General features: G+C 42.0%; 95 protein-coding genes, 1 pseudogene and 1 riboswitch (2 of these 97 running past the window's edge). Of the genes and pseudogenes, 22 read left to right on the top strand and 74 right to left on the bottom strand.

The genetic code is table 11. The features are described from left to right. Positions 1-245 carry the beginning of an MFS transporter gene (locus tag E4K68_RS13915; protein ID WP_243450377.1) on the bottom strand. 877 nt of this gene lie to the left of the window's left edge, so only the first 245 of its 1,122 coding nucleotides appear in the window; the start codon lies at positions 243-245; its stop codon lies beyond the left edge, outside the window. A 180-nt stretch (positions 246-425) separates the two neighbouring features. Then, on the bottom strand, positions 426-1,109 hold the full coding sequence (locus E4K68_RS13910) for a class I SAM-dependent methyltransferase (RefSeq protein ID WP_135379536.1): 684 nt from the start codon (positions 1,107-1,109) through the stop codon (positions 426-428). A 183-nt stretch (positions 1,110-1,292) separates the two neighbouring features. Between E4K68_RS13910 and E4K68_RS13905 the strand changes: the two genes are divergently transcribed. After that, the gene (locus E4K68_RS13905; RefSeq protein ID WP_135379535.1) at positions 1,293-1,466 is read left to right on the top strand and encodes a DUF3787 domain-containing protein; all 174 of its coding nucleotides are present in this window, start codon (positions 1,293-1,295) and stop codon (positions 1,464-1,466) included. Between the two features lie 287 nt (positions 1,467-1,753). Here the strand turns inward: E4K68_RS13905 and nifJ are convergent, their stop codons facing one another. After that, positions 1,754-5,281, bottom strand: a complete 3,528-nt coding sequence (gene nifJ / locus E4K68_RS13900) for a pyruvate:ferredoxin (flavodoxin) oxidoreductase (RefSeq protein ID WP_135379534.1) — start codon at positions 5,279-5,281, stop codon at positions 1,754-1,756. Positions 5,282-5,583: 302 nt separating this feature from the next. On the opposite strand from nifJ, the gene E4K68_RS13895 reads away from it, so the two are divergent. Then, positions 5,584-6,480: a metallophosphoesterase gene (locus E4K68_RS13895; protein WP_135379533.1), complete on the top strand. Its 897-nt coding sequence runs from the start codon at positions 5,584-5,586 to the stop codon at positions 6,478-6,480. Between the two features lie 159 nt (positions 6,481-6,639). Here E4K68_RS13895 and E4K68_RS13890 read toward each other — a convergent pair whose 3' ends face one another. Beyond that, positions 6,640-7,368: a CoA-transferase gene (locus E4K68_RS13890; RefSeq protein ID WP_135379532.1), complete on the bottom strand. Its 729-nt coding sequence runs from the start codon at positions 7,366-7,368 to the stop codon at positions 6,640-6,642. Between the two features lies 1 nt (position 7,369). Then, positions 7,370-8,164: pseudogene (locus E4K68_RS13885) on the bottom strand (CoA-transferase). 309 nt (positions 8,165-8,473) lie between these two features. Here E4K68_RS13885 and E4K68_RS13875 point away from each other — a divergent pair. Both E4K68_RS13875 and E4K68_RS13870 read left to right on the top strand, forming a co-directional pair. Beyond that, positions 8,474-8,755 (top strand): hypothetical protein, encoded by a 282-nt coding sequence (locus E4K68_RS13875; RefSeq protein ID WP_135379529.1) that lies wholly within the window; start codon positions 8,474-8,476, stop codon positions 8,753-8,755. 129 nt (positions 8,756-8,884) lie between these two features. Further along, positions 8,885-9,340 carry a hypothetical protein gene (locus E4K68_RS13870; RefSeq protein WP_135379528.1) on the top strand — a complete coding sequence of 152 codons (456 nt, stop codon included), beginning with the start codon at positions 8,885-8,887 and terminating at the stop codon, positions 9,338-9,340. 89 nt (positions 9,341-9,429) lie between these two features. On the opposite strand, the gene E4K68_RS13865 is transcribed toward E4K68_RS13870, so the two are convergent. Then, positions 9,430-11,421, bottom strand: coding sequence for a diguanylate cyclase (locus E4K68_RS13865; RefSeq protein WP_135379527.1), 1,992 nt, complete (start codon positions 11,419-11,421; stop codon positions 9,430-9,432). Positions 11,422-11,824: 403 nt separating this feature from the next. Between E4K68_RS13865 and E4K68_RS13860 the strand changes: the two genes are divergently transcribed. Beyond that, positions 11,825-12,019 carry a DUF2892 domain-containing protein gene (locus E4K68_RS13860; protein WP_135379526.1) on the top strand — a complete coding sequence of 65 codons (195 nt, stop codon included), beginning with the start codon at positions 11,825-11,827 and terminating at the stop codon, positions 12,017-12,019. A gap of 37 nt (positions 12,020-12,056) precedes the next feature. On the opposite strand, the gene E4K68_RS13855 is transcribed toward E4K68_RS13860, so the two are convergent. The 10 genes from E4K68_RS13855 to E4K68_RS13815 form a co-directional block, all read right to left on the bottom strand. After that, on the bottom strand, positions 12,057-13,949 hold the full coding sequence (locus E4K68_RS13855) for an APC family permease (RefSeq protein ID WP_135379525.1): 1,893 nt from the start codon (positions 13,947-13,949) through the stop codon (positions 12,057-12,059). 289 nt (positions 13,950-14,238) lie between these two features. Continuing rightward, complete coding sequence (locus tag E4K68_RS13850) at positions 14,239-15,990, bottom strand: cell wall-binding repeat-containing protein (RefSeq protein ID WP_135379524.1); 1,752 nt, start codon at positions 15,988-15,990, stop codon at positions 14,239-14,241. Between the two features lie 176 nt (positions 15,991-16,166). Next, the gene (locus E4K68_RS13845) at positions 16,167-17,000 is read right to left on the bottom strand and encodes a deoxyribonuclease IV (protein ID WP_135379523.1); all 834 of its coding nucleotides are present in this window, start codon (positions 16,998-17,000) and stop codon (positions 16,167-16,169) included. A gap of 71 nt (positions 17,001-17,071) precedes the next feature. Continuing rightward, positions 17,072-17,206, bottom strand: a complete 135-nt coding sequence (locus tag E4K68_RS21465) for a hypothetical protein (RefSeq protein WP_282432992.1) — start codon at positions 17,204-17,206, stop codon at positions 17,072-17,074. Between the two features lie 14 nt (positions 17,207-17,220). After that, entirely contained in the window at positions 17,221-18,885 is a 1,665-nt protein-coding gene (locus tag E4K68_RS13840) for a substrate-binding domain-containing protein (protein WP_243450370.1), read from the bottom strand. A 361-nt stretch (positions 18,886-19,246) separates the two neighbouring features. Then, entirely contained in the window at positions 19,247-20,677 is a 1,431-nt protein-coding gene (locus E4K68_RS13835; RefSeq protein WP_135379522.1) for an HD domain-containing protein, read from the bottom strand. Next, positions 20,674-23,544, bottom strand: coding sequence for an ATP-binding protein (locus E4K68_RS13830; protein ID WP_243450369.1), 2,871 nt, complete (start codon positions 23,542-23,544; stop codon positions 20,674-20,676). The genes E4K68_RS13835 and E4K68_RS13830 overlap by 4 nt, the downstream gene beginning before the upstream one ends. 23 nt (positions 23,545-23,567) lie before the next feature. After that, on the bottom strand, positions 23,568-23,984 hold the full coding sequence (locus E4K68_RS13825; protein ID WP_135379521.1) for a response regulator: 417 nt from the start codon (positions 23,982-23,984) through the stop codon (positions 23,568-23,570). A gap of 137 nt (positions 23,985-24,121) precedes the next feature. Next, a complete protein-coding gene (locus E4K68_RS13820; RefSeq protein ID WP_135379520.1) occupies positions 24,122-24,802 on the bottom strand; it encodes a response regulator transcription factor in 681 nt (226 codons plus the stop codon). Positions 24,803-24,813: 11 nt separating this feature from the next. Further along, entirely contained in the window at positions 24,814-26,847 is a 2,034-nt protein-coding gene (locus E4K68_RS13815; protein ID WP_135379519.1) for an ATP-binding protein, read from the bottom strand. A gap of 535 nt (positions 26,848-27,382) precedes the next feature. Between E4K68_RS13815 and E4K68_RS13810 the strand changes: the two genes are divergently transcribed. Beyond that, complete coding sequence (locus E4K68_RS13810; protein ID WP_135379518.1) at positions 27,383-29,959, top strand: HD domain-containing phosphohydrolase; 2,577 nt, start codon at positions 27,383-27,385, stop codon at positions 29,957-29,959. 260 nt (positions 29,960-30,219) lie between these two features. Here E4K68_RS13810 and E4K68_RS13805 read toward each other — a convergent pair whose 3' ends face one another. Both E4K68_RS13805 and E4K68_RS13800 read right to left on the bottom strand, forming a co-directional pair. Next, the gene (locus E4K68_RS13805) at positions 30,220-31,590 is read right to left on the bottom strand and encodes a citrate/2-methylcitrate synthase (RefSeq protein WP_135379572.1); all 1,371 of its coding nucleotides are present in this window, start codon (positions 31,588-31,590) and stop codon (positions 30,220-30,222) included. A 100-nt stretch (positions 31,591-31,690) separates the two neighbouring features. Next, a riboswitch (cyclic di-AMP (ydaO/yuaA leader) is annotated at positions 31,691-31,833 on the bottom strand. A gap of 277 nt (positions 31,834-32,110) precedes the next feature. Continuing rightward, complete coding sequence (locus E4K68_RS13800) at positions 32,111-32,446, bottom strand: helix-turn-helix domain-containing protein (RefSeq protein ID WP_135379517.1); 336 nt, start codon at positions 32,444-32,446, stop codon at positions 32,111-32,113. Between the two features lie 185 nt (positions 32,447-32,631). Between E4K68_RS13800 and E4K68_RS13795 the strand changes: the two genes are divergently transcribed. Beyond that, on the top strand, positions 32,632-33,210 hold the full coding sequence (locus tag E4K68_RS13795; protein ID WP_135379516.1) for a flavodoxin family protein: 579 nt from the start codon (positions 32,632-32,634) through the stop codon (positions 33,208-33,210). A 30-nt stretch (positions 33,211-33,240) separates the two neighbouring features. Here the strand turns inward: E4K68_RS13795 and E4K68_RS13790 are convergent, their stop codons facing one another. Then, positions 33,241-33,477, bottom strand: a complete 237-nt coding sequence (locus E4K68_RS13790; RefSeq protein ID WP_158291424.1) for a hypothetical protein — start codon at positions 33,475-33,477, stop codon at positions 33,241-33,243. A gap of 47 nt (positions 33,478-33,524) precedes the next feature. On the opposite strand from E4K68_RS13790, the gene E4K68_RS13785 reads away from it, so the two are divergent. Next, positions 33,525-35,261, top strand: a complete 1,737-nt coding sequence (locus E4K68_RS13785) for an ABC transporter ATP-binding protein (RefSeq protein ID WP_135379514.1) — start codon at positions 33,525-33,527, stop codon at positions 35,259-35,261. 115 nt (positions 35,262-35,376) lie between these two features. Here E4K68_RS13785 and E4K68_RS13780 read toward each other — a convergent pair whose 3' ends face one another. The 4 genes from E4K68_RS13780 to E4K68_RS13765 form a co-directional block, all read right to left on the bottom strand. After that, positions 35,377-37,434 carry a PAS domain S-box protein gene (locus E4K68_RS13780; RefSeq protein WP_348982860.1) on the bottom strand — a complete coding sequence of 686 codons (2,058 nt, stop codon included), beginning with the start codon at positions 37,432-37,434 and terminating at the stop codon, positions 35,377-35,379. A 30-nt stretch (positions 37,435-37,464) separates the two neighbouring features. Beyond that, positions 37,465-38,220, bottom strand: coding sequence for a glycerophosphodiester phosphodiesterase (locus E4K68_RS13775; protein WP_135379512.1), 756 nt, complete (start codon positions 38,218-38,220; stop codon positions 37,465-37,467). A gap of 116 nt (positions 38,221-38,336) precedes the next feature. After that, positions 38,337-39,416 carry an HD domain-containing phosphohydrolase gene (locus E4K68_RS13770; RefSeq protein ID WP_135379511.1) on the bottom strand — a complete coding sequence of 360 codons (1,080 nt, stop codon included), beginning with the start codon at positions 39,414-39,416 and terminating at the stop codon, positions 38,337-38,339. Further along, positions 39,409-43,212 (bottom strand): response regulator, encoded by a 3,804-nt coding sequence (locus E4K68_RS13765; protein ID WP_243450368.1) that lies wholly within the window; start codon positions 43,210-43,212, stop codon positions 39,409-39,411. The genes E4K68_RS13770 and E4K68_RS13765 overlap by 8 nt, the downstream gene beginning before the upstream one ends. 70 nt (positions 43,213-43,282) lie before the next feature. Between E4K68_RS13765 and E4K68_RS20405 the strand changes: the two genes are divergently transcribed. Continuing rightward, a complete protein-coding gene (locus tag E4K68_RS20405; protein WP_158291423.1) occupies positions 43,283-43,438 on the top strand; it encodes a hypothetical protein in 156 nt (51 codons plus the stop codon). Between the two features lie 179 nt (positions 43,439-43,617). Here E4K68_RS20405 and E4K68_RS13760 read toward each other — a convergent pair whose 3' ends face one another. From E4K68_RS13760 to spoVB, 11 genes are all read right to left on the bottom strand, one after another. Beyond that, on the bottom strand, positions 43,618-44,742 hold the full coding sequence (locus E4K68_RS13760) for a multidrug effflux MFS transporter (RefSeq protein ID WP_243450367.1): 1,125 nt from the start codon (positions 44,740-44,742) through the stop codon (positions 43,618-43,620). Between the two features lie 218 nt (positions 44,743-44,960). Further along, complete coding sequence (locus E4K68_RS13755; RefSeq protein ID WP_135379509.1) at positions 44,961-45,317, bottom strand: TfoX/Sxy family protein; 357 nt, start codon at positions 45,315-45,317, stop codon at positions 44,961-44,963. A 132-nt stretch (positions 45,318-45,449) separates the two neighbouring features. After that, entirely contained in the window at positions 45,450-45,854 is a 405-nt protein-coding gene (locus E4K68_RS13750) for a pyridoxamine 5'-phosphate oxidase family protein (RefSeq protein WP_135379508.1), read from the bottom strand. 221 nt (positions 45,855-46,075) lie between these two features. Further along, positions 46,076-46,804, bottom strand: a complete 729-nt coding sequence (locus tag E4K68_RS13745; protein WP_135379507.1) for an ABC transporter ATP-binding protein — start codon at positions 46,802-46,804, stop codon at positions 46,076-46,078. Next, complete coding sequence (locus E4K68_RS13740; RefSeq protein ID WP_135379506.1) at positions 46,797-47,570, bottom strand: ABC transporter ATP-binding protein; 774 nt, start codon at positions 47,568-47,570, stop codon at positions 46,797-46,799. The genes E4K68_RS13745 and E4K68_RS13740 overlap by 8 nt, the downstream gene beginning before the upstream one ends. Beyond that, positions 47,567-48,622: a branched-chain amino acid ABC transporter permease gene (locus tag E4K68_RS13735; protein WP_135379505.1), complete on the bottom strand. Its 1,056-nt coding sequence runs from the start codon at positions 48,620-48,622 to the stop codon at positions 47,567-47,569. The genes E4K68_RS13740 and E4K68_RS13735 overlap by 4 nt, the downstream gene beginning before the upstream one ends. A gap of 2 nt (positions 48,623-48,624) precedes the next feature. Next, entirely contained in the window at positions 48,625-49,518 is an 894-nt protein-coding gene (locus E4K68_RS13730; protein ID WP_135379570.1) for a branched-chain amino acid ABC transporter permease, read from the bottom strand. Positions 49,519-49,706: 188 nt separating this feature from the next. Further along, a complete protein-coding gene (locus E4K68_RS13725) occupies positions 49,707-50,888 on the bottom strand; it encodes an ABC transporter substrate-binding protein (RefSeq protein WP_135379504.1) in 1,182 nt (393 codons plus the stop codon). A gap of 189 nt (positions 50,889-51,077) precedes the next feature. Next, positions 51,078-51,476 (bottom strand): rhodanese-like domain-containing protein, encoded by a 399-nt coding sequence (locus E4K68_RS13720; protein ID WP_135379503.1) that lies wholly within the window; start codon positions 51,474-51,476, stop codon positions 51,078-51,080. A gap of 1,079 nt (positions 51,477-52,555) precedes the next feature. Next, positions 52,556-54,106: a CapA family protein gene (locus E4K68_RS13715; protein ID WP_135379502.1), complete on the bottom strand. Its 1,551-nt coding sequence runs from the start codon at positions 54,104-54,106 to the stop codon at positions 52,556-52,558. 280 nt (positions 54,107-54,386) lie between these two features. Further along, positions 54,387-55,970 (bottom strand): stage V sporulation protein B, encoded by a 1,584-nt coding sequence (gene spoVB, locus E4K68_RS13710; RefSeq protein ID WP_135379501.1) that lies wholly within the window; start codon positions 55,968-55,970, stop codon positions 54,387-54,389. Between the two features lie 279 nt (positions 55,971-56,249). On the opposite strand from spoVB, the gene E4K68_RS13705 reads away from it, so the two are divergent. Next, complete coding sequence (locus E4K68_RS13705; protein ID WP_135379500.1) at positions 56,250-56,702, top strand: MarR family winged helix-turn-helix transcriptional regulator; 453 nt, start codon at positions 56,250-56,252, stop codon at positions 56,700-56,702. 162 nt (positions 56,703-56,864) lie between these two features. Here the strand turns inward: E4K68_RS13705 and E4K68_RS13700 are convergent, their stop codons facing one another. The 13 genes from E4K68_RS13700 to E4K68_RS13635 all read right to left on the bottom strand — a co-directional run bounded on the left by E4K68_RS13700 (position 56,865) and on the right by E4K68_RS13635 (position 72,788). Then, positions 56,865-58,253 carry a diguanylate cyclase gene (locus tag E4K68_RS13700; RefSeq protein WP_135379499.1) on the bottom strand — a complete coding sequence of 463 codons (1,389 nt, stop codon included), beginning with the start codon at positions 58,251-58,253 and terminating at the stop codon, positions 56,865-56,867. A gap of 22 nt (positions 58,254-58,275) precedes the next feature. Beyond that, positions 58,276-59,322 carry a chemotaxis-specific protein-glutamate methyltransferase CheB gene (gene cheB / locus E4K68_RS13695; protein ID WP_135379498.1) on the bottom strand — a complete coding sequence of 349 codons (1,047 nt, stop codon included), beginning with the start codon at positions 59,320-59,322 and terminating at the stop codon, positions 58,276-58,278. A gap of 39 nt (positions 59,323-59,361) precedes the next feature. Further along, on the bottom strand, positions 59,362-61,704 hold the full coding sequence (locus E4K68_RS13690; protein WP_135379497.1) for a response regulator: 2,343 nt from the start codon (positions 61,702-61,704) through the stop codon (positions 59,362-59,364). A 27-nt stretch (positions 61,705-61,731) separates the two neighbouring features. Next, positions 61,732-63,414 carry a methyl-accepting chemotaxis protein gene (locus E4K68_RS13685; protein ID WP_158291422.1) on the bottom strand — a complete coding sequence of 561 codons (1,683 nt, stop codon included), beginning with the start codon at positions 63,412-63,414 and terminating at the stop codon, positions 61,732-61,734. 60 nt (positions 63,415-63,474) lie between these two features. Then, positions 63,475-63,972 carry a chemotaxis protein CheW gene (locus tag E4K68_RS13680; protein ID WP_158291421.1) on the bottom strand — a complete coding sequence of 166 codons (498 nt, stop codon included), beginning with the start codon at positions 63,970-63,972 and terminating at the stop codon, positions 63,475-63,477. Positions 63,973-64,019: 47 nt separating this feature from the next. Then, positions 64,020-65,522, bottom strand: a complete 1,503-nt coding sequence (locus tag E4K68_RS13675) for a protein-glutamate O-methyltransferase CheR (RefSeq protein WP_135379494.1) — start codon at positions 65,520-65,522, stop codon at positions 64,020-64,022. Then, positions 65,515-65,976: a chemotaxis protein CheW gene (locus E4K68_RS13670; protein WP_135379493.1), complete on the bottom strand. Its 462-nt coding sequence runs from the start codon at positions 65,974-65,976 to the stop codon at positions 65,515-65,517. The genes E4K68_RS13675 and E4K68_RS13670 overlap by 8 nt, the downstream gene beginning before the upstream one ends. Positions 65,977-66,273: 297 nt before the next feature. After that, positions 66,274-67,173, bottom strand: a complete 900-nt coding sequence (locus E4K68_RS13665; RefSeq protein WP_135379492.1) for a phosphatidylserine decarboxylase — start codon at positions 67,171-67,173, stop codon at positions 66,274-66,276. A gap of 419 nt (positions 67,174-67,592) precedes the next feature. Next, a complete protein-coding gene (locus E4K68_RS13655) occupies positions 67,593-67,898 on the bottom strand; it encodes a 4Fe-4S binding protein (RefSeq protein ID WP_135379491.1) in 306 nt (101 codons plus the stop codon). Positions 67,899-67,915: 17 nt separating this feature from the next. Continuing rightward, on the bottom strand, positions 67,916-69,676 hold the full coding sequence (locus tag E4K68_RS13650) for an adenylyl-sulfate reductase subunit alpha (protein WP_135379490.1): 1,761 nt from the start codon (positions 69,674-69,676) through the stop codon (positions 67,916-67,918). A gap of 22 nt (positions 69,677-69,698) precedes the next feature. Continuing rightward, positions 69,699-71,192, bottom strand: coding sequence for a DASS family sodium-coupled anion symporter (locus tag E4K68_RS13645; protein ID WP_135379489.1), 1,494 nt, complete (start codon positions 71,190-71,192; stop codon positions 69,699-69,701). 293 nt (positions 71,193-71,485) lie between these two features. Further along, on the bottom strand, positions 71,486-72,139 hold the full coding sequence (locus E4K68_RS13640; protein ID WP_135379488.1) for a Crp/Fnr family transcriptional regulator: 654 nt from the start codon (positions 72,137-72,139) through the stop codon (positions 71,486-71,488). A gap of 16 nt (positions 72,140-72,155) precedes the next feature. Beyond that, the gene (locus E4K68_RS13635) at positions 72,156-72,788 is read right to left on the bottom strand and encodes a GNAT family N-acetyltransferase (RefSeq protein WP_135379487.1); all 633 of its coding nucleotides are present in this window, start codon (positions 72,786-72,788) and stop codon (positions 72,156-72,158) included. Between the two features lie 334 nt (positions 72,789-73,122). Here E4K68_RS13635 and E4K68_RS13630 point away from each other — a divergent pair, with 334 nt between their 5' ends. The 7 genes from E4K68_RS13630 to E4K68_RS13605 all read left to right on the top strand — a co-directional run bounded on the left by E4K68_RS13630 (position 73,123) and on the right by E4K68_RS13605 (position 81,738). Beyond that, on the top strand, positions 73,123-75,054 hold the full coding sequence (locus E4K68_RS13630; RefSeq protein ID WP_135379486.1) for a histidine kinase: 1,932 nt from the start codon (positions 73,123-73,125) through the stop codon (positions 75,052-75,054). Beyond that, positions 75,044-75,688: a response regulator transcription factor gene (locus E4K68_RS13625; RefSeq protein WP_135379485.1), complete on the top strand. Its 645-nt coding sequence runs from the start codon at positions 75,044-75,046 to the stop codon at positions 75,686-75,688. The genes E4K68_RS13630 and E4K68_RS13625 overlap by 11 nt, the downstream gene beginning before the upstream one ends. A 112-nt stretch (positions 75,689-75,800) precedes the next feature. Beyond that, positions 75,801-77,015 (top strand): ammonium transporter, encoded by a 1,215-nt coding sequence (locus E4K68_RS13620; RefSeq protein WP_135379484.1) that lies wholly within the window; start codon positions 75,801-75,803, stop codon positions 77,013-77,015. A 221-nt stretch (positions 77,016-77,236) separates the two neighbouring features. Further along, positions 77,237-77,512 carry a hypothetical protein gene (locus E4K68_RS13615; RefSeq protein WP_135379483.1) on the top strand — a complete coding sequence of 92 codons (276 nt, stop codon included), beginning with the start codon at positions 77,237-77,239 and terminating at the stop codon, positions 77,510-77,512. A gap of 560 nt (positions 77,513-78,072) precedes the next feature. Beyond that, the gene (locus E4K68_RS13610) at positions 78,073-80,469 is read left to right on the top strand and encodes an HD domain-containing phosphohydrolase (RefSeq protein WP_135379482.1); all 2,397 of its coding nucleotides are present in this window, start codon (positions 78,073-78,075) and stop codon (positions 80,467-80,469) included. Between the two features lie 254 nt (positions 80,470-80,723). Beyond that, positions 80,724-81,158, top strand: coding sequence for a hypothetical protein (locus E4K68_RS20400; RefSeq protein WP_158291420.1), 435 nt, complete (start codon positions 80,724-80,726; stop codon positions 81,156-81,158). A gap of 13 nt (positions 81,159-81,171) precedes the next feature. Continuing rightward, on the top strand, positions 81,172-81,738 hold the full coding sequence (locus tag E4K68_RS13605; RefSeq protein ID WP_135379481.1) for a GerMN domain-containing protein: 567 nt from the start codon (positions 81,172-81,174) through the stop codon (positions 81,736-81,738). Between the two features lie 66 nt (positions 81,739-81,804). On the opposite strand, the gene E4K68_RS13600 is transcribed toward E4K68_RS13605, so the two are convergent. From E4K68_RS13600 to ilvE, 10 genes are all read right to left on the bottom strand, one after another. After that, positions 81,805-83,058 (bottom strand): glutamate-5-semialdehyde dehydrogenase, encoded by a 1,254-nt coding sequence (locus tag E4K68_RS13600; protein WP_135379480.1) that lies wholly within the window; start codon positions 83,056-83,058, stop codon positions 81,805-81,807. A 100-nt stretch (positions 83,059-83,158) separates the two neighbouring features. Continuing rightward, positions 83,159-84,280: a glutamate 5-kinase gene (proB, locus tag E4K68_RS13595; protein ID WP_135379479.1), complete on the bottom strand. Its 1,122-nt coding sequence runs from the start codon at positions 84,278-84,280 to the stop codon at positions 83,159-83,161. Next, positions 84,277-85,086: a pyrroline-5-carboxylate reductase gene (gene proC / locus E4K68_RS13590; RefSeq protein ID WP_135379478.1), complete on the bottom strand. Its 810-nt coding sequence runs from the start codon at positions 85,084-85,086 to the stop codon at positions 84,277-84,279. The genes proB and proC overlap by 4 nt, the downstream gene beginning before the upstream one ends. 697 nt (positions 85,087-85,783) lie before the next feature. Next, complete coding sequence (leuB, locus tag E4K68_RS13585; protein ID WP_135379477.1) at positions 85,784-86,845, bottom strand: 3-isopropylmalate dehydrogenase; 1,062 nt, start codon at positions 86,843-86,845, stop codon at positions 85,784-85,786. Then, positions 86,838-87,326: a 3-isopropylmalate dehydratase small subunit gene (locus E4K68_RS13580; RefSeq protein ID WP_135379476.1), complete on the bottom strand. Its 489-nt coding sequence runs from the start codon at positions 87,324-87,326 to the stop codon at positions 86,838-86,840. Before E4K68_RS13580 ends, leuB begins: the two co-directional genes overlap by 8 nt. After that, a complete protein-coding gene (gene leuC, locus E4K68_RS13575) occupies positions 87,327-88,592 on the bottom strand; it encodes a 3-isopropylmalate dehydratase large subunit (RefSeq protein ID WP_135379475.1) in 1,266 nt (421 codons plus the stop codon). 51 nt (positions 88,593-88,643) lie between these two features. Further along, positions 88,644-89,642 (bottom strand): ketol-acid reductoisomerase, encoded by a 999-nt coding sequence (gene ilvC / locus E4K68_RS13570; RefSeq protein WP_135379474.1) that lies wholly within the window; start codon positions 89,640-89,642, stop codon positions 88,644-88,646. Between the two features lie 68 nt (positions 89,643-89,710). Then, complete coding sequence (gene ilvN / locus E4K68_RS13565) at positions 89,711-90,190, bottom strand: acetolactate synthase small subunit (RefSeq protein WP_135379473.1); 480 nt, start codon at positions 90,188-90,190, stop codon at positions 89,711-89,713. 6 nt (positions 90,191-90,196) lie between these two features. Further along, positions 90,197-91,885, bottom strand: coding sequence for a biosynthetic-type acetolactate synthase large subunit (ilvB, locus tag E4K68_RS13560; protein WP_135379472.1), 1,689 nt, complete (start codon positions 91,883-91,885; stop codon positions 90,197-90,199). Between the two features lie 35 nt (positions 91,886-91,920). Further along, a complete protein-coding gene (ilvE, locus tag E4K68_RS13555) occupies positions 91,921-92,802 on the bottom strand; it encodes a branched-chain-amino-acid transaminase (RefSeq protein ID WP_135379471.1) in 882 nt (293 codons plus the stop codon). A gap of 401 nt (positions 92,803-93,203) precedes the next feature. On the opposite strand from ilvE, the gene E4K68_RS13550 reads away from it, so the two are divergent. Both E4K68_RS13550 and thrB read left to right on the top strand, forming a co-directional pair. Beyond that, positions 93,204-94,499, top strand: coding sequence for a homoserine dehydrogenase (locus E4K68_RS13550; protein WP_135379470.1), 1,296 nt, complete (start codon positions 93,204-93,206; stop codon positions 94,497-94,499). Beyond that, positions 94,496-95,398, top strand: coding sequence for a homoserine kinase (gene thrB / locus E4K68_RS13545; RefSeq protein WP_135379469.1), 903 nt, complete (start codon positions 94,496-94,498; stop codon positions 95,396-95,398). Before E4K68_RS13550 ends, thrB begins: the two co-directional genes overlap by 4 nt. Before the next feature lie 111 nt (positions 95,399-95,509). Here the strand turns inward: thrB and E4K68_RS13540 are convergent, their stop codons facing one another. Together E4K68_RS13540 and E4K68_RS13535 are read right to left on the bottom strand one after the other, a co-directional pair. Further along, positions 95,510-96,307 (bottom strand): 2-amino-3,7-dideoxy-D-threo-hept-6-ulosonate synthase, encoded by a 798-nt coding sequence (locus E4K68_RS13540; protein ID WP_135379468.1) that lies wholly within the window; start codon positions 96,305-96,307, stop codon positions 95,510-95,512. A gap of 16 nt (positions 96,308-96,323) precedes the next feature. Next, positions 96,324-97,475 (bottom strand): 3-dehydroquinate synthase II, encoded by a 1,152-nt coding sequence (locus tag E4K68_RS13535; protein WP_243450366.1) that lies wholly within the window; start codon positions 97,473-97,475, stop codon positions 96,324-96,326. A gap of 202 nt (positions 97,476-97,677) precedes the next feature. Between E4K68_RS13535 and E4K68_RS21460 the strand changes: the two genes are divergently transcribed. After that, positions 97,678-97,803 (top strand): hypothetical protein, encoded by a 126-nt coding sequence (locus E4K68_RS21460; protein ID WP_282432991.1) that lies wholly within the window; start codon positions 97,678-97,680, stop codon positions 97,801-97,803. 37 nt (positions 97,804-97,840) lie between these two features. Here the strand turns inward: E4K68_RS21460 and E4K68_RS13530 are convergent, their stop codons facing one another. From E4K68_RS13530 to E4K68_RS13505, 6 genes are read right to left on the bottom strand one after another with little or no spacing between them, the layout of a single operon-like run. After that, on the bottom strand, positions 97,841-98,368 hold the full coding sequence (locus tag E4K68_RS13530; protein WP_135379467.1) for a hypothetical protein: 528 nt from the start codon (positions 98,366-98,368) through the stop codon (positions 97,841-97,843). An 18-nt stretch (positions 98,369-98,386) separates the two neighbouring features. Continuing rightward, positions 98,387-99,085 (bottom strand): ABC transporter ATP-binding protein, encoded by a 699-nt coding sequence (locus tag E4K68_RS13525; RefSeq protein ID WP_135379466.1) that lies wholly within the window; start codon positions 99,083-99,085, stop codon positions 98,387-98,389. A 15-nt stretch (positions 99,086-99,100) separates the two neighbouring features. Beyond that, on the bottom strand, positions 99,101-99,799 hold the full coding sequence (locus E4K68_RS13520; protein ID WP_135379465.1) for an ATP-binding cassette domain-containing protein: 699 nt from the start codon (positions 99,797-99,799) through the stop codon (positions 99,101-99,103). Continuing rightward, positions 99,768-100,748 carry a branched-chain amino acid ABC transporter permease gene (locus E4K68_RS13515; protein ID WP_243450365.1) on the bottom strand — a complete coding sequence of 327 codons (981 nt, stop codon included), beginning with the start codon at positions 100,746-100,748 and terminating at the stop codon, positions 99,768-99,770. The genes E4K68_RS13520 and E4K68_RS13515 overlap by 32 nt, the downstream gene beginning before the upstream one ends. Then, on the bottom strand, positions 100,748-101,614 hold the full coding sequence (locus tag E4K68_RS13510; RefSeq protein ID WP_135379464.1) for a branched-chain amino acid ABC transporter permease: 867 nt from the start codon (positions 101,612-101,614) through the stop codon (positions 100,748-100,750). The genes E4K68_RS13515 and E4K68_RS13510 overlap by 1 nt, the downstream gene beginning before the upstream one ends. Before the next feature lie 41 nt (positions 101,615-101,655). Beyond that, entirely contained in the window at positions 101,656-102,858 is a 1,203-nt protein-coding gene (locus E4K68_RS13505; protein WP_135379463.1) for an ABC transporter substrate-binding protein, read from the bottom strand. A gap of 231 nt (positions 102,859-103,089) precedes the next feature. Here E4K68_RS13505 and E4K68_RS13500 point away from each other — a divergent pair, with 231 nt between their 5' ends. Then, positions 103,090-103,269, top strand: coding sequence for a hypothetical protein (locus E4K68_RS13500; RefSeq protein ID WP_135379462.1), 180 nt, complete (start codon positions 103,090-103,092; stop codon positions 103,267-103,269). Positions 103,270-103,497: 228 nt separating this feature from the next. On the opposite strand, the gene E4K68_RS13495 is transcribed toward E4K68_RS13500, so the two are convergent. The 8 genes from E4K68_RS13495 to E4K68_RS13465 all read right to left on the bottom strand — a co-directional run bounded on the left by E4K68_RS13495 (position 103,498) and on the right by E4K68_RS13465 (position 114,340). Further along, positions 103,498-106,566 carry a hypothetical protein gene (locus E4K68_RS13495; protein WP_135379461.1) on the bottom strand — a complete coding sequence of 1,023 codons (3,069 nt, stop codon included), beginning with the start codon at positions 106,564-106,566 and terminating at the stop codon, positions 103,498-103,500. An 86-nt stretch (positions 106,567-106,652) separates the two neighbouring features. Then, a complete protein-coding gene (locus E4K68_RS20675; protein ID WP_199241769.1) occupies positions 106,653-107,417 on the bottom strand; it encodes an ABC transporter permease in 765 nt (254 codons plus the stop codon). A gap of 14 nt (positions 107,418-107,431) precedes the next feature. Then, complete coding sequence (locus E4K68_RS20670) at positions 107,432-108,208, bottom strand: ABC transporter ATP-binding protein (RefSeq protein ID WP_243450364.1); 777 nt, start codon at positions 108,206-108,208, stop codon at positions 107,432-107,434. A gap of 37 nt (positions 108,209-108,245) precedes the next feature. Then, the gene (locus E4K68_RS13485) at positions 108,246-109,292 is read right to left on the bottom strand and encodes an ABC transporter substrate-binding protein (protein ID WP_135379460.1); all 1,047 of its coding nucleotides are present in this window, start codon (positions 109,290-109,292) and stop codon (positions 108,246-108,248) included. Between the two features lie 21 nt (positions 109,293-109,313). Next, positions 109,314-110,081 carry an amidohydrolase family protein gene (locus E4K68_RS13480; RefSeq protein ID WP_135379459.1) on the bottom strand — a complete coding sequence of 256 codons (768 nt, stop codon included), beginning with the start codon at positions 110,079-110,081 and terminating at the stop codon, positions 109,314-109,316. A gap of 12 nt (positions 110,082-110,093) precedes the next feature. Further along, positions 110,094-111,416 carry an AMP-binding protein gene (locus E4K68_RS13475; RefSeq protein ID WP_135379458.1) on the bottom strand — a complete coding sequence of 441 codons (1,323 nt, stop codon included), beginning with the start codon at positions 111,414-111,416 and terminating at the stop codon, positions 110,094-110,096. 19 nt (positions 111,417-111,435) lie between these two features. Then, complete coding sequence (locus E4K68_RS13470) at positions 111,436-112,764, bottom strand: AMP-binding protein (RefSeq protein WP_135379457.1); 1,329 nt, start codon at positions 112,762-112,764, stop codon at positions 111,436-111,438. A gap of 184 nt (positions 112,765-112,948) precedes the next feature. Continuing rightward, on the bottom strand, positions 112,949-114,340 hold the full coding sequence (locus E4K68_RS13465) for an MFS transporter (protein WP_135379456.1): 1,392 nt from the start codon (positions 114,338-114,340) through the stop codon (positions 112,949-112,951). Positions 114,341-114,665: 325 nt separating this feature from the next. On the opposite strand from E4K68_RS13465, the gene E4K68_RS13460 reads away from it, so the two are divergent. Continuing rightward, on the top strand, positions 114,666-114,911 hold the full coding sequence (locus tag E4K68_RS13460) for a hypothetical protein (RefSeq protein WP_135379455.1): 246 nt from the start codon (positions 114,666-114,668) through the stop codon (positions 114,909-114,911). A 382-nt stretch (positions 114,912-115,293) separates the two neighbouring features. Here the strand turns inward: E4K68_RS13460 and E4K68_RS13455 are convergent, their stop codons facing one another. Beyond that, on the bottom strand, positions 115,294-115,343 hold the final stretch of the coding sequence (locus E4K68_RS13455) for a hypothetical protein (protein ID WP_135379454.1). The gene runs 196 nt beyond the window's last position; 50 of the gene's 246 nt are visible here — the last part of the coding sequence; its start codon lies beyond the right edge, outside the window; the stop codon is at positions 115,294-115,296.

Below are 115,343 nucleotides of genomic sequence, written 5' to 3'. Positions count from 1 at the left end.
TAACTTAAGTAAGACAGAATGGCTAGTAATGAAGTAATAATGAGCGAAATGCTCATGATCCTTTTTCTGCCCCAAGCATTAGAAAGCATGGTTACAATGAGCACGCCAAATGCCAGTGATATAGCTGAAAAGGAAATACTTAAACTCGCGGTAGAGGCTGAGATATGGTATTGTTCGGAAAAGACATTGATTAATGGTTGTGGCGAGTAAATAATGGCATATGTGACTATACTCCCAAGCAACATACAAATTAAAACCCGCTTATAGGCCGGGCTTCCGGGTTCGATGTACATCAATTTAAACGCGTCCCTTCCACAAAACTAATAATAATGTCTCTTTGATAAAGCAGTATCTGTATAAATACCTGCTAACAGACTTGATAATATGAGATTTAGTTAAATGAAGGGATCCTTTACCAATTGCAATTATTTCCTTCCGAATAGAACTATAAAATTGTAATATTTATAAACACAATCTACGTCCAAGAAACCAACGTCTTTTAACCAGTTTATCTGATCTTCCAATGGAGACATTTTGTCTAATTTTGTCCTTTCATAAGCAGAAAGTATCTCTTCTTTTGATAAACCACTGTTCTCTATTTTATAGTTCCATTCCCTTTTGTATAAGGATTCAATAAAGGGAGTTCCTCCAATTACTTGGTCCGCATTGATAAAGACACCATTTCTATTTAAACATGAATACACATTATCATATAACTGTTTTTTCTCGTCTCCTGTTAAATGGTGTATTGAAAGTGAGGATATTACAATATCATACTTCTTATTAAATTTATAGTTGCTATAGTCGTCAATTATATATGTAACGTTAGGCTTATCTTTAAACCTTTCTTTTGCCACGTCTATCATTTTCTCAGATATATCAATTAATGTTACATTAGCATTTGGAAATTTTTCTAAGATAAAAAAAGACAATAACCCTGTTCCCGCACCAATATCTAATATATCAGGATTATTATTATCAGTTTCGGCAATGGAAATTGCTATTGAATAAAAATCATCGAAGCATGGAATGAGTTTTTTTCTTTGGCTATCATATTGACTTGCGTTTTCATTAAATTTCACTTTGACATCATTGCATTTAATATCCATAGAGCACCTCTTTTTACTTTTTCCTCATAATACCAAGAATAAAATTGATATTCAATCTTGAATAGACGATTGATTAGGGTTAAGGTTATGTTACGAAAACTTGTCGTTACGAATCGGTAAAGAAACAAATTATAGAACAAAAAAATGGGAATGATAATACTGAATCTTAAAGGAGGTATTGTTATGACTGAAAATACGTCAAAAGAAAAGTTCTTAGCAAACCCTATTGAAAGGCATGATACGGCAGCTTGGCGAGGGCATATCGAAAGTACTAAACCCCAATCCAATGTTCCTATCCCCAGCGAAGAATCCGTGCAAAATGCAAAAGAATGGGTGGATACAAATTCTTTGTCCTAAAAAACAGCTCAAATTAGACACACGACTCCCACACTAACTATAGTGCGGGAGTCGTGTGTCTAATTTGAGCTTTCCTTCGTTAGTAGACGTTATCTTTAGATTAAATAACCATTCTTGTTCATTTTACAGGAATCAAAGGCGCACAAATCAACTTGTCTCCGAAAGAGTATCTACAATATGTCGAGATAACTCTAATTCTTTTGAGAGTTAAAGGCATGTCAATTTTTGCAACGACATGCCTTTAACCTTTAGTCCAGGTAGCTAACCATAGCCTTTTTAGACTACGATCAATATTGCATTTCCGCAAAACGCTTTAAGGTCTGATATTTTTCTCGAGCGTGCCCCTCTGCTACGTCGAACATTTCTTGCGCGACATCTGGGAATACGGTCATAAGTGACGAATAACGAATTTCGCCTTTTATAAAATCTTGGAAGGAAGCAGTAGGCTCTTTAGAGTCGAGTACAAAAGGGTTCTTCCCTTGATCTTTAAGACGGGGGTCATGTCTCCAGAGATGCCAATACCCTGATTCGACTGCCTTTTTCTGTTCTAAGATACTCGTGCCCATGCCGGATTTTATCCCGTGGTTTACACAAGATGCATAAGCAATGATGATCGACGGTCCAGGATAACTTTCTGCTTCAGCAATCGCTTTAATGGTTTGATTCATATTAGCACCCATGGCAATTTGAGCAACATAGACATAGCCGTAGGTTGTGGCAATAAGGCCTAGATCCTTTTTGCGAACTTTCTTCCCTGCAGCTGCAAATTTAGCGATAGCTGCGGTCTGGGTTGCCTTTGAGGATTGTCCACCCGTATTAGAGTAAACCTCAGTATCCATCACAAGGATATTCACGTCATCCCCACTCGCGATGACATGATCTATTCCATTATAACCAATATCATAAGCAAAGCCATCGCCACCAAAAATCCAAACGGAGGGTTTAATGAGATAATCTTTCTTCACCTTGATTTCGCAAAGAATCGGATTGCCGGCGACATCTTCGTTGTTCATAGCTTCAAGGACGCGGGCAGAGGCTCTCTTTGATCCTTCTCCATCTTCCATGTTTTCTAGCCATTCCCGGAAGGCTTCTTTGAGATTTTCACTCATAGAACTCTCTAAGCCTTGTTGCATTAGATCGGCTAGTTTAGCTCGAATTTGCTTTGAACCAAGATATATGCCATAGCCGAACTCAGCATTATCTTCAAATAGTGGACTCATCCAGGCGGGCCCTTTACCTTTTGCATTCACGGTATACGGAATAGAGGGTGCACTGCCACCCCAGATGGAGGAACAACCTGTAGCGTTAGCAATTAACATACGGTCACCATACAACTGTGTAATTAGCCGAGCATAGGGTGTTTCACCACAGCCTGGACAAGCTCCAGTGAACTCAAGCAATGGTTGGGCGAATTGACTTCCTTTTAAGCTCTTAACATCCATTAGATCGCGTTTTTCAGTCACATTTTTAATAGCATATTCCCAGTTTTCTGATTCCATTTCAATCTCATGGTCGGCTGGTTTCATAATAATTGCTTTACCAGGTGCGGGGCAAACGTCGGCACAGTTTCCACAACCAGTACAATCAAGAGGCGTAACTTGAATACGATAGTGGTAACCCTCTAGCCCTTTGCCGATAGGTTTCTTAGTCTTGAAGGTGTCCGGAGCTTTCTCAAGCTCGCTATCATCCAAGAGGAAAGGCCGAATCGTTGCATGGGGACAGATATAAGAACACTGATTACATTGAATACATTTATCGATTTGCCATTCGGGCACATAAACTGCAATTCCCCGTTTTTCATACCGTGTTGTGCTTAACGGGAAAGTACCATCCTCGACTCCAACAAAAGTACTGGTCGGTAGGTCTTCTCCTTCATGACGAGCCATAGGCCGTTGAATGTTTTTAACAAAGTCCGGCTCATCCTTAATTGGCATATCCTCATCAGGAACCTCAGCCCAAGAAGCAGGAACCTCGACTTTATGTAAGGCTTCAATGCCACGATCGACAGCCTTATAATTCATCTCTACAATATTTGAACCTTTCTTGCCATAGACTTTCTGGATAGAGTCTTTTAAATATTGAAGGGCTTCCTCGACGGGAATGACGTTGGATAATTTAAAGAAAGCGGATTGCATGACCATGTTGATGCGTCCGCCAAGCCCAATTTCCCCGGCAATGGAAATGGCATCAATGATATAGAAATCGATCTTATTTTTAGCAATATTCCGCTTAAGAGACGCTGGCAGGTGATCTTCTAGTTCCTTCGCCTGCCAAGGACAGTTGAGAACAAAGGTTCCGCCCTTTTTCAGGCCTTTAAGAAGATCGTAGTGATAAATAAAGGACTTATTATGACAGGCAATATAATCCGCATCAAACACCAGATAAGAGGATTTGATTGGTTGCTTGCCAAAACGCAGGTGTGAAATGGTCGTTCCACCTGATTTCTTACTGTCATATTCAAAGTAACCTTGGACATTAAGGTCTGTGTTATCTCCAATAATCTTGATCGCGCTTTTATTTGCACCGACCGTACCATCGGAGCCAAGTCCCCAGAACTTACAACGGATTGTCCCTTCTGGCGAAGCGTCAATGGTCTCCTCGATTGGTAAGGAAGTGTGGCTCACATCGTCGATAATGCCAATGGTAAATCGATCCTTGGGCTGTGCTTTCTTCAAGTTTTGGTAGGTAGCGAGAATCTGCGAGGGAGTAGTATCTCTGGAACCTAGTCCATAACGCCCCCCTACGATCATCGGTTTTGACGTTTCATGATTATAGATTTGCAATATATCAAGGTACAGAGGTTCTCCCGTAGAGCCAGGTTCCTTCGTTCGATCGAGAACCGCGATTTTCTTCACGGATTTAGGCAGAACATCAAAGAAGTATTTTTTGGAGAAAGGACGATACAGATGTACTTTAATGAGCCCGACCTTTTCTCCCCTTTGAGCCATGAAGTCGATCGTTTCTTCGATGGTATTACAAACGGAACCCATGGCTACGATAATGTTCTCGGCCTCGGGGTCACCGTAATACTGAAAGGGATGGTACTCGCGTCCGGTTATTTTCTTGATCTCTTTGAAGTAATCCTCCACGATATCCGGGACGGCCTCGAAGAAGGGGTTTGAAACCTCGCGTCCTTGGAAATAGATGTCTGGATTTTGGGCAGTCCCTTTGAGGACAGGATGGTTTGGATTCAATGCCCGGTCTCTAAATTCCTGAATCTTTTCAAAGTCGACGAGTTTAGCAATTTCGTCATAACTGGTTGTCTCGATTTTTTGAACTTCATGTGAGGTTCTAAAACCATCAAAAAAATGCATAACTGGAACCCGTGATTTAATCGCTACAAGATGCGATACATAGCCTAAGTCCATCGCTTCTTGAACATTATTCGCGCAAATCATCGTAAACCCAGTTTGCCGAGCCGCATTAATATCTTGATGATCCCCAAAAATTGATAAAGCGTGTGTTGCTAAAGCCCTGGCAGTGACATGGAATACTGCTGGCACAAGATTTCCAACCAATTTATACATCTCTGGAATCATAAGAAGTAAACCTTGGGAAGCCGTGTAGGTTGTGGTCAAAGCCCCTGCTTGGAGGGATCCGTGTAATGCCGCTGAAGCGCCAGACTCGGATTGCATCTCGACAACTCTTACCGTTTGATCAAATAAATTCTTTTTGCCATGTGCTGCCCATTCGTCAACTCCCTCGGCCATCGGAGAAGAGGGCGTGATCGGAAAGATGGTTGCAACCTCAGTCAGAGCATAAGATGCTTCTGCTGCGGCTTGGTTCCCATCCATTGTTTTCATTTTCTTAGCCACAGTAAGAACCTCCTCTAATTTAAACTTTAAATCTTAAGCCTAAATTAGTATTTGTCATTGGAAAACTCTCATACATTTTTTTTCAATAAATCCAGTAAAAAAACCTATAAAAATTAAGATTCCTAAATCTTTTTAAGATCTAGGAATTTCAATGTGACTATCTTGGGTCATTAGTACGATCGAAGATTTGGATTTAACAGTGTAAAGAACCCCACCCAAATAGAAGTAACCATTAAGCTCTCCTTCCAATATACTATCTCAAATGAAGCCAGAGCGAAATTTCTATTTGTGGAGGAATATCAATGAATAAGTTAAAACGTATTTCTAAAGTCTTTGAATCAGCAGAAGAAATTCCTTTTGACGACTCCTCCAGGATTATTTTAATGAGTGACGTCCATAGGGGTGATGGAAGCTGGGCAGATGATTTTTTAAAGAACCAAAATCTATATTTTGCCGCCTTAACCCATTACTATCATGAAAATTATACTTATATAGAGATCGGTGATGGTGACGAACTTTGGAAAAACAAAAAGCTTACCGACATCATATTTGTACATAACAATGCATTTTGGCTTCTTTCAAAATTTTTTAAGGAAAATAGACTTTATTTTATTTTTGGAAACCATGATATGGTGAAGAGAGACGATAAATTCGTTAAAAAAAGATTGTACCAATACTTTGATGAACAAGAGAAAAAGTATATTCCGTTATTCGAGAATATTAAGCTTCATGAGGGATTGGTTTTAAGGCATAGGATAACAGATCAAAGAATTCTCTTGATCCACGGGCATCAAGCAAGCTTCTTAGATTATGATATGTGGAAGTTAAGTAGATTTCTAGTTAGGTATCTATGGAGACCACTTGAGTCATTCGGCGTAAATGATCCAACAAGTACAGCCAAAAATTATGATAAAAAAGATGCGGTGGAGGAAAAACTGACTGAATGGGTAACAAGAAAGAAACATATGCTTATTGCCGGCCATACCCATAGGCCTATGTTCCCTGAAGTAGGTGAACCCCCATATTTTAATGATGGAAGTAGCGTTCATCCTCGCTGTATAACGGGAATTGAAATTGCAGATGGTAATATTACATTGGTTAAATGGAATGTCAAAACAAAGGATGACGGTACAATGTTCATAGGCAGAGATGTATTGACCGGACCCAGAGAATTAAAGGATTACTTTTATCAACAGTAATCTCCTACGAGGAACTGTATCTGAGTACTGCATTCTCCTCCATTCTCTGACCAAAATATAAAGTAAGAGTTACTCACCTTCAAAAGGTTAACCCCTAATTTCATCTAAAAGGCGGAGAACAGGGGGTTCATCTTACAATGGATACCCAATAAGATCATGCTAGAACTCAATATATCGAATACGGTTGGGGTCAACTTTTTCGATCAGAGCCAGTTCCACCTCAGTTGGGGCGGAAGTATAGGGTATTTCCGTCTGAGTAATTTCCCACCCAGTATTCGCTTGGACTTCAGCCAAGTTAGAGTAGGGGTGAATACTTTGAACGACTAACTGCCCATTTTTCAATAGGAAGGTACATAAATTCGTTATAACTTTAAACTGTTTGGAAGAATTAGCTTTTGCCGTGCAAAACGTTACTTCCGGAACGAATGACTTTATATCATGCTTAGTCTTCCAAATCAAAGTTTGCTTGGACACTGGTGTTAAAGTGGCACTCCCAGCCCCTCCAGGCAATCTCACCTTTGGCTTATCGTATTCCCCACCTACAAAGGACATATTAATCTCGCCTCTCGGGCTAATCTGTACCAAGCTTAACATGGAAATATCAACGCGGTCAGTGCATGCGAGATCGAAGATTTCATCCAAACCAAAGTTTGCCACTCCTCCCTCAAATAAATTTATCGAAAGGGTAGAACCTATAACTGCGGGTTTTTCCCAATCAGGGTCAACCCCGCCTGTGATATTAATCAATGTAAAGTCTCTTCCAAAGGCTTTCGCTAGCTTCACCGCTGTCATTGGTACTGGGGAAGCCAGTCCGTGGAAGACAACATCTCCGTTCTTAATTTCACGTGCAAGAGCAACCACCATCATTTCGGCCGGTCCGTAATGCATTTTACAACCTCCCTTCCGTAACGCGTGCTAGGTAATCGTTTATCTTGCCTTCTTTAATAGCTTCACTATACTCCGTCATTCCGGATGCATCAACGCTATTGTACGTGGGGTAGCAGATGCCAGGCTTGGCTCCATTCGGTACTAAGACGACAGCTTCGACCAAGAAATATGGAATAGAAGTTGATTTTGGTTCTTGTCGAAAAATTTCAGTTTCAATCAATTTTTCCGTGGTAATAATAGTTTTCTTAGCCGCACGGCTAAGTAATATATCCTGGAAATCCGAGCCGAGGATCCGGGCATTGCCGTACTGATCTGCTTCTTGAACATGGATAATTGCCCAATCGGGGCGCAAAGCCTTAACGGTTACAATCTCTTCATCGGAAAATGGACTCTTCATCACTTGAAAGAATTCAGGGCGCTGAGTGATTAAATCACTTCCCCACATACCACCTACACCTATGAACGGAATTCCATAAGCTCCCGCACGGAGAGCATTGATGATCGCTGTTCATGAACCTTCTACAGCTTTGATCTTTCCTTCCTGAATTCCTTTTCTCATCCCCGGAGCTAGGCCATATTCATTTTCGAATCCGAAGAAACCAAAGTACAATTCATGAATGCTCTCCGACGCGCAGAGGACATCCATTGCGAAACCTGGTGCGGCGCCCACACCTTTGAGTTCTGTCCGTTTCAACCTTGCTAGTTCCTGGCAGAATGCAACAGGGGTCCGATGTAGAGCATTGCCACCGACCGCAAGCATTTGACCTTTCTGCACTAATCGTACAGCTTCAGACATAGTCCTTACTTTGCTTAACATTATGTTTCCCCCCTCGAAAACTTCAATAAGCTATCTTAATAATATACTGAATACTTATCATATTCAAACTACTTTTTATAGAAAGAGCCCGTCCGTTAGACGAGCTCAATAACCTCTGGGTGTTAATTTGGTCGCTTACACTTTTTCGAGGTTTCGGGGAGGTACTCCCTTTTTGTCCTTACAACTATTAGTGATACCCACGGATTCGAATTATGAAAATAACTCAAGTAACAGAGATATAATACGATCTATACTGTAACTAGAAAAGATTTACTGGGGGGTAACGTGATGGATAGAATGCTCTTCATTCTACTTGGAATCGTAGCACTCTTTACGAGTATTACAAGCTTACTATGGCGGGTATTACCGCGAATAAAGATAGTCAAATATTTACCAGCCTTACTTTGCCTACTTGCTGGGGTATATTACCTTTATTTAGCAAAGACAGTGCATGTTGGATTTGAGGATCTCGCTAATGCTGTTTTGTCAATGATGCTTCTCATAGGCTTTACATCAGGGGTAGTGACAGGTTTAATCTTAGATTTTGTATTACCTCGATCTAAATCCTAGTATTATAATTCGTGGGCTAAATGATGTGCCTATTTTTCCAACTCCTCGCCGGTGCTTACCTATAAAAATTGAGATTCTTACACATACTATATTTAATCAAAGCATGCTTAAAGGAGATGAATATTCTAAATGAAAAAAGACAGATTTGTTGCTGGAGGTATCGCAGGACTTATAGCAAGCATCACATGCGACATTGTCGGAATTATATATAAATCATTAGGATGGACTGATAGAACTTTCAACGATTATGCAACAATTATACTTACTAACCAAATTTATTCTGAAAAAGGAATTTTCGGTCTAATTCTTTCAATGATTAGCCATGCAGCAGTGTGTATGATTTTCGGAGTAATTTTTGCTTATATAATAATGTTTACATCTAGCAATTATTTATATATCAAAGGATTAGGATATAGTTTAGTAATCTGGTTATTACTCAATACATTTGGAACATTACTTAATCTGCCTCTATTTAGAAAAATGCCACTTAACGTCGCATACGCAACACTTTCTACTGCCCTAATATATGGTTTCATGACTTCTTTGACTTTAAAGATTATCGATAAGAAAATGCATTTACTTTAATAATTTGTTAAATAATTAAGGTATCGAAAAATCGTAATGATAACGCATCTTATGACCGAAATCGCTGAAACAATCATTTTGTAGGGTTGTTACCACGTTTTGCGATACCCAGTTGCAACCGCAATCCGGTTACGTCCTCCTTTCTTAGCACAATATAGAGCTTCATCAGCCAGTGCCACAACTTGTTCTGGTGTTGATATCTTGGTCGTGTAAACGGTTACAACTCCGAGGCTGACCGTAACATATTCTGCAGTGTCGGATGTAGAGTGTGGAATAGCGAGCTCTTCAACTGTTTTCCGGATTCGTTCCGCCAAAGCTTCCGCCCCATTGTCGTCTGTTTCAGGCAGTACAACAACAAATTCTTCTCCGCCATATCGTGCAACAATGTCAGGTACTCGCCCAACAATAGTTTTAAGCGTGGTTCCAATGTGCCGCAAACAATCGTCGCCAGCTAAATGGCCATACCAGTCATTGAATTTTTTAAAATGATCTACGTCTAGCATGATAAGCGACAAAGTAGACCCAGAACGCTTCAACCTGTAAAACTCTGTCCTGAGAGCCTCATCAAAATATCTTCGATTCGCCAACCCGGTCAGACTGTCAGTAATCGAATTGAACTGAGCGGTGTTCTTCTCGATTTCAAGCTGTTGAACCAGCTCTTGTATTTGCTGCTCAGCTAGCTTGCGTTCTGTAATGTCACGCACAATAAATACCATTTTGGTCGGTTGTCCGTTTGCACTATGAACAAACCCACTATTCACCTCAATATCAAAGATACTTTGATCCTTACGCACTCCACGGTATTCATTCGGCCTTGGATAACCGCCTTGGTACATTAACATGATGTTGGATTGGGCTCTCTCAACATCCTCAGGCACGATGAAGTCAATGAGCCGCATGCCAATAAATCTATCATAATCTGCTTCGTAGCCAAACATCTTTTTTGACGCTGGAGAAACCATGAGGATGCGCCCCTCTAGATCCGTGATCGTGATATCATCAGGGGAGGCGTTAAGGATAGAGCGATATTTTTCTTCGCTTTCCATAAGTGCCTCTTCAGCCTGCTTGCGCTCGGTTATGTCGCGAATTACGCTGACAATATGGGGTGCAGCATGAATTGTAATGATTCTGGCTGAGATCATGCCGACAAACTGACTTCCATCTTTGCGTTGGAAAACAAATTCCATGTTTTCACAAATTCCTTTATCCTTCAACTCAGCTATGAAAATTTGTTGATCCTCAATATTATACCAAACACTGATCTTTAATGTAGCATCTCCAATTACCTCGTCATGAGTATAACCGGTCAGAGCTAAAAACCCAACATTAACGTCGACAAATAAACCATCATTTAGTCGCGTTATCAATGCAGCATCAGGACTTGTATTAAAAATCTGTTGCAATTTTTCTTTTTCTACGCGATTTTCTGAATTCAGACGCTGATTAACCATGAGGATGAACCCAAATGTCCATAGAGTACTGGTGATGATCGGAACTATATATGTAACGATATGAATCGGTATTTGGACAAGCTCAACATAAGAGTGAATAGGCGGTAAAATAAGTGTCAAAAAAGTACGCACTGTTAAAAAACATCCATAAGCAAGAAAAACAGTGGTGGTGAAGTTGGCTGAACCAGAGATAAGTCTGTCCCTCTTGAAAAAAAGCTTGTATGCGGTCATTAATGACATTGCAGCTAAAGTAGCAGATACAACCACTGTACGTCCAGAAATGTCATTATGAATATACATGTAATAATAATAAGAAAGAGTAAAAACGGCAAAAATCGAACTAAGTACCCTTCTATTCTCTTTCATATCAAGGAACTGTATAATGCCGATATATAGAAAGATTTGTCCTAAAACCATCAGTGGGTTTGCGATCCTTGCGAGCATCTCTAGTGATTTTACTGTTAGCATAGGCATAAAAATAAACCCCAGTGCCATTAAGCTTGAACCCAGTAGCCACCATCCAATCCCTCGATAAGTTCTATTCACTCTATATTGGACAAAAAGAGCGATAACCTGGGTGACAAATGTTAGGCACGAGATAAAAGCAAGTGTTTGAATGTCAAGTTTCAATAAATACCCCTCCTTCCTGCAATCATTGCTTTCCTTACAATCACAATTCTAGCAACTCAGAATGACCGTATCCGTATCCCTGTATCTATAGACATAATCATTTAAAACAACTCATAATATATAGCGGCAACATCAACAATACCTCAAATTTGTATAGATAGAACCAAATTCATTATCCAATTGCTATTATTCTACTCAAACTTCCAAAACCCCTTTTTTACCCGGTATCATTCCTACACCCTCAACCCACTCTTTAGCTCAAAACAAAATGCGTTGGTGAGAAAAATCCAATCTTCTCAACCAACGCATTAATATTTGTTGAAGCATCCTTACCGTTCATGCAAATAAATAATTTTTATTAGATTTAAAAATATTGGACAAATTATCTCTTGGGGTGGTCAAAATGAAATGTAATGTTGGTAAAACCGAGCAAATTATAAGAATTGTAATTGGCATAACGATCGTTCTTTTAGGCTTAAACCTTAGGAGTTGGTGGGGGCTTATTGGATTCGCACCAATAATAACAGGTTTAATTCGTTATTGCCCCGTTAGCGATGTCTTAGGAGTCTCGACTTGCGATGCTAAAAATATACAATAGTCCTTTGCCTACGGCCTTATAAATAAGGCCGTTTCTTTTAGCCTTCTTCAATCTCTAAGTCGATATCCTTGTATAGTTCGGACTTCTCCTCGATTTGAAAAGGCACCAATGAAACAACTATATTTCTATAATTCAAGAGCGCTCTAGCAATAAATAAGCTGGTGTTGTTGTGAAGTGCCATCTCCCAAGGCTTTGCAACTACAAACTGTGGGAGAAGAACAGTTATAAAATCTCCATGTCTTGAGGCATGTTCATTTGACTCAATATACTCCGTAAGGGAACCTACGATATCACGATACGCTGATTGCTTGATAACAAGAGGAACATCTGTCTTAAGTTTTGCCCATTTTTTTCGTAGTTTATCTGCTTCCCCTTCATAGGTTTCTACATTGAAAACCTCAACCTCGTTGGACAAGCTCTTTGCATAGCGAAGTGTTTTTACTACCATGACATTAAGGCTTTGAATGGGAATGATAACATAGGGTGTTGGTTTAGAACTAAGCTTTAATCGTTCAATTCGATCGTTTGGAATATCTAGTCTTTTGGCTATCCTTGAGTAGTGATCTCTAATCTTTAACATTGACAAAACTATAATTGGAATTATGACTAGAACAACCCAAGCACCACTTAAGAATTTTGTAATAGCAATTACTATTACGGTTATGAACGTTATTAAAGTCCCTAAACCATTAATGAAGGCTTTATAAACCCACCCTTTTGGTTTTGTCCTAAACCACTTTAAACATATTCCGGCTTGCGCTAATGTGAAAGAAGTAAATACTCCGATTGCATATAAAGGAATAAGAAGGTGGGTATCGCCCTGAAAGACTATTATTAATGTTCCTGCAGCGATTGCTAAAAGTAAAATGCCGTTCGAAAAACCTAATCTGTGTCCACGCAGTGCAAACTGCCTAGGGACGTAACCGTCTCTAGCAATAATCGATAATAGGATTGGAAAGCCTGCAAAAGCAGTATTAGCTGCCATAGCTAGAATAACGGTTGTTGTTCCTTGAATAATATAGAACATTATTCCCTTACCGAAAATACTAGCGGCAAGTTGGGCTATAACCGTTTGTTGAGAATTTGGTACAGGGTGAAAAACCGTTGCCAGGTATGTAATTCCTCCAAAGGTAATAATCACGGCTATCGTTAATAATACATAAGCAAGTTTGGCATTTTTAACAGCTGGTTCTTTAAAGTTGGGTACTGCATCGCAAATGGCTTCTACGCCTGTAACGGCCGCACAGCCCGATGAAAAAGCACGTAAAAGTAGAAAAAGAGAAACAGCTCGGGTACCAAAAGTGACAGGAGAATCCGAAAGTATTGGAGTAGCCATTACTCCATTCCCAATACTTTTGATACTACCGACTATTACGAGACTAAGTATGGTTATCAAAAAAGCATACGTTGGAATACTGAAGAATTTTGAAGATTCACTAACACCGCGCAGATTTCCAATGGTCATTAAAGCTATGAAAAACAACGCTATTGAAATTCGGTGTGGAAAAAGGGCAGGAATAGCTGAAGTGACAGCAGCCGTACCAGCACTAATGCTAACTGCTACGGTCAAAATGTAATCGACCGATAAAGATGCTCCGACTATAAGCCCATATTTTATCTTAAGGTTTTCTTTGGCAACGATGTATGCACCACCGCCATTAGGGTATGCACTCACGATCTGACGATAAGAAATTGTAAGCACAAGAAGTAGAATTATAATAGCTAAAGCAATCTTTGGAGACCAAAAGTATGAAGTAAGTCCAATTGCAGGAACAAGAACCCATAGAATTTCATCAACAGCATAAGCAACCGAAGAAATTGCATCACTAGCTAATAGAGGAAGTCCCCAAAAAACATTAAATTTTTCTTCACTCAGTTTATCCGTGGGTAATTTTTCACCCAGTAGCCTTCTTTTTAGGTTTTGTATCAAAAAGCACCTCACAAATCCAACTAGGTTCTACATTGCCCATCTTCAATAGTGCCTAAAAATCCCATCTCTATAGTTTGACTATTAATAAAACAAATATTATTCTACTCTTTTCTAAGGTAGGAGTCTAGCCCATGCATCTAATATGTTCGACCCACGTTCATACTAAGACCGGACAGGCTAGTCCTATAACAAACATTGGCTAGATGCCCTATATTCATACAAAAAAACCTACGTCCAGCAGATAGCCTGGGTGTAGGTTTTGATAGCTCCTTCCAATGGTGGAAGATGATCAATTCTTTATCTTTCCAAAAAGCTGAAAGGTTAAGGTATTTTCTTCTAAGAAACTACGGATCAGGAGATAAGCGTTTGTACTGTTTCTGAACTCGAAATCAAGAATGGGATAGGCTACAGTTGCATCCTGCCCAGGAGGTACATAATTAACGGGCAGGGAATGACGATGTCTTTCAAGGATTTCTAAATGAGCAAGAATTACTGCATTATAAAGGGTGGAAGAAACTTGGCATATTCCTCCTCCGAGCCCCAGAGTAAAGGTATTCCCTTCGATGATCAGCGCCTCTTTATAACCCGCTTCGGAAGTTCGTTCACCGACACTCTCATTGAAGGAGAACCGTTCTCCAGGTGCTAATAGTTTTCCATTGAGAGCTTTTGCAGCAAGGCGAATGTTCTCGGTACGATTGACCTGGTTGGAGTCAAAGTTAGAAGAGTATTGAGAGATTGGTATTGGTATTGGTTCTTTGACAGTAAGATTAAGTTTGATTGTTTTGCCATACCCATCTACAACTCCATCATAAACACTTGACCCTATGCTGCTGGTATCGACAAGCGTGGGACTCCACTGAACAGGAACATCCATTGTATCACTGTTGTAAAGCATAGCTTGAACAGTTGTAGGTAAAGAATAGGCTTCATCTTGCGTAACCGTCGCAGTGATATCGGCTATAGAATAAATACTAGTTTCTTTCACTATTCCTGAAATCAAGTCTTTCGAACTTTTCATGATCTCATCCGTTACAACTCCACCGCCTCCAAAGGAAACCAAATTTGGACTCAAATGGTTTGCGTAAAGTTTTCCAAAGTAACCAGCAACTGATTTGGGCAATGTTGATACGGCAGGGTCAATAAATATAATGGGATCTCCATTTTTAGCTGCCACAGCACTACCTGCCAAAGCATCAGCAAAACCGTAACCTGTGGCTACATAAATTTTTGATGGCTTCGGTGCAAAGGTTTCTGCAATGATTGCATTCGTATCAAACCGTGATTGTCCCGTCAACCGTTCGACATTAGCCTGTGGTAACAAACTACTTATCTCGGATTTTACATTATCTAGGATCACTCCTGATCCCCCAGTTATGTATATTTTTGAAGGCATCTTTTCCAGTAAAAAGTTTTTCATTTCTTCATGGAGTACGTCGTGAGGAGTTAACAAAATCGGCCAGCCTTTATTAGCAGCAAAGCTTGAGATACTTAAGGCATCAGGAAATTGTTCTCCAGAGGATATCACTACTGTAGATACAGTTCTATCGCTAAGTGATCTGGCTGTCGCATAAGATGTACCGTACCTGTCCATGCCAGCAATTCTAACAACATTCTTGAATCCAAGGTCATTAAGCTTAGCCTCGAATTCTGTGCCTATTATTCCTACACCGCCAATGATATATACCGTTCCAGTTAAATCAAGATGTTGATTGACATAATCAAATGCATCCTTAGAGCTATCAACCGAAGAATCAACTAATAGTATAGGGGCTTCCTTTTTATGCGCTAGGACACTTGCCGATAAAGCATCTGCAAATTCATTTCCTGTTGAAAGGATTACATTCTTAACTTTTCCGTCGCTATAATACTCAGAGATAGCCTTGGCAGTCTCGAATTTTGTCTGTCCGGAAAGTCTATTAATGCTAATAATTTGTGGCGAATCAATAGCTGGAATTACATTATTAGTAGCAGCAAAAGCTGGTGTTGTTACTAAAATACAGCTACATAAGATTAAGATTAATGCAATTGCCCTCATGTTCATCTTATACTACACCCCTTCAATTGAGAATATCCGGATAAATTATCTCATATTGAAGCAGTGAAATATGTCGAAAAGAGCATTGTATAAACGTACTATTTAATAACAAACGTGTCCCATTTAAAAGAATATATAAACTATTGTCTCTTTTATCCTCTGTCTACTAGATAGTTTACTTTCTATGCTTCATACGCATCTCTCAACAACGTTATTTCTTGAGCATAGCCCGAAACATCGTTAGGCGTTTCAAGGAAGAACGGCAGGTGACGGAGTTTGGGGTGATTAATGATTTGGGTGATGGCTTTCAAACCAATTGAGCCCTCACCGATTTTAGCATGTCGGTCTTTATGACTGCCCTTCGGGTTCAAACTGTCATTTAGGTGGATCGCATAGAGCCTCTCTAAACCTATGATCTTATCAAACTTAACAAGCACACCGTCAAGGTCATTAACAAGGTCATAACCGGCATCATAAATATGGCAAGTATCCAAACAAACACCCATTTTTTCAGAAAGGTTCACACCGTCTAAAATCAGCCTGAGTTCTTCGAAGGTGCGACCCACTTCTGTGCCTTTGCCTGCCATCGTTTCAAGCAATACGGTGGTTGTCTGCTCGGGCTTTAAAAGGGTGTTAAGCTGAATTATTATTTGTTGAATACCAACCTCTGCGCCTTGTCCACCATGGCTGCCCGGGTGGAAATTATAGAGATTGTTAGGTAAGTATTCCATACGAACCAAATCGTCTGCCATAACTTGGGTAGCAAACTCTCTTGTTTTTATCTCTGGAGAGCAAGCATTGAGGGTATAAGGGGCATGAGCTAAAATCGGCGCAAATTGATTTTCTTTCATAAGCATCAGTAATGCCTCAGCATCGTTTGGATCGATTTCCTTCGCTTTACTTCCTCTTGGATTACGGGTGAAGAACTGAAACGTATTTGCGTGTATTTTCAGGGCTTCTTTGCCGATAGCCTTAAATCCCTTAGAAATGGATAGATGAGAACCAATTTTTAACACAATTATCCTTCTTTCTTATCTATTGTTTCATTGCATTATATTCCCATTACCGAGCTTATTCAAACGAGTGGCTAGTAAGGGGTATCGTTTCTAACACCGATTACAACATCTGGAGAAGCATGAACGGTATAAAACCCTTCGTGGAAAATATTAACTTCTTTCTGAGCTAATAGCTTCTCTTTTTCGTTCAGAATCGCAACTTTCACAGAAATCTTATCCGTTACGTTGGATTTAGTATTGTCACAAGAAGGGATCCAATAGATCTTACTAGTCCTTTTTTCGAATCACCTGTTATAGCAGGAACGTATCCAGTTTTTTCGACGAGACTTTGACCTTCCTCGGATAAGAACCAATTAAGCAAACGACTGACATTTTCTTTCTTATTCGATTTCAAAGTAACTGCATAAACTGGAACTGTGAAGGGATAGGTTTTATTTCGGACTGTTTCATGAGTCGGTTTAATTCCATCAATCGCAAGATACTTTATCTGATTGGTTTTGATCATCTCGGTCGAGTAATACATAAATGTATATCCTAGGGCATTCTTGGCATTTTTATAACTTGCAACCTGACTAATGATATCACCCATACCACCTGCATAGGTTTCCTTTGTTTGCTCAAGCATCGTGATACCTTTCATCACTTTATTTTGCATAACCGTTTGACTCCCTGAGTTTTCAGGACGTTGATACGGCCGGATTTTATTCCATTGTTCACCAATTTCGTTCCAACGGGTGATTTTACCGGAGTAGATATCCTGGATCTGTTTAATGTTCAGATTCTCAACTGGATTCTTTGAGTTGGTGAAAAAGACAAAGGCTTCACTTCCGATTGGCGTTAACACAAACTCATCTCCTCGTGCCTTGATGGCCTCAACCTGAGCCTTTGATGGCTCTGCAACAAAGATTATATCGGTCAGACCTGCTATTAACCGATCGTAGGCTGCGTCGGTTTTTGAACACCTCACTAAATCAAGGGGAAATTGCTCACTTGCCACAAAGGCGGTCGATAGATCTTTCTCGTAGTTATTGTTGGTCCGATTGACTTGATAGTATTCACCAAGCCCCTTATAGACAGCTTCAACAAATGCCGCATAAACCGGATAGGCGGCTGTCGCACCGTCAAGACGCGGCATGGTATTGAGGTCTGCAAATTGTAAACTGGCAGGTTTATCAAGCCTGGCGAGGCCGTTGTTAGCCTTGAACGGGGCTTTATCCATCAGATCAAATTCCGTTAAATCACTCCCAACCGTTGACTTCCCATAAAGCAGTTCCGTCAAACCATTATCAATAATCGTTCTTGTTGCGATACCAGAAAAAACAATGACTGAAATACAAAGCAGCCCCGAGGTCACCTTGAAGCTTCTCGATAGAGGGCAATCTAGCACGGTCTTCGTGGTTCCTTCATATAAAATAATCCCCCCGAGAAACCCCATATACCCCATAAGCTCTGCCACTGGGATAATATAGTGTAGTCCGGATAATGAAAGACCGATGCCAAAAAGGAAAAACATCGGGTTCTTGAGAATATATACTCCCCACCAGCCAGAATTAAAATCCCCGTCGGAGAGTAATAGGGCAGAAATTGCAAAGATCAGCGCATAGATAATAGGCACAAGGGCCGGGAGATACCTTTCCTTGGCTGAGTCAGGCTTATTCTTGGATAGCCTCGCAAAATTATATCCAACACTACCGCCCACAGTAACCGAACCTAAAATGCCAACCAGTAATAGGATCAAGTTTTCAGCATTCTTGCCAAGCTCATATAACCTTAACCCACCTGTGATCGCTGAAACGATGAAAAGCCCTATGGTAAGCAAGAAAGGAATTAGGATCATCTGGGTTGCCAAAGATGTTTCCAGATACCTTCTATTAGATTTCATCATTCAACACTCCTACCTATCACTAAAATTTAGATCCCTTATTTATCCCATACAATATAACTTACAAATTCGGCGAATCCCAGTCTAATCCTCCTATATCTTTTTCCGGTATTAAGGATATTTCTTTTAAATAAAAGCAGTATGTCAATAGATATAATTTGACATACTGCTTTTATGCATTTACAGGTACTCTGAATTATTTCATAAAAGATGAAGGATTTTCTAAATTGCAAAGAATGCTTAATAAAAAGAGTTTTTGTAACTCCACGTTGAAAGATCATTGAACACGCTCTTATATTGTTCCTAATCGTTAATTTGAAATATTAAGCTGCGGTCATTATCTAGATAAGCACAATTTAAGTGCTTAATTCCATCGGCCAGCTAGTACCTGTTCAACAAAGACTCTGGCAAGGTATGGATCAAACTGTGTTCCAGCGTTGCGGCGAATTTCCAAACAGGCTTCTTCTTCACTCAAAGCATTTCGGTAAGAGCGTTCACTAGTCATAGCATCATAACTGTCGGCAAGGGCAATTATTCTTGCTACCCTTGGAATGGCCTCGCCTTTTAGGCCTTTAGGATAACCTGCACCATCCCATCTTTCATGGTGAGCCAATATACAATCGGCTAATTCTAACATTTCATAGGATAAACCTAATATTCTATACCCAATCTCAGGATGCCGTTTAATTTCGTCCCACTCCCGTTCAATCAGCTTTCCAGGCTTATTGAGTATACCTTCATCGATGGCAATTTTCCCTATATCGTGTAGCAAGCCAACGGTTTTAAGTCTGTTAACTTCCATTTCAGATAAGCCCATTGCTTGTCCTATGTTCTCGCACATTTCACCGACTCGTTTGGAATGTTGTTCTTCCCTTGGGTTTTTTTCATGCAGGGCTTTGATTATTGTATTAACGATAGAACCCCTCGTGCCTTGATTTTGGGTGATTTTATTTCTGTACATGGAGTCTTCGGCACCTTTTAGAACTTTTTGTAGTTCTTGATCCGTATCATGCTTTGTATCCCAGCCAAATGTAATACTGACCTGAATAGAATAAACAGTTTCATTGACATTTAAATCTTTTATTCTATTGACTATTTCTTCGACTTCTTTGTTATTGGTTTTAATCAAAAGAATCACAAGTTCATCTCCACCCCAGCGAGCGATCAAATCATCTCGTCGGCAAGCGCCCTGAACAGATGCTGCTGCCTTTATTAACAGCTCATCACCTTTATCATGGCCAAAAGCGTCATTTACGACCTTTAAACCGTCAATATCTCCCATTAAGATGGCGATAGGAAGATTTGCTGGGGTATCCAATAGTTTAAGTCGTTCTTCAAAGAATCTCCGGTTATAAAGACCTGTCAATTTATCATGATAGCTTAAGTAAATGATCTGCTGTTTTCTGATCATCAGTTCGATGGCATTCTTCACTTTTAACGGTAGAGAAATCTTCATGACCTCTTCACTGAGAGGCTTAGCAAAATAGTCATATGCCCCCAAAGTTAATGCTTTTTCTATGGTGTATTTATCCTCCATCCCCGTACAAACAATAACAGGAATATCCATTAAAATGGGATCGTCTTTTATTTCCTGTAATATCTCAAACCCATTCTTAATTGGCATGATAATATCTAAAATACACATATGTATTCCGTTTGAGATCAGCTTTTCCTTGATATTTGACCCATCTTCAGCTTCAAAGAGTTTAATACCCTTCAGTCTTGTTTCAAGAATCTGAGAGATGATTTTTCTATCTACCGGGGAATCATCGATAATCATTACATTTCCCATCATAACTGTGAAGATCCTCCTTCTCTGGAAGTTTTCAGAGCATCTAGCAATTGGTCTATCCCTTTCAACAAACTACGAAGCATTTCTATATTTTGGGTTCTTATTGCGTCTTCAGCAGCTGAAGCATACTTTGCTATTTCTTTGGCCCTGACATTACCGGCTGAACCTTTGATCTGATGTAGAAGCGTGGCTGCTGCCTTGAGTTTGTTGTCCACGATATTAATATTAACGTCCTTGATTAGGCTTTTTGTTTGTTCATAAAAACAATCCAGTAATTCTTCACAGCTTTTCCGATCAAACCCTGACTCTTCCATCAAGGACACTACATTTTCCGAAAAATTACCTTGGTGCACTATTTCATTGTTCTCTTCGATGACAACCGATCCATACTTCTGTAGTATCTTGATGACCTCATTAATATCAATCGGCTTACTTAAATATACATCCATTCCTGCTTCCAGGCACTTTTCTGCATCCCCCTTCATGGCGTAGGCAGTCATAGCTACAATCACTGTATGTTTTCCAGCTTCTTCACGGGCCCGGATTTCCCTGGTTGCTTGGTAACCGTCCATTACGGGCATCTGGCAGTCCATAAAAATGATATCATAATCCATATCATTACTGGCCCGCACTGCTTCTAGGCCATTTACAGCTACATCACAGCTGAACCCTTTCATTTTCAGAAGTTTAGTAAAGAATAGTCTGTTTATCTCATTGTCTTCAACCACCAATAGTTTAAGCTTGCTATTATTAGAATCTTGTGCCAGAGGTCTTGAAAACACATTACTTTTATCGTCGTATTTGTGCCCTTCGATAACCTCTAAAGATTCTTCTTGTGCTTGTGTTTGTACTTGTGTTTGTACTTTATGCAAAGTTACCGTGAAACTGAACGTTGTCCCTTTACCGACTTCACTTACAACCTTGATTTCCCCCCCCATCCTTTCCACAATATTTTTACATATTGCCAACCCTAGTCCGGTACCACCATATTTTCTTGTTGATGATGAATCTGACTGGGTAAATGGTCGAAAAAGCTTACTTGTTTCTTGCTCTGTCATACCAATTCCAGTATCCTTTGCCATAAACACTAGATCAATACTCGAATCAGTTTGACCCTTTAAACAGACTTTTAGCAACACTTCCCCTTCATCCGTGAACTTCACCGCATTACTTAATAGATTAATAATCACCTGTCTCAATTTGGTCGGATCACCTATAACAGACTGAGGAATGTCAGACCCAATGAGCATATTGAGTTCAAGGCCTTTTTCGATTGCTTTGCTAGCACAAGAAATTACAGATGTTTCAATCGTTGACCGTATATCAAAGGAGATCTTCTCAAGTTCCAATTTACCAGCTTCAATTTTTGATATGTCAAGAATGTCATTGATAACAGTTAACAGATTCTCTGTTGATTCCTTAATAATACCTACAAATTCTTGCTGATTGGTCTTCAGTTCTGTGTTCTCGAGAAGCTGTAAAAATCCTGTAATTCCATTCATCGGCGTTCGGATTTCATGACTCATATTGGCTAAAAAAGCGCTTTTGGCCTGATTAGCATTTTCCGCTTCCAATTTTGAAGCTTTTAATTCAAGATTTGTCGTTTCTAACTCCCGTGTTCTCTCTCTAACTTTTTCTTCAAGCTTATTGATTAATTGATATAACTCTTCAGCCATAATATTGAAGGCAATGGACAATTTTCCTATCTCATCATTTCTGAAAATCTTAGCTCTTTGCGTAAAGTCCCCTTGTGCAAACTTTTCTGTCGCATCGATTAAATTGTAAATGGGTTTGAAGACTTTCTCAGTACTTTTTATATAGATTAAGATGGCTATGATAAGAGCTATCATTGAAAGTGCACTCGACATAATAATGTTCTGATGAATTCCTGCTGTAAACGGACTTTCCGGAATAGCTACTATAACTAGCCATTCTAAGCCCTCTTTTTGATAATCCATTAGTTTAATGTGCAATTTGTCACTTTCGGTATTAACAATGAAATTAGTTTGGGAATTTTGGCGGTAATTTTGGTACGCCTCTACGATCGAGTAGTCCTTAATATCTTGAATCGTTTTTCTTTTGACTTGGTTATTGGCAAGATTTTCGAAATTGGCCATTCCAAGTGAATTTGCCACGAGCTCTCCCGAATTTTTTTCAACGATATAAGCTGTAGCCTGCTTATCCTTGACAATGTCTATTAAATACTTATTGATATTGGAAAGTGTGATATGGGTTCCTAAAACGCCTTGAAAAATGCCGTTTTTACTATAAATAGGATAGGCCGCTGAAACGGCTAAATCATCCATTACAAAATGTTTATAGATAGGAGAAAAAACTGGTTTTTGTTTTTCCTTGGCAACTTTATACCAATCCCTTGTACGACTATCAAACCTGCCGGTTTCTTCGACCAGTTCTCCTACGGTTAAATCGTTTGTAATCGAATAATAGCGAGTGTTGCCATGGGTCTCTGAGTTATTTTCCATAATTTCTATTTGATTTTTCTCGTTTCTTCGAGCCCCATAGTAGTCACCATTTTCTGCGCCAAAGCTAAAACTATAAACTTCCTCGTTGTTATTAGCTTTTATTACTCCTGCAAAATATGTTTCTCGTTTTTCCTGATTGTTTAAATCAACAATCTCATTCTCAATTAAATTATGGTTAGCATCATTCATATTTAAGGGCACACTGAGGAACTTCTCCATCTGCTTTACTATATCTTGATTTGCGTCATTTTCCATTTTAACAATAAAGTTGTCGACAGATCCTTTCCAACTGGAAAACACCACATAACCTATTATGCCAAACGTGCTTATCATAATGACAATAAACAAAATTCCAACAATGACCTTTATGGAAATTCTTTTTAACACCGTATGTCCTCCCTACTCTAGATTTAAGAACAATGAGGTGGTTCTTCGCCTAACATTGTAAGTAACGCTTGCTCGGATAATAATGTATGAATACATTTTAAGAAAACTACAATGTCAAAGGGTTTGGCAATGGTAGCTTGGACCCCATGCTTAAGAGCAGCCTCAAGATAATCTAATTCTTTAATTGTTTCACTACCACTTATAATAATCATAGCAACGGCCGACCTATTTATAGTTTTTATCTCTTTAATCGTTTTAAGACCATCACGGCTGGGGTTAAGTAAATTGCAAATGACCATCTTCGAAGGTGTTCTGGCAAAGAGCTTAACAGCCTCGTATCCGTCGGATGTGGCCATAACCTCATATCCTTCTTGTTCAAGCAGGATTCGCAGAAACAACAGCGTATTTCGTTGACTTTCCACGACCAAAATATTTGGCATATCAAGCCCTCACCTTCTAGTTGTGTCAAAAAATGCTCTAATTCTTCCTAGTTTTCATTATATCAACCAAATATAACATTATCGTAACACTTTTATATCAAAGAAAGGCAGAAAAATAGTCCTGGTATTTACCAAGACTATAGTCCAAATTTATATCCGACACTCCTTACCGTCTTTATGTATATTGGACTACCTTCATCCGGTTCAATCTTTTCTCTTAAACGCTTAATCAACATCGTCACTATGGCAGTGCCTTGATAAAAGTCGCTATTCCATACTTGATAAATTATCTGCTCGCGAGTAAAAACCTGTTTAGGATTACTAGCTAATAGCCATAAGAGGTCGAATTCCTTGGGCGTCAATTCAATAACGATTCCGTTTATCGTTACGGTTCGGGCCTTATGGTCAACAATTAGGTCCGCAACTCTTAAAATCTCCCAGTTTTCTCTAATAATGCTATGCGTACTGCGTCTTAAAATTGCTCGTATTCTAAGGAGCAATTCTTCACTGTCAAAGGGTTTTGCCAGAAAATCATCTGCACCCAACGTGAGTCCTAGAACCCGATCCATTATATCATTCTTAGCGGACAGGAAAACTATGGGTATATTGTTCGTCTTCCTAATCTGTTTACAAACTTCAAAACCATCAGTTCCCGGCATCATGATATCCAATAGAACAAGATCCGGATTAAATTCATTAATTACCTCATGAATTTTCTCTCCTGCCCAAACTTTGACTAAATAACCCTCGCGGGATAGAAACCCTTCCATAAATTTTTGGATCATGGGCTCATCATCAACAACCAGAATCTTGTACATAGAACCGCCCCTTACACCAATTCTTCATCAAGTTTTGGAAATGTCGGCAGAAACACGACAAATTTTGTTCCCTTTTCATTCTCGGAAATGACGGTAATCGTTCCGCAATGAGCTTCAACTATTTTCTTGACCACTGCCAAACCCAAACCAGTACCGGACTGTTCATTTTGAAGCATATTCTCCAGTTGAAAAAAACGGTTGAAAATTAATTCCTGCATATCTTTGGGTATCCCTATCCCATGGTCGATAACCTCAATTACGACTCCATCGACGGGGTCATGTGTACTTGATATAGTGAAATGTACTTCGTCACCATTTTTGCTGAATTTTATGGCATTGTGCAATAAGTTTTGCATAACACGTTTAATCATTCTCGTTTCAGCAACGATCAGGTCGGTATCTGCTACGGTTGTAATCAATCTGACCTGCTTACACCGGGAAATCAAACTCATGCTGTTCGCAACCTCTACTGCCAGGGAAGATACATCGACTTCATTGAGAATTAATGAGGATCTTGCCTCAGCGCTAAGTTTTGACAGGTCCAGTAAGTTTTCGACGATTGTTGTTAACTGGTTTGTACCAAAGAGGATATTCTCAATCGTCGCTTTTTGCACGTCGTTGAGGTTACCAATTTTCCCCTCTTTTAACTCCTGACTAAATGCCGAGACTATTGTTAATGGTGTTTTCATGTCATGGCTCATGTTGGCCAGAAAATCACTTTTTGCTCGATTAGCATTTTCTGCTTTCAATTTTGATACTTTTAATTCATTGTTTATTTTTTCTAACTCCCGGGTTCTCTCTCTAACTTTTTCTTCGAGATTATTTATTAGTAGGTATAATTCTTCGGCCATATTATTGAAGGCGCTGGACAATTTTCCGATTTCATCATTTCGGAAAATCATTGCTCTTTGTGAAAAATCCCCTTTAGCAAACTTTTCGGTCGCGTCGATTAAATTGTAAATGGGTTTAAGAACTTTCTCAGTACTTTTTATATAGATTAAGATGGCTATAATAAGAGCGATCATTGAAAGTACGATCGAAATTATGATCTTCTGATTAATTCCGACTGTTAACGGGCTTTCCGGAATCGCTGTTATAATTAGCCAATCTAAGCCTTCTTTTTGATAATCAGTTAGTTTAATATGTAATTTATCACTGTTGGTATTAACAATGAAATTAGTTTCGGATTTTTGGCGGTAATTTTGGTACGCCTCAATAATAGGTCTATTATTAATATCCTGGATTGTTTTTCGTTTTATTTGATTATCTGCAAGATTTTCAAAATTGGCCATTCCAAGTGAATTTGCCACGAGCTCTCCAGAATTTTTTTCAACTATAAAAGCAGTAGCCTGCTTGTCTTTAACAACATCCTTTAAATAATTATTGATGTTGGAAAGAATGATATGTGTTCCCAAAACGCCTTGAAGGATACCGTTTTTATAAATAGGATATGCCGCTGAAACGGCTAAATCATCCATTACAAAATGTTTATATATAGGAGAGAAAACCGGTTTTTGTTTTTCCTTGGCAACTTTATACCAATCCCTTGTACGACAGTCAAACCTTCCTGTTTCTTCGACCAGTTCCCCTACTGTTAAATCTTTTGAGATCGAATAATAGCGAGTGTTTCCATTTGTCCCTACGTTATTTTCCATTATTTCTATCTGATTCTTCTCGTTTCTGCGAGCTCCGTAATAGTCACCATCTTCGGTACCAAAACTGAAACTATATACTTCTCCTTCGTTATTAGCTTTTAATACTTCCGCGAAATAAATTTCCCGATCTTTTTTAGTATATAAACGGACTATTTGATTTTCGATTAAATTATGGTTAGCCTCATTGATATATAACGGAACACTAAGGAACTTTTCCATCTTATTTAGAATATCTTGATTAGCGTCATTCTCCATTTCGGCAATAATATTGTTAACAGATACTTTCCAACTGGAAAATACAACATAACCTATGATACTAAAAGTGCATATTATGATAACTATAAATAAAATTCCAATGATGTCTCGAATTGAACCTCTTTTTTTCTCCATTTCCCAACCCCTAAATCAATCTAATCTTCGTTAAACCGGAACGTCGAATTCAAACAGATTCAAGTTATTAATAACTTGAATCTGTTTGAATTCGACATAATTTTGAATTATCCTTCAGTTATCTAAAAGTCTCCAATCATTATTGGTCAGGCCTTTTTTCATTTCGGACAGCAATGGCTTAGGCAAGTTTCTGTGAAACTACTAAAATTCAGATTCCTTATTTATCCTATGCATATCACAAATTCGGCAAATTCCAGTCTAATTCTCCAATAAGTGCTTCCAGCATTCAAACAATATTATTTAAAACAAAAAGGTATATCAATGTTCATTATAATCGATATACCTTTCACTGCATTTACTGGCAATTCCGAAAGCATTTTATAATAGATTGCAGGATTTTCTAAGGTTGCAAAGAATACTTAAAATAGGAAAAAAGAGCGTCTTATGTCGTTTTTCAGGATGGGGAATTGTAGTTTAACGCCTCGATTGAATCACAGGGCGGAGATAGCTATGCTAGCGAGGGAGGTCAGCTTTGATGAAACATGCTAGTCGGAAATATTTCTTTTTTTGGATCTTGAGTTTGGCATTTCTGCTTATGCACACGACCCATGTCAATGCTACCCCTCCTGAAATAAAAACGATCAGCGTGGTTACAGATGACACCTATCCCCCTTACTCTTTTCGCGATAGTCAAGGTGATTTGCAAGGAATCACGATAGACCAGTGGAAACTTTTCGAGCAAAAGACTGGGATAAAAGTGACGATCACTGGAATGACCTGGAATAAAGCCTATGAAAGTATGATAAAAGGTGATTTCGATGTCATTGATACGATCTCCTATAATGATGAAAGGGCCAAGATCTTTGATTATTCGAAGCCTTATGCGACAATTGATATCCCTATTTTTTTTCAGAAGAATATCTCCGCGATTACCGATGTCAATTCTTTAAAGGAGTTTACGGTGGCCGCGAAAAAAGGGGATAACAGTATCAATGTTCTTAAAGATCATGGCATAACCGATATTGAAGAATATGATACGGCAGAAGCTGTTGTCCAAGCAGCTAAAGATCACAAGGCCGTAATCTTTGTGCTAGGAAAACCCCCTGCCCAATACTATCTATATAAAATGGGACTTCAAGATAACTTTAATTATTCAAGTACGCCCTTATACACCAGCCAATTTTTCAGAGCCATCAAAAAGGGGCATTCGGGGTACCTGCCTACAATTAATGATGGATTTGCTAAGATTTCCGAAAGTGAATATAAAGCCATAGATAAAAAATGGTTTGGCATTGAAAGTATTCCATTTTATGAACTTCCATTATTCAGGGTAATTGTAATCATTGTAGCCGCAGTTTTTCTGATGGTCTTATTGATGTTCATCTGGAATAGAACGCTTCAGCGAATGGTTAAACAAAAAACCAGGGAGCTTTGGAATGCTCTCAGAGCAAGGCAACAAGTTGAAGCAGAGATCAGAAGGTTAAATGCGGAACTAGAAAGCAGAGTCGTTGAAAGAACAGCACAACTGGAGGATCTAAATAGTGAGCTTGAAGAAAGCAATGCGATGCTTGAGGATGAGATAGTCAAACGTGAGAACGTTGAAGAAGACATCCGGAAACTGAATGAAGAACTTGAAGATAAGATAAAACTACGCACGAGTCAGTTGGATGAGCTTAATGCTGTCTTGGAGCAACAGAATGCTTTGTGGCGTGATTCACAAAGAGTGGCACACATGGGGAGCTATGTTACGAATCTCGAAACGAGAGAATGGGAGTGTACACCAGAGCTTCATGAGATTTTTGGGATTGATGCAACCTATCCGCACACGTTGGAAGGGTGGGCGGGGATTGTTCATCCAGATTGGCAGGACGAACTTTCCAATTATCTTTTGCAGGTGGAAAATACAAAGCAACGCTTCGATTATGAATATAAAATCATCCGTGTTCATGATGGAGAGGAACGCTGGGTGCATGAGCTTGGAAAAATCGAGTTGGATCACCAAGTCAATGCGGTTCGTTTGCTGGGCATGATTCAGGATGTCACGGATCGAAAGCGTGCAGAAAAGAAAATCGTTCATTTGAGCTTCCATGACCAACTGACCGGTCTCTATAACCGGCGCTTTTTTGAAGAAGAATTAAAACGACTCGATGTCGCAAGAAATTATCCCTTGACTCTTGTGATGGCCGATGTCAATGGCCTTAAGCTGATTAATGATTCCTTTGGTCATGCCATCGGTGATGAACTTCTAAAAAACGTTGCCGAAGTGCTCTGCAAAGGCTGCCGAGACGATGATATTATCGCCCGACTTGGCGGAGATGAATTCGTCATCCTGTTGCCCAACACGGATGCTGCTGAAACAGAGCAAATTCTTAAACGAATCAATTCGTTAGCTCTACAGGAAAGAGTGGGTTCAATCGAAATATCAATTTCTTTTGGCTATGAAATAAAACGTTACGAGAAAGAGGATATTCTTGAACTATTTAAAAAAGCCGAAGATTATATGTACAAGAGAAAACTCTTTGAAGGCCCAAGTATGCGTGGAAAAACTATAAATACGATTATTAGAACCCTTCACGAAAAGAACAAACGGGAAGAACAGCACTCACACAGAGTTTCCACACTCTGTCGAAGTATGGGAGAGGCTCTTGGTCTACCAGAAGGAGAAGTTCAGGAACTAAAAAGCGTTGGCTTGCTTCATGATATAGGTAAAATTGCGATTGACGAAAAAATACTTAATAAGCCGGGAAAACTGACAAATGATGAATGGGAAGAAATTAAACGCCATCCAGAAATCGGTTATCGTATTCTGAGCACGGTCAACGGTATGGCAGAAATGGCGGAATACGTGTTGGCTCATCATGAACGATGGGATGGGTTAGGCTACCCGAAGGGTTTAAAGGGTGAGGAACTACCCCTTCAACCCAGGATTATAGCCATTGCGGACGCCTATGATGCCATGACGAGCGTAAGAAGTTATCGGGGTGCTTTACCTGATGAAGTGGCTATAAGAGAACTTCAGAAAAATGCCGGGATTCAGTTCGACCCAGAGTTGGTGAAAGTATTCATTGACAAAGTTGTCAATTCATCTTCCATACTGAAGAGGGAAAATTAACACTTCTCATGATTCTCCCATACCAATAATCTAATACAAATTATTGGTTAATCTAAATATAATCTTTTCGAATATATGATATGACAATTTCAGGTGTTTCTTAGAATTATCTAAAAAACAATAATCCCGTCCATGACGGGCGGGATTATTGTTTTTTAGTTCATAACGCTATGATAATTTCGAGGGACACTAGTAGCGAGTTTTAAGGATCTCAGAATAGCGTCTTTAACCATTGCCACGATGACTTCATCTCTATTCGATTACGTCCTTTCGATCATCCTAATATAATTTCGTCTGGGTGCTACACTTTTGTAGGCCGGCCTTATGATTTTCCCTGCATTGACTATTTCTTCAATGCGATGCGCACTCCAGCCTGCGATTCTGGCAATGGCAAAAATCGGCGTGAACATTTCATCTGGGATATTCAGCATTCTGTAAACAAAACCAGAATAGAAATCGACATTGGCACTAACACCCTTATACATTTTATTAGACTTCGCTATAACTTGAGGTGCTAGTCTCTCAACCGCTGCGTAAAGCTCAAATTCAGCTTCCAGCCCCTTTTCTCGGGCAAGTTGGGCAACATAATCTTTAAGAATAACCGCCCTCGGATCCGAGATGGAGTAAACGGCGTGGCCAATCCCATAAATTAAACCTGACCGATCAAAGGCATCTCTGGTAAGGATCTGCGTAAGGTAGGTCTCAATTTCTTCATCATCATCCCAATTCTTCAATTTGTCTTTGATATCCTCAAACATCTGGACAACCTTAATGTTAGCCCCTCCATGCCGCGGCCCCTTGAGCGCACCAATAGCCGCCGCCATAGCAGAGTAGGTATCTGTTCCAGTAGAAGTGACGACGTGGGTCACAAAGGCTGAATTGTTGCCTCCACCATGTTCGGCATGAAGCACTAAGGCCAGATCAAGCAGCGTTGCCTCTAGCTTTGTATATTTACTATCTGGTCGCAGCATAGAGAGAATGTTCTCAGCAATACTCAAATCCGCTCGTGGACTGTGAATATACAGGCTTTGATTTCCATGGTAATGGGAGAATGCTTGGTAACCATAGACTGCTAAAGATGGAAAACAGGCAATAAGCCGAATACATTGTTTTAAAACGTTCTCCATAGACGTATCATCAGGATTGTCATCAAAGGAGTATAATGCCAGAACACTTCTCGCCAGCGTATTCATGATATCTTTGCTGGGAGCTTTTAAAATCATATCACGAGCGAAATCTTCTGGCAGCATTTGATTAAGGGTAAGTAGTTGTTGAAAATCCTTTTGTGCGTTATGATCCGGTAGACGTCCAAAGAGCAGCAAATAAGCAGCCTCTTCAAACCCATAGCGATCTTCATCTGTAAAGCCTTCCACAAGGTCCGCGATATCGTAGCCGCGATAAATTAAGCGGCCCGGAACAGGAATGATCTCTCCTTCATCGAGAATATAGGAATGGACCTCTCCTATCTCTGTCAAACCAACGAGTACCCCTCTCCCGTCTAGATCTCGGAGTCCGCGTTTAACTGCGTATTTACTATACAACTCAGGTTTAATTAGGCTGCTTTTGTGAGCCAGCTTACTTAATTCGTTAAGCATTTTTCCTTCAGACAGTTCCATTTCGTAATTTCCCATCATAAGAATCACCCCTTTTAAAAATAAAAACCCTAGACAAACTATCTAGGGTTACAGCTAACGAAAAAAGCAAGGAATAGCAAAGCAAAGCACAGTGCTCAATTCCTCTCTTTCAACGCTTACGAAGTTAGCTGACGGATTCGGGTCGAAAAGTAACCCTACCTTCACAAAACATTTACCTGTGAAGGATTCACCCCAGAAATGGTTCCCCCGCTTCTAAATAGAATTAAGCGATAGTGAGCGATATTAAGTTGAATCGTGAATAGTACAACCTAAGGTCGAGATAAATTTCATTAAGTCTATCACTCTATATATGAAATAGTCAAGTTTTTTGCCCTTCCCACATACTTCTTTTGAACAAGTATTATACTCAATAAAATATAGTCCCTAGTTTTTGGAATGGGTCGAAGTAAACCCTACCAGCAGTAAGTCAGCAGTAAATGGGTTTAATCTGTTTTTTGAGGAGAGGTCAATTCTTTGTTGACGTTCTTGCATGGCGTTCTTGATTTTTCCGGTTTTATTAATGTTGTTCGTATTCATCAGCGTAATTCTGTCCCCATTTACACATGGTATCTAAAATGGGTAGTAGGCTCTTACCTGCTTGAGTCAGAGAATACTCAACTTTGGGTGGTATTTGTGTATAAATGAATCTTTTGACCAAGCCACTGTCTTCCAACTCTCTAAGCTGTTGAGTCAACATTTTCGGCGTGACATTTGGTAACAGTTTCCTCAGTTCACTATATCTTAACGTTTTATCACCTAAATGCCAGAGTATAAGTGCTTTCCACTTTCCACCGATAAGGGCCAAAGTCAATTCCATGGAACATTGATATTCGTTATTTTTGAACTTGATCATTTCGCTTCACTCCTTTAGACATTACCGGATAAATAATTCTCACATAATGCTTATAAGCCTTTTAAATTTATGGTATACAATTAGATACTATAGTACGACAATGTACGTACTTGTTAAGTAATATTATATCGATTATTATTATATCAAGCAATCAACTATGCAAAACGTTTTAAGGAGTGACTGGTATGAAGGTTGTAGCATTTAATGGAAGTCCGCGGGTTAATGGCAATACTACACAAAGTCTCAAAATTGTCTTGGCGGAATTAGAAAACGAAGGCATCGAAACTGAAATCGTTCAATTGGGCGGGCGTAAAGTCTTTGGCTGCCTGGCCTGCGGCAAATGCGGAAAAACTAAAGATAATCGGTGTGCGCGCAAGGACGATGAGATGAATACCTTTATTCAGAAAATGGAAGAGGCTGATGGAATCATAATTGGTTCACCCACCTACTTCAGTAATGTAAGCACCGAAGTAAAGGCCCTTATCGATCGTAGTGGTTATGTAGCGAAATCCAACGGTGGTGCTTTATTGAGGGGAAAAGTGGGGGCTTCGGTCGTTTCTGCCCGAAGAGCGGGATCAACCTTTGCCTACTCCGCCATCAACTTTTTCTTTGGAATCGCCGAGATGGTCATTTGCAGTTCGAGCTATTGGAATATGACGTTATCCCGTGATCCAGGTGATATCCAAAATGATGCTGAAGGGATCGAAACCTTCAAGGTCCTTGGGAAAAACATGGCAAAGCTATTAAAACAGGTTAACGGTTAATCCAATTTCCAAGATTCCTATGAATAATGATTAATCCATACAATTACTTAAGCAATTAGTATCTAAAAAAGAGCGCATATCAAGTGCGCCCTTTTTCATTTTCATCAGCTTAAAAAGTTTCACCTCAAAGTATTTTCTGACAAGTTCCAGATAATTTCTATCATGAGGAGAATCCTTTTTGACAATTAAAATCACCATCCCAAATACATTTGCCGTTGAAATATGTAGGACACCAATGATCACCTGGACATAAAAAGCTCCACCCACTATGTTACAATGAAGATAAAACTCTGAGAGGGGACCCTATCGCATTCATGAATAGTCTCAAGCAATTTATTAAGTATTACAAACCCCACAAATTCCTTTTTTACACGGACATGTTTTGTGCCGTGATCGTTTCCATCATTGATCTGGCCTTTCCTCAAATCCTTAATTATCTAACCAAGAATCTGTTTACCAAAGATAAGGCGACGATTCTCTATGCTTTAGTGTTTGTCGGTATCGCCTTGTTGGGGATGTACGTCATAAAGTATTTCTGCCGGTATTTCATCATTTCCTGGGGACACATTATGGGCGCTAGAATGGAAACGGAAATGAGGAAGGATTTGTTCAATCATTTTCAAAGATTATCTTTCTCATATTATGATAAAAACAACACTGGCGAAATGATGTCCAAACTGGTCGCTGACTTGTTTGATATATCCGAGCTTGCTCATCACGGACCAGAAAACCTCTTTATCTCCGCTCTGAAAATCGTTGGCTCCTTTATTATCCTAATGATTATCAATGTCAAAATGACCTTGATTTTGTTGTTAGTCACAGTCATCATGGTGCTGTTCACCGTTTATAAGAATATTAAAATGACCCCCATATTTATCGACAACAGAGTTAAAATTGCCGCCGTTAATTCCAGCGTACAAGATAGCCTCTCTGGAATCCGAGTGGTCAAGTCCTTCGCTAATGAGGACTTGGAAAGTGAAAAATTCAGTAAAAGCAATCAAGCGTTCTTATTATCCAAAATCGAAACTTATAAAACTATGGGGAGTTTTCATGCCTGGAATTCATTTTTTGAAGGACTACTCTATGTTGTGGTCATTGTTTCCGGAGGGGTATTTATCGCCGAGGGCTCGCTGAAAATTACCGATCTGGCGATCTATGTCCTTTACATTAACATCTTTATCAATCCGATTGATGTGCTGATCGACTTTACAGAACAATTTCAAAAAGGGTACGCTGGATTTAAGCGATTCATTGAAGTTGTCGAAACTCAGCCCAATATAGTGGACAAAGCAGGGGCTGAACCCCTTTCTAAAGTTTTAGGGGATATTGACTATAAAAGTGTCTCGTTTCGCTATAACGATGATTACAATGTTTTAGATAATGTAAACCTCACGATAAGAGCGGGGAAAACGATTGCCTTGGTCGGGCCGTCCGGCGGGGGAAAAACAACCTTATGTTCTCTCCTGCCGAGATTTTATGACGTTACCGCCGGATCGATCACCATCGATGGAAAGGATATCAGGGATATTTCGCTGGAGTCTTTGCGTAATACGATCGGCATTGTGCAACAGGACGTCTATCTGTTTGATGGCTCAATTAAAAAAAATATTGCGTACGGTAAGGCCGACGCTACAGATGCAGAAATCATTGAAGCTGCGCAAGATGCCAATATTCATGAGTTCATTATGACTCTTGACGAGGGTTACGATACCTATGTGGGGGAACGTGGAGTCAGGCTCTCCGGCGGTCAAAAGCAACGACTATCCATCGCCAGGGTGTTTTTAAAGAATCCTCCGATCTTAATCTTGGACGAGGCGACCTCAGCTCTAGATAATGAGAGTGAATTATACATCCAAAAATCACTGGAAAAGCTCTCGAAAAACAGAACCACCATCGTGATTGCCCACAGGTTGAGCACAATAAAAAATTCGGACGAAATCGTCGTAGTTACAGATGTAGGCATCCAGGAAAGGGGGAGTCACAAACAGCTGATCGAAAACGACGGAATCTATGCACATTATTATAATATGCAATTCGAAGGTTTAGAATAGATTACAAATGCATGGAAACTGAGACGAGGAACAGGTGCCCTGTTCCTCGTCTCAGTTTCCAAATAATTATTAGCACATAAAACGTTTAATAACTTGTTATCCTCCTCGGAAAAAACTATAACTTAAACTTCATAAAAAATGTTGAACCCTGGGGGCTGGTTTCGGCAATAACTTTAGCGTTATGCCTTGCAGCGATTCCAAAACAGACCGCCAATCCCAAACCTGTGCCCTTCTCTTTGGTGGTCAAAAAAGGCGTCCCTAACCGGTCCATTATTTCAGGATTAATACCCTCCCCTTCATCTATTACAGCTAAAATCACTTCATTGTCCGCAAAAGACGTCTTTATTACAATACAACCACCTTTTCCCATCGATTCAAGCCCATTTCGTGCTAAATTAAGGATAACCTGACGGATTTCTTTATGATCCAAAAGCAAATCTGGAATCCTATTTAGTTCTAAGTTTATCGATTTCTCATCATTGGTAGCCTCTACCTGAACAAGAGGTAAAATGCACTTTATGATATCATTTAGATTTTGTCGAGCTAACTCTGTTGTTTTAGTGCGGCTTATCGACAGAAATTCGGTAATAATGTCATTCGCACGATCAAGTTCGCTGATCATGAGAGGAATATAATCACTGTATTTAGCGGAATTCTTACGTTCCCCGAGGAGCTGCAAAAAACCTCTGACCGTTGTCATCGGATTTCTAACTTCGTGACCGATACTTGCTGCCATTTCAGCAACCAGTGTCATCTGATCCATACGTATCATTTCCTTTTCCAACTTCCTCTGCGCGGTAACATCTCTGACGATAGTTGATGCCCCAATTATTTCTCCAGAGTGATCTTTAATAGGTGACACTGTCAAATAAACATGAATATACTGCCCATCTTTCCTCTGACGTATTGTTTCATAATGTGTCATAGGCATTCCTTGAGGAATTTTCGATAGAATCTCATCATGCTCAAGACGTTTTTCGTCAGGTATTAATTTTATAATTGACTCGCCTATAACCTCCACTTCGGAATAGCCGTATATATATTCTGCCCCTCTATTCCAATCAATAATAATTCCATTAAGGGTCATTCCTATAATTCCATCATCCGTTGTTTCTACGATTGATGCCAACCGAAGGGCCTTTTCTTCTATTCGCCTACGCTCATTCATTTCTAACAATAGATGTTGGTTTGTTATAGTATTCGCCACAAGGTAGATCGTCAACCCAATAATTATTAAACCAATAACCCCGATGATTATCGCGAAATCCCTAATACTATCGGCCTTTTCTAAAATTATGCCTAAGGGAACACCAACTTCCATCGACCATGGAGTTGTTGTTCTACCAATATTTATCGGTACGTAGATCTCATACACGCCCTTGTTCGTTGTTGTATAACTTTCCCCTGAATTTATCGCTTCCTTCGCTCGATTGTCTTCAACTACCTTACCAATTTGAAAAATGTCCTTATGCGCAACATACTTACCCTTGTTAGAAATAAGGCTCACGTACCCAGTCTCTAATGGCCTCATCTCTGAAATCACCTTTTGAATAGTATCTAGTGCTATATCGATTCCTACTACACCTACAAAGTTTCCGTCCACAATTATTGGAACGACGGCACTAGCCATCAACACATCTTTGCCAGCGATGGGATAAACGTAGGGTTCAATAATTGTCTCTCGCTTACTTTCTTTAGGTATTAGGTAATAATCCCCAGTACCCCGCGTATCATAGTTAACGAGCGGTTCTAATTGGAACTCTCCATTTTGTTTGCTCCAATAAGGTATAAAGCGGCCTGTTTTGTCATATCCTGGTTTATTAATAAATTCGGCATCTTTACCATCGAGTGCATTCGGCTCCCACAATGTCCATGTCGCGACAAACTGCGGATTGTCCTTTAGAACATCAATCAGGATTTTATTAATAGTCTCACGATTGATATCATGAGAAAGTTTCATCTCCTGAAATGTATACGATAACGTCCTAACGGTATCCATGGAAACTTCTAATTCCGCTCTTACGTAATTACCATTTTTGTTAGCTGTTTCTTCTGCAATTTGGTAGGCCGAAGTCTTGGCCAAATCAAATGATTTTATGGATAAGATAAAAATAACCAAGCTAAAGGACAGTAGAACAACTAAACCCATGGAGGCTAAAAACTTTGTTCTCAATTTTAGGTTTCTAAACATTCTTGATTTCCCTTACCCTTTCCATAAACCATTGAGGCACTTTTTATCTCCAGCGATAACCGACCGGAGTCTACCAGGATGGTTCGTAATTATGCCATCCACACCCATCCGGATAAGCCTTCGCATTGTTGCCAGATCATTTACGGTGAACGTGTTTACCAATAATCCCTCTAAGTGAGCTTCGCGTATGATGTCCTCATTAACAGCGTAAAAATACGGATGTAAAGCGTCCGCGTGGGCTGTTCTCGCATAGATATTTGGCCGATATAGGCCCTCCATATACAGAAGTCCAGTTTTCAGGTCCGGTGTAATTTCCTTGCAGTGCACCATTGAATAGTGGTTAAAGCTAGAGAGAACCACGCGTTCTTGCCACCCGTAACAGTAAATAAGCTCAATCAGTTTTTCTTCAATACCCTCGTACTGGATGATGCCATTTTTAATCTCAAAATCAAGGCCGATTCCAGTGTCCCGGGCCAAAAGGAGGAGCTCCACAGCCGTTGGAATTTTAGCCCCCGCAAACTGGACACCGTTCCATAACCCGGCATCCAAGCGGCATAGTTCAGCGTAAGTATAATCCTTAACCAGGCCGGACCCGTTAGTGGTACGGTCAACCCGCTCGTCATGGATGAGTACTAACACCCCGTCCCTCGTCATCTGGACATCTGTCTCAATGCCGTCACAGCCCATCTCCACTGCTTTCACAAAGGCCAGCATGGTATTTTCCGGAAAATAACCACTCGCTCCACGGTGAGCATAATTCATAACCATACTGCTCCTCCAATCTGCCAACCCATTTAGTCGAACTAAGTTCTCCCTCAATCTATGCGTCTTCTAGCATATTCTATACTCCATCCATTTCTATCATTGCGACTGGGATTCAACTTTTAGTTATCTCCAAATTTTCCCATAATTCCAACAAATTCAGCTTCTCTCATTATAAAAGCGTCAACAATAGTAGGGTCAAAATGGGTCCCTCTGCCCTCTAAAATAATATTTCTAGCCTCATCATGGGTAAAAGCGTCCTTATACACCCTCTTACTAATTAGAGCGTCATACACATCGCTAAGTGCCATTAACCGGCCAGATATGGGAATTTCCGCTTTGGATAAGCCCCTTGGATATCCTGTGCCATCCCATTTTTCATGGTGTGTTATTGCAATTTCTTTCGCTAGTGTCAGGAATGAATCTTCTCCTAATTCCTTTATACCCACCATTAATGACTCTCCACCATAAATTGTATGTTTTTTCATTTCTTCAAATTCTTCCTCTGTCAACCGTCCCGGTTTAAGAAGTATACTATCCTTTACCCCAACTTTACCTATATCATGTAACGGAGCTGACTTATATAACAGCTCAATATATTCATTTGTAAGAACACTACTATATTCATCCTTACCCTGTAATTCAAGTGCCAATGCTCTGATATATTTCTGTGTTCTTTTTATGTGTTCCCCTGTTTCCGGGTCCCTTGTCTCTGCTAGAGCAGCCAGACAGTATATTGCGGCAGAGTTAGTTCTTTCGAGAAGCTCGGTTCTTGCCTTTACTTTTTCTTCTAATAAAAGATTCTGAGTTTCAAGAATAAGACGAGCTTCTTCAAATTTAAGTTGTGTCTTAACTCTGGCCTTAACCTCAACAATTTCAACGGGCTTAGTAACATAATCCACTGCGCCTAAGGAAAAACCCTTGGTTTTCGAATCACTATCAGTAATTGCCGAAAGTAGAATAACTGGTATATGCGTTAGCTCCGGGTTTTTCTTGATCGTTATTAAAACATCGTATCCATCCATCTCCGGCATCATGATATCCAAAAGTATCAAATCAGGTTTTTGTTCTTCAAGTAATTCAATCGCCTCTAAGCCATTAATTGCAACAATCAATTCATAATCGTCCTGAAGCGCCTCCACTAGAATTACAATATTCATTTCTGTATCATCTACTATCATTATCGTTTTTTGTCTATTCATCTTCTGACTCCTTTATAATAGCCAGTATTTCTTTAACCATAGCCTTCGCCTCTTTGAAGCGATAGCGATCAATAAGTTTCTTGGTTTCGTTTATTTGTGCACTAAAGCGCATAGTCTGAGAATTTGCTAGCAAGTAGCTCAAACTATCTTTTACTTCTTTAGGGCGGGCCTTTTCTAAATCATCCAGTAATTTACTTAATGCGTGATGAACCTCTAAATTGAAGTCTTGTCGCTTTTCCTCTAGATCCTTAATCGAAATAACGCTTTTAATAGTATTTAATAGTTCCTCATTCAAATTAGAAAGTTCTTCTAGCCTTTCTCCTAGGCTCTTTTCGTTGTATGACTCATATTGTTCTTCGAACTGAACAATAAATCTGCTCAGTTTCAGAGCTCCTATATTTCCGGTAACACTTTTAAGGCTATGAACAAATCGTTTAACTTCATCATATTGCTTATTCAATCTCATATCGGAAATTTCTTTTACTATGTTACTATAATCATCAGAATATCTCTTTAATAAGTCATAATAAAAGGCTTGTTTATTACCTAATCGAATTAACGTTTTTTCAATATCTAAAATCTCAACCTTTTCATTTACATCATTTCCATTGTTTCCCTGACCATTATCTAAGAGCCATTTTTCAAGGGTTTCGAACAAAAGCTCAGGGTTAATTGGTTTTGAAATGTAATCATTCATACCCGACTCGATGCTTTTTTCCCGATCACCCCTGAGTGCATTTGCAGTCATGGCTATAATAGGTAATTCTAAACTTGAATAGGTCTCTCTAAGAATTTCTGTGGCTTTGTATCCATCCATAATAGGCATTTGCACATCCATAAGAACTGCATCAAAATTATTGGCACGGACGTGTTTGATTGCTTCTTCACCATTATGAGCAATACTTACATGAACACCGACCCCTTCTAAAATATCCTTAGCAATCAATTGATTAATATCATTATCTTCAACAAGTAGTATACGTTTACCCGCAATGGCCCTTTGATGCTTTATTTGGCCTTCTTCATTTCGGCCCTTATCAGCTTGACTCCATGCTGTTCCTTTTAAAGCATTCAAAACCGTATCAAACATTAACGACTGATTAATGGGCTTTACCAGAAAATTATTAACCCCCAATTGATTTACTTGATTATAATAGTTTGCACGTCCTGTAGCACTAACAAATATTGTTTTAGGCACTGTGATCTCAGTATTAGCTATTAATCTTTTATATAAATCGATTCCTGATAATTCTGGTAAATTAAAGTCAATAACTAGTAGATCAAAGTCTTCCTTTTGGAGCAGTTCAATTGCTTCAAAAGGATTTTTAAGTGCTGTCACCTCAAACGAAAATGAACGAAGCATTCTTTCGAGTATCATTAAGGATGTTTTATTATGATCTACCACTAACACTTTTTTACCTTGTAAATCTGGATATTCTCCATGACTTGGTTTTATCAAATCGACAGCTTTATCAAAAAGGACTGCAAATTGGAAGGTTGCACCTTCACCATAAGCACTTTCTACCCAAATCTCACCCTTCATTAGTTCAACCAGTTGCTTCGAAATTATTAAACCAAGCCCTGTCCCACCATACTTCCTGGTCGTTGAACCATCCGCCTGGGTGAAAGCGGTGAAAAGTCTTTCGATTTGCTCATTTGTTAACCCAATTCCTGTATCTGTAACACTAAAATGCAACTTAACTTTGTTTTCTGTTGCATCTAGAACCCTTACGGCAACACTTACTTCTCCTCGGTTTGTGAATTTTATTGCATTCGTTGTTAAATTAGATATGATTTGTTCTAATCGAAGCGGATCACCGATTAGTACGTCCGGCACTGTTTCCCCCGTATCGAAATTAATATCAATACCCTTATTCGTCGCAGAAATTGTATATAGATTAGAGACATTCTCTAGTACCTTATCTATATTAAATTCGATGTTTTCTATTTCAAGTTTACCAGCTTCAATTTTTGAAAAATCCAAAATATCATTGATGATTCTGAGCAGTGTCGCTGATGCTCCCTCTATTTTCGATACATAATTTTTTTGGGAATCATTTAAATTAGATTGACCTAATAAATGGGTAAGTCCCATAATTGCATTCATAGGTGTTCTAATTTCATGACTCATATTTGCAAGAAATTGACTTTTAGCGTGGCTTGCTTCTTCTGCTTCTTCCTTGGCTGCCTTCAGCTCAACTTCTGTCCTTTTTCTTTCAGATATATTTTGCAATACCCCTATAAACCTTATCACTTTTCCAGATTCATCTTTCTTTATTATTTGTCCAATAAATGAAAACCAGATATTCGGGTCTTCTTTTAGTCTAACCTCGGTGTAAAAGTCCTCTCCCGTCATCAGTAAATTATCTTCGCCCAATTGTGTAATATTTAATAAATCTTCTTCATATATAAAATCCTCCAATAGCCCATAAAACTGAACCCACTCACTCTTTTTAATACCACACTGCCTAAACTCCAGTGCATTAATTAATTTAAGAAAAACACCATTAACCATCAATACATTATTGTTACAATCTGAATCATATAAACCAATATGCGATGCTTCCATAGCAATTCTGAATCGATCTTCTGAAATAGCCAAACTATTTGTGACCTTTGTCAAGGCTAGGGTACGTTCTTCCACACGACGCTCAAGTTCATCATTTAAAAGAATTAGCTCCTCTTTAGCTTTTTGGCGTTCTTTAATTTCACTGTTTAGCGCTTGTACATTATTACGAATATTGCTAGCCATATCGTCGATCGTATTGGCAAGTATCCCAATCTCATCTTTGCTGGACTTAAGGTCTTTTGGAATTTCAATAAAATTTGCACCATCAGAATGCTGGATAATTCCAACCATGCGAGTCAAGGGTTTTGTTATTAAATTAGTCATTTTATTAGCAGCAACAAAAATGAAAAGACAAGCAAAAATTGCACCACCTAAAATTAAAACCAATAAAAATCTCATGGCTTTTGAAGAATCACTATTATCTATTCCTATTGCTAAATATAAGCCCTCAGTATTAGGTATTTGAGAATAGATCAAATACCTTGATTCATCCTCTGGAGTAGTAACTTTCAGTTCTCCTGCTGGCTTTATCGAAATTTGCTTTTCAAAATTTTCGATATCAGGAATCGGCATCTTTTCTATATTTGGGTCTAGAATAGCCTTACCTTTTAAATCAAGAAACCACATTTCACTGAATTGACCCATTCTTGCTTTTTCAAATGACCCAATTAATTGTTTTACTCGTGCATTGATAATTAGCAATCCCTTTACATTCCCATCATTATCCATGACCTTAGTCCCTATATAAGTAATATATTGACCATCCCTATCATCAATAACAGGCTTCGATATCGACGTAAGTTTATCTCCAGCTAATAATTCCTGCTCATAACTAACAGACGATGGAATGCTAGCTGGGTTATTCACATATTCTTCGCCAGTCACTCGCTGGTACTTCATGGATAACCATAAATCACCCTGCCTACTCATTTGATTGTCTATCTCTTTTTTGATGCTAGAAAAATCCCCATTTTTGAATGTTTCTGTACTTGCAAGTTGTTCTAACATATTTCCTTGATTTTCAAACCGTTCTCCGATGGATTGTGCTACACCATCAACAACCTGTAAACCGATATGACTAATAAGGGGTTTTACAATGTTATTCACTTGATAATACAAAAAAGCACATATTAAAATCAGAACTACAAACATAAGTAGGGTATAAGTAGCTCTCAGTTTATGTTTAAATGATTTATTAATAAAATTAGTTTTCAAAAGAAAAATCATTCCTTTTCGAGCTGTTTTGTTAACATTGGTGGCAACCTTAGCGTCAATTCTATATCTATGATATCATCTTTTGAGGATTATTCTAGGTTTAGAGGTAAAGGTTGTCAAATATTCAACCGCAGGGGTAACTCTACTCCTCGAAGAAGCTGGTATCCCTCTCGAAGCCATGGAGGAAGGGGTTATTGCCGGGGCATTCGGGTATTATATTAATCCATTAGAGTACTAGGAAGATCGATCTCCTGCCCAAAGGATTTTATAGGAAGATAACCTTTGTTGGTAATTCGTCGGCGGAACAACGATGAAATATTGCTGTGACAGGGAACAAGAAGGTCCTTTCTTTTTCGATATAGAAAGGACCTTCATATAAGAGCTGTTTTCAGTTTATTACATATTACGAATGATTTTCTACTCCACCCGCACAATGCCATTCTTTCCCCGTCTTAATATCGCATAACTTAGAATCGCACCAACTTCTGTGACAGCGATGACTATGCCCATGGGTACAGCTGTATTACTGCCACCAAGCCCTACGAGGGGTGCAACAATTGCACCAATTAATAATGAAAATAAACCTAACAAGGCCGAGGCACTACCAGCTGAATGGCCATAGTTTTCCATCGCCAATGAAGAGCCAGCAGTCGATACGACTCCTACACTCGATACAACTATGAACAAAGGTGGTAAGATTGCGGTAAGTCCTGCTCCGATAAGAATCATCGTCAGCAAGCTGATGCCGCCCATTGTAGCCAGGATGAGGCCTCCGAGGAAGAGTTTGGTTCCGTTAATTCGACTTGCCAGCCTACCGGTGATTTGACCAGCTAGGATAATGCCAAACCCATTGATGGCGAAGAATACACTAAACATTTGAGGAGAGGCTCCAAAAATGTTTTGGATAACAAAGGGTGAACCCGATATGTACGCGAACATAGCTGCCGTTACCATCCCTTGAGGCAAAGCATATCCCATGAAAACGCGATCGCTGACGAGAACTCGAAATGTCGCTAAAGTATTGATCAAACCGGCTGGCGAGCGACGTTGTGGTGGTAATGTCTCAGGTAAAGTGAAAAAGACTGCAAGGAGCATGAAAATACCGACCAGACACAAAACAAAAAACACCCCCCGCCATGAGGTAAACTGCAGTAGCTGCCCACCTAGAATTGGCGCCAGGATTGGCCCAACACCATTGACCAGCATTAAAAGAGAAAAAAACTTTATCATCTCTGAGCCTGAGTATAGGTCCCTAACTATAGCGCGTGAAATAGCCATGCCTGCGGAGCCCGCAACGCCCTGAATGAATCGAAGCAAGATCAATGCCCAGATGGATGGGCTAATAGCACAAAGCAAGGATGAGACAGTGAAGCTAATCAGTCCGATCAGAAGCGGGATACGACGCCCGCGCACATCGCTTTGCGAACCAGCTACTAATTGCCCCAACGCGAGCCCGAGTAGGCAAGCTGTCAGACTGAACTGGGCAAGCGATGTGCTAGTGTGCAAATCCTTGGTCAAAATAGGCAAAGAAGGTAAGTACATGTCAATTGACAAGGGCCCGAAAGCAGACAAAGCGCCTAAAATTATGGCCATCCATAATCGACGCGATCGCGAGAATGTTGGGGAAAAACTCGTATAATCGTTCGAATCATCATTCACTTTAATTTCTTATTCTCCTTTGAAGTAATTATTAATGTTGATTTGTAAAAGCTGACACTTTGGCAAAGGCTTAAGCTGGGCAGACCCCCTTTGGTATTAATTTATTTTGTAATTCCTTTCTTCTTGGACTTTACGTGCTTATTTCTAGATGCTAATAAGGCTTTTCTAGCCCAATCCGCTAACAGTTCTCTGTGTTCCAAAATATCAACGGGAACCTCATAATACGGCATTACCATGGGTTTGTGATCAAATGGTTGGAATGGTTCCATTCCCGCTCTTTCATAGTCTGACTTATTGGAGTCGTCCACCTTAAAATATAGGACATCATCCGCAAGTAATCCAAAAATCAAACCGTCATAGTAAATACCAGCACCGCCAAACATCTTTTTAACCGTAACAAAACCTAACTTTGCAAGTTGGTCTACTACATATTCTTTATAACTTTCGCCGACTGCCATAATTTCCTCCAGTTTAACGTTTATCAAACTCTCCTATGTTGTAAAAAATGGGGTCTTTATGTCCGAAGTCAATTAAAGAATAAAAGGGTGTGATATCCACACCCTCATCTTATGGTAATTTTGTCTTTACATTTAAAACTCTAAACATCTTGGGGGATTAGGTGAGAAGTCATTAATAGTTGCCTTACCGTGCTCCAAATAAAAGATCTTAAAAATAGGATTGTCTGGTGACTCGTAGATCTTTTTAAGCATAGGTGCACGCTCTAAGATTAGTTCCTTCTTTCTAATATCGTCATCAAATATGATTTCACCACTGACCCTTACCCAAACCATGTCTTTCGTTGTTTTTGAGTACTCAATATATGGTACAGCTGTAAGTTGCCGATATACATCCTTCGTACTTGCAGTGCAGAAATAAAGCCTTCCGTTTTCCTCAAACATGAATCCCCATGGTCTAACTCTTGGCTTTCCATCATCAACTGTCGCTAAGTATCCAATAGCTGACTGATCAGTTAAAATTGACAGTACTTCTTTCAAACTAAATCCGCTCCCTTATATATATTAACGAAAATTTTGATCTTTACTACTATAGCATCTCTGTAACAGACCCCGCAAGTCAGAAACTATGCTCATTTCTATTCTGTGCAATTTGAAGGTTTGAAATAGATTAGACGAAAAACGGTGGGTCGATTAGCTTCTAATCACCCACCGTTTTTGACTCTTTACACAAATCGTTTAAAGTTTAAATAGCTTAACGCTTAGTGTGAATTCTTCGCTATGACACTCTCACCCAAATAAGCTTTCTTTACATCTTCATTGGCTAACAATTCTTTGCCGGTTCCTTTAATAGTAATCCGACCCGTTTCAATAACATACCCAATATCCGCAAGATGGAGTGCAGCATTGGCATTTTGTTCGATCAAAAGAATGGTCATCCCTTGTTTGTGAATCTCGCGAATGATGTTGAAAATATCTTTAACGATAAGGGGAGCAAGTCCTAGTGATGGCTCATCCATCATAAGAAGTTTGGGGCGAGACATGAGGGCTCGTCCCACCGCAAGCATCTGCTGCTCTCCCCCAGATAATGTCCCCGCTAGTTGCCATTCCCGTTCTTTAAGCCTGGAAAAGAGAGTGAAAACCCATTCTATATCGTCTTTAATCCCTTGATGATCCTTGCGAGTAAAAGCCCCGATCTTTAAATTTTCTAAAACCGTCATATCTGGGAAAACGCGCCGTCCTTCTGGAACCAAAGTGATTCCAGTTTTTACGATGTTATGACGTTTTTCTGTCAGCAAATTCTTCCCATGATAAGTGATCGAGCCACTTCTTGGTTTAGCAAGACCGACGATCGAGCGCAACATAGTGCTCTTCCCCGCTCCGTTAGCACCAACTAGGGTGACAATTTTCCCTTCCTCTACCTCAAGACTGATCCCTTTTAAGGCTTCAATCCCACCGTAAGCGACACTCAAGTTTTCAATTTTAAGCATAGTCCTCTGCCACCCCCAAGTACGCTTCAATCACCTTCTGGTTATTCTGAATATCATAGGGGTTACCTTCCGCAATTGTAACTCCATGATCAAAAACACAAATTCGATCCGAAATCCCCATGACGACTTGCATATGATGTTCAATCATGAAAATAGATAACTTAAATTCGTCCCGAATCTGCCGAATAAACGCGGTCAAATCGTCGGTTTCCTTGGGATTCATTCCGGCAGCTGGTTCATCTAGCAGGAGTACCTCTGGATTCGTCGCTAGGGCCCGAGCGATCTCCAAACGCCGCTGCTTACCATAAGGAAGTGAACTAGACTTCTCTTTTTGCGCATCCAAGAGACCGACTTTATCCAAGAGCTTAAGTGACTTCTCCAAGATTTCCTTTTCTTCCCGTCGGTACCGAGGCAGTTTCAGGGTGGCTTCCAGGAAATTTGACTTTAGGTGCAAATGGTTCGCAATCAAGACATTATCAAGAACCGTCAAGTCTTTAAATAACCGGATATTCTGAAACGTCCGAGCGATTCCCCGCTTCGTGATCAGATCTGGTCTTAGACCGGTAATATCCTTGTCAAGGTAGCTAATCCGTCCCATCGTAGGGGCGTAAACTCCCGTGATCATGTTGAATGCGGTGGTTTTCCCTGCGCCGTTGGGCCCGATCAAAGCAACAATTTCTCCTTTGTTTAAGTCGAGATTAAAGTCCTTGACCGCAGTCAGTCCGCCAAAGATCATGGAAACATTTTCAACCTTTAATAGACTCACTGTTTGTCCCCTCCTTTGGCAAGCGACTTTTTACTGAACTTAGCGGCAATACTGTCCCAGGTGATTTCCTTCGTTCCCATGATGCCTCGGTTAAAAAACAGAACAACCATCATAAGGAGGGCGGAAAAAACAACCATCCGCATGCCAGAAATACCTGGAATGACCAGGCTACCAATCGTCATTGATTCATCGAGAAACCGCAAGGCCTCTCCCCCAATCGTGATGATAAAGGCAGCTATGATGGTTCCCGTCATACTCCCCATTCCACCAAGAATAACAATCAGCAGGATATTGAAAGTAAGGAGGAATCGGAACATTAAGGGGTCAATGGTTCCTAGTAAACTTCCCAGAAGACCGCCACCGATACCGGCAAAAAAAGCCCCGATGGTAAAGGCAATGACCTTGTGTTTAAAGAGGCTGATCCCCATACTTTCAGCCGCAATCTCATCTTCCCGAATCGCCTTGAACGCCCGGCCATAACTACTGTTAATCAGTGACCCAATGAAAAGCAAGGTTACCAAAGCGGCTCCAAAGGTCCACCAAATGTTTGCCGAGACCGGAATTCCCTTGAGACCGAGAGCTCCATTTGTAACACTTTGAATATTTGTAAACACAACCCGTATAATCTCCGCAAATCCCAGGGTCGCAATCGCTAAATAATCTCCGCGTAGCCTTAGTGCAGGGGCACCAATAAGGTAACCTATCACACCAGATACAATCCCCCCGATCAGAAGCGCAAAGAAGAAAGGCACATGCATAGTGTCTAAGGGCTTGATCATTGGGACCATGAAGAAGTTTTGCGTCTTCACAACGTCTGGCATCGTGAGAATAGCCGTTGTATATGCACCCACTGCCATAAACCCAGCATGTCCCAGAGAAAACAGTCCAGTAAAACCATTAATTAAATTCATACTCAGGCCAAGTATGACGTATATAGCGCATAAATTTAAGATCCTCATTTTGTATGGATCAAGAAACTGATTAGCACCGTAAACAAAAGCGAATAAGATGAGGATCACTATCAAGGTTAGGAGTGTCTTTTTTTGTTTCATAGTTACACCTTCTCCGCTATTTTCTCGCCGGTGAGCCCAGTCGGCTTAAATAACAGAATAACAATTAAAAAGATAAAGGCAAACGCATCCCTGTAGCCACTTAAGCTTGGGGCAAAAGCAACGATCATGATTTCCCCAATTCCTAAGATAAATCCACCTATCATAGCCCCTTTGATATTTCCGATCCCGCCGATAACTGCTGCGATAAAGGCTTTAAGACCCGGCATAATCCCCATCAAGGGTACAATCTGAGGGAATTTAAGACCCCACATGAGCGCACCAACAGCGGCAAGCATCGACCCAATGGCAAAGGTTTTAGAAATAGTTTGGTTGACGTTCACACCCATGATCCCCGCCGTTTCGTAATCTTTAGCTACCGCCCGCATAGCCATTCCGGTTTTCGTACGATGGATTAAGAATAAAAGTCCAAAAAGGAAAACAAGGGTTACTATAGGGATGGCGAAGGTAAGTTTCTGAATGGAAACCGAGCCAATCTGGATACTGTCTGTTAAAGCCTTTACAGTTGGAAATGCTTTTGGACGTCCGCCAAATAACACCGTGGCCAAGTTCTCGAGTAAGAACGATGCCCCAATTGCTGAAATCATAATGGAGATCTTAGGCGCATCGCGCAGCGGTCGATAAGCCCCTGCCTCAAGTACCACCCCAAGGGCCATCGTTAGAATTATGGCCAAGACAAAGGACAGATACCAAGGCAGCATAAACGTAGTGACGCCATAAAATGCAAAATACGTCGTCATCATAAAAATATCGCCATGCGCAAAGTTGATGAGACGTAACGTTCCGTAAACCATGGTATAACCAATCGCAACCAAGGCATATAAACTGCCTAAAGAAATTCCGTTCGCCAAATGCTGCAAAAACGTACTAAATTCCATCCCACTCAATTGCTGAAAAAGCATGTTTAAATTTATCATCATTGATCTGTCACCTACCTTGCTGTCCAATATATCGATTGACTAAGAAACTACGCAAAACTGCGATAAGAGATACGCTCCCCTTACGATGAAGGAAAGCGTATCGGTAACACTTCGCTATATAATTCTAAAATTCACGTATACAAGTGTTATTTGGCTTTGATGATATCCATGAACGCGAACTTCCCGTTCTTGACCTGTTTGATGACCGCGTCTTTGACAGCATCTCCGTTTTCGTCGAGCGTAATCATGCCAGCTGCTCCAGGAAAGTCTTTCGTTTTAGCCAGTTGTTCTTTTATTTTGACTGGGTCTGCCGAATTGGCTCTCTTGATAGCATCTAGGATAGTAATGTAGGCATCATAGCCCAGCGCTGTGACCGCAGCCGGCTCTACGCCAGGATTTGCCTTGCGGAATTCCGCCAAGAACTTTTCTGATTCTGGGGTAATTGGCTTCTCAGAAGTAAAGAAAGTTGAGAAAGTAGCTCCTTCAACAGCTTCTTTGCCTACTTCGATGAATTCAGGAACTTCCCATGTATCTCCACCAATGAATGGGGCTTTAATGCCAAGTTGCCGTGCTTGTTTAATGATGAGTGAGGATTCCGTGAAGTTGCCCGGTGCAAAAATAACATCCGGATTCTTCGCCTTTAAGTTCGTAAGCTGGGCCGAGAAATCTTGGTCTCCTGTGTTGTAGTTTGCCACTCCAACAATCGCGTCGTTATCTCCGGTTAGTTGTTTGAAAGAATCCGTGAAAAATTTAGCAAGACCGATAGAGTAGTCATTGGAGACTTCTTGGACGATGGCAACTTTTTTTGCCTTTAGATTATTAAACGCATAGTTAGCCATGACTTTGCCTTGAAAAGGATCAATAAAGCAGACCCGGAAATAGAAGTCATTATTCTTGGTGACAAGTGGGTTGGTTGCGGAGGCAGCCACTGCAGGAACCTGCGCCTTCTTCACAATATCCCCAGCCGCCATAGAAAGTGAGCTCCCCCAACTTCCAATGATCGCCGAAACCTTTTCCTTTTCCACGAGACGAGAAGCAGCACTAGCAGCCTCTACCTTATCCGATTTATTGTCGACCAAGACTAATTCAACTTTTTTACCATTGACTTCGGGATAGAGTTTGTTAGCCAGTTTGATTCCATCAACTTCTAAAGCGCCCCCGGCAGCATTCGCTCCAGTCATCGGTTCAAAAACACCAATTTTAATTACATCTCCGCTTGCATTACTCCCCGTTGTTGCAGTAGGAGTTGCGGTTTTGGTCCCACATCCGGTCACAATAAGCGCACCTACTAATAACGCTGAGACGAGAACTGAAGCCTTCTTTTTCATTTCTCTTTTCCTCCTTCTTAGTTAACGACGAAACTTCTTGAAATTAAATCCTTCCTCCTATTCACGATTATTGCTTAACGTACTATATCCGAAGTATAATTGAGGTCTGTCTTCATTGTCAATACATATGTACTTGCTTCGTGGAATCATCATTGAACGACCGGTTTCGCCATTTTTTTATAAATCTCATCATTTCTTGCCAGAAACCGTCTTGTACGGCCAATGTATTATGCCACCTAAATTAGAAACATTTATATAACCCTGCTTCAATAATATTGTTACAGCGACTCTGCTCCGATTCCCACTCCTACAATAAACGAAAATAGTAGCTTGCTTATCCGGTAATTTCTTGCTTGCTTCCCTCGCTAGCACCTTTAAAGGAATCAAAGTGCTTCTAGGAATATGATTCTCGATATATTCGTCCTGAGTTCTAACATCCACAAGGATGATCTCCTTTTCCAACTCTAATCTCTTTTTGGCTTCTGAAGGATCTATTCTTGATTGATTGGCCTTTCCTGAGTTCTTGATAATTGCCCAGATTATCAGAACTCCTACTAAGAAACTGGCGATAATTATCGTATGGTTCATATGTTAATCCTTTCCAATAAGAAATTATGAGAAAAATGCCAATATACTTCCTTATGGTATATTTGCATTGTAAGATGCGATTCTTATTTTTGTCAATTGTAATAAATGGACATTTCAAACCTATCAGAATGATAAGGGGAGCGAGCCCTAAAATTCCCTTAGGGTTCGCTCCTTAATGTTGTTATCCGACAATGAGTTAACAGTGAATGAGTATTCTGCTTTTGAGGAGTGGGGGAATCCTTAGAGTGTCTATGGCTGTAGCTTTTTTTATGCCGCATCCGGTACCTCAGTCTCGCTGAAATCCCCTCAAAGCAAACACCCATTCTATCCAAAGAACGTTCACTCCATATTTAGTATACTTGACTCCAATTAATTCTATCAACATTCCCTGTGAAAGTTTGGTCATAAAATCACACCTAGCTGATCTTGACACGTTTAAGAAACCGGTCTAATCCCTCCTTCTCCTACGCAGTCAATAGATGTCCAACTTCTTCCACCCAATAGATAGCGAACTTCAGCAGATTTATCCTCGGTCTCCGTCATCACTCTGTTGTCGCGATTTTCCTTGCTAATACTTTGTTTAGAGTCCTATATTCTTTACTAGGATAAATAGATACTCACTATATCGTTACTACCGTTATTACATTGACGTTTTAACGGACAGCGTAGTAACTCATTATCACTTACAGAGATAACGGTTTTGGGGACCTGTCCTATTCGCAATTCTCTCCCAATTCCAGTTTTTGACGAGCATCTCTTAGTTTTCGGCCGCCATAAACCACCTGACTCTTCTTACTCATTTCCTTACCCCCTTGAACTTCATGTTCAGATCTGTCTGTGAACTAAAATGACTCCTCTCATTGGACATCTATTAACTATAATAGCGCATTCGTTTTATAGGAACATACGTTTTAACATTTCAACGAAATGTTTGGAGATAAACATTATCGTGCGCAGCAAGGATCTACAATTCCCTCATTTTTTGAATCCCACTATTATTCGACAATCCATTTTTGGGAACTAACTATAAACAGAGCCCTTACTGAAATCTTCTACCAGTAGGACTCTCATAGGGAATTTTATTCACAAGGCTCTGGTTTAAAGCCAGACGTCAAGCGACAGGGTATGATTAAAGGGGAGTTCACCTCAACAAGTTTACCATTTTTAAAACTATATATCTGGCGGAAAATTTCCGTATTTTTCTGCGTTGGGTTCGAATTGCCTCCGAACACAAAATTACCAAGACTATAAACAATATATTTTCCCTGATAAACTTCACTCGGTTGAATGATATGAGGGTGATGACCAAGAACCAAATCTGCCCCTTGGTCAACTGCGAACCGCCCAAGTTCACGCTGCTCCGACGTTGGCGTGCTAATGTTTTCCGTTCCCCAGTGAAAACTCACGACGATTAGGGAGGTCTTTTCATCGAGAGTGCGAATTTTATTCGCAAGATCTAATTCCAGGTTTACTAAATTAACACCCTCTTCTATTTTTCCTAACGTGTTGACACCTATTAATCCGATATTGATACCGTCTTTTTCATATACAGCGGTCTTACTATATCCGAAATTGGTGATGCTCGTTTTATCCAAGGCTGCTTTTGTGTCATCAAATCCTTTGTCTAGGTAATCCATACTATGGTTATTGGCTAAGTTTACAGCCTCAATACTGCCATCTTTAAGTATGGAGGTGTAGGATGGGCTTCCTTTAAAGAAGAATGCCTGGTTACCTTGAAAACGTTTATCTGGTTTTCCCTTCTCCTCCGTCAAAGTTCCTTCTAAATTGGCTATGGTCAAATCATCCTCACTCAGTATCTTTTTTACTCTCTCAAAAAAATAACTTGCTCCATATTTATTGTAGTACTGGTTAAAACTACCGGCATAGAGAAAGCGTTCATCCTGACCTAAGGTGACATCTCCAATCGCACTTATTACGATGTCTTGTTTTCCACTTCCATCAAATACTGCAACTTGAGCTGAATCAGCAGGTTCGTAAGTTTCTGTGTCATCAAAATGCCACCATTCCGTTGACAAAGGCTTAAATCCGTTCTTGACCATGATTTTTTCCAAATACTTGGCGTTAGCATTCTCATTGGCCCTTTCTGCAGCAACCGTAAAATTGTCAAAGCCCGTTGGCATCGTAATTTCGTTTCCATTTAGATCAACCAGAGTCAAGTCAATTGCTGATCCCCTCGAGTGATTAGAATAACCCTTATAAGGATTCGCCACATAGTTCGAATTAGGTACAAAATTCCACATTTTGAACTGTGCTTTAGGACTACGATAGGCATCCCAAATCTTGAGTAGAAATCCATCTTTCGCGGCTTCGTCGGCTACTTTTTTAAGTTTATCAGCGCTTCCTCTACGCAACAGTGCGTTAGCGCTATCATAAAGCTTCTTACGAGTGAAATTATCGGTTGTCGCATATTTCATGTCCAATTTCGCGGAAGGAACGACTTGCTGGATATTGACAAAATCCGTTTTCTTGGTGGGTTCATTGGCATCGATACTTTGCGTTGCACTGATGTTGTACGTAATACACTGAATTGGTGTATCTGCTCGAACTGGTGTCGTAAGTCCTAAGAGAAAGAGAAAGATGAAGATTATAGCCAGGAATCGATTGCTCACAAAGTCCACCTCCTTTGAAATACATAGTTTTTGAGTCGACTGCTACTTTGAATGAACAAAGTATATGATTTAAAATCTCCTAAAAGACGATCTTGTATCTCATTTTTGACCGGTAAATTCAAGGGCTAATTCTTAATTCAGACATTTTTGTAGTTTGTTTTACAGGTGATAAAATAGTACCTAAAAAAGGTACCGGTTGCTAAACCGATACCTTAAAACACACATTTATGGGCAAATAAAGCGATTAAGCATTCTTCACACATCTTAGATTTAACTGCGATTACCGTCTCAAGGGAAATAAGAGAACTAGTATTCTACCAATTAAGGGAACTCTCATGATTTCGTTACGGCGAATCACCTTTAAGAAAACGAGAATTATCAGATAAATTAAAATAGAAAGAATAACTGCTATCATTGTTATAAATCCTAGGTTAAACTCGCTACTTTTTAGATAGGAAAACGCTATCCGGCCACTATACCCCATGGCTATCCCCGCTAGTACTATCTTTATCGTCTCCTGGGGATTAACATAGAATCCTACTAATTTATGAACGGAGAAAAAATGCAACAACGTTTCTACTATGACCCCTATACTTATCGCTAATATTACTCCATAGATTTCAAGTTTAAAATGAGTCGCAAGAGGATAAATGAGAAGAAGCGTGGTACATTTGGAAATCATATTATTGAGCATAGCTACTTTCGCATGCCCCAGTCCCACTAAGGCAGATTGTAGAGGAGTTTGGAGATAATGCATTATAAAGAATGGTGCAATGAATTTTAATAAAGGGGCTGCTTGCGGTGATTTGTACATCACAATCATTAATTCATGAGCAAATAAGTATAAAAGCATCGTACTAGGAATACCAACACCGAGGGCAACACAAATGGCTTGATATAGTCTACGATGAATTAACCGGATATTATTATCAGCATTCGCCTCACTAATAGCGGGAACCAAACTAACTCCCAAAGACTGGTTAATAAAACCGGGAAAAAATAGAAGTGGCATTACAAAACCAGTCAACATTCCATAATCTTTCGTAATCATGATGGAACTAACTCCTGCCACAGCCAGACTTTTGGTTATGATAATGGGCTGAATGGCCCTTGAAACCGAAAATATTAAACCATTACCCGTGGTAGGAAGGGCTGTCTGTAATAATTCAACAACTATATCCTTCCCTCTCGACACTTTCTTCCAAAGAGAGTTTGGAAGGTGAAATTTCTTGCGGTGTGAGAGTTTGAACATCAGCATTAAAAAGAATAACGAGAAGGCTTCCCCAATCACACTACTTAGAACAGCTCCGGCCGCTGCATATTCAATACCGTAAGGAATTAACCACTGAACCAGGAAGTAGGTAAAACCGATTCGTACAATTTGCTCAATGACTTGCGCTATAGCAATTGGATTCATCGTTTGCATACCCCGGAAATAGCCTTTGAGTACACCTGAAACAGCAACAATTGGAATGATCAGGATTAAAGCCATCAATGAATAATAAGAACGCTGATCCGTTAAAAAGTATGAGGAAAATGCGTTACCACATAAAATAGATAGAGAGGCTACAACAATGCTCAAGCTTCCGGTTATGGTTGAAGATACTACAAGTATCTTTTTAACTTTTGCTCCGTTTCTTTGAGCATCTGCTTCCGCCACCAATCTAGAAATAGCAACGGGAAGCCCTATGGTTGTCAATGTTATCATCAATCCCATGAATGGCATAACCATCATTTTTAACCCAATTCCTTCAGAACCAAGAACTCTTGACTGAACGATTGAATTTGCTAAAACTAATATTTTAGTTATGAAGGCTGCTATCGTGAGGACAAATACGCCTTTAACTAAGCTTTGTTTCTGCATTTGTTGACCTTCCTAATTATGGTTTAGGTTACATGTATATGCATAATCAGGATCATTAACACAATAGATAAGTAGAACATTTAATTCAAAAGCTAACAGCCTCAATTCCATTTGCCGCTGGAATTGAGGCTCAGTACTTGAACAAAGCATTCCTAAGAACGAAAAGGCTTCCATTTCTCCGTTGGTTCAAAGGTGCTTGCAGTTGTCATCTTATCCCAATATACTATAATAGTTCATATCTAAATCGTTTTATCACGAACCATTATAGGAGGCATATGTATGGATTACAACAATGACAAAGTTAAGCGAGCAGCAGAGGTGGTACAATCTTTTGTGACAATTAGTAAAACACTTACCAAATTTGCTCTACAAAACGCCGTAAGTCTGGGACTAACGTTACAACAAATGGGAATTTTAAATACCATATATTCTTCTCCTGAAATAACCCTCAAAGATATTACTGAAAAGTTGCAGCTCTCTAAAAGTACTGTAAGCGTTAATGTCGATGGCCTTGTCAATTCAGGTCTAGTTGAGAGAAAAACATCCGAAGTAGACCGTAGGGAAATTCAATTGACATTAACAACTACAGGTAAAGAATTATCGAGACGATCTGTCCAGAATCCGCTGTCTTATCAAGCCATGATTAGTGCCTTGGAAAAACTATCAGAAGAAGATATTCAAATTTTACTTCGGACACATAAAGAACTATTAAGTCATTTACAAGACTGTTAGAATGGTAAAGAAGCTGGAATTTTTGGATTAATCGGACCTGACAGTGCCGAGAATCGACGTTAATGAAAATCGTGGCTGAAATCGCCCTGAGATATGCAGGAGAAATCTCAATGAAAAGCCTATAATTAAGCCTCTGTGAAAAACAAAGGCCTAATTATAGGATTATTCTGCGGCCGAATTTGCTTCTTCACATGCGCATTTCTTGACTGATTTCTGCTCATACATCCGTTTGTCCGCCCCAGACATCAATTTGGTGATTGAACTTGGCGCTTCCAAGTCACCGAACTTGGTTCCGATACTCATAGACAGGGGATACGGTCGGCAACCATTCACGTTATACTGGGCGATAGTCTCCTGTAGACGAGCGATCAGCTCATCTGCAGATTCCGTCCCCGACATGAGCGCCAACACAGCGAATTCATCCCCTCCTACCCGTGCGATGAGGTCTGTTTCTCGAAAAACCTTTTTCAGGATTTGAGCTACGTCTCGAAGTACCTTGTCGCCCTCTTCATGACCTAGCATATCATTGATTATCTTGAATCCATCCAAGTCGACAAATAGGCAAACAATCCGTTTCTTCATCCGACTAGCTAGTTTAAGCTGATTTTCGCCAAGCGTCATTAATCCACGACGATTGTAAAGACCTGTAAGTGAGTCTGTAATAGATTCTGTCTGCAAGCGTTCCCGCAACATCGCGGTTTCAGTAATATCTCTAATTGTGGCCAGGCGCACATCTTCGCCATCCCACTTGGAGTTCACGACGCGCATATCGGCAATCAGCCGCTGCCCACCAGCGCACTTGATCGTAATCTCTTGCTGCCCTACTTCTATCGGAAAGTCAAAGGGCTTATGCAGAATTTCATCCACCCTTCGGCCGAAGATCCCCTCAGCCGCAGGGTTCACATACCGGACAAGTTGCCGGCCGTCGACCACCACAATAGCGTCCCCGTTCATATCCATCAGCGTTCTTAAATTGGCTTCAGCACGCTTAACGTCTTCCAGGGCGTTGCGGTAGTCCGCGCTAACCTTCTCCAAATGGGTGCTCTGAAGCACGGCTAACTCGAATGTGGACAAGAGCAAGTCGATGATCTGTACTCGATCCGAGGTTAGCGTGTGACGCTGACCCCCAAAGAATACTTCAACTGACATCTGAGCGTTGCCCTCTTTGCGCATTTCCATATTCACAAGGATGTGGTGCACCCGACGAAGCAGCTGTTCATTGTCGTATGGTTTCGTGAGAAAATTGTCCGCTCCGCACTGTAGCCCTCTGATGACATCCCGGGGATCGGAAAGCGATGTCAACAGCACCACGTGGATATCCTTAAGGGTTACATCCTGCTTGATCCTAGTGCATAACTCGTACCCATCCATTTCAGGCATCATAACATCTGTAATAATAATCGTCGGTTTCTCCGCCTTCGCTGCCGCCAAGCCCTTGACACCATCACTTGCCACACGTACGACATAACCGTTCTGTTGCAAAAGAAATTGAAGGCGCATTGCTTGAGTCAAACTATCCTCTACGATTAAGATTTTGCCTTTCATTTCCATAGTTCACCCTCCTCTAACACCATCAATTAAACGTTTTTGTAACCAGATCCACTAATACAGAGGCAATATCCCTGGGTGGCATCACGTAGTCAGCGCCACCTAACCTTATAGCTTCCCCGGGCATGCCATGGATGATCGAACTATCATGGTCCTGAGCGAACGTAATCCCTCCCGCATCCTTGATCAGTTTAAGTTCAACCGCCCCGTCAATGCCCATCCCTGTTAGCAGTATGCCGGCGGTGCCATTCGCGAAGGCTTTCAACGCCGACAGGAAAAGATAGGATGCTGCAGGACGCACAAAATGCTGTGGAGGATCCTCTCTTAGTTTAATGATCCCGCTATCGTTGACACCCATCTGAAACTCTTCCGGCGCTACATAGACACGACCTCCCTGAATACGTTCACCCTGAGTGGCAACATATACATGAAGAGGGGATGATTCATTCAGCCAGTCCACGAATCCCCGGGTGAAGCCGCTGCTAATATGCTGAACAATTAGGATTGGCAAGGGGAAATCCTTGGGTAAACCTGTGAGAAATTGCTGAATCGCCGCTGGCCCGCCTGTCGAAGCGCCTAGCACGACAACCTCAATCTCCCTCCTCTTTTTCTTAGTTGGCGGAATCACAACAGGTGTAGACTCTGGGACACGCCGCGGCCGGATTCGGGCTACCTTGGCCACCGCTGCCTGCTTGACCATGGCAATTAATTCTGCAGCATTCTTCTCGTAATTCGGACTCCCTATACCTGCTGGTTTCTCCAAAAGTGATACTGCCCCGACTTCCATGGCTTTGAACGTTTTTTCTACCTCCCTAGGATCCCAAACGGCACTAATGATCACGATAGGTACCGGCTTGTTCTCCATAATTCGGCGTGTAACCTCAAACCCATCCATTTCCGGCATATATATATCCATCGTTATGACATCGAGTTGATGAGACTTCAGGAAATCCAAGGCCTCCTTGCCGTTAGCAGCCTGGCCTATCACTTGGATTTCAGAATCAGAGCTTAAGATATAGGTCAAATAATTCCGATGTACTTCGGAATCATCGACAATAAGAACCTTAATCATTCCTTATATCCTCCATCATAAACGTACTGCAAACTACCCTCAACCAACCAGTCGTCGAACGACCTCAAGAAGATTACTCTGATCAAAGCTGCTTTTTGCGATGTAGGCATCTGCTCCGACATCAACACCCCGCTCCCTGTCCTCCCTCGATACGAGTGAGGTAACCAATACAACTGGAAGTTCGGCCAATTTTGCTTCACTCCGAATTTTGGCAGTTAGGTCAAAGCCGTTCATTCTCGGCATTTCCACATCCGAAATTACAATGTCAAATGGCTTCTCCTTAAGCGCTATCCACGCTTCCATCCCATCTACAACAGTATGAACATCAAACCCCGCCGAGACAAGTATGTTTTTAAACAGCGTCCTCGATGTGATAGAATCCTCCACGACGAGGACTACTTTTCGCTTTGTCACGGCTTTTGCTGCCAGCGGAACATTCGGAGCTGTCTTAGCAGTACGGGTAGCAGACCGCATCAGATCGACAACATTCAAGACAAGAACGACCTGTCCCGATCCCAAGACTGTGGCTCCTGCAATGTTCCGTACGCGCACAAGCTGTTTGCCAAGATTTTTGATCAGAATTTCCTGCTCATTTAGGAGCTTATCGACTACAAAAGCCATGCGGTTCTGGCCAGACTTCAAAATAACAATGGTCATTAAATCCGACACTTCCAATCCATCGGCAACTGGATCGAGTCCTAGTACAGCACCGAGCCTCACCAGGGAAAGGGGAACACCTTCTACTGCAACGATTTCGCGGTTTTCTACACTCCTAACCTCATCCTTCCTGATTCGGATCACACGTTCAACACTCGATGTTGGCAAAGTGAAACTATGCCCGTATTCTCTGATCAAGATTCCTCGGAATGTGGCCAGCGTCAAGGGAAGGCAAATCCTGAAGGTGGTGCCTTTCTCCTTACGAGTTTCAATGGCGATGCTGCCGCCCAGTTTATCGACAGCCTCCTTCACAATCGCCATTCCAAGCCCACGGCCAGAAATGTCCGTGATGATGTTACTGCTGGAAACTCCGGATTCGAAGATCAGTTGTAAAGCTGACTGCTTATCCAGGACGTTCGCGCCCTCTTCGGAAAGCAAACCGCGGTTGACTGTACTTCCTAGTACGCGATCCAGATCAATCCCGCTTCCGTCATCGGTAACCTGTACCTCAATCTTAGTACCTTCGACCTGAGATATGCTGATTAAGATCGTGCCGAAGGCTGGCTTGTTATTTGCCAGACGCGTAGCCGTTTTCTCAATACCGTGATCAATGCAGTTGCGCACAAGATGAACCAAGGGGTCCTTAATCCGTTCGAGAATGCGTTTATCAACTTTGATTTCACCACCACTAATCACCAAGTCTACTTCTTTATTCTGCTGGCGTGAGATATCACGCACCATTTTTGGTAACGCCCTCAGCAGAGTCGAAAAGGGCAGCATCAACACGGTTTTTGTACCTTCCAATAAACGATCAACCAACATCCCGTTTGTTCGAAGATCGGAGTGAAGAGCTTTTTTCAAGCCCTTTAGCTTAGTTTCTGCATCAAGCAGGCGGGAGTAATTCCAGTCAAACGATGCCTGAGAATCCGTATGGCTTCGTTCAGGCGAAACTTGGGCCCTCGTACCTACCTTCTCCCACTCCTTTTTCCAGGGCCCGAATAGGGTCAGAATATCTTCAAGTTCTGAAATGCGCTGTTCCCCCGCGAGTTTTATGGAAATCAGTTCTTCTGCCTGCAGGAGGATGGAGTCGAGTTTGGTCGCTTCAACCCGGATGGTCTCCACCATTGCCATTATATCCGTAGCGGGAGTTGCGGATATCTCTCCGTTGGAAACCTCCTGTTCCTGTTCTAATTGCTCCGTGCTATGAAATTCCGACCATCTTAATGGTTCCTCCGCAACGAATGAGAGGGTAGAACCCACAATAGGCTCAACCAAGATCGGGTCCGCAAGAGGCAGAGATGACTCCTGCTGCTTAGACTTTTTAATGCCACTCACGATACAGTCTAGTGGCCCAGTAAGTGCGTCCACTGCTTCGCCCCCTTCACCCGAAGGCGAGCTTAACATGCGTGCGATGCCGTCAACTGCACGATGAAGTGTATCAAAGTCGCCGAAACCGAGTGTCAAAAAGCCGTTTTTCATCGCTGAAAAAACACTCTCTACGGACTGGCAGACAATCCCTATGCCCATCATGTTCACTGAACGTGAGGCTCCCTTGAGACTGTGAGCCGCCCGGTATATGGCTTCAATGATATTTTTATACCCAGCTGGGTCTTTATTTTTCTCGATATCGATCAGACCAGCAACAATCGTTTGCAGATGCTCCTCAGCCTCAATCGTAAAGACCTTACGCAACTCTTTTAGAAATTCGTCTTCAGATATACTCATTGTGGCTCACCTCCAACTCGATGGAACTTAAACCTTGTAGCGAGTTACAGTTCTAGAGAGATTTTGGCCCATGTCTTTCAGACTTTGTACCGCGATCTCTAAGTGCCTCATACTTGCTACGTTCTGGGTGGTCACTTCTTCGATATTTTGCATCGCCGATGTTACCTGATCGATCGCCATGAGCTGCTCCTTATTAGCGGCTGCGATTTGAGCGGCAGATTGAGTCGATTCCGAAAAGTTTTTGCTCAATGCTTGAATTGATTCACTCGCCCTCGTAGCTTCTTTCATTCCTTCATCAACAGCCTTACTTCCCTGTTCCGTTGCCATCACCGCTGCTCCTGTAGCCTTCTGAATATCGTTCAAAATACTCCGCACTTGCTTTGTAGCTTGTTTCGATTGTTCCGCAAGGCTTTTGATCTCTTGTGCCACTACTGCAAAACCCTTGCCGTGTTCCCCAGCCTTAGCTGCTTCTATAGCCGCATTCACTGCCAGAAGATTGGACTGGTCAGCTAAATCCTCGACCGTGGTAGTAATCTCAATGATCACCTGGCTCTGTTCACTGAGCTTCATAATTGTATCTGCAACCAGCGTCATTTGTTCACGAATGTGCTGCATTCCAATAGCCAAATTCTCAGACGTCTGCCGACCGTCATAGGCCACTTGGAGGCCCTGTTGAGCTTTATCTGCCACCTCTCTGGCCTTCTGGCTCGTCACGTTTACCGTCTGCTTGACCTCTTCTACAGTCGTTGTCGTCTCCATCACTGCCGCAGAGTTCTCTTGTGCCCCGCTAGTCACCTGTGATACTGATGACGCTATTTCGCTGGCAGAAAGGACAAGACCATTGGAGACCTGAGAAATATCACGAATCTGAGTGCGGAGGTTTTCAATCATAGTCTGCATGGACCGCGCAAGATCCCCGTTTTCATCTTTTCGGTCGCATAGTGTCTTGGGAACCTCTTGGATCAAATCACCTTGACTAATACAGGTGAGAAACTCCACAGCCGCCATAATCGGAACGCTCACACTGCGTGTAATAACCACAGACAGAATAATTACTAGCACGATGCTCGAGACAATCGTGATTAGGCTCAATAATTTGAGAAAATCTGCTTTTGCAATATGCTCCTTGATTATTTGATTAGTGTTAACCACGTTATTTTCTGTGATTCTATCGAAAGTAGCACCCATTTTATCTGATATCGGAATCATACGTACCACAAGCTCCGAATATTTGGCATAGAGCGCCCGCTTCTGCTTGGCATCTGTGTTTAGCGCAATCTGCTCGATAGTCCTATCAAGATCGACATACAGAGTTCGCCAGGCCGTGTATTCGCCTTCAAGCTGCTTCATTAATTCCCTGCCTTGATCAGAAGTCTGCGGAGTTCTTACCAATATACCCCAGGAACGATCCACTATTTCCCAACTTGCTTTGCGTCTAGTCATCACACTTTTTAGAGTATCATCCGCGTTTACTTGAGACTCTGTTGCAGCCACAGTCATTGAATCGGCACGTATAACCATGCGTTGATAGTTGAGGGTAGCGAGATTTTGAAGATCAGGAATACTATTTCCACTTATATAACGCATCTCCTGTGACATGAGCGTTATTCCATAATACCCGATCGAACCAACGACCATGACAATAAGAACAATAATCCCAAACCCGAGCCCGAGTTTCCGTCCTATCTTTATATTCTTAAGATTAAACATGATCATGCTCCTCTACAAATTTGATACACCTAAATATAAATCCTTCCTAACATGCGTTTGCTACTCTTCGACTTCTTCATTGACTAGAATCTGCTTATCCGCCAGTAGCTTTGCCGCATCAAGGAATACAAGATCATCCCCAACAACCCCACGCAAATAAATCTCGCGGATGCCTGTTAAGGTTGGCAGTCCTGCTTGCATCTGTTCGAGTTGAATAGATCGCGCCCCAGTTACCGCATCCGCTACAATTCCTAACTCCATCTCGTTCGAGCTGAGCACGAGGATCTTGGTGGCAAAGGTTACCGCTTCCCGCGGCAATTCAAAGAAAACTCTTAAGTCAATGATGGAAAGGATTTGTCCGCGCACATTGATGATACCAAGTATGTAGGGCGGGGTACAAGGAACGGCTGTCAGCTCCTTGAGTGGGAGCACTTCCCGTACATACCTGGACTCAATGGCATATTTTTCATTGGACAATCTGAACTCTACCACCCCGATGCTCTCGCCCTCGGCTGTTTCATCATTGTTTTCGCGTGCCAGATCCTTTGCTCTATCCATAAATATTTTTTTCTTTTGTTGATCAGAAAGGCTTTCCTTCATCACTCTCAAATCCCTTCTTCAATCATCAACGTTTGAATCGTTTCCCTCAGTCGACCAGCAGTCATCCCGTCCAACTCCATCAAGGTCTTTTCCTTTGGTACGTTGGACAGCAACGATATTGCCTGTCGAAAATACCGATTCGAATCTTTAGGCCTGTTCTCTCGGAGTGCAAGAGTTCCCAACAAGTAATAGGCTGCAATGAACTCTGGCTTAAGATACAAAGAACGCTTGAGTGCTTGAACGGCAGCCTTTTCCTGTCCCTGTTCCATTAGTATCATAGCAAGAAGGAACCAGTGATCGGGATTGATCTTATCCTTAGTGATAGCTTTTTCACACCACTCAACGGCCTGTTCAAGGTTCCCCTGATTCGCTAAGATGCGAGCCCTCAGGGCAAATACATTACCCTCAGTCTCCGACTGATGTTGTCCGTATCCGTTCCCCGGACAAATCATTTGTAGCGTAGCAACCGCTTCATCATAACGACCATCTTGGTAAGCGGCCAACGCATCTTTATATCGTCGTTCATTATCCTCACGTGGTGGCACCGTGGATGCCGACAGGAATACCTCCGGGAATATCTGTACGGTTTCGGGCCACATTGATGGTGCAGTCAGAAACGGTTCTGGTACTGCCGAGGCCGCCGGAGCCCACACCTTGTGAACAGATGGCTCTTGATTGACTTTTCGATAGAGAGTCGCCCCTTCGAACGAAACCGTTGAGAACTCTGAAGAAAGTAGTGTTGATGTCTCGCTAGGGGCTACGATCAGCCATCCCCCATCTACTAGGTAGCGATGCATCCGCCGAATTACCCGCTGAATCATTCGGGGCGTAAAATACATGATAACGTTCCGACAGAAGATTACATCCATCTTCTGAGTGTTTAGTACCGCTGGGTAATCATCCGTGGCTAGATTAAGGTAGGAAAAAGAAACCATGTCCTTGAAGCGATCTTTCACCGCATACGTTCCCTGCCCTGCTGGTTCGAAGTATCGATCCCTCAGGGTATCCGGCGTTCCACGGAACGACCATTTTGTGTAAACCCCTCGCCGAGCCTTTTCGAGAGCTTGCAGATTAATATCGGTGCCATAAATACGAATATCCCAGTTTCTAGTCTCGGGAATCATTTGGTCGATCAGCATCGCCACAGTGTAGGGCTCCTCTCCTGAACTGCAACCCGCACTCCAGACCCTAAGCCTTCGTTCCCGCCCCGACTGGTGCCTAGTGAATCCGGAAATAATATGATCCCTGAATGCCTCCAGGCTCTTCATCTCCCGGAAAAAGTATGTTTCACCCACCGTCAGGCAACTAGACAAGGTCTTAATCTGCTGTTCAGTTAGCGTGGAGGCTATAAGTGATTGAATGAATAATCCGGTATCTCCCTGACCATGCTCTTGAGTGAAAATTTGCACAGCCTGTCGAAGATCTTGCATCCTGTTCTCCGAGAAATGCAGACCAATTTTCTCAGAGATTAAGACGCCGAGTTGCTTTAACCAATAATCTTCATTCATTTATATCCTCCAGCCCAATGTCCACTAGCTGCAAGAGAGCAACCTCAGAAACAAGGGCCTCCAAAGGTTGAATAAGAACTATATTTCCCTCGACGGTAACTGCTTTAGTTACGGTATCTTGGACCGCAGTCTTCACACTTGTTACCGACTGTATAGGCAGCTCGACTACCCCTTCCACCCTGTCCACTAACAAAGCTATCGACATACCAGCCATGTTCGAGAGAATAAATCGGTCACTTAGCTCCATCTCCCGGCCAGCTAAACCGAGCCGCTGACGCATGTCAATCACTGGAATGATTTCCCCCGCAACATTGATAAGTCCGCGGACGGAGTCAGGCGCTTCTGGCAAAAATGTCACTTCGGTAGCACGTACAATCCGTTTCACCGCTGCCACTTCCAACGCGTACCGTACTTCTTCAACGCAGAAGATCAAAAAAGAATCTATTATATCCATAAATTTGCCCCTCCCATTTTAGGTGCGAGAGTTATTATTTAAAAACAGCGACTATACTCGAATCAACTAAGGTGCCTACTTAGTTTTGTGTTATTAACCCCGTTTTTGGAGTAATATCTTACGTTTCGACATCACTTAATAAATAACCTTTGTCAGGCCATAGGCATAAGTAATAAAACTATAAACAAATCCCCTAAAACGGCAGCAGGCTTGAGGTAGCCCACATCGATTTAAGGGATAGCTAACGTTCTAATAATTTATTGCTATTTTCTTTGATTAAATGTTTTTACGTAATTACTACTTCTTCTTAAAAGTCGCAAGACCTATTCTTTCTCCCATTTCAACGGAACATTCAATTCCCTTTGCAGTCTGCTCCATAATATCCTTGTCGACTTTAACTACCCCATCTTTGAAAAAAAGGATAACTGTCGACCCACCAAATTTGAAATAGCCCTTTTCGTCTCCCTTTCTTATGTTTCTATTCTCCATATAAGTTTGAATAATTGAACCAACAAACGTAGCACCGACCTCAACATACAGCACTTCGCCAAAATTATCCGAACGAAGTATGCTCCATTCGCGTTTATTCGAGCAAAAGATCTTATTAATCTTATTGATCGATGTAGGATTTACAGAATAATAAAATCCTTTAATTTTCGTTGTTTGACTACATACCCCATCATCGACAAAATGAAACCTGTGATAATCTGAGGGGCTCAACCTCACAATAAGGCAACTGCCTTTTGCATACTTTGAACTTACAGAGTCCGCCCCTATAAGTTCTCCCAAAGAATAAGTGATTCCTTTAATCTGGACAAGCTTCTTGATATCGATATCCTCATAAGCCAAAATCTTACCATCGCAGGGGGAAATTAGGATGCTTTTATCCTTCACATCTGGTCTATAGTCCGCTTTTAGCTTTCGATGAAAGAATTCATTAAAGGTCCGAAAATCACCTTTGGGTATTTCAAAGCGAGACATATCAATCTTAAATTCGTCGACGAACTTTTTAATTCTGGTTCTACTTATCACTCTATTACAATAATACCCGCATAGATTTGAAGCGAGTTTTTTCTTTACAAATAGCTCTAAGAACTTCATTCCCATAGAAGATGAATATATCCAATTAATGTACGACTCTCCAGCAACTTTTTCAATTTCACAGTTTCCGGTCTTTCTATTATAAACCTTGATCATCGTTACCTCATCACCCTGACTTTTTGTCTTTTCTTCATATTATACCATTTCGAAGCTAAAATTGGCCAACCGATGCTATGTGCTAGAAAAAGGACAAGTACGTTTTGAAGCAACTGTTGAAGCTTTGGCCGAAAACGACGAAGTTAGAGCAATGTATTTATCAGTTTAACGATAAAACCAATGCCCTACCTCCATTTAAAACTTCAACAAGGCACTAAGATGAATTCTTAGTGCCTTGTTGTTTTCAGCAATGATTTAAGATGATCGAAGATGATCTAATTCCCAAACACTTGAGCTGCCTCTTTCAATACATCGTCGTTCTGTCGATTCAAACCATCTACGATGTGCATGCGACAGGCGGAACACCCTGTGACCAACACCTCTGTACTTGTTTGATGCTTTCAACGATCAAGTTCTACTTATTTGTTGTGGGTCTTTACTAGGAACTTATCAACCTTACCATTGATATCAATGCAGGTCCACTCAATTTCTTTTTCTTTCATCTTAGGGATAAGTCTAGCTGGATAGTACCCCAATTGATACGGAATTCTAGTTTCAATGGCCTCGAATTGGCAGGCTTTTACACAGGCCATGCAGTCCCAGCAATCTCTTTTAGCTCTACAAAAAGCTTTCTTATTCTCATCTAATTCCATTAAATCTCCGGGACATATCTCTTCGCATTTCCCGCACCCTTTGCATTTATCTTGATATACTACTGGTGGCATCTCGTCACCCTCCTTTCTTAAGCTTTTAAACGGTCCCCCGAGATGATTTGTTCATAGGGGCGAGTAAACATTTCTACGTCTCCAGTTTCGGGGTTATAACGGGAGTTTACAAAGCAATCGAATTTTTGATCGTTCTTTTCTGGGAAATCAGCACGGGTTTGCCAGCCTGCCCATCTGGTTTCTTCACGGTACATCAGGTGGTGCACCAGTACCTGAGCTACGTCTAATCGATCAATGACTTCGTGAGCATCCATCAACTCATGAAGATCGGTTGCAATTAGGTATTTGACTTGATCCTTCAAAATCTTGAGGTTGCGCAGAGCATATTCCAAACCTTCTTTGTTCATTCTGAAAAACTGGTGCACTCCCCCAGCATATTCATCCATCAGCCGCTGCAGCCGTTCTTCCATTTCTCGGGGTTTAACACCGTCACCCACGACACTATGGCGGAAACCAGGTGCAAAAATCCTGTCCTTCTCCTGGGAAATTTGCTCCTCGTTAATGATACCCTGCTCTACACTAGCCACATAGTCAACGGCAGCCCTAGCAGACAAGAGCCCCTCAGCAGCACAACCGCCCACAAATTTATTGGGTGTGCCACCCGCCACATCACCACAGGCATATAATCCGGGTAAGGTGGTAGCTCTTTTTACATCAACCCAATATCCGCTAGCTGTATGTCCCCCCACAATGTATGGGTCAGAGCCATAAATTTCGATGGGTTCCTTACTTAAATCCTGTGCTCGGCTGGCTAGAAATAAGACATAGCTGGGGCGCTCATTTAGATAATCGTATTTCATATCATGGATTTGGTCGGGAGTCATGTGCGTGGTATCCACATAGCAAGGACCACGACCCTCACGCCACTCATCCATGGGCGCGTTAGCTCGGATATAGCGGGGAGCGGCATCCCCACCTAGGTGAGCGTAACGGGTTTTCAGAATCTGCTCGCCCTTGCAGTTAATCATCGGTGTTTTATAACCCACTGAAATGGTATCGATGGGACCATTAAAATCTTTGGTTCGTGTGGCACACCAGCGCATTTCAAAGGTCGTCATTTCAGCACCCTGACGAATACCGATCGCAAAACCAGTCCCTACATTAAAAGGGGCATACCATAGCTGGTGGTGGCTGTCATTACCATCGTTTTGATACGGCTTATACAAACCAGCTGCACCACCGGTGGCTATAATGGTTGCCTTAGCTCGAATGATATACACCTTGCCGTCTCTCACACCAAAACCAATAGCACCAATGACTTTATTCCCCTCCATAAGGTAGTTGGTAGCTACTACACGATTTATGATTTCACATCCAGTTTGACGGGTCTTTTCAGCCAAAATGACTTTCATCTCCGAACCGCTAATGGTGATATCCCATTTACCCCTAGTTTTGTACTCTTCCCCATCTTCTTCATATTTAATGGGCATACCCCACTCTTCCCATTCTTCGATAGGCTTGTTTAAAACTTCTGCCATCGAAATGGTCAAATCTTCACGGATCAGCCCACCAGCCTGAGAACGACTCCAACGAACGAAGTCTTCGATGGTGCGATCCTTTTTTATATAAGTATTAATCGCGTCCATACCACCAGCTAGGCATCCACTCCGGTCGATGTGTGCTTTCTCCATTAAAGTAACCTTCAAATGAGGGTTAAGACGCTTGGCTTCAATGGCGGCGAAACAGCCAGCATTTCCTGCGCCGATAATCAGAATATCTGTATCGATGCGAACCTCATCTATTTTATCAAAGGATTGGGGCAAATTTGCTCTTGACATCGAATCTTCCTCCCTAAATAGGTTAATGAACGGGTACCCAGATGGGATACCCGGTTACTGCATACCAAGGTACCATGATTAAAACCATATAGAAAATTACCATTAAGGTGATAGGAGCACCTACTTTAACAAATTCGCCAAAGGTAAATTCCTCGGTTCCATAGGCGATTAGGCAGGCTGTTACCGAGATGGGTAAAACAAAGGCGTAACTATCCACATTTAACACCATCATAGTAAAGGCAACGGTGTTCAGCCCAAGCATAGGGGCCATTGCAGCCACAATAGGGGCCAAGAGGGTTACAGCCGCAACGTTACTCACAATACCTAATCGGCTAATTTGCACAACCACACAGATGAAGATACTAACACCAATCCAACCCCAAGCCGGTGCTAAACCAACTAAGTGAGAGGCAATCCACTTGTCTACACCGGTCTTTGAAAAAGCGGATACCAGCGACAAGGAACCACAGAGCAACAACCAAGTACCAAAGAGGGTATTGGATTGTACCTTTTGCCAAGAAAAGTTGGTAAGGCCCGGAATAAATAGCACCATCACAGCGACTAGGGCAACTAAGGCCATATTATAACCATGAATTTGTTCGGTTGCCCACAATAAAATAGCAATGCCAAAGGTTACTAATACAATCCATTCAGTAGTCGTCATATTACCCATCGCTTCTTTTTGGCGTTTGATTTCCGAGATACCACCAGGGACTTCAATATTTTTAGATTTCATGACCCAATTAACCCAGTAATATATGATGACCAGAATTCCCAGCAAAGGCCAATTCATCCAGGCCCATGAACCCCAAGTGATAACGTCTTTTTTCATGGCCTGATTAATGGTTTGAGCCACGATGACATTCGACATATGGCTGTGCATCAAAATAGTTCCGGAAGCCAGTGAGGCGAAACCGATACCTACCATTGTAAATACCTTTCTTGCCCTAGCACCCTCACCTGCTTTCTCAAATAAACTGTTTAACCCTTGAATGATCGGCAAGAAAAGTGCTCCTCTGGCATTGGTAGCAGGAACAAGTACAGCGGTTACTAGGTGAGCCCCAATTATGCCTTTCAAAACACTCCCTACTGTGGGTTTAACTCTTGAAACAATACTGAGTGCAATCCGTTTGTCTAAGCCAGTGACTTGCATAACAGCAGCCAGAATAAAACACCCAAGAATAAGGAAGGTAACGTCATTAGTAAAGCCGCTAAAGGCTTCGGGGAGCTTTTTACTAGCACCGGTAAGGGATAATAACACCGGTATCATCAAACCTGAAACTGCTAAAGGCAATCCATTGGTCAACCAAATTGTTGTAGCCCAACCCATCACAGCCAAGGCTGCTCGACCACCTCCAGTGAGACTTTCAGACGTGGGAACCATTGTTAAGATTGCCGCAAATACTATCCAAGAAAAAATAAATCCAGGTAATGCATACTTGTTATGTTTAATTCCAGTGGATTTCGCCATAACTTTCGTACTCTTTGTTTTTGTTTGTGAGGTAAACTCAGACATGTAACACCCTCCATTCTTTCATATTGTAATCCAAAGGTAACCTTTAATTCTTTTTAGCTCACCCCTCTGTAAGCGTTTTACCACATGTGAATATATTAACAATAAACCAAAGTACTGAAAACCGAATTGGAGACACATTTCTGTCGTATTGGTGACAAAAAATAAAAGCCAGCCGATAAAATAAAGGTAATATACAAGACCTTTATTTTATCGGCTAAGCTTTTATTTCATTTTGTAAAATAACTTTTATCCAATTTCAACACTCTCACTTCTATTAATGAGAGTTCCGTTTCTTATTCCTGAATCCATGTTTTTAGTTTGTTTGGGTTGACGCTAACAATCTCTCTACCTTCATATTGGATGCCCCCGTCTTCCTTAAGCAAGTTGAGGAGAGACGAAATCGTTTGACGTGCTGAGCCTATTACGCAGGCAAGTTCTTCCTGGGTAACTCGCAATCGCACACGAATAAGACCATCGTCTCCTTCAGTCCCTGCACGTTCCGCCATATTTAACAGAAGAATGGCTAGCCGCCCTTGAATAGGGTTCATGATAAAATCATAGATTGTATTCTGTGCTTCCCTTAACCTATCACTCATCAGCCTGATCAGCTTCTCGGAAAACTCGGGCATTTCGGTCAGCATTTTTTTAAAGCTATCCTTTCCGATAATTATAATAGATACATTGTCCATTGCCTCTGCACTATACTCTCTCTCATTAACATGACTCAGCACTTCAGCCAGACCAATAAAGTCACCTGGATACCGGATTGCAACAGACACCTGACGACCGTCTGATGTAGTGCGGTAAATCTTAACCAAACCACTTTTAATATAATAAACTTCATTTGTCCTTTGGCAGGTTGAAAAAACGATCTGCCCTTTGGGGTATTTAATTTCTGGAGCTATTCTAATTAAATACTCAAGTTCTCCGTCCGTTATCTGAAACACAACTTCCCCCCTCATGTCATAATGTTGAACCTTTCTGATCCTGATCATCTCTTTTAATGTCCTGGGGTAATACATAACTAAATTCCAATTTATGAATATAGCGTTTTCCCATAAGTCCTATGTATATTTCGCGTATTATTTGTCCAATCATCTTATTCATAGTATTCATAGACGCATTCAATGGTAATACCATAAGATGCATTGGAACATCCCATATTGAATAATCGATGTTAGGAACCAAATTAAACCCTGCCTTTTGATAGAATTTTATTCTTTTTTCGCAGAGTAATCTTTCCTCGTCAGTTCTTGAGTTCTCAGGCTTTTCAACTTCAACGACAACACCTTGCTTCAGGGAATAATTTCTAATCAAGGCTTCTAGGAAAGTCGACCCAAGACCAAGGGCCCTAAAATCATTATACACTGACAATAAACTAATGAGGACATATCCGTTGGCGCATCCATCTGCGCAAATTGAATAGGCAACATCATTTTCACCATTATGAAAAATAGAACCTTGTTGTACACCCTTTTCAATCTGTTTGGCCAAAACATTCAATGGAGCATACTCGCCTACTGCAAAATCAAGTTCAATACGTTGGTAGATACTTTCCAATTCTGCAGGTATCATTTTCCGAATAGTCTTGTCCATCTAGACTGCTTTCCTCCCTTTGACTAAGATGATAGTATCAATATATCACAGCTTTACCCCCAAAAGGAGAGTTCATCTCGAGCTCTTGAACAACTTTGTGTAAGCGCAACTTCTCAAATTGGAGCACCCTATCTCTTTCATTCTTCTTCAAGGGAGTGATAAAAACACTGGTAATTTTACACTTGCGGTTGGTTAAGCTTCCTCGTCTCTTTTGTGTAGGGGTATAACAGCATACCTTGATCCCTGTAGGCGAATAATGTATACTAAGCTGTTTTCGCAAAGCTTTATACACACAAATGTCTAATGTTTTCGTTTTTAAGGAGCTATTTATACCATGAATATGAATCACCTCTGGATCATCGTAAGTGCGAGTTTTGTTTTCTTTATGCAGGCCGGCTTTGTTTGCTATGAAGTTGGATTTATCCAATCCAAGAATGTCATTAGTGTGGCCATTGAAAACATCCTCACGTTTGTCATCACGACCTTGGTTTACTGTTTTTTGGGTTTTGCACTGATGTTCGGACCCACTCATCTGGGAATTTTCGGTGGCAACTACTGGTTACTCAGCCATCTGCCTCTTACTTATCCTTCCCTGGGATATGTGTTTGTTTTTTTTGAACTAATGTTTGCCGGAACCGCGGTGACGATTGTCTCCGGGAGTATGTCTGAGAGAACCCGTCTACTCCCCTTACTGATCGCCGCAGGTTTCCTTGCAGGTTTCATTTATCCCCTGTTTGGGCATTGGGTATGGGGAGATTTATTCCTTAATCAACCTGCCTGGTTAAAACAGCTGGGTTTCTTAGATTTTGCCGGAGCTACCGTCGTTCACGGAACGGCAGGTTGGGTTTCCTTAGCTGGAATTATCATGGTCGGGGCACGCAAAGATCGCTGGGATGCTACCGGAAAGTTAAAAAAATTAGGACGATCCAACATTCCCTTTGCAGCTTTAGGAACTTTCATTTTATGGTTTAGTTGGTTTGGCTTTAACGGTGGCAGCCTGTTAGAGTTTAATGACCGAGTCGGTTTGATTCTATTAAACACCAATTTTTCGGCAGCTTCGGGAGTTGTCGGTGCGATTCTAACCAACCATTTTTTCCTCAAAGACCATAGTTATATGGAGGCTATCTTTGCGGGAGCCTTGGGAGGGCTAGTCGCTATTACGGCCGGTTCCAACTACCTCCAACCACAGGATGCCGTTATAGTTGGATTAATCTCAGGTTCCGTCGTTGTCTTTTCTGGATTGTGGCTGGAAAAGCTCGGGTTGGATGATGCCGTGGGAGCGGTGTCCATTCACGGTTTTGGCGGCGCTACGGGCACGATCTTGTTGGCTTTTTTAGCTCCATCGGAAATTTTGGATGGCCAAACACGCCTGGTCAAAATTTTGGTTCAATTGACGGGCGTGAGTGTTAATTTTCTCTGGGCGTTTGGTTTAGGGCTCTTGATGTTTTACCTGATTAATAAGACGATTGGCCTACGGGTCTCCGTAGAGGAAGAAGAAAAAGGATTAAACATAGTTGAATTCGCCGATCTTTATTCCTGGCAGGACTATTTGAAAATGACGCATTATGAGATTCTGACTCAGGACCTCAGCGGAACAATCCAAGTTCAAAATCAATTGTTGCAGAAGCAAGCCAAGCTTCTCGTGGAAACTCAGGAGCAAGAACGGGTAAAACTGGCAAGAGATCTTCATGACGGTGTCGGTCAATCCCTCGCAGCTTTAAAACTACAATTGGGCATGATTGCTCAGAAAATTAAGGTTGAACATCCGAATTCTCAGTTAAGTGGGCAGGTCGAACGCACAGTGAGCTTAACAGCTGAAACCATTGAGGAAATCCGAGGGGTTTTATTTAATTTGAAACCGGCTCTTTTGCAAGAGAAAGGACTATCGGCGTCTGTCGAAGTTTTATTGAAGAACCTGGAAAAAGCCAGTGGCATCCGGTTTGAATATCATTTACTAACCACAATGCCCATCTGGGAAGAAGCCGCTAGCTTAAATCTGTACCGGGTCATTCAGGAATGTTTGACGAATATCTTAAAACATGCTCAGGCGACTCAAATCGCCGTAAACTTTAGCAGGCTCAGAAGCAACCTTTATCTTTTTCAAATCAGTGATAACGGCCAGGGCTTTAACGTTAATGAAATCCACGCCGGGTTGGGCTTGAGTTCCATCCAGGAGAGGCTAAAAATGCTCGGTGGGAAGCTACATATTAGCACTGAAGAAGGAAAAGGGACAACCTTAATGATGGAGGTACCTTATGACGATTAAGGTGTTTTTAGCCGATGACCATAAAATACTGCGCGAATCTCTAATCTTTTTACTGCAACAGGAAAGCGATATTGAAGTGATTGGCGAGGCCGCCGAAGGTCACAAGGCCCTCGATGAAATTCTGCGTCTGAAACCAGATATTGCAATTTTGGACATCTCTCTTCCTCGACTCAATGGTTTAGAAGTCGCTGCTCGTCTCAAAAAGGAAGACCCTTCTATTAAGATAATTATTTTAACTATGCATAAAAATGAGGATTTCGTGGCCCGGGCGTATCAATTGGAAGTTAACGGCTATGTCTTAAAAGATAACGCCCTGGAGGAACTCCTAAAATCGATTAGAATCGTACAGACTGGAGGAATTTACCTTTCTTCAGATATTACTTCAACTGTCGTATCTGGCTTCGTAGCCAATTTCAACCGAAAAGGAGGGAAAGCTGAGCTTATTTCTTCCCGAGAAAGAGAAATAGTACAGCTTTTAGCCGAGGGAAACAGTAACAAGGATATTGCTCAACTGCTGAATTTGAGTTTAAAGACCGTGGAAACTCATCGTTCGAATATTATGCATAAACTAGGCTTGAAAAGTATCACGGATTTGGTTTTATATGCTGTCCGCAATCACCTCATCGAGCCCTAACAAAATACAGAGGAATTTCTCAGAATATACAGGATAACCCTGATTAACGAATCCGCTTTTCTGTTTTAAGATGTAAATAACAAGCGATCTTAAACAGTGGAGGGATTTTGAGATGATCAACAGTGGGGATACAGCCTTTGTATTAATCAGTGCTGCACTGGTTTGCCTAATGACGCCGGGATTAGCCTTCTTTTACGGTGGCCTGGTACGAAAAAAGAACGTTTTGACTATTATGATTCAGAGTTTTATTTCCATGGGAATCGTCACAGCCATTTGGGTTTTTGGCGGGTTCAGTCTAGCCTTTGGTAAAGACATGCATGGCCTGATCGGCAATCTTCAATATTTCGGGTTACAAGGAGTCGGCATGAGCCCCAATCCTGCTTATGGGCCAACGATACCGTTTTTAGTATTCTATATTTATCAATCAATGTTTGCTATTATAACTCCTGCTTTGATTACTGGGGCCTTTGCCGACAGGGTCAATTTTAAGAGCTACCTGAAGTTTTTAGTCCTGTGGAGCATTTTAGTCTATATACCTTTGACCCACTGGGTCTGGGGCGGCGGTTTTCTGGCTCAAATGGGCGTGGTTGATTTTGCAGGTGGTATCGTTGTTCACGTCAGCGCTGGCATTGCTGCCTTGGCCTCTGTCTTTTTTGTCGGCAAACGAGTTATGGTGCCAGGGGAAAATGCCGCACCCCATAACATTGCCTTTGTTGCCTTAGGAACTGGCCTCTTATGGTTTGGCTGGTTCGGTTTCAATGGCGGCAGCGCTTTAGCCGCTAATGGAATCGCGGCAACGGCCTTTGTGAATACAGATATTGCTGGTTCGCTGGCCATGATTACTTGGCTATTAATTTCTTGGATTCATGAAAAGAAACCGACTATGGTCGGCGTTCTGACCGGTGCAGTCGCTGGTTTGGCAACAATTACGCCAGCAGCGGGTTATGTCCGACCATGGGCTGCAGTAATTATCGGCATTTTGTCCTCCGTTGTTTGTTATCTGGCTGTACAAGTGCGAATTAAACTTGACTGGGACGATGCCCTTGACGTCTGGGGAGTTCATGGAGTCGGCGGTATTCTGGGCTCCATACTGGTGGGTGTCTTTGCCGAATCAGTCGTTAATGGCACGAGTGGGCTAGTTCAGGGTAACGTTCACCAATTCCTGATTCAGGTATTTGGTGTTGTCTTTACTGGTGTCTACGCCTTTGTCGTAACCTATCTAATTCTAAAAGTCATCAATGTTTTCGATTCAGTCCGGGTACCCGAAAAGATGGAAATACTGGGGCTGGACACCTCCATTCACGGCGAAGTCGCTTACGATTTATAATCTGATGGATTAAGACCAACGTTGCATAAACCCTGTGGCCAGGAATTTCCACATGGCCACAGGGTTTATATTTATTTTCGTGAAATTCGCCTTACGTGTTGCCCCTTGGTCTCAATAAAAGTCTCTGCCCTAATATTGTTATTTCAAATTGTAGGTTACATAAAAAAACAGCACCGGTGCAAAATATCTTCAATATATAAGCAGAGGAGATTGATTTATTAATGGACAAGGTCAAAGGGAAATTAATGAGCAAAGAGACTTTTCTCGATAATTCACCGTTCACTAAAGAGCCATATGAAGGAATTCTGGTCAGCTCAGATACTAGAAATAATCAGTATAAGATTGCAGTACAGTTAAGCGAAAACCAGGTGCTGCTTGTAGATGAGGTAAGTGACACGGAAGTTCTAGAAAGAGTAAACAAGTGGATACCGCGAGTCAATGAAATCCAGATACAACATGGTGTTAAAAACGATCTCGAGAACTATATAAAGTTCTGATTACAAACCACGGGATACGATTTACAAAATGCTTAAGACTTTACGTTGTAAATTGTTGGCAAAGGCTGTAGTCAAGGAACACTTCGGCGGCGAGCTTAAATTCCATAACTGTCATTGTGCTATCTGCATGTATAGTACCAAAGGGGAATTTCCATGTGGGTTTAGATGGTACTTACACAATTTTTTAAGAGGGACGTAACGAAATTCAATTTCGCTGCGTCCCTTTTTACTTGCTGAACAGGTTCAGAAATTGACGCCAGAAAGTACGCTCACCTGCACACTAAAATCTCATCTAAAAGTAAAGGACCTTGGGGGTAAGCTCAGAGAATAGTGGAAAGATCAAGAAAAGAGGTATTTAGAACAAGATGTCGAAAGAATAGTAATATTCGACGTAATTCGCGCAAATATCCTATTCATCAAACAAATCAAGACTCTAGTATAATTTCGATGAACATTTAGAGGTGATCAATTTGAAGATAAGGCATAAAATTTCTATAGTTGCAATCTCCGGAATATTCTTTGTAGCATTATTTTCCACAATATTACTTAGGGCTTTATTTATGAATTATGCAAAAAAAACAGAAACTAAAATTGTTGATCAAGACTTTCACCGTGCAATGTCAATTATACAGCGAGAAGAATCTTCCTTAGAAAATTCCGTGAAGGACTGGAGTTATTGGGATGATACTTTCCACTTTCTAAACGGCACTAATAGTCACTATGTTGATGTTAACCTTCAAGATAATACCTTTACTTCCTTAAACCTTAATTACATGGGCTTTTTTGATCTTAAAGGGGATACACTGTTTGCAAAAACCTATGGAATCGATGCCGCAAAAGAGAGTTCATTTAAAGATGAGTTACTTCAGAGTTTACAAAAGGGAGAAAACTATAAAAGTCTAATGTCTAGCCCTACTCCTATTACGGGATTATTGATGATTTCTGGAAAGCCCATACTTATTTCCATATCGCCCGTGACGACGTCCGACAAAAATTCTCCTAATGATGGAGTTATTGTCTTTTGCAAGTTAATTGATCAAAAATTATTGAATTATCTTAAAGAGGTCTTGAAACAGGACATCGAATTTAAAACTCTACAAGATCCTGTAGTTTATGACGTTTTGAATCAGGATAATTTAAGATTGTCCTTTGATGACACTAACTTGTATATCAAGACGACAACAGATTCTATAAAAAGTTATGCACCTGTTAATAATGTCTACCATAATTCTAAGATAATTATGGTTCTTAATGCCGGAAGACCCATGTATCTCGATGGATTGGCTATCATCAATTACGCTAGTGTTATATTTATAGCAACATTTCTAATTATCACTAGCCTCAGCTTATTAGTCTTAGAGTTTTTAGTATTCCGGCGAATTGAAAAGCTTGACGAATTTGTGAAATCGTTCAGAAACAAGAAGAAGATGACTGAAATGATCTCTTTGCCGGGAAAAGATGAAATCTCAAATCTTGCTACGAGTGCAAATAACATGTTGAAAGAGATTGATAGCTATTATGAAGAAATAAAACTTAATGAAGAACGCTTTAAATTGATCATGGAAGCGATTAACGATGGCTATTATGATATAGACCTATTGCTACATAAATTCTATGTTAACCCTGACTGGCTCAGATATTTAGGATTCGAGAACCGCGAAGGTTATCTAGATTATGATCAAGTCTTCAACATAATTCATCTGGAGGATAGAGACCAATATCTAGCTGCTTTGAATGATTGCTTGAACGGCAAAGTTGAGAAATTAATCGTGGAATACAGGGCACAGAGGAAGTCCGGAGAATGGTTGTGGCTTCAGGTTCGAGGGAAGATCGTCGAGTATGATAATTTGAAGAACCCCAAGCGGTTAATCGGTACTATCTCGGATATTACACAACGCAAAAACTATGAGGCCGAAAACCTTTATTTGAGCCAGACGGATGTGGTCACTACGCTAAAGAACCGAACTTTTGTTGAAGCCCGGTTGGAAAAAGCTGATAAATGTCTATTATGTCAAAGTTGGATCATCATGGGGGATGTTAATGGCTTGAAACTTATCAATGACACGTTTGGGCACCAAGAAGGGGATCGACTCTTGCGTGCGATCGGAGAAATTCTCAGGAAATGCTGTTCATCGGATGATAGCCCTGCTCGGTGGGGTGGAGATGAATTCATTATTCTGATCAACGACAACAATGCCGACTATGTTGATAACTTGATATGGGACATAAAGAGAGAGTGTAGTAATATGACGGGATATCAGACCCCAATCAGTATATCGTGGGGACGCGCTAAGAAAGATGAACTGCATACAGATATGAAAGCTGTTATTAAGCTGGCTGAAGAAAGGATGTACCGCACTAAGCTTCTAGAAGGCCGAAGCGCGAAAAGTTCAATATTGAGTTCTCTTGAGCAATCCCTCCATGAAAAGCATATCGAAACCGAAGAACACACCAGGAGAATCGCACAACTATGTGTACAGATAGGTATGAGAATGGGCCTAACACAGGACGAACTTGATGAAGTGGCTCTCCTAGGCCTTCTTCATGATATTGGGAAAATCGGAATACCCGAAGCCATCTTACTTAAGCCTGTTAAACTAACCACGGATGAATGGGAAATTATGAAAACCCATTCTGAAATAGGATACCGTATCGCAGTGTCGACACCGGAATTAGCTCACGTTGCCGATGAAATCCTGTCCCACCACGAACGATATGATGGCACTGGTTATCCGCAGGGTCTGGCAGGTAAAGAAATTCCAAAGTTGTCCCGACTGCTGGCAATTGTCGATTCATATGATGTTATGACCCACGCTAGACACTACAAAGAGGCTATGAGCGTAGAAAGTGCTGTTCAGGAAGTACAAAGCTGTTCCGGAAAACAGTTCGATCCCGAAATGGTAGAACAATTTTTAACTATTTTGTGTGAAGATGCATCCTCGCAAACGGCGAAATAACTGTCCTCAGCAAAAATTGGGGATCTAGCAACAACAATCCCGGCTCATGAGCCAAACTCTTTAGTTAATTTATTAACCTTCCCTCGTACATCACAAATGCCCGTGTTATATCTTATAAACCCGGGCAAGCTAAATAATAATTCTCATAGGATATTAAGTGAACCATCCCGGGTCAAAAACACGACTTCATATAGCCTTAACTTTCGGATTTAGTAAATAGAGGTGATTCTTTGTTTTACATCCCATATTGGATTATGGTAGCAGTATTTATGGTTATGGCAGTAGTAGCTGTCGCAAAACATAAGCTGACCTTTGTTGATAGTTTAGTCATAGTCATGGTTATTGCACTATCACTAGCAAGTGATATGCTTCTTTGTAAGCAATTTTCGATGTACTACATTGTAAGTGTGCCATTCAAAGGGTGGTATAGCTTTTGGTCAGGCATATTAGTTTTTCCAAGCCTTGCAATTACGTTTATAAAATTTGCACCTAAGTCAAAATATGCAGTCGCGTTATACGTAGCTGTTTGGACTTTTGCACTGACACTTTTTGAGATTTTGATTGTAGTGCCCTATAGAATTTCAGTGTATCCTAAATGGAAAATTATACCCTGGTCACCAATCGTGTATCTTATAGCGTTCACTTTAATATACGTTTATCATAAAATCCTCGAAAAGAGATGCATCTAGTGGATGGTAAAACATGAAACGATTAACGGTCTTTCTTTTAATTCTTATTCTTACCGTAATGACAATCGGCTGTACTAAAACACCTCTACAAGCTCCAACTGACCAGAAGCCTCCCCAGACTCAAACGGAGCAAACGACTCCCCCTGTGCAGGTACCCTCAACACTGTCCGCAAACGAATCCCAAGTTAAAATTTATCTCATTGCTTTAAACGATAACGTAAAAAGCGGTAAGGACATTGGCACCGGAGATAGCCTTGTACCGGTTGAAAGAACTATCTCTACTTCCAATACACCTTTGAAGGGTGCCTTTGATGAGCTATTAGCTCTGAAAGAGCCATACTATGGACAATCTGGATTATATAACGCTTTATATCGTTCCAAATTAACGTTAGATAAGGCTACAATTACTAATGGAAAAGCGGAGATTTATCTCTCTGGTTCATTTTCTTTAGGCGGAGTCATGGATAATCCTAGGGTCGAAAACCAGCTTAATGAGACAGCTCTTCAATTTTCTACCGTCCGCGAGGTCCAAATCTATTTAAATCGTAAGACTCTAAAAGATGCCCTTTCACTTAAATAAATAGGTTAATGTAACTATACAAAAAGGGCTGGATACTATTTCCAGCCTTTTCTACATGATAGTATACTATTTTACGATTTGTCCATCACCGTAAACCATATACTTTACTGTTGTTAATTCTTTTAACCCCATCGGCCCGCGGGCATGTAGCTTTTGGGTACTAATGCCGATTTCAGCTCCAAAGCCGAAACGCCCGCCATCCGTGAAACGTGTTGAGGCATTTACATAAACTACAGCAGCATCGATTTCTCTCAAAAATCGTTGAGCCCTCGAGTAATTTTCAGTGATGATGGTTTCAGAATGCTTAGTGCTATATTGGTAAATGTGGTCGAGAGCCGCATCAAGGTGAGGCACCACTTTAACACTTAAAACAAGGTCAAGATGTTCGGCTACCCAATCTTCTTCCGTTGCTGGTAGGGCAAAAGGCAAGATTTCACACGTTTTTGGACATCCTTTAAGTTCAACATGGTATTTCTTTAGTTCTTCCCCTATGCGTGGCAGAAAATCTTGGGCAATCACTTCATCCACCAGAAGAGTTTCCAAGGCGTTACAGACACCGGGATTTTGTGTTTTCGCATTAATTACAATGGAAATTGCCTTTTCATACTCTGCCTCCCGATCGACAAACGCATGGCACATGCCTGTCCCCGTCTCAATAACGGGTACCGTAGCATTTTTTACAACCGTTTGGATCAGCCCGGCGCCTCCTCGTGGGATAATGACATCCACATAATCATTCATGCGCATCAACTGTTGAACCCATTCTCGATTAGTCTCCGTGATTAGTTGGATGCATCCTTGAGGCAAGCCGCTCTCTTCAGCAGCCTTCGCAATCACCCTTGCCAGAACTTTATTACTTTCTAAGGCTTCTGATCCACCTCTGAGGATCACAACATTCCCTGACTTTATGCATAAAGCTGCCGCATCGACCGTTACGTTTGGCCTTGCTTCATAGATCATCGCAACAACGCCTAGAGGAACTCGTGTCTGTTGAATACGAAGGCCATTGGGACGCGTCCATACTTCTCCCTCTCCTACAGGATCTCGTAAGACGACGACTTCCCTAAGTGATTGGCTTATTTGCGAAATGCTCTCCGAAGTCAGCCTTAGGCGATTTACGAGGCTTTTCTTGATTCCTTTTTCCTCTGCCGCTCGAACATCTAAATTGTTAGCCTGAACGATTTCTTGTTCAGAGTCTAACAGAGCCTCAGCCATGGCTAGCAAGGCTTTGTTTTTTGACTCGGTGCTGGCAAAAGCCAACTGGCGAGCCGCTTGTTTAGCCTTTTTTCCAATCTCAATCAATTCTTGATGAAACATCATAAAGCCCTCCCGGTCCTTCATTTACATACTCAAATCTAAATTCTTATTCTTTAACACACTTAGAATTCTAAAACGGGTCCCTTTCATGCCTTGATGTTCATCAAGCATCCACCATGAGAGTCATGTTATCACGGTGAACCACTTCTTCGCCATCAAAATCTGTTACGAGTTGTAGCATTTTCTCAGAATGCAACCCCTTAACCTGCTGCACTTCCTCTCTGCTCAGTTCCACAACCCCTCTGGCAATTTCCTCCCCCAACAGATTAGTGATTCGAACAATTTCTTTTCGCTCCCATGTCCCCTCTGTCGCAATGATTCCTTTGGCCAATAAACTTTTACCTTCTTCCACCAAGGCCTTTGCTGCACCCTCATCAACTTGGATACTTCCTTCAGATAAACCCGCATAGGCGATCCAACGTTTTCTTCCAGCTAGACGATGTTTTGCAGGTAGAAAATAGGTTCCTTTTGGTCCTCGCTCTTCGGTGAGGTCGGAGAGTTCTCGGATCCGTGAAAAGTTCAGCAGCAAGGTACCAATGCCAAAGCGAGTAGCAATCTTGGCCGCTCTCAGTTTCGTAACCATTCCTCCGGTACCCATGGTCGTTCCTGCGCCACTCGCCATAGTCTCGACTGCCGATACTTCAGCTACTTCTTCTATAAGGTGCGCTGACGGATCTTTTTTAGGATTAGCCGTATATAAGCCATCCACATCCGTGAGAATGATCAATAAATCTGCGTGGGCTAGCCCTGCTACCAAGGCAGAAAGGCTATCATTGTCTCCAAAACAGAGTTCTTCGACTGCCACCGTATCGTTCTCGTTAATGATCGGAACTACTTGTAAACGCAGCAATTTTTCGAGTGTATTTTGAGCATTATGATAGCGAGAAGCTTCCGCTAAATCAATCCGGGACAATAGAATTTGAGCTCCTACTAAGCCATGGCGTTCAAGATTCTGAGCGTACCTTTCAATGAGTACTCCCTGTCCAACTGCTGCAACCGCCTGTTTACTGGCTAAATCACGTGGACGCACTTGCAACTTGAGTTGTCCCAAGCCAGCTGCTACTGCGCCAGAGGTTACTATAATGCACTCCACACCCTTCTGTTTCAGAGCGGCGATGACAGCCACTATTTCAGCGATGGCTTGATCGTCCAACCCCCCCTCCGGATGATTCAAACTGCTACTTCCTATTTTTATAACGACTCTCTTTACCTCAAGTGCTGTCACTCAGAATACTCTCCTTCCATATCTTCTGCACGCCGCGCACAGGCTTGAGCAGCCTTCATCACGGTTTGGGACAATTCATCGTCTTTAAAGACACTTAACGCTGCGTAAGTGGTCCCATTGGGAGAAGTTACTGCTTCGCGCAATTTACCGGGAGATTTCTCACTTTCAGCTAACATTTTACCTGCCCCAACTAGGGTTTCGCGCGCTAACATCTCGGCTTCTTCTTCACTGAGCCCTAATTGAACCCCTGCTTGAATAAGGCTTTCGGTAAAAAGATAAAAATAAGCCGGTCCGCTTCCACTTAAGGCGATCAACGCATTCATTTTTTCTTCCGGAATCCACAGAATCCGTCCAATCGCCGAGAAAATCCGTTCCGCACTCTCGACCTGCTCTTGCGTGACATTTTCTCCACGCACCAATCCAGTCATAGAATGCAGCACTGCCGTCGAAGTATTCGGCATAACCCGAATCACAGCAACACCCGGAAGGTACTTATAAAACAGCTTTAACGTAATCCCAGCTGCTACACTTATGATCAATTTATCCTCTAAATTATAATTCTTCAGATGTTTAAGCACTTCACGTACATCTTTCGGTTTGACAGCAATGACCAGAACACGAGAACTATCCACAATTTCCTGAAGCTGAGTAGCCTTAATATCATACTTATCAACCAAGTGTTGAAGCCGTTCATGGTTCGAACGATTTGTGACAAGAATCTGGAGATCCTTATCCGTTTTCCTAAGTCCACCAATGATGGCCTCCGCCATATTTCCGCCACCGATAAAACCAATGCCTTGGTTCATACACTACACCCCTTTATTACAATTTAACCTATAGGATGATTGGATATAACAGACCCTATAAAATCTAAAATATAAGCATTCTATAGAAGGCTATTAACTGTTGCAGTCTCTTATCTCGGTGTTTTTATTCCCCCGATAAAGGAAGCAAGAGAACCGTCCCGTCGCTTCCCGAATTTCTTCCCCGTCCGGAGCGCTTTTGCGTCAACACCCAAACAACCTCACTCGTTCCAAACCCCGTTGACCCAAACCAAAAGAAAATCTCTTAGCTTAGTGAGCACTTTAGTGGAATTGCGTCAATGAGCGCAAACGGGTATCGTCAAGCGAATAGCAATGGTACGTGTGCGAACGTGCTAAGAAACTTCCTCCTACTCCTCTAAAAAAAGGCCCCTCTCATCCCTTATTAAGGGACGAAAGAAGCCTTCCGCGGTACCACCTTTATTGCCTTTGCCAACTTTATGTTATGGATTACTCCAACAACATTCCCAATAACGGTGGAAACCGTCCGATTCATCATCAGCGCATCACGACTGGGTTTCTGATATCGCGTGTGGAAAAACTCTCAGCCATAGTTTTTCTCTCTAAACAGCACCCTCTATCATACTGGGTCGATCCTCTGCATTATTCATTATACTGTTAATGATACTCTAACTCAGACGCCTTAATATTTCAAGGATTAATTTAATTTTTGAGTTTTTCCCTATTTTAGAGCTTCAACAACAGCATTTCCCATTTCGAGAGTTCCTAGTACTTTATCACCCGGTTTTGCTAAGTCAGGTGTTCGGTATCCCTCTTGTAACACGCTCTCCACGGCTCGCTCGATCATTTGAGCCTCATCTTCTAATCCAAACGAATAGCGAAGCATCAAAGCTCCGGAGAGAATCGTAGCTAATGGATTAGCAAGATTCTTACCGGCGATATCTGGTGCTGAGCCATGAGCTGGCTCATAGAGTCCTTTAGACCCATTTAAGCTTGCCGACGAAATCATGCCAATGGAGCCCATTAACATAGATGCTAGGTCTGTGAGAATATCTCCAAACATGTTCTCCGTGACAATCACATCAAATTGTGAAGGCCAGCGAACTAGTTGCATGGCGGCATTATCCACGTACATATGCGTTAATTCCACTTCGGGATATTTTTTGGCAATTTCCACGGTGATTTCGCGCCAAAAACGGGACGATTCTAGAACATTGGCTTTGTCCACAGAACAAAGTTTCCCACGCCGTTTGGAAGCCATTTGAAAGCCCATTTCTACAATGCGAGCGATTTCTTCTTCCGAATAAATCAAGGTGTCAAATGCACTCTTGGGGTTTGTCCCTCTACCTTTTTCGCCAAAATAGAGGCCCCCGGTCAATTCACGTAAAACGACGAGATCGACGTTCTCCACTACTTCAGAACGGAGCGTAGAGGATTCCACCAACATAGGGAGCATTTTAACGGGGCGAATATTTGCGTAAAGGCTAAGCGCTTTTCTGATCGCGAGAAGTCCTCCCAATTCTGGGCGTTCTGGTGCAGGAAGTGTATCCCACTTGGGGCCTCCTACAGAACCCATCAGAATTGCATCAGCCGCCTTGGCCGCAGCCAAGGTTTCGTCCGGTAATGCCTTACCAGCTTCGTCAATAGCGGCTCCGCCAATTAAACCGTACTCGAAATTCAGGCTGGTCGCTCGACCTTTTAACACCGCTTGTAAAACTTTAACCGCTTCTGGTGTAATTTCTTTTCCTATTCCGTCTCCTGGAAGAACCAATACATTAGGCATTCTTTTTTCTCCCTTCAACGTAAGGAATCAGTCCACCCGCACGAATCAAATCCTGCATAAAGGGAGGGAATGTGCGAGCCTGAAATTTCGTATTAGTCGTCTGATTTTCAATGGTACCAGTCGCAAGATCAACCACGATTTCATCCCCGAGCGAAATTCCAGCGACCGCTTCAGGGCATTCCATGATCGGCAACCCGATATTTAAGGCATTGCGATAAAAAATCCGTGCAAAGGACTCTGCAATAACGACTTTAATGCCACAAGCCTTGATGGCAATCGGTGCATGTTCGCGCGAGGAACCACAACCGAAGTTCTTTCCTCCGACCATAATGTCCCCAAGCTGAACATCCTGAGCAAAGTTTGTACCAGCATCTTCCATGCAATGTGCAGCAAGATGTTCCGGCGTCGATTTATTTAAATAACGTGCTGGCAATATGACATCCGTATCAATGTCATGCCCAAACTTCCACGCTTTCCCCACTTAAGACACCTCCTCTGGATGAGTAATTTGACCTTTAATCGCGGATGCCGCTGCAACAGCCGGATTGGCTAAGTAGATTTCGCTCTCTACATGCCCCATTCGTCCCACAAAGTTACGATTTGTGGTAGAAACGGCCCGCTCTCCTTTGGCCAAGATACCCATATGTCCACCCAGACATGGTCCACAGGTTGGCGTACTTACTGCTGCTCCGGCTTCGATCAACGTGTCGATAATTCCTTCGCGCATTGCTTCCCGTAGAATGGTTTGGGTTCCCGGGAATACCAAAAGACGAATTTCAGGGTGTACCTTTTTACCACGCAAAACGTCAGCGGCGATTCGCAGATCTTCCAAACGGCCATTTGTGCAGGACCCGATCACAACCTGGTCAATTTTGATCCCACCGGCTTCTTGAACGGACTTAGCATTTTCTGGCGAATGAGGAAAAGACACTTGTAAAGGGATATCTGCCACATTGATCTCTTGGACTTCCAGATATTTAGCATCCGCATCGCTATAATACAAGGGATATGAGCGACGTGCCCGTCCTTCAAGATAAGCAAACGTCTTATCGTCAGGAGCGATGATCCCGTTTTTAGCACCGGCTTCAATCGCCATATTGCACATTGTAAACCGATTATCCATAGATAAGGCTGCTATTCCATCTCCGGTGAACTCCATCGCTCGATATCGTGCTCCATCAACCCCTAGTTTCCCGATGAGATAAAGGATGAGATCTTTCCCGCCGACCCATTTTTGGAAATTGGTCCCTTGGAAGATAAATTTCATCGATTCTGGAACGCGAAACCAAGCTTCACCAGTTGCCAGACCTGCTGCCAAATCCGTACTTCCCACTCCGGTTGCAAATGCACCCACTGCCCCGTACGTGCATGTGTGAGAGTCTGCACCGATAATGAGATCACCCGGCAAGGTTAGTCCCTGTTCGGGCAGCAGGCAATGTTCAATTCCCATACGACCTACTTCAAAATAATGTTCGATCTGTTGTTTCCGAGCAAAATCTCGCATTACTTTACATTGCTCTGCCGATAAAATATCTTTATTTGGTGCAAAATGGTCAGGAACCAAGGCGACCTTTTTGGGATCGAACACATTTTCAGTTCCAAACTTTGCAAATTCTTGAATTGCCACTGGACCTGTCACATCATTGGCTAAGACAAGATCCAGCTTCGCAGTGATCAGTTGCCCAGGAACGACTTCATCTAGTCCAGCATGTTGTGCCAGAATCTTTTCCGTAATGGTCATAGACATAACGATTATTCTCTCCCTTTAGCTCGCATTTTCTTCTGACACAATTACATTCTATTCGTGCTTTTTCAGCCAGCTCATCATTCCTCTTAGTTGTTCGCCGACCTTTTCGATAGGGTGTTTTTCTTCGTTACGGGTCATTGCGTTAAAGGCTGGACGATTCGCTTGGTTTTCCAGTAACCATGCTTTAGCAAATCTTCCGTCTTGAATTTCTTCGAGAACCTTTTTCATTTCTTTGCGGGTTTCTTGGTTGATAATCCGTTTACCTATGGTCATATCTCCATACTGTGCAGTATCGGAAACAGAATAGCGCATCCAACTCATGCCGCCTTCATACATCAAATCAACGATGAGCTTGAGTTCATGTAAGCATTCGAAATAGGCAATTTCAGGTTGATAGCCGGCTTCTACTAACGTGTCAAATCCCGCTTTGACGAGTTCTGAAGCTCCTCCGCAAAGGACGGCTTGTTCTCCAAACAAATCTGTTTCAGTCTCTTCACCAAAGGTTGTTTCCAGAACTCCAGCCTTCGTTGATCCGATTCCCTTGGCATAAGCGAGTGCTAATTCTTTGGCTTTTCCCGTAGCATCTTGATGGACTGCGATCAAGGCCGGCACTCCTGCACCTTCAGTATAAGTACGACGTACCAAGTGACCAGGACTTTTCGGTGCAACCATGAAGACATCGACATCGCTTGGAGGCACGATTTGCCCAAAGTGAATGTTAAAACCATGAGAAAACACTAGAGCCTTTCCGCTTGTCAGATGCTGTTTGATTTCCTCATTATAAACCTTACTTTGGCTTTCATCTGGGAGCAAGATTTGAATGACATCGGCACGCTTAGCTGCCTCTTCAACGGTCATAACCTCAAAGCCAGCTGCTTTTGCACGCTCAGTACGAGCGCTCCCTGGACGAAGTCCGATTACAACGTTAAGCCCTGAATCCTTTAAATTTTGCGCCTGTGCATGCCCTTGACTTCCATATCCCATTACCGCGATAACTTTTCCTTTTAATAACTCCAGATTTGCGTCTACTTCATAATACATTTTTGCCATTTTTATTACTTCCTCTCAATAATAAGCCTTTGAATAACAAGCCTTATAGTATTATACCACTTTGATTCTCAAGTTTCAGAGCGCAAAATGGCGATTTTTCCTGTTCGTACCAATTCTAATAAGCCATAGGGTTGAATTGCATGAACAAAAGCATCAAGCTTTTTAATTGTCCCCGTTAACTCAACTGTGATATCGTTTCTACCCATATCCACAACCCGTCCCCGGAAGACATCCACCGTTTGGAAAACCTCTGAGCGTGTCTCTGAACTCACTTGAATTCGCACTAACGCCAATTCTCGATCGACAACACTTTCCTCGGTCAAATCCGTGACCGAGTGAACAACCACCAATTTACTGAGTTGATTTCTTACTTGTTCAATGACTTGATCATCCCCAGCAACGACAATCGTCATCCGCGAAAGTTCCGGATCTTCAGTTTGGCAAACGGTAAGACTATCAATATTATACCCTCTACGAGTAAATAATCCAGCCACCCGGATTAAGACACCAGGGTGATTCTCCACAAGAACTGCCAGAGTATGCAACATAGGTTATCACCTCACAATCATTTCCGTAATAACGTTACCTGGTGGCACTAAGGGCAAAACGGCTTCTTCCGGCGAGATCGCAAAATCTAACAACACTGGTCCAGGGTGATTGATGGCTTCCGTAATCGCACTTCGAACCTGTTCAGTGGAATCAACATGGATTCCGCGAATTCCATAAGCTTCCGCCACTTTAACAAAATCCGGATTCCCTTGAAGAAGTATTTGGCTATACCGCTCACTATAGAACATTTTCTGCCATTGACGAACCATGCCAAGAACACCATTATTCAAAAGAATAATTTTTATCGGAAGTTTATTCTGGGCAATGGTCCCTAACTCCTGGATTGACATCTGAAGTGAACCATCACCCGTTATCAGAAAGACTTTGTCATCTGTACGAGCTATTTGTGCCCCCACTGCAGCAGGAAGTCCGTAACCCATGGCGCCAAGCCCGCAACTAGTTGCATAATTACGCGGGTGTGCGGTTGGATAATATTGTGCAGCCCACATTTGATGCTGTCCGACATCAGTAGTAATGATCGCTTCCCCGCCGGCAAGTTCTCCGAGACATTTGATCACCATCTGTGGCGTGAGTCTGTCCATGTCGTAACCCAAAGTATGCTCATTTTGCCAAGCACGCAGTTGACTCCACCAGTCTGACAATTGAGGAACAGTAAACCCTGGTAAACTGTCCAACACTTCTTCCAATATTTCGCGTGCATCTCCAACGATTCGGATATGCGTTTTTACCACTTTACTGATTTCCACAGGGTCGATGTCGATGTGAATGACCTTTGCTTTGGTTGCAAAACGATGCCCCATGCCACTTGTCACACGATCGTCGAAACGAACGCCTACCGCAATCAGTAAATCACAGTCGTCTACCGCGTAGTTTGCTGTCACTGTTCCGTGCATTCCAACCATACCTAAGAGATTCGGGTGTCCGGCAGGAAGGCTGCCTAACCCCATCAAGGTCGTGACAACTGGTAAATTCGTTTTGTCAGATAGATGTCTTAAGATTCCTTCGGCATTGGCCGTTACCACACCGCCACCCGCATAGAGTACAGGCTTACGTGATTCTGAAAGTGCCTTTGCTACTTCTTCAATCTTACCATTGTTTCCCCGCCCAAACACTTTGTACCCCTTTAATTTCATTTCCGCTACAAAGGGTTCGACATTTTCCTGCGCTAAAACATCTTTCGGAATGTCGATAAGTACCGGGCCGGGCCTGCCTGTACTGGCAAGATAAAAAGCTTCTTTGACAATCCTCGGCAGCTCCCTAGCATCCTTAACTAAATATGAGTGTTTTGTAATGGGCATTGTGATCCCAATGATATCTGCCTCTTGAAAGGAGTCTGAACCAAGCAAAGTCGTCGGTACCTGCCCTGTCAATACAACTAACGGGATTGAGTCTGAATAAGCATTAGCAATACCGGTCACCAAATTCGTTGCTCCAGGGCCAGACGTAGCTAGACAAACCCCTACTTTGCCACTGACTCGGGCATACCCATCTGCAGCATAGACTACCCCTTGTTCATGACGCGCTAGTACATGTCGAATGGGGCTATCCACAAGGGCATCGTATAATGGAAGTACCACCCCACCTGGATAACCAAAAATGACGTCAACACCTTCCTGTTGCAAGGCATTTAATAGGACAGTTGCCCCTTTTAATCCCGTCGTTTCTTCACCCATACTCATTCCCCTCCCAACTTATCAGACTCTAGTTCCTATGCTTTGTTAATTTCCGGACCATTGACATAGGTAAGTGCCCTAAATTCAACGAGAAGCTTTTTAAAGACTTCTCCAGGAACCCCATCCCCGATTTCACGTCCATCTACTTTGATTACCGGAATCAATTCGGCAGCTGTACCCGTGAGAAAACACTCATCCGCCGTATACAAGTCGTGTCGTGTAAATAACTCTTCCTCTGCCTTAATTCCCAATTCATCAGCGAGCCGTAACACAGAGTTCCGAGTAATTCCCTCTAGGATTCCGACTGAAAGAGGTGGAGTTATTAAGACTCCGTCTCGATAGATAAAGATATTATCTGACGTACCTTCAGCGACATATCCATCTTGAGTAAGCATAATCCCTTCTACGGCACCTGCTTGATTAGCCTCGATTTTGGCAAGAATGTTATTAAGATAATTAAGGGATTTAATCCGTGGGCTTAATGAATCTGGATTATTTCGACGAATTGGCACCGTATTTACTATCAAGCCTTTTTCGTACATGCTTGGCTCGAAAATCTTTATTTGATCCGCTATGCAGAAGATAGCAGCTTGTGGACAATTCCTTGGATCAAGCCCAAGGTCTCCCTTGCCACGTGAAACGACCAGGCGAATGTAGGCATCGTTTAAACCATTTCTGCGCAGCGTCTCTAGTACAATCTCCTGCATCTGGTCTTTAGTTATTCCTATTGTCAATTGAATCGACTTTGCGGATTCATAGAGGCGTTTCAAATGTTCTTCTAATTTAAACACTCGGCCGTGATACGCGCGAATCCCTTCAAATATCCCGTCTCCATATAAAAAGCCATGGTCAAATACCGATATTTTTGCCTCTTCCTCCGGCACATATGCACCATTACAGTATATTACTAGTCCCATTCGATCTACCCCTTTCCGTGTTAAATTCAGACAATTAAAAACCCAAGCTCAGTCCCCTCTAGTCTGTGGAACTTTCCGCTTGGGTTTTTTCCACCCACGGTGTAAATCCATTATGGATTCTGTACCGCTTGGACCAGACAGGTTTATCCCCGGTCTACGGACCTCTAGCCCTTTCTGGGGCGGGATCATACCTCGGAACCCTAGGTACACTTCCTTATCTGTTATATTACATTAATTGTGTGAACTTTGTTATATGATACAGAATCCATTCCTCAGTGTCAACCCTTTTTACTCGGAATGCAATGGATTTCGCAAAGATTCTCTTGTCAAAGACTACTATAAAGAGGTATAATGTCCACTATGTAAACACATTTGTACGTTAAGAGGGGAGTTGTCTTCCATTGCCAATTCAAATAGGAATTTTAGGCTTGGGTACAGTCGGTACTGGAGTAGTGAAGATATTACAACAAAATGCCGGAGCAATTCAGACCCGAACACATTGCGAAATTAACATCAAAGGCATTCTGGACCGCGATCTGCACAAAGAACGTGAAGTTAGTGGAGACTTTTTCCTCACTGATCAACCTGAGAGAATTCTTCAAGATCCGGATATCGATATAATTGTAGAAGTCATGGGCGGGATCGAACCAGCTCGCACATTTATTTTAGAAGCCTTAGCACATGGCAAACATGTTGTAACCGCTAATAAAGATTTATTAGCCCTTCATGGTCATGAACTTCTTGATGCCGCAGATAAAGCCAGCAAGGAACTTCACTTTGAAGCCAGTGTCGGTGGTGGAATCCCCATTATTGCAACCCTAAAAGAATCTCTAGTCGCTAATAAGATTACTGCAATACTGGGGATTATCAATGGGACGACCAACTATATACTCACTGCCATGGCTGAACAAGGCCGCGATTATGCAGAAGTGCTTGCAGAAGCTCAACAGTTAGGATACGCGGAATCTGACCCTTCATCCGATGTCGACGGCTTAGATGCTGCACGTAAACTCGCCATTCTTTCTTCGATTGCTTTTAATTCACGCGTAGCCCTCAACGATGTTTTTGTAGAAGGGATCTCCAGAATTACACGTGAAGATCTAGCCTATGCTGCCGAGCTAGGCTGTACTATAAAATTACTAGCAATTGCTAAACAACAAGAGGAAGGGATCGAAGTTCGCGTTCATCCGGCTATCCTTCCTTTAACCCACCCTCTCGCTTCTGTAAACGGTGTATTTAACGCCATTTTTGTCATTGGTGATGCGGTTGGAGAAACAATGTATTACGGTCGAGGCGCTGGTTCTCTTCCCACGGGAAGTGCGATTGTCTCTGATGTCATGCGGATTGTCAATAGTATTCAAGCGAAGTCTACCTCCCCTAGTAATTGCACTTGTTACCTTGACCTTCCCCTTAAGGCAGTCTCAGATTTCTATACTGCCTTCTATATTCGCTTACTAGTAAAGGATGAACCTCGTGTACTTGCCACTCTGGCCTTACTTTTCGCCGAAGCCAATATTAGCTTTGCCTCCATTATCCAAAAACCGCGTGGTCATCATCAAGCTGAGATTGTCCTTGTGACTCATCCCTGTCGTGAGGGGTCACTTCAAGAAGCCTTAGATTCTGTCAAAGCGTATAGCAAGGTGCTTACAATTCAAAATGTGATTCGCTTTGAAAGCGGACAGGGCGAAAAGCCATGATCCGCGTTAAGATACCAGCCACCTCCGCTAATTTAGGACCTGGATTCGACTGTTTGGGGCTGGCGCTGCAACTCTACAACTCAATAACCATTGAGACAGATCGACCGTTCCAAATCTCTCTGACCGGATCTTATTGCAACGGGATTCCAGCCAATGAAAACAACCTTATCTGGAAGACTATGTGCCATTTCTGGGAACTTATTCACTTCCCCACTCCCTCCGTTGCTTTGACATTTGAAAATCACATCCCCCCCGCTCGTGGCTTAGGGAGCAGTTCCGCTGCCATCGTTGGCGGCCTTGTTGCAGCCAATACCTTAGCTGGATCACCCTATTCAAAGTATGAGTTACTCCAAGTTGCGAACTCAATAGAAGGGCACCCGGACAATGTTACTCCTGCTTTATATGGGGGCGTAACTCTATCTGTTCCTATTGAAGGTGGTATTCTTCCCAGAGTCTTAGGTCTGTTGCCGAATTTAAAGGCGGTTGTCATTATTCCAGACACTGTCCTCAACACAGAAAAAGCCAGGGGTATCTTACCTCCACAAGTTCCCCGCTCAGATGCAGTTTTTAATATTTCTCATGTTGGATTGCTAATAGAAGCCTTTATTCGCGAAGACTATGCCCTCTTAAAAGAAGGTATGCGTGATGCACTTCACCAGAATCAACGAGCTGCATTAATTCCCGGTCTTCTCGAAACTTTAGAGGCCGCTCTTCAAGCAGGTGCCTATGGATCTGCTCTTAGTGGTTCCGGACCCACGCTGCTATCCCTGATTCCCGAAGGCTTACAAGAAGAAGTTTGCCATAGTATGATCACTAAGATAAACCAATACGGGATTAGAGCTCAAGCTATCGTCTTAGATATTGATACCGATGGAGCCACTTCCTCTACCATTTTGTAACACTTAATGCAAATAAGGCCTGTATCTATGCCGGAAAGCTAGATACAGGCCTTATTTCATTCAATGATTAATCAAATAAATTTGAAGCTACAAGAATACATGCCAAGATCGTTATAATGTTCGGGCTAACTCTTTAATTCCCTCATTTGTCATCTTGCTATCCAAAATCTGGCGAATCACCCGCACTAATTTTTCTGGATCAGGGCTTTGGAAAATATTCCTTCCAATTGAAGTTCCCTTTGCCCCAGCCCGAATTGCCTCATTAATCATGATTAAAAGGTCCTTCACAGACGAAGTTTTTGGTCCCCCCGCAATAACAACAGGTAGCTTTACAGCATTGACCACTTCGGAAAATGATTCCACATTTCCTGTATAATTGACCTTGATAATATCCGCCCCCAGCTCTTCAGCAACACGGGCTGCATGTTTTAGTTTGACCCAATCAAATTCATTGTTATTAGAGCCATCTCTAACATACATCATCGCTAATAATGGGATACCCCATTGATCGCAGCGATTCGATACTTTCCCGAAATCTCGAAGCATTTCCGACTCATGAGAATTACCCAAGTTAACGTGAATCGAGACAGCTGTCGCACCCAACCTAATGGCTTGTTCTACCGTCGCGACCAATTCTTTTCGATTTGAGTTAGGGGATAGAGCTGTCGATGCCGAGAGGTGAACAATCAGCTCACATCCATCCCCCCCCAAATAGTCTTTTATTTGGGGGACTAAGCCTTTTTGCACTACGACTGCATCAGCACGCCCCTTGTTGACCTGCTTCACTAGTTTAGGGATATCTTCCAAACCCTGAATGGGGCCCACTGATACGCCATGATCCAGAGGAACGATAATCATTCGTTCTGAATGCTTAAAGAGTCGATTTAAACGGACCTCTTTCCCTGTCATCTCAGATCCTCCCCGGTTATTTCTCTAAGATTGTTTCATTGACCTTTATCCCTACATGACGCCCTGGGTCGCTGACATAGGCAAGCAGTTGATCACCAGGTTTGATCATGCTTGCGTTTTTCGGCTGACCGTCAGCTCCCATGATTCTAATATGCCAATCGTCCTGAACAATAACATTGATTTGCTTACCATCCGCTTCCCCACGGATTAAAAGCAAGGGTCTCACCTCGGTCTTGATTCTACCTACCGAAAGCCTCCTTACTTCTCCTTTTGTGTTCACACATAATACTTCACTACCCGCAGACAAGTCTGTCAGGTATTCCGCAGCGTCATTAGGCATCCAGACGTAAGAATGAATTGCCCCAGCATTCACTCTAAAAGGACGCAAATTCATATAGGGAAGGAAATGAGTCTCAGAGCAGACAAAAATCCCTCCTTGAGAGGTTGAGCCTATGAGCATGCCTTCATCCTTAGTCATCAGACCAGTCGTATCAATACAGGACCTCATACCCATACCAATATGGCGAACTTCAGCAACAGTAAGGGGCTTTAGTTCTACCTTCCAACTGTCATTCTTTTGCAAGTAGTCACTTACTTTTAGGATCTCATGGATATCTGTGCTGGCAAAGGCTACCCCGTCACTTCCTTGCTCCATAACTCCAAACGCAATTTCCATATCACTTAAACTCGTCACGCATTTTAAAACCATGATCTCGCTTTTTTGAAGACGTGCGATAATTAACTCCAGAGGTATATTGGTCGGTAAGTCGAAATCTACAAGAATGTAGTCATAGTTTGCAGCGTCTTGCCAAGCAGATTCCAACGCTTCCCGACCTTCGATGTTAAAATATGCGCAAGCCTTATACCCTCTCTCTTTCGCTAATTCTAAGAGAGCAAGATCATTTGACAACACCGCTTCTCCACTATTAATACCCTCAAGTTCTTCGAGTGCGGATACTTGTGTAATAAATTCCGTCTTTAAAGGATAATGTCCCTCGAGCCGTTGGGCCATTGTAATGATAATCTTGTTGATAGCCGAATTATTGATAAGTCCCCAAATATCTTGACTCTCTAAAGAGACTTGCCGTCCATCGAACCATACTTCACTTTTTTGGCCTTCCTTTTTCAACACCCAATTCAGCTCCATTTCATAAAAATATTTATCCATTTAGATATCCAATATTCAATGCTCACTTAAGCATAGTTTATTCTTCCGGCTCACCCTGTGTGCGTATTAACACCGCAAGCTGGATATTTTGCATAGGACACAAATAGGGATATAAAATTAGGGACGGTGCGAACCGTCCCTAATTGCTCTTAAGCCCCCCCGTCGTCTCAACCTCCATCGACCCAAGCCTGAGGAGGATTTTTTGCTTAGTGAGCACTTTAGTGGAATTGCGTCAATAAGCGCAGAAGATGAAGCGTTAAGAAATGCAACGGTTTACATGCAGAAAGCCCAGAGGTTTTGCATTTTAGCTACATCATCAAGCGAATAGCAATGGAACGTGTGCAAATGGGCAAAAAAGCTGACTCCTACTTTTTAATGAGGTCTTTATATTTAGGATCACTGGTAACTTGAAGAAGCTTATCCCAAATTGCTATGGCTTCGTTCTTCCGTCCCAGTCTTTTATAAGCTACCCCCAAATCACAAAGGATTTGCCAGTAGAACTTTTCAGTGAAGACGCCCTTATCTTGCTCGTAACGAGCGAGCAGATACTTGAAATCTTCTACAGCTGAAGCTGTACGATGGAAGAACATTTCGGGGAGATTAAAACCTACATACGCTCTTAAACTTCGAATTTGAATGTTTTCCTTTTCTTTAAGCACTACGCTATCCAAGGTCTTTAAACCCTGAAGTACTAATTTGAGTTTTAGATTGGGATCTATGGAATCTCGGCCTAAAAGAGAGGTGGCACTACCCAAATATGCTTCGGCTAGATTATTTTTAGGATCCAGTTTGTGAATCTCTTTGAAGGATTCATAGGCCTTCTTTGTCGCTTCTTTATCCCCTTTAAGGGCGAGTTCATGGCATTTTACACCAATTAACCATAGTTCTTTCATTTCAAACCTCCTAGAATTTTAAATCTCAATGAATCGTCTCCAATGATCTTCTTCCAGGTGAAACTGCGTCGGGGTTCCGCCATACACAATTTCCCCCTTGTTCATAACATAGAGATAGTCCGCTATTTTTGCTGCGAACCGGATATTTTGCTCTACAATCAAAATGGACAAACCTGAATTTTTGAGTTCATGAATCCTCAGTCCAATATTTTTAATAATCGCAGGAGCTAATCCTTCAAAAGGTTCATCCATTAATATCATTTCAGGCTCTGTCATTAAAGCCCGAGCAATGGCCAGCATCTGCTGTTCTCCTCCGCTCAAGTTTTTCCCTTGCTGGTTGGCCCGTTCCTGTAACACTGGAAATAATTCATAAATTCGATCGAGGGTGTAACGTTTTTTTGTTTTCTTTTTGCTATACCCTAAGACTAAGTTTTCTTTTACCGTTAAGGAGCGAAAAATACGCCGACCTTGAGGTACCAAAGCCATTCCCATTTGGGCGATTTTGTAGGATGGGAGCGTATTAATCTTAGTCCCTTTAAAAATAATTTTTCCGCTGGTTGGCGGATTAAATCCAATAATGGCATGAATGGTCGTCGTTTTTCCCATTCCGTTTCGTCCGAGTAAGGCGACAACAGACCCCTTCTCTACTTTCAACGAAACCCCTTGAAGTATATGACTCTCACCATAATGGGCATGAACGTCATTTAACCTAAGCATAAAGGCCCACCCTCCTTAATCAGCCGAGCCGAGATATACTTCTTTAACTCGTTCATTAGATCTTACTTCGCCTTTTGCTCCTTCGAACAAAACTCTTCCATAATTTAAGACGGTGATCTGATCCGCAAAATCAAAGACAACCTTCATATCGTGTTCGATAATTAAGACCGTGATTTCTCTAGAAAGGTTACCTATCATGGTCGTAATCTTATTGGTTTCTGCCGACGACATGCCTGCCGTCGGTTCATCTAGCAAGAGTAGCCGAGGAGTTTGAGCCAAAGCCAAAAGTAGTTCCACTTGTCTTTGTTCTCCATACGATAATTCCTTCACAGGGATGTCTCTTTTTTCCCACCATCCCCATTTTTCCAAGAAGTCTCTCGGAGTAAATTTATCCTTATGGGAGGATATGGCAAGATTGATGTTTTCAAGAAGGTTCAAGTTAAAGAAGAGGTTATTTTGCTGAAAGGTTCTAGCTAAGCCCAACCGCGCCCGACGATAGGATGAGAGTTGGGTAACCTTTTCGCCAAAGATAAAAATCTCTCCCGCATTGGGCTTGATCAACCCGCTAATCGTATTAAAAAGGGTGGTTTTACCTGCGCCATTCGGACCTATAATTGCTCGCCGTTCTCCCTTTTCAACATGTAGCGAAATTTCTTGCAATACGGCAAGCCCTCCAAATTGTTTAGTCAGGCTTTTGGTTTCTAATGCTTTCATAATTCCTCAGACCCTTTTTCTTTAATTTTATAGCATAACCTACGACTCCATCCCTTAAGTACATGACACAAAGAATGAAAATAATCCCCATCAAAATAGGCCAACGCTCTGTCTGAGAACTGATTAGGTTTTGCAGAATAAAGATCGCACTTGCTCCCACGACAGGCCCAATAAGAGTCCCTGCTCCACCGACAATGACCATTAGGATAACCTGGCCTGACATGGTCCAATTGAGTTCTTGAGGGCTAATAAAACCATTAAAGTAAACATAAAGCACCCCAGCTAAACCGGCAAATCCACCAGCAATAGTGTAGGACAGGTATTTTAAGGCCCACGTATTATAGCCTAAGGCCTGCATTCGAGACTCACTTTCTCGTACCCCAACAATGGATCTACCAAGTCTGGAACGGATAAATTTCCACAGGATCAAGCAAGTCAGAACAAAAATGAAAAGTACTAGGTAATAAAAATTTTGCGCTTTCCACATAGAAATGGGCAATCCAAGATCAGGCCTTGGGATTCCTGCTAAGCCGTCATCTCCTCCGGTAACGGACCGCCATCTCCAGGCCAAGGCAAAAATCATTTGCCCGAAGGCTAACGTAATCATCAGAAAATAGGGTCCATTACTTCTTAAGACAAGTAAACCCAATAAGAGGGCCAACAGTACTGGGACCAGGATCCCTAAAAGAAGGGCAAGCCAAAAGTTGTGGTAACCATAGCTTGCGAGGATAGCCGCTGTGTAAGCCCCAACTCCGAAAAATGTGGCATGATTAAATGAAATTAAGCCTGTATATCCCATTAAGAGATCTAAGCTCATGGCAAAGAGACCAAAAATCAACACTTGTGTTAACAGACTCAAACCATACGGGGATACAATCTGCGGCAGAGTCATTAAACCGAGAACTACAATTCCTCCCCAGAGTATATTCTTTGTCAACACTCGGCCCACTAGGATTCCTCCTTTCCTAGTAAACCCTCTGGTTTAAAGATTAAGACTAGCGCCATGGTTACATAAATGGTAAACATCGCGAAATTAGGAAAAATTGCTTTCCCAAAGGTTTCTGCAAAACCGATCAAAAGGCTACCCCAGAACGCCCCTTTCAAAGTCCCGAGACCGCCGACTACAACCACAGCGAGAGCGAGAACTAGGATTTCAAAGTCTAACCCTGGGTATGCCCCAATGATCGGACCGCCAATAACTCCGCCTATTGCCGCCAAAAATGCCCCTAGAGCAAAGATTCCAGAAAAATACAACGTTATGTTAATTCCCATTCCACTTACCATTTCCTTGTCGTCGACACCCGCTCGGATAATGACTCCAGTCCGGGTTTTCTCTAAAAAGAGCCAGAGAAGAACCGCAATAACCAGGCCAATAACAATAATACCGAACCGGTAGATCGGAAAAGCCTCTCCGAGAATACTGATGGAACCCTCTAAAAAAGGAGGTTTAGGGAGGGACCGAGGTACCCCTCCCCAAATCCATTTCGCTATGTCCATCAGCAGATAGGCAAAACCAAAGGTTAAAAGCACTTGGTCCAATTCCCGTTTGTACAGCTTACGGAAAAAGAGCCGTTCCATAGCGATCCCTAAGAGAGCTAAAATCACAGCCGAACCCAACAATCCGAAGAAAAAGCTCCCTGTTTTCTGGATAATTACCAATCCAACATATGCCCCCAGCGTGTAATAGGAACCATGCGCAAGGTTAATGATACCCATTAAACCAAAAATGAGGGAAAGACCGGCAGCTAATAAGAAAAGTAAAAGCCCGTATGAAATTCCATTAAGGGTCTGGATCACAATCTCGGATAGTTCCAAAACTTTCCCTCCCTTGGTGAAGACAAACTGTGTTTGTCGAACTATTTGCCTGCCATCCACCTGTCTGACACATCGGGTATGGTTTCAATGACTGTATTAACGAGTTTGCCATTGATTTTCTCAGTCTTCCGAATGTAGGTGTTAAAGATCACGTTTTGAGTTTTAGGATCAAACTTGAAGGGGCCCCGAGGAGCGTCAAATTGCACCTTTCTAATGGAATCTAACAACTGCTTGGTATCTGTTACCTTCCCACCTGTAGCTTCTATACCCTTTACGATGACTTTGGCAGCCACATAGCCCTGTTCAGCAAACATGTTAGGACCTTCCGCGTATTTAGCTGTGTAATCTTTGACAAACTTTTCATTCTCTGGATTTGTTAATGCGGCACTGTAGTGAAGGGCACTGATGATCCCAATCGCTGAATCCCCTTGGCCTAATAGAGACGATTCATCTACGAGGTCTCCAGTACTTAGTAGGGGAAGTTTCTTCTTCAGTCCATACTCATCGTATTGTTTAACAAACTTGATGGAATCGGCTGCTGAAAAATGAACCCAAACTGCATCGGCCTCTTTTATTTGGGTTAAGTAAGGGCTGTAATCCGTCGTGCCGAGTTTCGGATAAATCTCCTGAACGACCTGGCCACCTTCTGCTTTAAAGCCTGCCATGAACCCATCAGCCTTTTCATGACCTGCTGCATAATCTGGGGCCATGACTACGACTTTACGAATTTTTAGCTTGTTATAGACATATTGCCCCATAGGGTATTCATACTGGCCATTAGAGAAGGAAACTCTGAAGATATATTCGCTTGCTTTTTCTCTTGTTAAGTCACAAGCTCCAGCATTTGCGATAATAAAAGGGACCTTATTTTCGACGACATAATCCCGGATTGCATAAGCAACGGTACTACTGACAACACCCGTAAGTACTTGAATCTTTTCGCTTTCAACCAGGCGCCGGGTTTTTTGCAAGCCAACTTGCCCGTTCATCTCCGAGTCTTCCTTAACCAGTTTGATGTCACGACCTGCTGCCTTCCCGCCTACTTCATTTAAGTACAATTCAACTCCACGGGTGATATCCACTCCGTTGCTGGTAAAGACTCCTGTATAGGGCACGAGAAGCCCCACTTTTATCGGCTCTTGACTGTTTTTCTCAACTTGTGAGCCACATCCAATTCCAGAAACGATCAAGATGATCGATAGTAATAGAAGACTCACCCGAGCTAAATAGGTCTTTTTTCTCATAACGCATCTCCTTCTTTTCAAATTCACAAACCTGTGGATCCTCCTTACATTAGGGTCGCCAATGATCTACCAACAATTTATTCTCGCAATTGTTTAAATGTGTTTAGATAAATCAAAATGAATGTAAACTCCCCTAGAACCTTTTAGATTCCACTTGCATACCATATAGAGAAATTCGACCCCAAAGTGCCACAGTGAATGTTAAATAGGTTGAAAGGAGGGGATCTTAAGATGCGTGTAATGTTTACTATCAACTCAGGCCCCGATGATCCCAAACAGGCCGTAGCGCTAAAAGAGAAACTGGAAGCTCTTATGAGTGAATTCGGATTGGAAGGAACCACCCGTGGAGACGAATACAGCAAACGAGCTAGCTATAGTGGATCATATCGCTCATCAGCGAAGGAAGACTAGTACCTAAACACCAAACCCCTGCCCCTTAGGGCAGGGGTTTTATTGATCACTCTAAAGATTTACTAAAGGCTTTTCTAAGGCATTAATACAACGAAGGCCAACACCGGTGTCTGAGGACTAGGTGCTGGCCTTCGTTTTCTTGATTCATAGAAAAAGCACCCTCCTCGAAGCCTGTAGTGGAGGGTGCTTTTTTGATCTTGACCCGATTCATTTATACAAGAAAGGGGATTATTGATCCTGTTCCTCGTGGGACGTTTCAATCGCCAGTTCTGTCGGTGATTTCTTAGCCTCTTTATCCTTCTTTATCACCATCTCCTTGAGCCTTTCGATTACATTTTCTCGATTTCTTTTCTTCTCCTTACGGCTGGGTTTTACCTCAGGCTGCTCCTCTTGAGTCCGTTTCTTCTTATCCCTGCGTTTAGTTTTTCCTACCGGCGTTTCATTGGCTTTCTCAACGGCCTTTTCCCGGCTCCTCCTTCGTTCCTTGCGACTTGGCTTTTCCCCTGGTTTTTCGTCCTTAGGCCGTTTCTTGTCCCTTCGACTACTTGTTTCTGCTAATATTTCCTGGACTTTCTCAATTGCCTTCTTCCGATCACGTTTCTTTTCCTTGCGGACGGGCTTCTCCTCAGACGGATTATCCTTTGTCTTTTCTTTCTCCCGGCGTCTTTTTCTTTCCACAGGCATTTCCTTGGCCTTTTCGCTAACATTTTTACGATCTTTTCGCTTGGATTTTTTATGGAGTTTCTCGGTCTCTTGCTTACTCAATTCCTTAACCCGGTCTTCGGACCCTCGCTTTGATTTTTCCTTGGACCGTTTTTCCTTACGCCCTGACCTTTTTTGAGACTTTTCACTAGCGAGTTCCTCAGCGATTTCCTTATACTTTTCCCGAACCTTATCAATCGCGTTCATTTCCGTATCCCCTTCCTTTTCAAGGTCACTCAGCACTTCAAATTTTGGATCCGCAGTTATCTTAGAAAGCTTAAACCATACCTTTTGGGCTTTCTCAGGTTCTCCTGCACTCTGATAACACACCCCTAGATCATATAAGACTTGAAAATACACTTCTTCGGGAAAAATACTGTTGTCCTTTTCATACGCCATTTTCAGGAATTTAAATTCCTTGATCGCTTTATCACCTGAAGGAAAGAAGCTCGGAGAAAGATTATGGAATAAGTCTGCCAGTAAAAGGTGCAATTGTGGGTTATTTGGGTCTCGTGCCACGGCCTTTTTCAAATGATTAAGTCCTTTAAAAAAGCCCTGGAACATCTCCTGGGGATTTGTTGAATTACGCCCAGTTACCGCCAAACTGCTGCCATAATAACCTTCAGCAAGAGCGCTCAAGGGATCTGCGAAGCAAGCCCTTTGCAATAGTTCTTGGGCCTTTAGACCAACCTGTTTGTTCCCTGCAATGGCAAAATCATATAACCTTTGCCCTTCCTTGAGTAGTTCATCAAAACTTGAATTTGGTCCAATTTGCGCTAAACCCAAATCTGAACCTTCCTTTAGGATTTCATCCACTAAGGTTTTAAACTTCGAATCACCGAATTGAGAGAGTTTGATCCAGGCCACCTTTGCTTCTTCTTTCAGCTCAAGTCGCTCATAAGAATGGCCTAAATCACAAAGCAATTGCCAATAAGTTTCTTCATCAAAACTTGATGGATCTTGTTCATACCTTTGAATTAGATAGTCGAAATCACGAATGGCAGTTAGCGTACGCTTAAAAAATGCTTCTGGGATTCTGTAGCTGTTATAACCTCTTAAGAACCGAATAGTAAGGTTATCTGGACTCTCATTGACGGCCTGATCAAGATTTTTGATTGCATAAGTCGTATGACGGAACATTACCGCCGTATCGGAAGAATTCAGTCCCATAATGGCAAGGCAATCAGCATAATAGGCCCTAATCAAGGGATCCTGTGGGTTCCTCTTATGGGCCTGCTTAAAAATTTCAAACGCCTTTTCGATTGTTGGCTTGCTGTTAAACAAAGCACGATGATGCAGAGATATGGCCTCTTGTAATTTCTCGTCATACTTAGCTTTGTTCCATTCACCTTTTACAGCAAATCCTCGTTCTAATTGCTTTTTCCCATTCGCTTTTTCAGAAATGAGTATGCCTTCTTGCTTAATGAGTGCTTCATATCTGGGGTCATCTGTCAACGACAATAGTTTGCGGCAGGTTGATTCTGATTCTTTTTTCCTGCTCAAGCGGTTATAGGCCAATCCTAACTCGAACAATAATTGGCAGAAGAAATCTTTTGTGAACAAGCAGTCATCCTCTTCATATCTTGAAACTAAATAAGCAAAATCTTCAATCGCTGTTTCGTTGCGATGAAAATACTGCTCGGGGAGCTTACAACATAAAAAGGCACGCAATCCACGAATTTCAATATTTTCGGGTTCGAGAGCAACCACTTTATCGAGAATTTTGAGACCCTGTATAGCGTATTTGAACCGTTCGTTCGAATCCGCGACATCTCGTCCTAATAGGGAGGTGGCACTACCAAGGTATGCTTCGGCCAGATGATTTTCTGGATCTTTCTGATGGACGATTTTCAGTAGATCGTAGGCCCGTGCTGCCGCTTCTTTGTCGCCAGCCAACCCAAATCTGTATAAATTAACGGCTTCGGTGTAGAGGTCAGCATTTGCTTCTCCGCTCTGTTCCCTAATTTCTGTAACATCCATAAGCTTTTCAGTATTGGCGTCTTCTTCGAGGTCTGTTTGATCTAGCTCAATCTCGTTAATTCCATTAATTTCATCATGAGCATCGTCTGATTCGCTCACAATGATCTCTTGAATTAGTTCAGGTTCTTCGACCGAAATCGGATCGCGCTCTTTGGTAACCTCTTCTGGGACACTTATCTCGATTTTACGTTCAACCTTTTCATTGGGTTCATGCGATGAGTTTTTGATTTTAATGATCACTTCCTTCATTATTTTGAGAGAATCTTTGAACGGTAAATTGATCGGTTGGTTTGCAACCTGTGTGCTTCCCAGCGAACGAGGTCTTATCCACTGGGGCTGTGTTATAGTCGTCTTTGAAGAATCAGGAGGATGCATTTGATTTTTCTGAAAGCTGATCTTCTTAACGACTTGGTCGTTTGTTCCCCTAGCAAACTTTTTATCTCCTGGTTCCTGCGCTTGAATCCGCTTGAATTGAGGCTTCTCTTTTTCGGACGGTTTCGCATCATTCATCGGTTGAATGATTAAATCCGAGGAAGATTTGTTACTATGGGTCCAAAATTTTAACCGGGAATGACCCTTTTTAGAGACAGCATCTGGGTTCTTGTTTTCCGGCATTAAATTCTCCCCTCCTTTCAGGCATTAGCAACTAGAGTACCTTCACCAATTTATTCCCCTGCGCGATAGAGTGTGCTCTTTCGAGTTTACTTCGCCCACGGGCAAATCATCTTCTCCAACCTGGCCACGATTGAAAAGAGGCCAATTCCTAGCGCCGCAAGGATTGTCAAGACAGAAAAAGCCAAGGGGCCGTTCATTTGTGACGTTGAAATTAACAAAGAATAACCAAGCCCCTTATCAGCATTGATGAACTCGCTGATCACCGCTCCTACAACAGCCAAGCTGACCGATACTTTCAGGCCATTAAACAAATAGGGTAAGGCCGCGGGAAACCGAATTTTGAGGAAAGATTGCACCCAGTTCGCCCCTAGCACATCAGCCAACTCCAGCAACTCGCGATGTGTCGACTGAAGCCCAGAAACCATGCTCACCATGATGGGAAAAAAGCACATCAGAAATACCATGGTCACCTTTGTCAGCAAACCCAAGCCCAGCCAGAGTACTAGTAGAGGAGCAATCGCGACCTTAGGAATTGATTGAGTGGCAACTAATAGTTTATAGAGTGTTTTTTCTAAAATTGGAGAATAGGCAATGATAATTCCTAGCAATATTCCCACTAGCACTGCAAGGGCAAATCCCACAAAAACTTCTTTTATGGTGACGAGGGTATGATTCCAAAGATACCCTTTAGATGCATACATCTCTACGAGAATTGCGCTGGGGCCGGGCAAGAGCCACTTGGGTACCTTGAAAAAATCCACCAGCAGTTCCCAGGCTGCGACCACAATCCCTAAGCTCATCAGCGTCATGAAGAGTTCACTGCTGTAAAGCCGTTTCCAACGACTATTCATCGGTTCGACTCCTTTCACAGTGCGTTCGAGCCCAGGAGTTGGTGAATGTTTTTGGCACACGAACTAAAGTCATGTTCATAAAGATGTTCTTCCTTTCTGGGCCTGGGCAAGGGCACCTCGATGATGGCAGCAATCTTTCCCGGTCTCGGCGTCATCACGACAACCCGATCTGCAAGATAGACCGCTTCTTGAATGTTATGAGTCACGAACAACACCGTGATTTTTTTTATACTCCAGATATCAAGCAATAACTGGCTGAGTTCAAACCGAGTAATAGCATCAAGAGACGCAAAGGGTTCATCCATTAGCAAAATCTTGGGATCGTAGACGAGCGCACGGCATATAGAAACACGCTGCTGCATACCGTAGGAAAGCTCATTAGGTTTACGATTCACGAAATCTTTCAGTCCCACCAGCTCCAGTAATTCAATAGCCTTAGGGCGAGCCTTTTTGAGGTCCTGCCCCCGTATCTCACAGGGTAAGAGTACATTGTCGATTACTTTGCGCCACGGGAGCAGCGCCGGCTGCTGAAACACCATTCCCAGCAGCTGACGGTGCGATTTTTGCAGTGGCATGCCATCGATGTCGATGCTCCCCTTCGTATGGCTTATCAACCCAGACACTAATTTAAGCAATGTCGTCTTTCCACAACCGCTTGGTCCAACGATCGCGATAAATTCTCCATCCTGGACTTCAAGATTAATTCCCTGGAGGGCTGCCATACTCTCATCAGGGTTATACCAATAGGTCTTCTCAACATTTTCTAAAGAAAGTAGCGCGGTCAAGGACATCCCCCCCTATCCAGTTAATCTTTCTCTCTTCAAGGGTTTACCTCTTGGGTGGGTAAACTGGCTCCTTGGGCAAGAACTCCGTCGTGAAGATCTTTTCTGCTGGAACCTGTTGTTTCAGTTCATAGGCGTCCATAACTAGCTGAATCGTTTTCACCATCCTATCCCTCTCCATCCAGCCGAGCCCCTTAGAGTTGGATTCTTCACCAATAATGACGTTGTGATCCAATTCCGATTGCCACATCTTTACAGCCAGATTGGGATCCGTCTCAGGCGAATATTTCTTCATAATCTGTCCAACCTCCAAAGGATTCTCCAGGCTATATTGAAGCCCTTTCAGAAATCCAGCAACGAACCGACGTACCAGATCGGGATTCTGAGCAATCAGATCCTCATTGGCAATGATTACTTCACCATAGCGATCTAGGTGCCCATCTTCGCTGTACGAGAAGTACCGTACTGGTTTTCCCATCAGCTTTTCTACCTTTGGAACGTACTTGAACATAGTTGTCAATGTGTCCGCCTGGCCCTGAACAAAGGCCGAAATATGGAGTGCTGGATCTAAGAGGGTCCACTTAACTTTGCTGGGATCAACCCCGGTCGCTTTGGCAAATGCCGGGAAGAACGTCGTAATGGATGAACTTGCGGAACCAATCATCGTTTTTCCTTCCAGATCCTTAGGTTGGTTGATCCCGAGCGATTCCCTGTAAATAACAAGCCCACCGTACGAATTCTTAAAGTTACTTACAGCTTTAACTTTGATATCTTCCTTAGCTCTTGCCAAGATAAGATTGCCAATGTCTGCGACCCCAAAATCTGCTTGTTTTGAGGCAATTTTTGTCACGGTATCGCCCGAACCGTACCCTCTGATAATCTTGACATCAAGGTTCTGCTCTGTCCAAAATCCTTTATCTAGGGCCACCCAACAGGCTGGGTCTTCCGGCAACCATTGTAGGTTGAACACCACTTTATCAAGAGGTGCTTTGGGTGCGGTTGCAACCGGGTTAGAGCTACAGCCAATGGGTCCTATCACCAGGGAAATCACCAATATCACCATCGAGAAAGAGAACAACACTTTTCGTACCATGGATATAGCTCCTCTCGTTGCTTAAGCAATAGGTTTTAGTCCTAGCAGTTGTTGAATATTGCCTCCGAGAACTTTGTCTAGTTCTGCACCTTTTAGGTTGAGTAAAAGGATTTTGGTCAACTCGACTTTAGGGTGGGAAAGGGGAAATTCAGATCCAAAAATCACTTTCTCAGCCCCTGCTTTGGCCACAGCTTCTTTGATATGCAAAAAACTACCACTGGACGTTTCTAAGTAAAAATTAGCCAAGTCGGTAGCTGCCTCCAAACCTTCTGTATCTGCAGGTCCAAACCCCATATGTCCTAGAATAAAGTTTGTTCTAGGAAATTGCTTCGCCAATTTGACAAACTTAGCGGTACAAGAGCCTGGGTTAAAAACGACGTGCGAATACACTGGAAAACCGTGTTCACCACAACATGACGCAAGTTCTGCCAAAGCCTTGCTTGCAAACGAAAACTGATGTGTCATGGGAGAGAGTTTCAAGCCACGAAAGCCCTCTTTGAAATATTTCTCCAATTTACCAACAGGGTTTCCCTCGTGCGGATCAATACAGGCATATCCATTTAGCATTGCCCGATGGTTCGTACAGGCTTGGGCGACAAACGTGTTGTTGGGAATCAAGTTTTCCGGTTTAGCGCGCCCCGTAATATAGTCGGTCATTTTCCGAACGTCCATCATTCCGCCGGGCACGACAATCCCCCGTTCAATACCTGCATCCTTTAGTTGCTGAAAATACAGATCGGGATTACCATAGGTTGTGTCTGACAGATGGGCATGGGCATCGATAATCATGGTTATATCCTCCTATTCACGAACCACACGAATAGCCTTAGAACCGACCCGATGCAGTTTCGTTACAAACTCGAATTCGCAGGGAATTCCAAGGGAAAATTCCATTTTACTTGCTAATTTTTCGGCAAGCTCAGGGGTAGCCTCGATCCCAGCCGCAAGTTCAGTGCGGATTTTCAACCGCTCGTTGTCCTCCGGCTGAACTACAAACTGATACCAGTTTCCAACTTCCTCCAGCCTCATTAAGAACTCCTCCAGATAGAACGGAGAAAAGTTGATCCCTTGGACGGTGATCTGGTCAACCAACCGCCCCCGCATAAAAAACCGAGGAAAATCGGAACCGCAACTACAAGGGTCAGTGTCAATATATCCTAGATCCTGAGTTCTATAGCGTAGTAAAGGGGTATCAAAACGAAGCAATGGAGTGGCCACCACCTCACCTATTTCTCCAGGTTCAAGAACATTGCCTGTTTTGGGATCGATGATCTCCACGATCACATGTCCCATGGGAATGTGGTAACCCGCATGGGCGTCACACTCGATCCCAAGTCCCATGCATTCCAACGACCCATAATAGAAATTTGCAATCGTTCCCCAAATCTTCTCCACTCGTTCACGAAAAGCCGGAGAACAGCCTTCCCCTGTTAACCAAATCTTTTTTAAAGGCAGACTGGTCAGATCAAACGACATTTCAGCGGCAGCCTCGGCTAGAGTAATCGCATAGGAAGGGGTCGTCATGAGCACCGTTGCATTTAAGTCTCGCATGATTTTAATGGTTTTTTCTGGCGTCGAATAAGCTCCACCTTTACCGACTGGGACCACCGTTACCCCAGAAATCTCCATGAAAACTTTGTGAAATGCTAGTCCTGAAGAACTCATCTCATAGGGAAGTGCATTAATACAAATATCTCCTGGAGTCAGTTTGAGTAGATGTGGGTATCCAGCGGAGAATTCGTTGAGGTAGAGATCCCTCCACGACTGCATCATGTAAATCTCTTCCCCACCCGTGGTTCCGGTGGAAACTTGTATAAGACTGATATCTTGTTTGTCCGTCGCAAGAAGTTGCCAGGGATCTTCGCGCAGTTCCTCCTTGGTGGTCAACGGAAACTTGGCCAGATCCTCCAGATTTTTAAGAGCCTGGGGTTTGATCCCTGCCTGCTTAATCTTTTTTTGATAAAACGGATTTTTCATTGCATGGGCGATATTTGCCAACAGGGCCTCCTTTTGAAATTCGGCCAACTTCGTTAAGGTCGTTTCTTCCTCGGTAAGATTGCTGAAACGACTTAGCAAGGGCTCTTGAACATAATTTTTTAGATGCTTTTCAAAGCGAAATTTCATTGATCTCACTCCGTCTCTCTTATTCATAAACCACCCGGATGGCTTTGATCCCCGGTCGCGGCAGTTTACCGACAAATTGTAAATCACAGGGAACACCAATACTGACTTCTAGCTTATTCGAAAGTTTTTGGGCCAACTCCGGGGTACCCTCTACACCCGTTGCAGGTTCCGTGCGAATGGTGAGCTTCTCATTGTCACCATGCTTAATCACAAATTGATACCAATTCCCTACTTCAGGTAGCCGCATCAAGAATTCTTCTAGAGCGTATGGAGAATAGCCCTTTCCCTGGAGAACTATATGGTCAGTCGCCCTCCCCTTGAGGTGTAACCGTGGTAAACGAACTCCACAGCGACAGGGTTTGTAATCGAGGTAACCCAAATCATCCGTACGATAACGGATCAGAGGCGTGTCAAAGCGCAACATGCTGGTTACTACGATTTCACCAATTTCTCCCGGTTTCAAGACTTTTCCCGTTTGGGGATCCACAATTTCTACTAAGACATGGGCCTGGGTAATGTGCTGGCCGTTGTGGGCGTCACATTCCCTGCCAATAAAACCACATTCTGTGGCACCGTAATTACTATTGACGGTTGTCCCCCAAATTTTTTCCAGTCGTTTGCGGAAAGCCCCAGAACAACCTTCTCCAACGACCCACATTTTCTTCAAAGAAAGACTTGTGGGATCAAACGAGGCTTCAGCTGCCGCTTCGGCAAGATTCATAGCATAAGAAGGAGAAGTGGCGATAAACGTCGGTTTCAATCTGCGCATTAACCGAATCGTCTTCTCAGGAGTTGAGTAAGCCCCGCCTTTTCCAACTGCTACTGACGTTGCTTGATGGCCCATGAGAAACATGTTATGAAAATTGAGTCCAGACTGGCTCATTTCATAAGGTAATGCCACGAAACATAGATCGTTACGTTTGACTGGAGTAAGCCTAGGGTAAATAATGGAATGATTAAGATAGTATTCCTTCCAAGTATGGGGTGTGTAGATCTCTTTACCACCAGTCGTCCCTGAGGAAACGTGAATGAGACTAATCTCTTTTTTGTCGCAGGCTAGACGTGCCCAAGGATCTTGGCGCAAATCTTCCTTAGTAGTAAAAGGCATCTTCTCTAAATCAACAAGACTCTGTATGTTCGCGGGTTTTACATTTGCCTCAGTCATCTTCCTCTGATAAAATGGCGAATTTTCATAGGCCCTACTTATGACTTCTTTGATCGCTTCCTCTTGAAACTTCGCAATTCGTGACGAAGACATCAAATCTGGAGAGACCCTTTGGGAAAAATAACGGGCTACTAAGGGTGGAAAGGATGCTTCCTGGATGAGTTTTTCAAAACGCGAGGTCATCGGCTTCACTCCCTGTAAATAAGTATTCATCAGTCGAATTGGAAGGTTGTTTTTTTTGACGTTTCGTTGGTCACCTTCCCAAACATTCTATTCACTGTAGACCCTTTTGGTTAACATAAAATGCAGTCCACCTCCATAGAAGTGGACTGCATTTTATGTCTTGTGATAAGTCGTTTGGAATAAGCTACAGGTTGTTATTCGAAGATTCCATACTTCCTCGTGCGAGCGAGGCGATGATCCCTGCACAACAAATTACAGTAAATACTAGGAAGGCAATCTTTGAACTTTTAAGGTACTGAGTGGCGTAATCGGCAGATCCGATGTTCAAGTTTTTCATGAAAAGCGATGTAATTAAAGTGACGATCGTCATACTTATCGCCTGCCCTACAAGCCTCATCGTACCAAGCGTCGATGAAGCGACCCCATAAAAGCTCTTACTCACTGAACTCATGACCGCTTTGGTATTCGGGGAAGAAAACAAGGCAAATCCAACGCCTATCATCATTAAATTAGCAATAATGAGCACAACTGGACTGTGATCACTTAAAAAGATGAAGAAAAATAGTCCAATCGTCGTTATTCCCATGCCCCATGAAGCAACGATGCGTGGTTGCATACGATCCGAAAGTTTTCCCGCATAGGGAGATAGGATTGCCATAACGATAGGCTGAGCTAAAAGAATCAGACCTGCTTTTTCGGGGCTAAACCCCATGACGGTCTGCAAATATAGAGACATCATGAAAGTTGATGCAAAAGTAGCCGCATAATTGACCAATGCCGCTAAATTCGAAAAGGCAAACGGTATGTTACGCGTAAACATTTCGATCTTAATTAAAGGAAATTTCAGGGTCATTTCATAACGAATAAACACAACAAATAACACAAGACCTGCAAGCAATATAAACCGTGCGAGGGGTACGGTAGAAATAGTGGATACTCCATACAAAATTGAAACAATTCCTGCTACGCAAAGTATACTACCGATTAAATCAAACGTTTCCTCTTGTGTTCCACTCGAATCTTCCCGGACTTTGAGTAACGTGAAAACCGCCACAAACAAGCCGATAAAACAGTTAAGGCAGAAAATTACTCTCCAGCTTAAATAAGCCGTAATGAATCCGCCCAGTACGGGTCCAAGCGAAAGCCCTAAATACGTCGTGGAAACAGTCAAACCAATAACCTTACCTCTCTCTTGGGGAGGAACAAAGGAAATCAAGATGGCCATCGACGTTCCAAAGATCATAGAACTGGCTACTCCTTGCAAGACCCTAAATAGGATCAACGATTGGAGAGAAAAAGCTATAGCACAAAGAAACGAGGTTATGCTGAACAAGAACATACCTACGACAAAAACTTTTCTTCTTCCGACAATATCGCCAAGTCGACCGAACGGGAGTAAAAAGGCTGCCGAAGCAATAATGTAACTCGCTACAACCATATTTAGCATGACTGGGGTACTATGAAATTCACCCGCTATCGCCGGAATGGCTATATTAATCGCATTCCCCGTAAACGGTGCTAAGAATGAGGTAATCATGACGACGATTAAGACCGATCTTAATGAATTCTCTTTCATTTTCCCCCTCCGTTCCCTATCTATATGACAACAATATCATTGAACTATCATAGAGTAAACCAACAAAAATTAATTATTTGGTAGATAATTGATTAATGTATCCCTTCTTATAATATGTTTAGGAATTTGCTTTATTCCTGACAACAGCAACGTCTGTCCATGTGCATTATCTGAGATCTATGATTTCGCTACAAAAACAACTATTTCAAGAGGGCAAGTTAGCGGAATTTGCGTAGGCGAAAGCAGACAATAAAGCGCCAAGCTTGCCAACGGGTTGTTTACATAGTGTTTTTAGTACTTACCTGGGAGAAATGGAGGATCTGATATGACAAATGACCAGTTTGCAAGTCACCATGGGTACACCACTTTTGAAGAAATGATTGACCTTAGCACGATTGTCTTGAGTATATATGGTGAGTTATGGATTATCTCTCCGACAGGAAATGAATTTCTTGCCTGGGTCGATAAACATTACGATCAACCTTTGGGGTGTTTCGAAACCTTCGAAGAAGCTGAATCATATATTGTAGGTTTGTGTCGGGCACTGTGTGTTCTTTCTCAAAAACTATAGACCCTATAGGTACAATCAGTGACTCTGGCCCTACGCAGATAGCCTTTATTCCAGAGAACTCAAAAGTAGCATTATTCGGGATATGTAAAACGTTATGGAGCAACATGATATAAAAGCTCAAACGATCGTTCTCGATATTGACCCTTAGTAAGTCCCAAGCCACTCCATGAGTGATTCATAACTGAGACCGGCCTCCAAATGAAGCCGAATGACTTCTAGTTTAATTTCTGGAGGATATACTTTTGTTGTTCACTTTTTTGCCCATAAAAATGCCCTCCCATAGTAGATGATTTGTATTTTACCATGGGAGGGCACTTTATTGTGATGTCTGGGATATAGGTCCACTTCAACTAAAGTTTCGTTACGGCCTTTTTGTTAATGATTATTGGCTGACGAAAGTGATTGAGCGGATAGGAATACGCACGACAGGTC

Origin of the sequence: Desulfosporosinus sp. Sb-LF (assembly GCF_004766055.1) — a bacterium.
GTDB lineage: Bacteria > Bacillota > Desulfitobacteriia > Desulfitobacteriales > Desulfitobacteriaceae > Desulfosporosinus.
This window is presented reverse-complemented; position numbering and strand designations above follow the sequence as displayed.

Bases quoted from the DNA above. Each gene is read 5' to 3' on its own strand.
- ilvN (WP_135379473.1), bottom strand. From the start codon at position 90,190: ATGTTGCATACTCTGGCAGTTCTTGTGGAGAATCACCCTGGTGTCTTA.
- E4K68_RS13485 (WP_135379460.1), bottom strand. From the start codon at position 109,292: ATGGTACGAAAAGTGTTGTTCTCTTTCTCGATGGTGATATTGGTGATT.
- E4K68_RS13475 (WP_135379458.1), bottom strand. From the start codon at position 111,416: ATGAAATTTCGCTTTGAAAAGCATCTAAAAAATTATGTTCAAGAGCCC.
- E4K68_RS13535 (WP_243450366.1), bottom strand. From the start codon at position 97,475: ATGGATAAATATTTTTATGAAATGGAGCTGAATTGGGTGTTGAAAAAG.
- leuB (WP_135379477.1), bottom strand. From the start codon at position 86,845: ATGCCTAATGTATTGGTTCTTCCAGGAGACGGAATAGGAAAAGAAATT.
- E4K68_RS13760 (WP_243450367.1), bottom strand. From the start codon at position 44,742: ATGTACTTACCTTCTTTGCCTATTTTGACCAAGGATTTGCACACTAGC.
- thrB (WP_135379469.1), top strand. From the start codon at position 94,496: ATGATCCGCGTTAAGATACCAGCCACCTCCGCTAATTTAGGACCTGGA.
- E4K68_RS13530 (WP_135379467.1), bottom strand. From the start codon at position 98,368: ATGAAAGAACTATGGTTAATTGGTGTAAAATGCCATGAACTCGCCCTT.
- E4K68_RS13480 (WP_135379459.1), bottom strand. From the start codon at position 110,081: ATGATTATCGATGCCCATGCCCATCTGTCAGACACAACCTATGGTAAT.
- E4K68_RS13835 (WP_135379522.1), bottom strand. From the start codon at position 20,677: ATGATGGGAAATGTAATGATTATCGATGATTCCCCGGTAGATAGAAAA.
- E4K68_RS13770 (WP_135379511.1), bottom strand. From the start codon at position 39,416: ATGAATAGACAAAAAACGATAATGATAGTAGATGATACAGAAATGAAT.
- E4K68_RS13465 (WP_135379456.1), bottom strand. From the start codon at position 114,340: ATGAAAGAGAATTCATTAAGATCGGTCTTAATCGTCGTCATGATTACC.
- E4K68_RS13795 (WP_135379516.1), top strand. From the start codon at position 32,632: ATGAAGGTTGTAGCATTTAATGGAAGTCCGCGGGTTAATGGCAATACT.
- E4K68_RS20675 (WP_199241769.1), bottom strand. From the start codon at position 107,417: ATGAATAGTCGTTGGAAACGGCTTTACAGCAGTGAACTCTTCATGACG.
- E4K68_RS13665 (WP_135379492.1), bottom strand. From the start codon at position 67,173: ATGATCAAGGTTTATAATAGAAAGACCGGAAACTGTGAAATTGAAAAA.
- E4K68_RS13875 (WP_135379529.1), top strand. From the start codon at position 8,474: ATGGATAGAATGCTCTTCATTCTACTTGGAATCGTAGCACTCTTTACG.
- E4K68_RS13815 (WP_135379519.1), bottom strand. From the start codon at position 26,847: ATGGAGAAAAAAAGAGGTTCAATTCGAGACATCATTGGAATTTTATTT.
- E4K68_RS13705 (WP_135379500.1), top strand. From the start codon at position 56,250: ATGGATTACAACAATGACAAAGTTAAGCGAGCAGCAGAGGTGGTACAA.
- E4K68_RS13730 (WP_135379570.1), bottom strand. From the start codon at position 49,518: ATGGAATTTAGTACGTTTTTGCAGCATTTGGCGAACGGAATTTCTTTA.
- E4K68_RS13680 (WP_158291421.1), bottom strand. From the start codon at position 63,972: ATGGATAGAGCAAAGGATCTGGCACGCGAAAACAATGATGAAACAGCC.
- proC (WP_135379478.1), bottom strand. From the start codon at position 85,086: ATGAACCAAGGCATTGGTTTTATCGGTGGCGGAAATATGGCGGAGGCC.
- E4K68_RS13670 (WP_135379493.1), bottom strand. From the start codon at position 65,976: ATGGATATAATAGATTCTTTTTTGATCTTCTGCGTTGAAGAAGTACGG.
- E4K68_RS13905 (WP_135379535.1), top strand. From the start codon at position 1,293: ATGACTGAAAATACGTCAAAAGAAAAGTTCTTAGCAAACCCTATTGAA.
- E4K68_RS13895 (WP_135379533.1), top strand. From the start codon at position 5,584: ATGAATAAGTTAAAACGTATTTCTAAAGTCTTTGAATCAGCAGAAGAA.
- E4K68_RS13700 (WP_135379499.1), bottom strand. From the start codon at position 58,253: ATGGAAATGAAAGGCAAAATCTTAATCGTAGAGGATAGTTTGACTCAA.
- E4K68_RS13825 (WP_135379521.1), bottom strand. From the start codon at position 23,984: ATGCCAAATATTTTGGTCGTGGAAAGTCAACGAAATACGCTGTTGTTT.
- E4K68_RS13600 (WP_135379480.1), bottom strand. From the start codon at position 83,058: ATGATGTTTCATCAAGAATTGATTGAGATTGGAAAAAAGGCTAAACAA.
- E4K68_RS13775 (WP_135379512.1), bottom strand. From the start codon at position 38,220: ATGGTTATGAATTATGCTCACCGTGGAGCGAGTGGTTATTTTCCGGAA.
- E4K68_RS13755 (WP_135379509.1), bottom strand. From the start codon at position 45,317: ATGGCAGTCGGCGAAAGTTATAAAGAATATGTAGTAGACCAACTTGCA.
- E4K68_RS13645 (WP_135379489.1), bottom strand. From the start codon at position 71,192: ATGTCTGAGTTTACCTCACAAACAAAAACAAAGAGTACGAAAGTTATG.
- E4K68_RS20400 (WP_158291420.1), top strand. From the start codon at position 80,724: ATGGTAGCAGTATTTATGGTTATGGCAGTAGTAGCTGTCGCAAAACAT.
- E4K68_RS13840 (WP_243450370.1), bottom strand. From the start codon at position 18,885: ATGATGAAATCTAATAGAAGGTATCTGGAAACATCTTTGGCAACCCAG.
- E4K68_RS13720 (WP_135379503.1), bottom strand. From the start codon at position 51,476: ATGAACCATACGATAATTATCGCCAGTTTCTTAGTAGGAGTTCTGATA.
- E4K68_RS13850 (WP_135379524.1), bottom strand. From the start codon at position 15,990: ATGAACATGAGGGCAATTGCATTAATCTTAATCTTATGTAGCTGTATT.
- E4K68_RS13870 (WP_135379528.1), top strand. From the start codon at position 8,885: ATGAAAAAAGACAGATTTGTTGCTGGAGGTATCGCAGGACTTATAGCA.
- E4K68_RS13540 (WP_135379468.1), bottom strand. From the start codon at position 96,307: ATGACAGGGAAAGAGGTCCGTTTAAATCGACTCTTTAAGCATTCAGAA.
- E4K68_RS13820 (WP_135379520.1), bottom strand. From the start codon at position 24,802: ATGTACAAGATTCTGGTTGTTGATGATGAGCCCATGATCCAAAAATTT.
- E4K68_RS13805 (WP_135379572.1), bottom strand. From the start codon at position 31,590: ATGGGAAATTACGAAATGGAACTGTCTGAAGGAAAAATGCTTAACGAA.
- E4K68_RS13630 (WP_135379486.1), top strand. From the start codon at position 73,123: ATGAATATGAATCACCTCTGGATCATCGTAAGTGCGAGTTTTGTTTTC.
- ilvB (WP_135379472.1), bottom strand. From the start codon at position 91,885: ATGGGTGAAGAAACGACGGGATTAAAAGGGGCAACTGTCCTATTAAAT.
- ilvC (WP_135379474.1), bottom strand. From the start codon at position 89,642: ATGGCAAAAATGTATTATGAAGTAGACGCAAATCTGGAGTTATTAAAA.
- E4K68_RS13675 (WP_135379494.1), bottom strand. From the start codon at position 65,522: ATGAATGAAGATTATTGGTTAAAGCAACTCGGCGTCTTAATCTCTGAG.
- E4K68_RS13615 (WP_135379483.1), top strand. From the start codon at position 77,237: ATGGACAAGGTCAAAGGGAAATTAATGAGCAAAGAGACTTTTCTCGAT.
- E4K68_RS13765 (WP_243450368.1), bottom strand. From the start codon at position 43,212: ATGATTTTTCTTTTGAAAACTAATTTTATTAATAAATCATTTAAACAT.
- E4K68_RS13810 (WP_135379518.1), top strand. From the start codon at position 27,383: ATGAAACATGCTAGTCGGAAATATTTCTTTTTTTGGATCTTGAGTTTG.
- E4K68_RS13605 (WP_135379481.1), top strand. From the start codon at position 81,172: ATGAAACGATTAACGGTCTTTCTTTTAATTCTTATTCTTACCGTAATG.
- cheB (WP_135379498.1), bottom strand. From the start codon at position 59,322: ATGATTAAGGTTCTTATTGTCGATGATTCCGAAGTACATCGGAATTAT.
- E4K68_RS13690 (WP_135379497.1), bottom strand. From the start codon at position 61,704: ATGAGTATATCTGAAGACGAATTTCTAAAAGAGTTGCGTAAGGTCTTT.
- E4K68_RS13735 (WP_135379505.1), bottom strand. From the start codon at position 48,622: ATGAAACAAAAAAAGACACTCCTAACCTTGATAGTGATCCTCATCTTA.
- E4K68_RS13500 (WP_135379462.1), top strand. From the start codon at position 103,090: ATGCGTGTAATGTTTACTATCAACTCAGGCCCCGATGATCCCAAACAG.
- E4K68_RS13650 (WP_135379490.1), bottom strand. From the start codon at position 69,676: ATGTCAAGAGCAAATTTGCCCCAATCCTTTGATAAAATAGATGAGGTT.
- E4K68_RS13525 (WP_135379466.1), bottom strand. From the start codon at position 99,085: ATGCTTAGGTTAAATGACGTTCATGCCCATTATGGTGAGAGTCATATA.
- E4K68_RS13470 (WP_135379457.1), bottom strand. From the start codon at position 112,764: ATGACCTCGCGTTTTGAAAAACTCATCCAGGAAGCATCCTTTCCACCC.
- E4K68_RS13625 (WP_135379485.1), top strand. From the start codon at position 75,044: ATGACGATTAAGGTGTTTTTAGCCGATGACCATAAAATACTGCGCGAA.
- E4K68_RS13520 (WP_135379465.1), bottom strand. From the start codon at position 99,799: ATGAAAGCATTAGAAACCAAAAGCCTGACTAAACAATTTGGAGGGCTT.
- leuC (WP_135379475.1), bottom strand. From the start codon at position 88,592: ATGTCTATGACCATTACGGAAAAGATTCTGGCACAACATGCTGGACTA.
- E4K68_RS13685 (WP_158291422.1), bottom strand. From the start codon at position 63,414: ATGTTTAATCTTAAGAATATAAAGATAGGACGGAAACTCGGGCTCGGG.
- E4K68_RS13785 (WP_135379514.1), top strand. From the start codon at position 33,525: ATGAATAGTCTCAAGCAATTTATTAAGTATTACAAACCCCACAAATTC.
- E4K68_RS13910 (WP_135379536.1), bottom strand. From the start codon at position 1,109: ATGGATATTAAATGCAATGATGTCAAAGTGAAATTTAATGAAAACGCA.
- E4K68_RS13745 (WP_135379507.1), bottom strand. From the start codon at position 46,804: ATGCTTAAAATTGAAAACTTGAGTGTCGCTTACGGTGGGATTGAAGCC.
- E4K68_RS13620 (WP_135379484.1), top strand. From the start codon at position 75,801: ATGATCAACAGTGGGGATACAGCCTTTGTATTAATCAGTGCTGCACTG.
- E4K68_RS13610 (WP_135379482.1), top strand. From the start codon at position 78,073: ATGAATTATGCAAAAAAAACAGAAACTAAAATTGTTGATCAAGACTTT.
- E4K68_RS13460 (WP_135379455.1), top strand. From the start codon at position 114,666: ATGACAAATGACCAGTTTGCAAGTCACCATGGGTACACCACTTTTGAA.
- E4K68_RS13725 (WP_135379504.1), bottom strand. From the start codon at position 50,888: ATGAAAAAGAAGGCTTCAGTTCTCGTCTCAGCGTTATTAGTAGGTGCG.
- E4K68_RS13800 (WP_135379517.1), bottom strand. From the start codon at position 32,446: ATGATCAAGTTCAAAAATAACGAATATCAATGTTCCATGGAATTGACT.
- E4K68_RS20670 (WP_243450364.1), bottom strand. From the start codon at position 108,208: ATGTCCTTGACCGCGCTACTTTCTTTAGAAAATGTTGAGAAGACCTAT.
- E4K68_RS13495 (WP_135379461.1), bottom strand. From the start codon at position 106,566: ATGCCGGAAAACAAGAACCCAGATGCTGTCTCTAAAAAGGGTCATTCC.
- E4K68_RS13635 (WP_135379487.1), bottom strand. From the start codon at position 72,788: ATGGACAAGACTATTCGGAAAATGATACCTGCAGAATTGGAAAGTATC.
- ilvE (WP_135379471.1), bottom strand. From the start codon at position 92,802: ATGGGACTAGTAATATACTGTAATGGTGCATATGTGCCGGAGGAAGAG.
- spoVB (WP_135379501.1), bottom strand. From the start codon at position 55,970: ATGCAGAAACAAAGCTTAGTTAAAGGCGTATTTGTCCTCACGATAGCA.
- E4K68_RS13505 (WP_135379463.1), bottom strand. From the start codon at position 102,858: ATGAGAAAAAAGACCTATTTAGCTCGGGTGAGTCTTCTATTACTATCG.
- E4K68_RS13655 (WP_135379491.1), bottom strand. From the start codon at position 67,898: ATGCCACCAGTAGTATATCAAGATAAATGCAAAGGGTGCGGGAAATGC.
- E4K68_RS13890 (WP_135379532.1), bottom strand. From the start codon at position 7,368: ATGCATTACGGACCGGCCGAAATGATGGTGGTTGCTCTTGCACGTGAA.
- E4K68_RS13860 (WP_135379526.1), top strand. From the start codon at position 11,825: ATGAAATGTAATGTTGGTAAAACCGAGCAAATTATAAGAATTGTAATT.